The organism is Algoriphagus sp. (assembly GCF_030694375.1).
In the GTDB taxonomy this organism is placed as follows: domain Bacteria; phylum Bacteroidota; class Bacteroidia; order Cytophagales; family Cyclobacteriaceae; genus Algoriphagus.
In genome coordinates, this window is sequence record NZ_JAUXYL010000049.1 from 1 (window position 1) to 115343 (window position 115343).

Genomic DNA, 115343 nt, shown 5'->3' on the forward strand with positions numbered 1-115343 from the left:
GCCGGATTTATTGGATTTCATGTTGCACAAAAATTAATCGATCGCGGAGACGAAGTTGTCGGACTGGATATTATCAATGACTATTATGACGTCAATCTAAAATATTCCCGACTTGAATACCGGGGAATTCCAAAGTCTGAAATTGTAAGAGGAAAATTGGTACAGTCAACTACCCAAAAAACCTATCGGTTTATCCAACTGGATTTAGCACAAAAAGAGCCTTTGATGGCACTTTTCGAACAGGAAAAATTTGATGTGGTCATTCATTTGGCAGCACAGGCAGGAGTTAGGCATTCTTTGTCTCATCCGGAAGTGTACATTGAGTCCAATATCATGGCATTTCTCAATATTTTGGAGGGATGCAGATTTCACGCGGTAAAGCATTTAGTCTATGCCAGCTCAAGTTCGGTGTATGGATCAAATGAGAAAATGCCTTTTTCTACCTCAGATACTGTTGACCATCCGATCTCGCTCTATGCGGCATCCAAGAAGGCCAACGAATTGATGGCCCATACGTACAGCCATCTATTTGGAATTCCGACAACAGGCTTGCGCTTTTTTACTGTTTATGGCCCTTGGGGAAGACCGGATATGGCTTTATTTTTATTTACTGAGGCGATCTTGAAAGGCGAACCTATTCAGGTTTTCAATTATGGAAATATGAAGCGGGATTTTACTTTCATCGATGACATCGTAGAAGGAGTGCTTAAAGTTGCTGATCGACCTGCAGGCCCAAATGCTGATTTTGATCCTCAAAATCCTGATCCGGGTAGTTCCAAAGCACCATATAAAGTGTATAACATCGGTAACTCTGATCCCGTTTTGTTGATTGATTACATCAAAGCTGTGGAGAAGGGACTTGGGAAAACTGCCAAAATGGAACTATTGCCTTTGCAACCTGGCGATGTACCAGCATCTCACGCTGATGTGACTGATTTGGTACGGGATACAGGTTATAAGCCTGCTACTCCAATTGAAGAAGGAGTAAAGGCCTTTACAGATTGGTATTTAGCGTATTATAAAAAATAAAATTTATGTCAAAATCAATCCTGATCACAGGAGGTGCCGGATTTATCGGTTGCCATGTGGTGCGTCTTTTTGTGACCAAGTATTCAGAATATAAAATTGTTAATCTGGATGCGCTGACGTATGCAGGTAACTTGGAAAACCTAAAAGAGGTTGAAAATGCCCCCAACTATAATTTCGAAAAAGTAGATATTCAAGATGCTGATGCGCTCGATTTGATTTTTGCGAAGCATCAGATCTCTGACGTAATCCACTTGGCCGCAGAATCTCACGTGGATCGATCCATCTCAGACCCTATGGCTTTTGTCAAAACCAATGTTTTTGGGACAGTAAACTTACTCAATGCGGCCAAAAAAGCGTGGGTTGGAGAACTGGATCAGCATTTATTTTATCATGTTTCCACAGATGAAGTCTATGGTTCGCTGCATGATGGTGGGTTCTTTTTGGAAACTACAGCCTACGATCCCCAGTCGCCCTATTCCGCTTCCAAGGCTGCTTCAGATCATTTTGTACGGGCTTATGCAAATACCTACAAAATGAAAACCGTGGTCTCCAACTGTTCCAATAACTACGGGCCAAACCATTTTCCTGAAAAGCTGATCCCGCTTTGCATTAACAACATCAAAAACTCAAAACCGCTTCCCGTTTATGGGAAAGGTGAAAATGTGCGCGATTGGTTGTTTGTAAAGGATCACGCTAGGGCAATTGACACGGTTTTTCATCGGGGGAAACCGGGTGAAACCTATAATATCGGTGGCTTCAACGAATGGAAAAATATTGACATCGTGCGCTTACTTTGTCAAAAGATGGATCAAAAGCTAGGCCGCGAAGCTGGAAGCTCCGAAAAGCTGATCACTTTCGTCCAGGATAGGGCTGGCCACGATCTCCGCTATGCCATCGATGCGACTAAAATCCAAAAAGAACTGGGTTGGGATCCCAGTTTGCAATTCGAAGAAGGAATTGAACTAACCATTGATTGGTACCTTGCCAATGAAGAATGGCTGGAACACGTGACCTCGGGAGCGTATCAGCAATACTACAAAGAGCTCTACGAAAATTGATAAAACACCAAAAGCCCCGAATTTTCGGGGCTTTTGTCGTTTTTAGCTGAAATAAAATCAATATAACGTCCTGAATCTTATCGTTCCAGGAATCGTCTTCAAAGTTTCGATAGCCTCAGCTTCGTACACCTTATCGATATCTGTAATTACATATCCGATTTTCTCATTTGTTTTGAGATATTGGCCCACGATATTGATATTGAAGTTGGCAAGTACCTGGTTGATTTTAGCCAAAACACCGGGCTCATTATGGTGAATGTGAATCAAGCGGTGTGCATTTTTCAAGAAAGGCAATTGGATATTCGGGAAGTTTACTGAATTGTAAGTGTTGCCTGTATTGATGTACTCCATGATTTTGCCGGGAACAAACCGTGCAATATTTTCCTGTGCCTCCAAGGTGCTACCGCCAATGTGGGGTGTCAAAATGGTGTTTGGCAACCCCTTCAACTCAGATTCAAATGACTCCTTATTGTTTTTTGGTTCTTCTGGGAACACATCGACAGCACATCCTGCCAAATGACCGGAGAGTATCGCGTCCCGCAAAGCTGGAATATCCACCACATGTCCACGGCTCAGGTTTACTAAAATGGCACCTGGTTTCATTTTTCTGATCTTTTCCCCATCAATCAGACGATTGTTGTCTTTTCGTCCATCGACATGAAGGGAGGTCATATCACAGGTAGCGAGCAACTCATCCAAGGAATCAACTTTTGTGGCATTTCCCAAGGCAAGCTTTTCAATTACATCGTAATAGAAAACGTTCATGCCCATGTTTTCCGCCAAGACAGAAAGCTGTGCGCCGATATTTCCATAACCGACGATTCCGAGTTTTTTGCCTCTTATTTCAAAAGAACCGGTAGCTGATTTGTCCCAATTTCCTTGATGCATTCCGACAGATTTATCCTGAAAGCGGCGCATTAGAAAAATAATTTCTGCAATAGCCATTTCGACCACAGAACGTGTATTGGAGAAAGGAGCGTTGAAAACCACAATTCCTTTTTCCTGACAGGTTTCTAAATCTATCTGGTTTGTTCCGATACAGAAAGCTCCGATAGCCAAAAGCCGATTGGCATTTTCCAGCACCTTCTTGGTCACGTTGGTTTTTGACCGGATTCCCAAAATAGAGACCGTTTTGATTTTCTCACACAGTTCCTCTTCACTGAGGGCACTGGAGATAACCTCAACCTCATATCCTTCATCTTGAAGAATTTGTATTCCTATTGGATGTACATTCTCAAGTAGTAGAACTTTAATGCGACTTTTTGGGTAAGAAAATTTCGTATTCAACTTATTGATGTAAAGGATTTCGTCAAAACTAGGAGCAATATGATCCGCCTGACTAACTACTTTTGGACGGTGAACGTTTTCTGTAAATGCATAAAACTTGTTGGCAAGGCCCGATGCTTTGATTTCATAATCGGTATATCCATCACCGATGACATAAATGTCCCCCTCAAGATTTAAGTTTTTAATGGTTTCCGCTTTTCCATTGTTTTTGGAGAGAGGATTTTCCCGGTTGAAGTCTACAATATTCCCGGATTCATCGTAGACAAATTCATTGGCAAAAACATTCTCGTTTAATATGCCATATTCAGAAACTATCGGAAGGATGAAGTCCTTAAATCCATTGGAAATGATATAGATGTCCTTAGCGTTTTCGCGAAGCCACTCTTTGTTACGTTCAAAGGATTTTGAAACTTTCTGTTTCAGCGCAGCTATTAGATCCGTGATCTGAGTTTTGCTTGCTTTCAGTATTTCCAAGCGGAGTTCCAAGCTTTCCCTAAAGGTAATGGAACCCTCCATTCCCTGGTCTGTGATATCCTTGATTGATTGGAGTTTTTGCGCTTTTTCGGGGTCGTTGATCAGGCTGATTTCCCCAAGAATATCCAAGGCTTCCACTTGGGTAAAGGTACTGTCAAAATCAATGATGAACTTTTTGGTTTGAGGCATGAGTGCAGGGTCGTATTTCTAAACTTGAACAAAATTACAGCAATGCTAAAGAATCGGAAGGTTTATTGAAAAAAATGTTTGTTTTCTTTTGATACATTCGAAAATCTCAAAAAAAACGAGAGCTATCCCTCATTTTTATGACTCTGTGGGAATTTGCTGAATAAATTGAAAATCGGTTTTCTTGATGGAGCTTTTGGGCTATTTTTGAGGATAAATTCAAATTTCTATGAAAAAATCAATCTTACTATCTGCCCTAAGCCTTGTAATGCTTTCTTTTTCCTGCCAAAAACCTGCAGAATCTGTGAAAGTCGAAACTACCATTAAAGCTGAACCTGTCGGAGAAGTGGAAGTGGTGCCTGGTGGGTACGGTGCAGATCTAGCCGATAATAGTGTTATTGGCACTGCCGAGATGGTTACAGTGGTGGAGGCCTCCGGAACTTTTACAGGAAAGATATCAGGAGAGATTAAAGAAGTCTGCACCAAGAAAGGTTGCTGGTTTACGATGGATTTGGCAAATGGCGAACCGATGCGGGTTACATTTAAAGATTATGGATTTTTCATTCCGACCAATTCACAGGGGTTTCCTATAATTCTTGAGGGTGTTGCAACTCTGACTGAAACAGATGTTGAGACATTAAAACATTTTGCCGAAGATCAGGGAAAATCAAAAGAAGAGGTGGATGCCATTACAGCACCAAAGCGTGAAATCACCTTTGAGGCCACAGGTGTATTAATCAAAGACAAAGCATAAAATGCCAATCGCACTGGACAACCTTCGGGTAGGTAGAGTTTACAGGTTTGTCAATCAGGGCGAAATCCGTACGATTCAGATAGTGGATCGACTTGCTGGAGACAATTTCAAGATCAAGGATCTTGATACCTTGGAATACTACACGATCCATGAACTCCTCCAATGGGGTAGAGGGAAAGACTACGATCTGGAAGAATTTAGATAAAAAAAGGGGCATAAAATGCCCCTTTTTTTGATTTAAGATTAATGCATCGCTTTGAATCCTGGTTCGTAAATGATTCTGACGAAAGATCCTAAACCTGCGTCTGGTTGAGCAATAGGAATGGTAGATACAATTCCTATCATCAGATTTTCCGCCAGACCAAGGCGCATTTGAGGTCTAAGTGTTGCAATTGATTTTCCATTCACGAATTCCTGATTCAATTCCAACCCAATAAAATTTCGTGTACCGGAAACCATGTAGTGTAAGTTGTAATTTGCCTCAAATCCAACTTCGGCCTGCTTTCCATACCCTTTTTCAATCCTTGGACCGGTGTAAATCAAGGTATGGTAATTGCTTCCCCATCGCTTTGCGGCAACAAAGAAGGGGTTGAACAAATTTCCTTTGAAGGCATTCATTTCCCCCATTTTTTCAAAATCCACTAACGCAAATTCATGGATATATCCTACGGCAAGAGAGGTGTTTCGCCTCTCGGAAACCAAGAAAGTGTATTGTCCTGCGACCTTGATAGATTCCAGCTTATTTGCAGGGACCGCACCTTCGGAATTCCCATTTCTGAATGAATAGAGACTTACAGGCAATTCTACTTCCAGACCCAAACGGTCGATTGGCGCCCATTCGTATTCGATGAGAGCATGAAATTCGTCATAGCGACGCTTGTCCTGCATCCCAAAGCCCACGTTCCACTCTTTTTCGCCTTTTCTCGCGCCTAAGTCCCTGATAAGATCAATGTAAAGCGGTTCCGCATGAAGCACCTTCGGTTTTAGGGAAGTTTTTGGTTTTTCGACTTCTTCAATGAAAAGGCTGTCAAGTATTTGCCTTTGTACTTTAAGCGTATCAATTTCTTCTTGAGCCGAAACACAGAAGCTTCCAAACCCAAATAGGGCAAGGAATAGTATTTTTTTCATGGTAAATTAAGTTGATTGTTGCTTTTGGATGAAATTCCGAAAAATCAGCAACGATCGGGAGGCGGGGTATCAGATGCAGAATAGCTTGAACTGATATTTTGCGAAACAAAAAACTGGAATCTCTCTTTGAGTGTCAGAGAAGAAAAAAGTTTGATCCCCGGTATTTCAATCAAGGCCAGTTTGATTTTTTTGAGTGAATTGTCATCCTGTTGAGTGCCATTATCGGGAATCAGATCTTCGCTGCCATCCAGGACCCATTCAAAGATCAACTCTGTGAGGGTGTCGATGGGATCATCCATTTTCATTCCTTTAGTGATTGAAATATTTCCTTCGTAAAAATTAGCAGAGAGATTTATGAAGTTGGCCACGAGTAGAAAAAGTAAAAACCTGGACCAGCTGCTCGTTCGCATGTCGCCGATCAATGATTTTGCTTTTCTTTTTTCCATGCCCAAAAGTACGAAAAGAATCCTCCCGAGTTTTTGAAAAAAAGTTAAACCTTCAAAATGAAGAGGTAACTTTGGTCACATATTATTGAATCCTTACAAAATAAATTAGCAACAAAAACATGTCTAAAAGCCTTGGATTCGCCATTGCCAGTGCGAATTGTCCCCAATGTCGGGAAGGAAAGCTTTTTTCGGTAAGTATACTTAGCTACCGTAAGCTTTCTGACATTAATAAAAACTGCAAAGTCTGTGGTGCAAACCTTAATCCCGAGCCCGACTTTTATTATGGGGCAATGTACATCAGTTATGCATTTTCAGTGGCATTGGTCATTACCTCCCTTACTGCTATCAATGTGCTGGTAGATGTGCCTAAGCTTTGGATGTACCTCAGTCTTGTCGTTGTTCTGAATATCTTATTACTTCCCCTCATGTTGAGATATTCAAAAGTTTTGTACTTGTACGGATTGGGCAAATTGAAATACCGGGAGCGATAATAGGCGTTCTCTATCTGATCATCATTAATCCGATGGCTTGATCAATTTCCGTAAAAAAAAAACTTCATTGCCCACTTGTCAGTTCTTGTATAACCGGCAAATTCTCCTAAATAGATAGATGGAAAAAGTAAGTCTTTTAAAAAAAATCTTAATCAGAGGAATGGGGTATTTTTACTTTATCGCTGGGATCAATCACTTTTTGACTCCGGATTTCTATATCCCTTTGATTCCTCCCTTTTTTTCAAATCCCAGTTTAATCAATCTGCTTTCAGGGATCGCTGAGGTTTTATTGGGTTTGGGAATTCTTTATTTCCCTACTCGATCCAGAGCAGCTTGGGGAATAGTGTTCATGTTGATTGCCTTCATTCCCGCACATTGGTATTTTATTCAGATTAATACTTGTATAGATGGAGGACTTTGTGTTCCTGCATGGATAGGTTGGGTAAGGTTAATTTTGATTCAGCCAGTTCTCATTTTTTGGGCTTATTGGGTCGCTAAATATCCTAAAATTTATGTCTAAGAATGTTTTTGGAGAGGATCTAATCTCCTGTAGTACCAGTCCTATGACAGGATTTTATAGAAATGGATGCTGCGAAACTGGCCCGGAAGATTCCGGTACGCATACGGTATGCGCGATGATGACGGAGGAGTTTTTGCTTTTTTCGAGAAGTAGAGGGAATGATCTTATTACACCACGCCCAGAATATCAATTTCCCGGTCTAAGCGCCGGTGATAAATGGTGCCTTTGCGCACTTCGTTGGTTAGAGGCTTATCGTAGCAATTGTGCCCCTCCTGTTTTTTTGGAAGCCACTAATGAAAAAACATTAAAACTTATTCCTCTGGAAATTTTAATTTCAAAAGCATTGAAGAATACTGAGTAAATCGGTGAATTGTTAATCTTACTAACAAAAATAAGAGAAATACAAACTTTTTTTAATTCCCTTTCGTTTAGCATCCAGTACATTTCTCAGCTGGATGGAATCTATTTTAAAAAAAATGCGGGTTGAAGTCAATTCCAATCTGTATATCAAAGAACCCTTTAGCTCCGACTTGGGTGCTTTGCTGGTAAGTGAAGGCACTCAAATGATTCAGGAATTGGGCATAGAGTTGTTTACATTCAAAAAGCTTGCACAGCAAATCGGTAGTACAGAGGCTGCGATTTATAGGTATTTTGAAAATAAGCACATGCTGCTACTTTACCTGAATGCTTGGTATTGGGCTTGGATGGAGCATAATTTAGTTTTTGCCACTTCTAACATAAAGGATCCATTTGAACGGCTGGCAATTGCCATTCGCCTGATGGTAGATGGACCTATCTGTCTGGAAAACGAATTTTTGGATCCGAAACTCCTTAGAAAACTTGTTATTAATGAATCGATTAAGGGATATTTGACCAAATCAGTGGATGTTGAGCATGAGTCTGGTATTTTTGCTCAAGTGTACCGCTTTGGGGAAAGGATATCAAGTATCATCAAAGAGATTAACCCTTCCTATGAATTTCCAAAAACTTTGGTATCTACCGTGATGGAATCCAGTTTGCTTCATTCATTTAATTCAATTCACTTGCCTGGGATGACAGATGCCAGGCATGATGGATCAGCCCAACTACAGTTTTTCCACCAACTTGTATTAAAAGCAATTTCCAATGCAAAGTAATTCAGTGATGACTCCTTTGAAGCGATTATTTGGATTGCTCAAGGAGGAAAAAAATCAAGTGTATGCCATCTATTTCTATGCTGTACTGAATGGCTTGGTCACCCTTTCTTTACCCTTGGGAATTCAGGCTATTTTGAATTTTATCCTCGGTGGAAGGATTAGCACCTCTTGGGTGATTTTGGTGGTTATCGTTGCACTTGGGGTTGCCTTTGGAGGGTTTTTGCAGATTTCTCAATTGCAGATTATGGAGAAATTGCAGCAACGTATATTTTCTAAATCAGGGCTTTCTATCGCATACCGCTTGCCCAAGGTGAAGACGGAGATCATGCATGGACAGTATGCTCCGGAGATAGTTAATCGCTTTTTTGATACTGTGAATCTTCAAAAGGGCATTGGTAAAATTTTAATTGATTTTTCGGCGGCATTACTTCAAGTGATTTTTGGTTTGCTTTTGCTAGCGATTTATCATCCATCTTTTATTCTTTTTGGAGCAGTTCTTTTTGGGATTCTATTCTTGATTTTTTATTTCACCGGGCCACGTGGTATGGAAACGGCCCTGAAAGAGTCTTCTTATAAATACCTCACTGCTTATTGGCTGGAAGAAGTGGCCAGAACATTGAATTCCTTCAAATTGGTTGGCAGTACAAGATTACCTATTCTGAGGGCAGACAAATTAATTCAGCGCTACGTAGAATTTAGGGCCAAGCACTTCTCAGTGCTGGTTTTCCAATACAAGGTGATGATTGGATTTAAGATTCTTATTGTTACCAGCTTATTGTTTGCGGGCAGTTTGTTATTGATTAACGATCAGATTTCGATTGGCCAATTTGTAGCTGCTGAAGTAATCATTGTTTTGGTGATCAATTCGGTCGAGAAACTAATCCTATCCCTGGAAACTGTATACGACACCTTAGTGGCTGTAGAAAAGCTCGGTCAGGTGATGGATTTGGAATTGGAACATCACAACCCCTCAGAAAAAGTAATTGTAGCTGCACCCGAAGGATTAAAATACAGTATGTCCAATGTCGTTTTTCAACCACAGGATGTTGAAGAGCCTATACTGAAAAACGTTAGCCTATCAATTGAACCTGGTAGGAAAGTGGTTGTGACAGGAAAAAGCGGAAGCGGTAAAAGTGCTTTGATGGCACTTTTTTCAGGGTTGTACGAAGAGTTTGAAGGAACTGTAGCGGTCAACGATCTCTCCCTCGAATATATTAATCTGGAAAAATACAGGGGAATGGTAGGTGATTTTCTGGAGCTTCAGGAGATTTTCCATGGTTCCATTCGTGAAAATATACTAGTAGGAAGAGACTTTGATCTTTCACACTTGGAGTATATCATTGATTTGGTGGGTCTTAAAGACTATTTATATAAACTCCCCGAGGGCTTAGAGGCGATGCTTCAACCCGGAGGTCGTGGACTTTCCAAGTCATTGGCACAGAAAATTCTACTCGCCAGAGGATTTGTAGGTAAACCAAAGGCATTGATCATGGAGAATGTTTTTCTTCATGTGGAGAAGGATGTGTTTTCCAAAATTGTGGATTACTTATTTAATGGAAACTGGACCTTGCTCATGGTTTCCAATGATGATGAAATACTGAGCCGGGCAGATGAGGTACTCCTTATGGACTCTGGCAATATTATCTATCATGGAAGCTATGAGGGCTATAAAAACTTAACTATTTAAGGCTATGTTGAATATTTCTTCTAATAAGATTCAGGAATCAATTCCATTTAGCGGCTCTAAAAGTTTGGTAATGACTCTTCCGCTAAAAGAAAATCAGCGAAGAGTAAGATTGCTCACCGGGATTTTGATTTCGGCTTTCATCATGCTATTTCTGCCTTGGACTCAAAATATCCGCTCCAAAGGATATGTCACTGCACTTAGGCCTGATCAAAGACCGCAAACTATTCACTCGATCATTGCGGGTCGAATTGAAAATTGGTATGTAGCCGAGGGTGATTATGTCGCAAAAGGAGATACAATTTTGAGGATTTCCGAAGTCAAAGACGAATATTTTGATTCCTTACTACTCCCCAGAACACAGATGCAAGTAGATGCAAAAGCATCTTCTGCAAGATCCTATGGAGACAAGGTGAGTGCCTTAAATGATCAGATAAGAGCGCTGAGGAGAAATAATATTTTGAGAATTCAGCAAACAGAAAACAGACTCAGGATGGCTGAGCTGAAAGTTCAGTCTGATAGCATTGAATTGGTGCAGGCCAAAGTGAATTTTGATATTGGTAAATATCAACTGGAGCGAGCCGAAAATCTATTCGATGAAGGATTGAGATCATTGACAGACTTTGAGACAAGAAAATTGAAGTTTCAGGAAGTGCAGGCAAAATTGATCTCCTCCGAAAACAAATTGCTCAGCAGTAAAAATGAACTGATCTCCGCTCGAATTGATCTGGATGCTATAGACAATGATTTCAAGGATAAATTGGCCAAAGCAGAGTCCGAAATGTATACAGCAATGTCTTCTCAGTTTGATGCCGAAGCAAGCACTACAAAGCTTGAAAATCAATATTCGAATTATGAGCGAAGAACCGGGTACAGACACATCCTTGCACCGCAGGATGGATACATTGCCAAGGCCATACAAGTGGGGATAGGAGAGACGATAAAGGAAGGAGATCCAATCGTCAATATTGTACCTGCAAATGCCGAGTTGGCTGTGGAAATGTACGTGCAGCCGGTGGATCTTCCACTGGTGAAAGTAGGGAATAAGGTTCGTTTCATATTTGATGGCTGGCCAGCTATCGTTTTCTCTGGTTGGCCACAGATTTCAAATGGGACCTTTGGAGGGGTGGTTATTGCAATTGATCAGTTTGCAGGTCCAAATAACCAATATCGGGTATTGGTGATGGAAGATCCTGAAGAAGACGCATGGCCTGATTTGCTTAGGATTGGTTCCGGAGCTGATGGAATCGCGCTCTTTAATGATGTGCCGGTTTGGTACGAAATCTGGCGGCAACTCAATGGTTTCCCGGCTGACTATTATACTCAAGAACAAAAAGATCAAGCTGCATCATCCAAAAAATGAAAAAACTGACGCTGATTTTATTGGTGATTTTTTGGCCGCTGTTCGCAAAAGCTCAAGATACCCTCAAACTCAAATTTGAGGAGTATATGGAGTGGGTTCGTCTTTATCATCCTGTGTCTTCTCAGGCTGAGTTGAATCTTCGCTTTGGTCAAATGGAATTAATGCAGGCAAGAGGGGCATTTGATCCTCTGATCTACGGTAATCTTGATAAAAAGCAATTCAAAGAATCAACTTATTACGACAAAAGAGAGGCTGGAATAAGTATTCCAACATGGATGGGTGTGGAGTTAAATGGTGTATTTGAACAGAATTCAGGAAATTTTCTAAACCCTGAGGCCGCTGTTCCATCCAATGGATTGCTTGCGGCGGGTGCTTCTGTAAACTTAGGTCAGGGTTTGATTTTGGATCAAAGAAGAGCGTCCTTACGTCAGGCACAAATCTTTCAGCAATCCAGTGAGGTGGAGCGCGTCAGGCTTTTGAACGAATTAAACCTTGCTGCCACAGCCATGTATTGGAAGTGGGCATTGGCTTATGAGAATTTGAATGTGCTGAGAGAGGGGGTGGAACTGGCTGCTTCACGATTCAATTATGTCAAGCGGAGCTTTGAACAGGGAGATTTTGCAGCAATAGACACTGTAGAAGCTTTTTCTCAATTATTGAATCGTCAATACCGACTTCAAGAGACTGAAAACTCGTTTTTCGCCACGACTCAGGAGCTAAATACCTTTCTCTGGAATGAAGATGGAAATCCGATGACTTTGGGTGCGGGAATTGTCCCCGAGAGTTTATTCGAAGAGTTTACTTCTTATCCGGATTTTGAAGAATTGCGTACACTGGTCATAAATCATCCCGAATTATTGATCACGGACTTTGAGTTGGCGAGTTTGGATGTGGAACGACGGCTGAAAGGTCAGGAGATGCTTCCTACAGTTAAACTTAAGTACAACTTTCTGAGTGAAACTCTTTCGCAGTTTGACGAGTCGCCATTCTATGAAAATAATTACAAATGGGGACTGTCGGTATATACCCCCTTACTTTGGAGAAAATCCCGAGGAGCGTTTGGATTGGCAAAAGCCAAAATTGATTTCAAGCAAAACTCAAGAGATCTAAAGGAAATCCAGCTGAGGATGAAACTGGAAGCAGAACTAAATAACTGGAGGACTTTGAATCTCCAACTGCTTACTTTCACTGAAAATGTTAAAAGTCTCCAAGCCCTGCTTACCGGAGAAATCCGAAGGTTCCAGATGGGAGAATCAAGTTTGTTTCTGGTGAACGCCCGGGAGGTTTCAGTTTTTGACTCTCGTGTCACACTGAATGATCTTGCTTCCAAACTCAGGATTTCTTATGCAAAAACACGATATGCAGCAGGTATAGGGTTTGATTAACTCATTGATAAATTTATACTTCTGTCAGTTTAGTGTAAGCTAAATCGAATGCTGCATCCCAATTCAGTTGCAACCAGTGTGAAAGAGAAAGCTTGAGATTGTCCAGTTCAGTTTGATTTTTTGAAACATTCTGAAACCATAAGACGATGTCATTACTGTCTCGGATTTTGTCCGGATGCCTGAGGTAAAATAGAAGCAGTGAAATCAGACAGTAACTTAGTTTTTGAGGGTAATAGCCAAAGGAAGCCCGATAATCCAATAGAATGGGGATAATGCGGCTCTTTGCTTTTGAGATACTGTTAAGTGAAATATCACTCAGTTTGTGTGAAACAAACGGATTTTTGAATCGATCAATAACCTCTTTCCCGTATTTTTTTAAATCATCTGGATTCAGGTTTAGACTAGGGATGATTTCTTTCGCAATCATTTCCAGAAGGAAACTTTCTCGCTCCGGGCTTGCTATCCAGTCTCCGACGGTTTTGATATTCAATAACTGTCCATGGCCCGTCATTGCGGTGTGTGAGGCGTTTAGTATCCTGACTTTCCTCAAGGAATACCCTGAAATATCCTCCTCCAAGATTACCTCGGAATTACTTTCCAAAAAGGGGAGATGAACTCTAACAGAAGCCGGCCCCTCTATGGCCCAAAGTGCAAAGGGTTCAGCTTGGACAAGAAAAGGATCTTTTTCTTTTAAAGGTAAATTAAGGTGAGAAGGAAACCCAGGTACAATTCTGTCTACCAATGAATTAAGAAATATAACTTTTCCTTTTATCCATGAATTGAATTCTTTTGGAAGATTCCAGTTTTTAGAGTGGCCTAGGACAAAACCTTTTAGAAGCTCGCCATTTTGAGGAAGTAATTCGCAGGGTAAGATTACAGTATCTGCCTCAGGGATTAGCAGAAATCTTCTGTATAGCCACTGGGTCATTCTTCCCGCAAAGGATTCCGCAAATTTTTCAAAAGGACCTTCCTCTTTCCATACCATTCCGGCTTCTGTTACATTGGAAATAATCCATTTTAGATGTGGAGAGTGTGCAAATTCAAAAAACTTCTCCTGCTCCAAAGGCAGACTTAGCCCATCTTTGATGCAATTAATTTTTTGAATTGATTCAATTTTGTGTCCGTCCTTATAACCCGCAACCAATAGATGGTATTCATAATTTTGAGCGGCTAATTTAGCGATGGTATTTCCTGAAGTAGATTGTATGAGACAGACATTCAATTGTTTGCCTGATTCATTCAAATCTTGAACCATTGAACCAATAAATGCTCTTAGGAAATTTCCTGTACCAAATTGCAGGATTTGTATTTCGGGATTTGCCATGTTCAAAGTTTTTAACTACTTAGTAGGTGTAAAATAATCACCACTATGTCAGCCTTTGTTTTAGTAGAAGTTAATATTCAAGATCCTGAACTTTACGAAGAATACAAAAAATTAACACCCGCAAGTGTAGAAGCCTACCAAGGGAAGTTTGTGATCCGGGGTAATCCCATTCAAGTCATGGAAGGTGAGTGGAATTTCGACCGCCTGGTACTTTTGGAGTTCCCGAGCAAAGCCATTGCCTTGGAATGGTATAATTCCAAGGAATATCAAATTGCCAAGAAAATTAGAGAAAAAGCCTCTTCGGCAAACATTTTTATTGTCGGATAATTTATTTGGCATTTTTATTGGTGTGAATAACAAATAAGATGCTTTTTGTTGAAAAGCAATCTTAGATCACTTAACAGTTAATTATTGAAATAATTAAATAAACATTAAAAAAATTTTATCACCCCAACCGAATAATTCTATGAAACAAATCAAACTAAAATTATTGGGACTTGTTCTGATAAGTAGTATTGTCCTTTCCTCATGCATGTCAGAGGCAGAGACACCAGTGATTAATGAATTACTGACAAATGAGTCCACTGGAGTAGTTCCAGGAGGTGAGAATTTTAGAAAAGGATCAGAATATAATTATTCAGAAGAATTTTCCAATCAATTGTTCAGTGTTGAATATATAGGAGATAATCCTTTAGGGATAGCTTTTTTTCCGGGCACAGGCACTGGAATGGCAAATCGAATGGGAAAAGCAAGCTCTTTTCTGAATCAGCTGGCAATTATTGACCCTAACACAGGTGGAATTATAACAATTAATGCACCAGTAACACAGTTTTTTACAAACGAGCTAGCAAGTTTAGGACTCACTGAGATACCTGATGAAGTAAGTTCATTGACCACTGATGGTAAAGGAAATGCAATTTGGTTTAAAAATATCAAGAATATTACCACATCTATCTCTGAAACTTTGACTGAATTTGAAGCAGAAGTTGAAGTTATTGGAGGCAATGGACGGTTTTCAAAATCAAGTGGTAAAGGTATAGTAAAAGGAACTTTTAATCCCATGACAGGAAAAGGTTCAAGTGTTTTACAGGCTAGAATAAATTATTAATCACCCTGAGTAAAGTACAAAAGCGGCCTTGGATTCCAAGTGCCGCTTTTTTGTTTTATAGCGAGACCCCGCGTTTCCATGGGATGAAATCATAGTTTCTATTCTGTTCGGCCTTGGTTTTTATTTCCCCACTTGCCACTTGAATAATCAGATTCAGGAGTTTGTCTCCGCAACTTTCGATCGAATCTTCGCCTGTAATCACAGTACCCGAGTTGAAGTCAATGATGTCGGGCATCCGGTTTGTCAGTTTATGATTGGTGGCTACCTTGATGACCGGACAGATGGGATTGCCGGTAGGAGTACCAAGTCCGGTAGTAAATAAAATGATGTTTGCTCCACTTCCGGCTAAACCTGTAGTACTTTCCACGTCATTTCCCGGAGTACAAAGCAAATTTAATCCGGGGGTTTTCAGGTATTCGGTATAATCCAAAATGTCTGAAACTGGCGCTGTTCCTCCTTTTTTAGCCGCCCCACATGATTTGATGGCGTCAGTCAGAAGTCCGTCTTTGATATTTCCCGGACTTGGATTCATATCGAAGCCACTGCCCACTCGCTTTGCGGCAGCATTATAAGTCTCCATCAAATGAACAAACTTATTGGCCAATCCCTCGGTTTTGCAGCGGTTGATGAGGTTTTGTTCTGCACCGCAGAGCTCAGGAAACTCAGATAAGATAGCAGCCCCGCCAAGCGCTACAATCAGATCAGAAACTCTTCCCAAGGTTGGATTTGCAGATATTCCCGAAAAACCATCCGAACCGCCGCATTCCAGCCCGATGACGAGTTTGTTTAAAGGAAAAGGCTGTCGAGCTATTTTGTTGGCCTCAATTAGACCTTTAAAAGTCTCTGTAATCGCCTTTTGGATTAATTGTTCAGTCGTTCCCTCTTGCTGCTGATCACAAAGAATTACAGTTTTTGGCTCACCTTTTTGAATAAGCGATAGCTTTTCCATCAAGATACTTGCTTGGGCATTTTGGCAGCCCAGACTTAGGACTGTGGCCCCAGCTACATTAGGGTGATTGATATAGCCGGCAAGTAGGGCACAAAGGGACTCCGCGTCCTGCCGGGTTCCTCCACATCCCATATCGTGAGTGAGAAATCGGATTCCGTCCAGGTTTTGGAAAATTCGTCTGGGACTGAACCCGGATTTTTGCGGAACCGTTTCCGTAATTTTTTCATACTGAAGGCCGGAAATCAGGTTTTTGATCTGAATCTCGTAGGGATTGGGACTGCTAAAACCTAGGGCATTTTCAAATGCTTCCTGAAGTAATTTCACATTTGTGTTTTCACAAAAAACCAATGGTAAAACTAGCCAATAATTTGCCGTACCTACCTGATTGTCAGATCTTTTATATCCCATAAATGTCTTCTTTTCCCAGTCTGAAATATTTGGGGGAGTCCAGCTGAATTTGCCTGGATTTAGGGTGTATTCGCGGGTTTTGTGATGAATATTGGCAAGTGTGATCGGGTAGCCTTTGGAGATGGCTTGTGTCGCTTCACCCACTATGGTACCATACATGAGAATATCCTCGCCTGGCTTAAAATCCCGCATGGCAAACTTGTGTTTTGCTGAGACAAAATCCTGAATTTCAAGCTCTATGTCGTTTAAGACTACTTTTTGGCCGGGTTGAAGATCCGAGAGCGCTACTCCAACATTGTCTGTGGGGTCGAGAAGCAGGGTGGTATTGTTCATAATTTTTATCCTTAACTTGTTCAAATTAGAGAAAAAAATATTCTTCAATGAAGAAAATTGTCACGCTAGGAGAGGTAATGCTGAGACTTTCACCTCCCGGAAATCAACGTTTTTTCCAGACTCATTCCTTTGATGTGGAATTTGGCGGATCTGAAGCCAATGTCGGTGCTTCCTTGGCCTATTGGGGAATGCATGTTGCACATCTGACCGCGTTTCCAGACAATGAAATTGGCTGGGCCGCTTCTGGTCAGCTTCGCAAAAATGGAATCGATACCCGATATATTCATCATTTGCCAGGCAGGATGGGTGTATACTATCTCGAGCAAGGGGCCATGCAGCGGAGCTCACAGGTGATCTACGACCGGGTAAATTCTGTCTTTTCAAATTTTGATGGGAAAAACCTGAATTGGGACGAGGTTTTTGATGGAGTGGATTGGTTCCACTGGTCAGGTATCACGCCTGCTTTATCCAAAAAGTGCGCTGATCTTACACTTAAATCTCTTCAGGAAGCAAGGAAAAGAGGAATTACTGTCAGTGGTGATCTCAACTATCGAAGCAACCTTTGGCAATTTGGTAAGCAACCCCATGAGGTTATGCCGGACTTGATGAAACTCACGAATGTGATTATCGCAGGTTCAAGGGATTTTAAACAATGCCTGAATGAAGATTTCAAAAGTTTCAATGAGGTGAAAAGTATGGCTTTTCACAGATTTCCTGAGCTGGAGTTCATTGTGAAAACGGACCGAATCTCCCATAGTTCTTCGAACAATACGATTTCAGCCACACTTTTTGGAAGTAAAAAAACCTATTCGTCCAAAGCCTATGAGCTCACTCATATTGTGGATCGTGTTGGTACGGGCGATGCATTTGCCGGTGGACTGATCTATGGTTTACTGCATTTCAAACCCAAAGAAGCAATTGAATTTGCAATGGCAGCCGGAGCAATCAAGCACAGTGTACCCGGAGATGTATTACTCTGTTCCCTTCAAGAAATCAATGAACTGGCAAGCGGTGAAGCTGTCGGCAAAATCAAACGTTAATGAGAAATCCCACGCCCTTTATTAAAAAAATGCATGCCGGTGGCATGATGCCTATATTTTTCCATCCCGACGCAGAGGTCTGTCTGGATTTGCTTCATGCTGCTTACGAAGGTGGAGTCAGAGTCATCGAAATGGTGAATCGCGGGAAAGAGGCCAAGTCAATTTTCCCTAAAATCAGAGCAGCGGCAGATAAACTCCCGGGGATTTACCTGGGTGCCGGGACAATATATCATCCCTATGAAGCGGAGGAATACATCGAAATGGGCGCAGAATTTATCGTGGCACCGGTGATGAATCCAAAATTGGGTGAGTACTGCGCAAAAGTAGACGTGCCTTGGATACCGGGTTGTGGTTCAGTTTCGGAAGTGTTTTTCGCTCAGGAGTTAGGAGCTGAGTTGGTGAAAATCTATCCTGCCAATGTTTTGACCCCTGAATTTGTACCAGCTGTTCATGCAGTGATGCCGAAAATTGAAATTATCCCGACAGGTGGAGTGGAACCAACGGCTGAAAGCTTGAAAAAGTGGTTTGACGTTGGCGTCTTATGTGTAGGCATGGGTTCTCAGCTATTCCGAAAAGACCTGATTGCTAAAGGCGATTTTGACCAAATCAAAGAATCTGTCAGGTATGCGATGGGAATCATAGAATCAATACATGAAAGCAAATCCTGACCGTGTTCATATATCCTAAAAAATACCCTCATAAAGCGAAGTGCTTAATGGGGGTATTTTTCAAATGACTGCTGGCAAACTGGGCTATTTCTTAGGTTCCCCAACTTTGGTCTTTTTTTACAAATCCGGCTGTGGAGTCATTCTCAAATAAGGTTTGATGACTTTATGACCTTTGGGAAATTTGCCGGGAATATCCTCCGTTTTGATTGCAGGAGCGACCACTACATCTTCTCCGTGCTTCCAATTTGCGGGGGTGGCGACCGAATAGTTTGCCGTTAATTGCAGTGAATCAATCACCCGAAGGAGTTCGTCGAAATTCCGACCTGTGCTTGCAGGATAAGTAATAATCAACTTGATTTTTTTGTCTGGACCGATGACGAATACCGATCTTACTGTAAAATTTTCATTGGAGTTGGGGTGGATCATGTCGTATAATTCTGATACTTTACGATCCTGATCAGCGATGATTGGGAAATTGACCACGGTATTTTGTGTCTCATTGATGTCATCAATCCACAGCCTGTGACTTTCCAAACCGTCTACACTTAAAGCAATAACTTTAGTGTTTCTTTTTGAAAATTCATCTTTTAGCTTGGCTACAGCTCCAAGCTCTGTTGTGCAGACCGGAGTGTAATCAGCAGGGTGGGAGAATAATACGCCCCAACCGGTGCCAAGATATTCATGAAAATTGATGGTTCCTTCGGTAGTTTCAGCCGAAAAGTCTGGAGCAATGTCTCCGAGTCGTAATGCCATAATTTTAATATTTTAAGTCTATAGAATGAATAGACTTAAAATTTGGTAAAAGGTTTCAGGATTTGAAGTCTTTGGGAATGTTTCATTTATCAAGTTCAGATTTAAAATTTTTAAACAATGTCCGCCATTTGATATTTTTAACGGTACAACAATCCGTTCTTTAGCTATTAATCGTACATCTCAAAAAATCACAAATGAAGACTTATTATAATCCTGAAGACCTAAAAAAATTTGGAGCAATCGGAGATCTTCAAAAATCAATGGCGGATAAGTTTTTTGCCTACTATGCGGAAGTGTTTAAAGAAGGAGCACTCACCGCAAGAGAAAAATCGCTTATTGCATTGGGAGTAGCCCATGCCTTACAATGTCCCTATTGCATTGATGCCTACACCACGGATACCCTGGAAAAAGGCTGTGACGAAGAGCAGATGATGGAGGCTGTCCATGTGGCTGCGGCCATTCGTGGTGGGGCCTCCTTAGTACATAGCACTCAAATGATGAATAAAATCAAAGAAATATCAATGTAATGAAATCACTCAAAGCGCAGCTGCATAGTTTAGCAGACCCCGAAGAGGAATTGGCAGTATTGGAAGAAAGACATCCTGGTGGCCAAAAAAACAATTTTCAAAGTCATCTCGAAGGAATTGGATTATTTCCACTTCAGCCTACCACGCTTGAGATTTTTCAGATCAATCTTGGGAAAATGTGCAATCAGGTGTGCAAGCATTGTCATGTGGATGCAGGACCCGACCGGAAGGAGATCATGACCCGCGAGACCATGAAGTCTTGCCTTGATGTGATTCAGAATGAGCCTTTTTTAAACTGTGTCGACCTCACTGGCGGGGCGCCGGAGATGAATCCTGATTTCAGATGGTTTGTGGAGTCGATTCGATCCATCAGACCTGATATAAAAATTATCGTTCGGTGTAATCTCACGATCATTCTTGCTAATCCCAAATTCCACGATTTACCGGAATTTTTCAAAAGGAATACCATTGAGGTAGTTTCATCCTTGCCTTATTTTACTGCCATGAAAACGGATGCGCAGCGAGGGGATGGGGTTTTCGAAAAATCTATTCGTGCGCTACGAATGTTAAATGAGGTTGGATACGGAATTGAAGGTTCTGATTTAGTTTTAAACTTGGTTTACAATCCATCCGGAGCATTTCTGCCTGGATCGCAGTCTGAATTGGAAGCTGAATTCAAAAAGAAACTCAAGGAGCGGTTTGACATTGAGTTCAATTCTTTATTTACCATCACAAATATTCCGATTTCCAGATTTTTGGAGTATCTGCTTCGCTCGGATAATTTTGAAAATTACATGGAAAAGCTCTTATCGGCATTTAATCCTTCAGCAGCAGCCGGTGTCATGTGCCGAAATACCATTTCGATAGGATGGGATGGGTATTTATACGATTGTGATTTCAACCAAATGCTAGACATGAAGGTAAATACTCCGAATTCAATTCACCTCTCAGAATGGGACTCATCGGCGCTATCTAATCGGTCTATTCAAATCAATAATCATTGTTTCGGTTGTACTGCCGGTGCTGGTTCCAGTTGCGGAGGGGCTACTGCATGAACCGTGCAGCATTGATTATTTTCCAAAAAAATGCTGTGCTGGGCAAAGTAAAAACCCGATTGGCAGCTTCGATAGGAGATGAACAGGCCTTGGAGGTATATCGTTGGTTGACTGATTATACCCATGAAATTGTGAAGGAATTGAAGGTCGATAAATTTCTGTTTTACTCAGATTATATTCCTGAAAATCCCGAAGGGAATTTGGAAGGGTATCAGCTTGAAGTGCAGTCAGGAACCAATTTGGGAGAGCGAATGAAAAATGCCTTTGCTCACCTTTTCGCTAAAGGATATTCAAGCGTGGCGATCATAGGGACAGATTGCCCTGACTTGACAGGACGAGATCTCAACAGAGCTTTCTTGGCTTTAAGTCAATCAGACTTGGTAGTAGGTCCCGCTAGGGATGGTGGATATTACCTTTTGGGGATGAGTAAATTTATTCCTGAAATTTTCAATAATATTCCATGGAGTACTTCCCGAGTACTTGAATTAACGCTGAACTTGGCCGATAAATTAAACTTGGATTATGAGTTCCTACAAATTCTATCAGACATAGACAACTTAGAAGATTGGAACCAATTTAATACCCGTAAACAAATCACGCATGAATAATTACCTCGACACTACAGTAGATGTCTACAAGCAAGCAGCCTTGAAACCGGACGTTGGTCTATGCTGTACTACTACACCCATTTGGCAACTGCCAGAATTACGGATCCCGAAAATTATGCAGGAGATGAATTATGGTTGCGGTAGCACCGTTCATCCCCGTGATTTGGTCAATAATCCAAAAATCCTCTATGTGGGAGTAGGGGGAGGGATGGAAGTGCTTCAATTCGCTTATTTCTCCAGACAGAAAGCCGGAGTGATCGGAATTGATGTAGTGGATGAAATGTTAACTGCTTGCGAGGAAAATCTGGCCGTGGCAGAAAATGAAAACCCTTGGTTTCATCGGGATTTTGTGGAATTGCGGAAAGGTACAGCCATGCAGCTGCCTGTGGATGATAATAGCATTGATGTAGCTGCACAAAATTGCCTCTTCAATATTTTTACGCATGAAGATTTGAAGCAGGCATTGGCGGAGATGTACCGGGTATTAAAACCTTACGGAAGATTGGTACTTAGTGATCCGATTACCGAAAACCACATGCCGGATTCACTGCGAAATGATTCAAGACTACGTGCGCTTTGCCTGAGTGGTTCACTTTCGATGAAAGATTACCTTCAGATGATTACCGATGCAGGCTTTGGTACTGTAGAGATTCGCGCTAAGCGCCCCTATCGAATTTTGGCACCAGGTCAATATGATACTGAGGAGATGATTTTCTTAGACTCAATTGAAGTATGTGCCATCAAAGATCCGATGCCAGCTGACGGCCCATGTGTTTTCACGGGTAAAGCCGCAATCTATTTTGGAAGCGACGAATATTTCGATGATCACAAGGGTCATGTTTTGATGAACAATCAGCCATTGTCGATTTGTGATAAAACTGCCGCTGCAATTCATAACTTGGATAGAAATGACATCTATGTTTCAGAATCCACTTATTTCTACGACGGCGGGGGCTGCTGTTAGTAAAAAGCTAATCCTTCTCGTATTGGCGTTAGTCTTTGTAATGGGTGATGGATTTGCTCAAAATCAAAGCAATGAGCGAAACTATGAGATTACAGTCCTGGGTTTTAAAATAGGAGAAATGAAAGCAAATAGATCCAAAAGCTCCGATAGTACGCTTTATAAAGTGAAGAGCAATGTGAGCTTTTGGTTTTTTGGCAAAGTCAACGTGGACTTCAGATTAGATTCACGGTTTGCGAATAATCAAGTCGTTTGGACAAGAAGTTTTTCCAAAAGCAACAAGGGTGATTTTCAATCGGAAGTTAAATGGAATGGAAGGCATTATGAGGTGGATGCATCCACGTATAAGTTTGAAAATTCCAAACCTATTTATGATCTCATTACATTAAGTAGTGTCATGCTTTTTTTTCATGAACCTAAGGCAAATCAAGACTTCTTGGGGGAAGTTTTTGGACTCGTTTCCAAAGTAAAAAAGATATCAACTAACGTCTACGAGGTAACGATAAACGGAAATACCAACCGCTACTATTATGAAAATGGAATAATGGTCAAAGCTGAAATGCAAAGTCCCATAAAAAATTATTTAATCAAATTGGTGAACTAGTAGCGATGATGAATTTGTCAGTGATCATTCCTACGCTCAATGAAGCTGAAAATATCAAGGAGCTGATTCCCTTTTTGTTAAAGCAAGGAGGAGATTTTATCAATGAAATAATCGTGGTAGACGGAGGCAGCACAGACTCCACCTGCCAAATCGCAGCGTCTTTGGGGGCTAGGGTGTTAATTTCAGAACAAAAATCAAGAGCCGTTCAGATGAATTTAGGTGCTAGACATGCTACTGCGAATATCCTTTATTTTGTTCATGCGGATACGAGACCTTTAGGCTCATTTGCGACTGATCTTCAAAAAGCTTTGATTAAAGGCTATAGAGCAGGTTGTTACCGCTACAGATTTGACTCAGAATCTTTTTTGTTGAGGTTAAATTCCTGGTTTACACGTTTTAATGGGCTTTTTTCAGGCGGAGGAGACCAGACTTTGTTTATAACACGTGATTTTTTCAATACATTGGGAGGATATGATACCAACTTTTGTCTGATGGAAGATTTTGAATTAGTGAAAAGAATCAAAAAACAAACTAAGTTTTATATCATACCGAAGACCATGACAGTGTCAGCGAGAAAGTATCGGGAGAATTCCTGGCTAAGAGTTCAACTAGCTAACTTGTATGTCTTTACGCTTTTTCATTTTGGTGTGGCTCCGGAAAGGCTAAAAAATTCTTACGCAATACTATTACATCATGATACAAACTCCTGATAAGTCATACCAAATTAATGGAATTCAACAAATAGGAATAGGAGTAAAAGACGTTCATCAGGCTTGGTCTTGGTATCGGAAAGCTTTTTCGATGGATGTGCCGGTATTTGAAGATGAAGCAACTGCCAACTTGATGACCCGCTACACCAATGGGATTGCAGAGTCACGACATGCTGTACTGGCCTTGAATATGCAGGGAGGAGGGGGATTTGAAATCTGGCAATTCACCAGTCGAACACCCAATTCTACTGATTTCGAAATTTTGCCGGGAGATTTGGGGATTTATGCAGTGAAAATTCGTGTGAGGGATATCCAGAGAGCTTTTGAACATTTGCAAAACCAGAATGCCCAAATTTTAACGGAAGTTGCAAAGACACCCAATGGAATGGGTTCGTTTTTCCTAAAGGATCCCTTTGATAATATTTTTCAGGTTGTGGAAGATTCCAATTGGTTTTCTGAGAATTCATCCCCGACAGGAGGAGTGTTAGGGGTGGTTATTGGTGTTTCTGACCTTGAAAAGTCTATTCCACTCTATCGTGATATTCTGGGGTTTTCAGTTTTAAATTATCAAGAAGAGGGGGTTTATTCCGATATTCCAGGTGAAAAATTCACCTATAAACGAGCACTGCTTGCAATGCCAGGAAAGTGTAATCCCGGTGCATTTGGAGCGTTACTTTGCCCCGCTCAAATCGAATTGATTGAAGTAAAGGAAAGGCAAGGCCGTCATATCTTTAAAGATCGACTTTGGGGTGATTTGGGATTTATCCATTGCTGTCTCGATGTAAACGGGATGAAAAATCTGAAGAAAAAGGCTGGAGAAGTTGGATATCCATTTACTGTGGACAGTGAGAATAGTTTTGATATGGGAAGTGCTTCTGGGCATTTTGGTTACCTAGAGGATTATGACCAGACTTTGATTGAATTTGTGGAAACTCACCGCGTCCCAATTCTTCAGAAGTGGAATCTTTATCTCAACTTGAAAAAGCGAGACCACAAAAAGAATCTACCAAAGCTTTTAGTGAAGTTATTGGCTCTTAACCGCGTGAAGTCTTAAGTATTTGATATTTTTTCGACCAGATTAACCAGTCGGTTTGCATAGCCTGACTCATTATCATACCAGCCAACGACTTTTACCAGATTGCCTTTTGCCGAGGTGAGCGCCTCGTCAATGATGCAGGAATTAGTGTTTCCCAAAATATCCATAGAGACAATTGGATCTGCTTCTACTTGCAAATAGCCTTTTAGTTTTCCATTTTCTGCATTTTTATAGGCATGGTTGATTTGTTCAGCAGTAACTTCCTGCTTTAATTCTACAATCAAATCCGTCAATGAACCATCGGGAACAGGTACGCGCATCGCCGAAGCTTCGATTTTACCTGCTAAGGCAGGTAAAATAATATCCAATGCTTTGCCTGCATTGGTGGTAGTGGGGATAATAGAATAAGCGGCAGCACGTGCCCTTCTCAAATCGCGGTGTGGCGCATCATGCAGGTTTTGATCATTGGTATAGGAATGCACGGTAGAAGCAAAGCCTTTTAGAACGCCAAAATTTTCATCCAAAACCTGAATCATGGGAGCGAGGCAATTGGTAGTGCAGGATGCGTTTGAAATGATCGTTTCCGTCCCATCCAAAATAGAATCATTTACTCCCAAAACCACCATCGGAATACTTAGGTCTTGAACAGGTGCTGAGATAATAACTTTTTTAGCACCTGCTTTCAGGTGTTTTTGGGCTCCTTCACGGGTAGTAAACCTTCCTGTACATTCGATGACAACGTCTATATTCAACTCTTCCCATGGTAATTCTTCGGGATTTGATTTGGAGAAAAGTTCAATCGGATAATCATTGATAAAAAGGGTATTTTCATTCAATGAAACTTTCTCTTCAAATTTGCCATGTACAGAATCGTATTTCAGTAAATGTGCGATGGCTGTAGGATCAGCCAGATCATTTATCGCAACCAACCGTAATCTTGGATTTAAAAAGAGAAGCTTTGCGGTATATCGGCCTATTCGACCAAATCCGTTAATAGCAATTCTTGTTTGAGGAGTTTGATTTGACATGTGAAGATTTTCTCAGGACGAAATTAGATAAAAACCTGAGATTGGTTTAAGCAAAATTTTAAGGCTTTGGTTCAGGTTTTTACCTTAATTGCCAAAGAAATTTTTGTGCCGATTTTGGCTTTGTAAATCTGACCAGCTATATTTGCACAACCTTACGGAAAAGCATGTTTTTCGGGGTTTTTAATGGTCGGTTCGTCTAGGGGTTAGGACGTATCCCTTTCACGGATAAAACACGGGTTCGATTCCCGTACCGACTACATATCACTGATTTTCAATAAATTAGATCAGTGATTTTGAAATTTTTAAATAGTATGGTCGATTCGTCTAGGGGTTAGGACGTATCCCTTTCACGGATAAAACACGGGTTCGATTCCCGTATCGACTACAAGACTCCAAAGCAAAATCGCTAAAAGTCAATTTTTTTTGTTTTATGGTTGTTAGTGGTTAAAGTAAACAAAACCCCGATCCTTGATCGGGTTTTTTGTTTTTAGGATCATTTATATCAACGGCATGCATTCGAATTTCAATTTATCTATTTTGGAGGTTCGAATCAGCCTATTATATGTTTAATTCCCAAGACAAACCCACTTTTGTCCTAGCGCTTTTGTTGCTAGGCACCATGACTTTTTTCACATCTTGTAAGAAGTCTGAGCCTGTTGATCTTCGCATCAAAACGCTCACTATAGAAGAAATCACACCTTTAGCTGAAGCTGCGGTCAAGTCCATTAATCCTATTCTTGCAGACGGGCTGAAGCTTTCTGTATGGGCAGTGGATTCCTTGGTAAAAGATCCTATTTCGATTCAGGTCAATGAATTTGGAGAAGTTTTTTATTCACGCTCTCCTCGACGAAATAATTCTGAATTCGACATTAGAGGTCATCAGAGTTGGGAAATCCGCTCCATTGGTTTACAAACTATCGAAGACAAGCGGGCATTTCTCCATGATGAATTGTCTCCTGAGCGATCCTCCGAGAATACTTGGCTGGCAGACTTGAACGGCGACGGATCTCACGATTGGAGAGACATGACCTTGGAGAAGAATGAAGTTTTCAAACTCAAAGATACCAACGGCGACGGATTTGCAGACTGGTCCCAGATCATGATGCAGGATTTGAACGAGGAAGTGACCGATGTTGCCGGAGGGCTAATGAAAACTGAAGACGCACTATATGTCGCGGCTGGTCCTGATCTTTGGAAATTTTTGGATAAAAATGGTGATGGAATTATGGATGAAAAAACATCCCTGTCCCATGGATATGGCATTCACGTTGGGTTTGGAGGGCATGGAATGTCCGGAATAAAAATGGGGCCTGAAGGAAAAATATACTGGGGAATCGGTGATATCGGATTTAATGGAAAAAGCGCTGACGGGACAGAATGGAAATATCCGAATCGTGGTGTGATTGCCCGTGCAAATCCCGATGGAAGTGATTTTGAAATTTTTGCAATGGGTGTCAGAAATACCCATGAGTTCGTTTTTGACCAATTTAACAATCTTATTTCCGTAGATAATGACGGAGATCACGCCGGCGAAAGAGAGCGCTTGGTTTATTTGACCAATGGATCTGATACCGGTTGGCGAATCAATTGGCAATTTGGAAAATATCGTGACCCAGATAACAATACCTATAAAGTGTGGATGGATGAGAAGCTTTATCTCCCACGATGGGAAGGTCAGGCGGCGTACATTACTCCCTGCATTCAAAACTACGTAAATGGGCCTACTGGAATGGTTTTCAATCCTGGTACCGGATTGGGACAAAAATGGAAAGACCACTTTTTTGTAGCTGAGTTTGTTGGAAATCCAGCCAATTCAGGCGTACATGCTTTCCAACTTCAGCCAAAGGGAGCCACATTTGAGCTGACCAAAACAGAAAAAATTGTCGGAGGATTGTTGGCTACAGGCTTGGATTTTGGACCGGATGGTACCTTGTATATGGCTGATTTTATCACAGGCTGGGATGATAAAAATTACGGTAGAATTTGGACTTTGAAAGACGAAACAGCTACAGGTTGGGATCTTCAAAAACTGACAGAAACAGAATTGCAGGCTAATTACAAAACCCTTTCAGAAAAGGACTTAAAGTCAAAACTGTTTTTTGAAGATCAGCGTGTCCGTAGAAAAGCACAATTCGAACTCGCCAAGAGGGGCAAAAAAGGGGCAGCTATATTTCAGGAAGTAATTAAGGACAAAAGTAATCAACAGGCTCGAGTACATTCGATAGTTGGCCTGAGTCAATTGGGTAGACTGGATGATATGGCTTTTGCGGATGCTTTAGTTCCATTATTGAAAGATTCCGATCCTGAGATCAGGGCTCAGGCTGCCAAGTGGATTGGAGACATTAGATATCCGAAAGCAGGTTCTGAGTTGATTGCCGGGCTGAAAGATGAGAATTCGAGGGTTCGGTTTTTCAGTGCTGAGGCTTTGGGAAGAACAAGTCATGCTGCTGCGGTTCAACCTTTAATTACCCTTTTGGAAGAAAATAATGATACCGATGCGTACATCCGTCATGCAGCAAGTCTGGCCCTGTCCAGAATAGGTAAAGTGGATGCCATCTCAGCACTTTCCACTCATCCTTCCAAGGCAGTAAGAATGGGGGCGGTTTTAGCATTGCGAAGATTGGAGTCCCCTGAACTGGTTAAGTTTCTTTCAGATTCTGAAGAGTTGATTGTCACCGAAGCAGCTCGTGCGATTCATGACGATTTTTCTGTTCCAGCAGCTCTTCCTGCTTTAGGTGCATTGTTGAGCACCACTCCTTTTCAAAATGAAGCACTAATCCGCAGAGCAATCAGTGCCAATCAGCGTGTAGGTAAAGAAGAGAACCTAAATCAGCTCATTGCTTATCTGGGAAAAGTGAATAATCCGGAAGCTTTGAAAACTGAAGCTTTAGCCGCAATTGGTACTTGGGCTAAGCCTTCGCTTTTGGATCGTGTGGATGGCAGGCATAGAGGAGTGGTTTCCAGGGATCCGGCTCTGATTCGTGATCAGGTAAAACCAGTTTTGATTACTCAGATCAGCACAAAAGAAGAGTCACTCCGTCTGGAGTCAGTAAAAGCTGCCGGAAAACTTGGCATGTCTGATATTGCAGATCTTTTGTTGACTAAGTTGAAATCAGATCCTTCAGATTTGGTGAAAATTCAGGCTTTAAATTCATTAATGACCCTAAATGCATCAAATCTAGGAGAAGCAATCTCTCAAGCGATGGGTGATAATTCTCAATCCGTTCGAGTTGCGGGATTATCATTATTAGCCGAAACTAGCCTTCCAAAGGATCAAAAAGTTGCGCTTTTGACTGATATTATTCAAAAAAGAACTGTACCCGAAAAGCAAACGGCCTTGCTGACCCTATCCAAGCTGGAAGGAAGTAAGGAGTTTCCTGTTTGGAAACAGATACTTACAGATTTTGATCGGGGAAAACTTGCCGAAGGAACTTGGATTGAACTTGAAGAAGCGATAGTGGAGACTAAATCTCCCGAACTCCAGACTGAGTTTACCGCTATTTTGGAAAAGAAAGCTGGAGATGAGACATGGAGAAAATATTCCGGTGCTTTGGCGGAAGGAAACAATCGAAGAGGGCGAACTATTTTCTTTGAAAATCAAACGGCACAGTGTATCCGCTGTCATGCTTACAATGACATGGGAGGAAATGCAGGGCCTGCTCTGGATGGGATTGGGAATGTTTTATCAAAAGAGGAGTTGCTTATTGCCTTGGTGGAACCGAGTAAAAGATTAGCTCCGGGCTATGGATTTGTGACTTTGGAGCTGAATTCCGGAGAAAGTATTTCAGGTACACTGATGACGGATCTACCGGGAGGAGTTACACTGAAAATTGGAACGGACGAAAAAATGATTCCAAGAAAAGACATCAAGTCTACCAAGTTGGCTCCGTCCAGTATGCCAGGTATGGGAGAGCTTTTAAGCAAGCGGGATATCCGTGATTTGGTTACGTACCTAGGAAATTTGAAGAGGAGATTCGAATGAAATCGAGCATAACGAAAATGTCAAAAAGAACAAAAATCAGTACTTATGCGAGATTCCATGTGACCAATAAAAATCAATTATAATCGCATGAAATCGAGCTTGTCTGCCACAAGCAGGCCTGCCTGAGGCAGACATGACTAAAAAGTCACACACTGGAATGATTATCAAACTTGCGAGATTCCCTGTCCGAATACAGGCGGGCATCTGACCAAAAAAATCAAATAATAACCAGATGAAAAAACTAGTAATTGTTTCGCTCGGGATTATCGGCTTCATCTTAATGCTTTCTCCTTGGATTTTGATCCTATTTGGTAGAAATCAGCTTCATGATCATGATATTCCCGAGCAAGAGCAATTGGTAGTAGGAGCACACAAGCAGCGGGTATTGGTGATTTTTCCGCATCCGGACGATGAGGTTACCGTAGCAGGCACTTTGATGAAGCTGAAGGATGAAGGGCATGAGATTCAGATAGTCTGCCTTACAAGAGGCGAAAAGGGCAATTCCGCAGGTATAGCGGATGAAGTTACATTGGCAAGGCTTCGTACAGATGAAATGCAGAAGGCGGCTGAGTTAATCGGTGCCGATGAACTCCATTTAAAAAACTATCCTGACAGCGGTTTAGAAAAAATGGGCCTTGATTCCCTAAAGGAAATCATCAGAAATCTTATTAATGAAATTAATCCGGATGTATTGATCAGCTATGATTCAAAAGTAGGACTCTATGGGCATCCGGATCATCGCCTTACCGGACAGGCTGTAGAGGAAGTTTTTTTGGAAAACAAAGGGTTTCCAGACTTTAAACCTGAAGAAATGTACCAAGTGACTCTTTGCAAAAAGCAAGTAAAGCTAGCGCTGAAACTTTCTTCAGGCTTCCAGAAAAATTACCCTGACGATTCTACTTTAGGATTACCCCAGCCCGATTTTTCCATTAAGACCCAAGCATATTTCCCAAGGACATTGGATGTAATGCAAGCGCATCAGAGCCAACAAGCCGTGCTTAAAGATCTAATGCCATTCCATGACAAAGTGCCTACGTGGCTTTATTCCCGCGTATTCGATCGGGAGTACTTCAGAGAGGTAAAGACCTCAGTTGAGGAAAAATAAATTTGCTCTAGTTCTTCATCAAAAGAAGTCCTAAAAACGCCCAACGAAGAATCAGCACTTTATTTTTTTGTTCGCGGCCAATTCAATATTTTTCTTTTGCATTAAAAAAGTCTCTGCAGCAGTAAATAGGAATAAGTAATAGCGATTAATTGTTTTTATAGTTATGATAATTTACCCTTTTTTAAAATCCATACTCAGCGAATTGATGCAATAGCGAATGCCTCCCTGATCTTTTGGTCCGTCAGGAAAACGGTGGCCTAAATGCCCTCCACACTTCCCGCATACAATTTCCTCCCGGATCATGAAGTGGCTGTAATCCATATTCACCACGATGGCTTCAGGATTTATTGGGTCCGTGAAACTTGGCCAACCGCAACCGCTATCGTATTTTTTGGACGAGTGAAAAATCTCATTTCCACAGGCCTTGCATTCATAGATCCCGGTATCCTTATTTAGGTAATATTGTCCCGTAAAGGGCCGCTCGGTTCCTTTTTGCCGCAACACATGAAAAGACTGAGGATCGAGTAAGGTTTCCCACTCAGATTCAGATTTTTGGATTTCGAAATTTATTGGTTCTTTCTTCTTCATTCCTAATTTTTCTATAAAACCCATATTGCAACAGTTAGGTTTAAATATTTGGAAAATCCGGATAAACTCAGCCAAGAGTCTTTTATGGGAAATCTGATTTTTTGTTCTTGTTAATTGGAGGGGATAAGTACTAGTTTTCCTTTAGCTTTATTCTTGATTTCGGTTTCATTCATTAATTGGGGACGATATTTTCCTTTTGCGTAAAGCTGCTTTTGATCCGCATAGTGTTTGCTAAATCGATTGCCGGAGTTTCCTGTCGGTAAAACAGAAACGGAACCATCTGCATCAGCAAAATCCAAAATTATTCGCATCGCAGGGCCTGAAGTCACTTTATAAATTCCCGCTCCGTTAAGTTTGAATGCAAGTTTATTTATCGATTCCTCATTGGCAGGAATGGCCTCAGTACGGACATTAAAGATTTTATCCAATGGCTTTTGACTTCCCAAAGGATGCGGGTGTTCGGCGACCACAGCCTTTTCCCATTTCCAATCCTTCGGATTTTTGCCAAATTGATCAGAAAGTTCTTCCAAAGTGAGTTTCAAGGCTTCGGAAATAATTTCTGTGCGACTTTCAATAGTTGCTGTTCCTTTCCTGTCCCACCAGCGATTTTCAGCATCGGTGAGAAAATGTCTTGTACTTCTAATCATCATAAAAGTCTCCAAATAAGCCTTAAACCCATCTTCACCAAGCTCATCCATCATGGCAAGCCGGAGTGTATGATAAAGCCATTTGTAATAGACAGTGGGAATATTTGAATTCAGTTCGTGATTTCCATCCCAGTTTTGTAATACTTGCAGTACCGCTGAATTAGACTCAAAGTCATTTTGGTTAATTTGAGCGAGCATGAACTGGGCATTTTTGGGATGAGTTTCATTTATTGTTTCTACCTGAAGAGCCTTCGAGGATTCCATATCCCAATCTTCCTTTGCCATTATCGCTTTTGCGATTCGGTTCCATCGATCTCCCGGATAATAATATCCCGGGAAAAAGACGCCATTTCTAAGTGTATCGGGCTGATTGTTGGCAGAAGCTACAAACCCACTTTCAGGATTTATGCTTTGAGGGTTGTCTGTGAAAGGATACCAGCCTTTGGGTTGAGCTTCAGGGTCTGAACCATCAGCAAAAATCTTGGAATGGACTTTATCGCCACGGATAGGAAGTTTGGCTGCTGCCCACCAAGCGATATTACCCAAGCTGTCTCCATACATGATGTTCAATCCCGGTGCATGGATCAAACTTGCTGCATCAGCTACTTCCTGAATATTTCCTGCGTGGTTCATTTTGTAAATGGCTTCCATTGCTTTGGTAGGTTCTAAAATATACACCCACCAAGAGGTTACGGGGTTGGAAGTTAGGTTGCCAATTTCTTTGACCACAGAATTCATGATGGGTCCATGTATTGTTTCCCTGATTTCAAATTCAATGGATTTTTCACCTTTTACCTGTATGATTTCTTTTCTTGAAGTGATGGGGAACGAGACCTCGCCAACCATGATTTCATTCGGGTTGACAGGATTCAGTTTTTCTTCAAAAAAGTCCTGATCGTCGTTTTCAAACATCGTGAGGCCAATACTGTGATGTCGACTATGGCCAACCAATCCAAAGGGAACTCCTGCCAGATGATTTCCATAAAAGCTGAAACCAGGGTACTCAAGATGGGCTTCGTACCAAACGGAAGGAGAGGAGAAACCAATGTGTGTATCGTTATTGAATAGCACTTTTCCTGACTTGGTGCGGCTTCCTGCAATCACCCATGAATTGCTTCCTTCCAGTAATGGAACAGGTATTTTTTCCAATAATGCTGACAAAGTCGAGACGACTGGGCTTAAATCAGAGTTTAAGGAATCGGGGTAATTTAATGGAATAACATGATGTTCGGGGAGAGTTTGAACCGATAAAGAGCTCATGTAATCGGGTCCAAGATCTCTGGCAATCTTGGTCACTAGAGGATCGGTTTTCAATCCCATCGCAAAGGTAAATGACATGTATCCGACAATCGAATGCAAATCCTCAATGGTGTATGGCCTTGGTTTCTCACCTAAAAGCAAGTATTCCACGGGAAGTGTGCCGTGTTGGATAAATTCGTTTACCCCTTCCAGATAGGCTTCTGCGGCTTTTTTCCAGGGAGTTTCACCTTGGGTTAAAAATGCGGCGGAACTTTCTTTCGCATGTTTCGGGATTCCAAGGGTATGAAAAAACTGATCGATCTCAAGCAAGTCTTTTCCCAAAAACTCAGCAAGTGTGCCTGAACCAACCCTACGCATCATTTCCAACTGGAAAAGCCGATCCTGCGCATGCACATAACCCAAAGCCCGATAGGCATCGGCTTCATTTTGCGCATAGATGTGTGGAATTCCATACATATCGAAATTCACTTCTACTTTTTCTTTCAGGCCAGAAATGGAAAGTTCTCCTCCGTATCGAGGGCTGTGCCAAAAGATAAAAATCAGGAATCCGATGATGCCTATTAGGGTCAGTGAACCCAAAACCGTAAGTAGTTTTTTCATTTCTTGGAAATTTTTCTAAAAGATAAGTGAAAGATTAAAAAGCAAGTATGTCCATCAATTGATTCCTAGGCTTTCTTTATTTCAGTCCGAATTTAATAGGGGGATTTATCAAAAAATAAAAGTAAAAAGCACCTAAAACATAACAGACTACATCAACTAGATCTGAGGTGTATGCAGTTGAGAATTTGGGCAAAAGCCATTCAAATACCACAGAAACATAGATTAAAGCAATGAGAATTTGGATTTTAGTGAATGAAAAGTCATCTTTTTTTGGGTGAATCAGCCTATATAGTTGAAGTGTTGTTCCCAAGATGACAGGGATTGCCAAAAGGTCATCGAAGTAAGCGTGAACGAGGGGAATGAAAATTCTGAATGATTTTTCCAGCAATTGATTGATCAAAAAAAGTAAAACCGGGATAAAAAAAAATGGATTTTTAAGGACCGACATTTTCTTAACCCGGAAGAGCGGCAATCAGCCAAAGAATAAAAGTGATGATGGCCATGTAGATTGTATAAAAGAAATTACCAACTTTTTTGGCTTTTTTTATGAAGTTTGAGTCGGTGTCCTTGATGTTGAACATCCAGTTTTCTTCGTTAAGTTTTTTATCAGCAATTCGCTTATTCTGATTTTCCAGGTCTTTTCCACCAAGGGCTTGTCCACAATTTTCGCAAACGTCATCCAGGTTCATTTCCCATGAAGACCATTTTCCGCAGTGAGGACATCTCTTTTGATCCATATGTTAAAGACTGTTATTACAAAGAAAATCCCTTTTTTCAATTCTCATCTATCGCTCTTAAAATTACTGTACACGCAGCTCTAATTTGCTCTTCTGTTATAATCAAAGGTGGGGCGATTCGCATCGAGTCATCGCAAAACAAAAACCAATCGGTAATCACACCTAATTCAATCGCCCGATCAATGATGGGCTTGAGCACTTCAAAAGACTCAAACTCTAAAGCCATCATTAATCCTTTATTTCGAAATCTATTGATTTTTGGATGGACAAGCAGTTTTTTAAATAGATTTGCCTTTGCTTCAACCTGCTCGATCAGCTTTTCTTCCAGAAGAATTTGGATTGTGGCTAGGGATGCCGCAGCACTGACAGGATGTCCCCCAAATGTGGTAATATGGCCTAATAGGGGGTTGTTTTTGAAAACACCCATGACTTCCTTGTTGGCAATGAACGCACCGATTGGCATTCCTCCTCCCATTCCTTTTGCGCAGACGAGTATATCTGGTACAATCTCAAAATGCTCAAAGGCCCAGAATTTACCCGTTCGTCCAAACCCGGCCTGAATTTCATCCAAAATCAAAAGCGTTCCGGTTTCATCGCAGCGCTTTCTCAGAGCTTGAAAATACTCCCGGCATGCTACCCGAATTCCAGCTTCACCTTGAATCGTTTCGATAACGACGGCTGCTGTTTCGGATGTTATTTTTTCCAAATCCGAAAAACTTCCATAGAAAATATGCTTGATCCCGGGAAGCAAAGGTCGATAGGCACGCTTGAAAACTTCATTTCCTCCGACACTCAGCGAACCGTGACTTGAACCATGGTAAGCGTCTACGCAAGAGATCAATTCACGACGATTGGTGTAGCGCTTGGCTAGTTTGAGTGCTCCTTCGATTGCCTCCGAACCACTATTTACCAAGTACACATTGTCCAAATGGGAGGGGAGGGAATCGCAAAGGGCTTTTGCCAAAAGTGTTTGAGGGGTCTGTACATATTCTCCGTACACCATGAGGTGAAGATATTTGTCCAGTTGATCATGGATGGCCTTTAATACCTTGGGATGTCGATGGCCCACATTACTCACGCCTATTCCAGAGATGAGATCAATGTATTTTTCACCTTTTGGTCCATATAGGTAGATGCCCTCGGCCTTCTCCACTTCGATCATTAATGGGAAATCGGTGGTTTGCGCTAAGTGGGAAAGAAAAAGTTGTCGGTTGTTCATTATTAGTTAACTCAAATCAAAAACTTGAGAATCGAAAGAAAATACCCAAAGGGAGCTTTTTGCCCTGTTTTTCTTCGAGGTAAAGTTCACCTTGTTCCGGATTTTGGACTTCACCAAAGTTGGAGCGGATGAGGTTGGCTGCGATCAATGAAGAGAAACTCAAAGAGTACATGTTTAGTAAGAGAAAGTGGTTTTTCGGATCCAGAATTTCAGCGCAGGTTTTGAGCATTTCATTGATTTGCTCTTCTAAAATCCACTTTTCTCCTTCAGGACCACGCCCGTAGGCTGGAGGATCAAGGATTATACCCTGATAGACATTTCCTCTTCGTGCTTCTCGCTTGATGAATTTCATTGCGTCATCCACCATCCAGCGGATCCCCTCCAGACCGGATGATTCCATATTGTGTTTGGACCAAGTGACTACCTGCTTCACTGAATCCAGATGGGTAACCTCCGCACCAGCGGCACGACAGGCCACACTTGCAGCGCCGGTGTAGGCGAATAGGTTTAATACCTTAGGTTTTTGATTTGGGAAAGACTTGATTTTTTGAAATAGATAATCCCAATTTACTGCCTGCTCGGGAAAGAGCCCGATGTGCTTAAAGGACGTTTGAGCCAGATTTAACGTCATTTTCAATCCATCTCCATTTTCATATTCAATGGACCAATTATGCGGCATGGGTTTGATCTGTTGCCATTGGCCCTTTTCCGGATTGTTTTTTTCCTTTGCAAAATGAGCATGAGCAAGTTTTCGCCATTCAGATTCAGGCAAACTTTTGTCCCAAATTGCCTGTGGTTCGGGTCGACTGAGGATAAATTTCCCGAAGCGTTCCAGTTTTTCGAAGCCCCCTGTATCGATCAGTTCATAATCAGACCATGGGCCGGGGCAAAGTGAGAGGATGGTTTCTTTCATTGCCGCAATTTAGGTTTTTTGACCGAAGCGACCATCGTTCACCCAACGCTATCCAAGATTTTGATAAGCGAATTCATGACTTCAAAGCGGACAAGACTTCTTCACTGTATTCCCACAGGCTGGATGATAGATCGCGACTCAGTCCAAATGAAGATGGAGATTTTGGTTTTCTGCGAACATAATAACTTCCATTTCGGAGATTTTCCTTCGTGGTTTTCGCTAAAAAGATTGTCGTTTCAGCGCCTGCTTTGGGGCTGATGAAAAACAGCTGAGTGAGACGGATGAGGCCCTTGGTAAGGCCCGAAGTTTCGGATCCAAAAGCTGTTCGTACTGCCCCGGGATGCAAGGAGAAGGCATTTATTCCTTTACTTTCAAATCTGGTCTTCAGTTCGTTGGAGAACAATATATTATAAAGTTTTACTTTTCCGTAGGCAGTGATGGTAGTTGCGGATTTTTTCAGACTGAAATCCCCGCTTGGATCTCCGGAAATTCGGTGGGCCTCTGAACTTACATTGATGATTTTGGCCTTGCCTTTTTCCAATGCAGGGAGAAGCTCTTGCGTTAACAAAAAGTGTCCAAGATGATTGGTGGCGAAGGTCATGTCCAGACCTTCAGATGTGAGTTTTTTTGCGGGGAACATTCCGCCTGCATTATTAATCAACACATCTACTTGGTCAGTGAATTGAAGAATTTCTTTAGCACCCGCTTTTACGCTGCTCATTTCGCTTAAGTCCATCGATATGAGTCTGATCTTTTCTTTACCGGGTAAGCCATCAATCATTTTTTTGGCTTTTTCTAGATTCCTGACTGGCAGGAGTGCCAGTTTGCACTCTGGCAGTAATGCTTTTAATGTCTCCCATCCAATACCGGAAGTGCTGCCCGTCACTATTAAATTTATCATATGTGTAGTTTATCTAGACTACTGAAAATCTAGGCTCTTGGTTTTCAGGAATCTAGTTTTAGTCCCTTTATAGTAGGAAAATGGAAGATTTTATTTTTGTACTTTTGAAATAATACGTTGTGAAAAAATTAATTTTTGCTTCGAATTTCAATTGAAAGCACAATTTTTTGACCCCATGTCAAAGAAATTTATCGATATCGAAAAGGCCATTCACTCTAAAAACCCAAAGCTTCTCAAATGGATGCCAGGGTTTTTATTGGATTATATTAAAAAAGTCACGCATGAAGCTTGGCTTAATTCTGTATTGACCAAGCACCTTCACTTGAAAGGACTGGATTTTGTCAATGCGTTAATCGAGGAATTTGAAATAGAGGTTGAATTGATAGGAAAGGAAAACATTCCTAAAACAGGTGGGTTCATACTTGCGGCTAATCATCCTTTGGGTGGAATGGATGGAATCGCACTGATGTATGCAATAGGGAAAATCAGGACTGACATCCGCTTTCTTGTTAATGATTTGCTCATGAGTTTTGATAATTTTCAGCCGATTTTCGTTCCGGTAAATACCTTGGGTAAAAATTCACTGAATGCCAGTTTGAGGATTGAAGAAGCCTATGCCAACAATCATCCGGTATTGATTTTTCCTGCCGGACTGGTTTCAAGAAAGCAAGAAGGTAAGGTTCAAGATTTAAAATGGAAGAAAAGCTTTATTTCTAAGGCAAAAAAATACCAGTTGAATGTACTGCCCTGTCACATCGGAGGAAGGAATTCTGAGTTTTTTTACAATCTTGCTCACTGGCGAAAAAAAATCGGCGTATCAGCAAACATTGAAATGTTTTGGCTAGTAGACGAAATGTATAAGAAAAGAGGAAAGAAAGTGGTGATCAAAGTAGGTAATCCCGTTTCTTACCAATATTTTAATTCTGAGAAAAGTGATGTCCAATGGGCTGAATATATGAAAGATCTGGTATACAAACTTGAGGAGGCGAATGACTAAAGTAATGCCGATTATTTCTGCAGTGGATCGCAACTTGCTCAAAAGCGAGTTAACGCGTGAGCGATTCCTCCGCTATACAAACAATGGAGATAACCTAGTCTATTTGGTCAATTATCACAATGCTCCAAATGTCGTCCGGGAAATTGGCCGATTGCGGGAGTTAACATTTCGTGCAGCCGGAGGTGGAACTGGAATGGAAGTGGATTTGGATGACAATGATATTTGCGAAAATTGCTACGATCAGCTGATTACCTGGAATCCCGAGGATGAAGAAATCGTAGCAGGATATCGCGTGATTATGTGCAAAAATGCAATTCAGCCTGATGGTTCAATTAATCTGTCTACGACTCATCTATTCGACTTTTCCGAAAAATTCATCAAGGATTATATCCCTTACACCTTAGAATTAGGGCGCTCTTTTGTCCAGCCACAATATCAGCCGAGTCTGGATAATCGTAAGGGAATCTTTAGTTTGGATAATCTCTGGGATGGATTAGGGGCTGTGGTTTTACTCAATCCTGATGTCAAATATCTCTTCGGTAAAGTGACTATGTATCCACATTACAATCGGGAAGGGCGTGACCTTTTATTGTATTTTATGAATCACTATTTTCCTGATTATGATTCACTTGTATTGCCTAAAGTGAATCTAAGGTTAACCTATGAGACTGGGATTGAATTGCTGCCAAATCCTTTTGAAAACCTAGACTATAAGGAAGGGTATAAATACCTGAATGGGAGAATTAGATCCTTGGGTGAGAACATTCCTCCTTTGATCAACACTTATATGAACTTATCACCGACCATGAGAACTTTCGGTACTGCCTTGAATGATGAGTTTGGCGAAGTAGAGGAAACTGGAATAATGATTACCCTAGCCGACATCTACGAGAGTAAAAAGCACCGTCACATGGATACGTTTGTACGAGACCGTATTTATGAAAGGTAATAGGATGGATTCAAGGTTGACTTTGGTAGTTGGTGCTACTACAAATCCTTCCCGCTATGCATTTTCTGCAGCTCAACTGTTTTCTGAAAAAAACCTCGAATTTATTCCCATAGGAATCAAAAAAGGGGAGCTTTTTGGAAAGGAAATCCTTGATTTAAATGCCAGGCCTGATTTGAAGAATGTCCATACCATCACGCTGTATATCGGCCCGGCCAATCAGACGGAGTGGATTGACTACCTGATCGGCCTGCATCCAAAACGAATTATTTTTAATCCGGGTACAGAAAACCCTGAATTTTTCAAGAAAGCTTCCGAAGCCGGAATTGAAGTGCTGACTGCCTGCAACTTAGTGATGTTGAGTACAGGTCAATTTTGATTTAATTCTTTCAAAAAGCTATCCATGTAAAGGATATGGGGAAATGAAATCAGCGAGATCATCACAAAGAAAAGTAGAATCAATTCATTGCTTTCGAGAAATTTTAAGCCAAAAAATAAGATTAGGCCAATACCAATGAAACTGATAATTGAAAATGGAAGAAGTTGTATTCCAAATTTTTTGACTGAGTTGTAAGCTTTGAACCCACGCAAAAACTTGTATTCTGTAATCATACTTGGCAATGCATGCCAAAACCCAAAGTAAACCACAAATCCTATGAGCAATGGGCTATAGAAGAGAATGGGCCCCAAGACTACGATTTCCAAGATATGTCTTTTCTGGAATTTGCAACCGGATATTTCTTGAAATAGCAGGGTAGTTAAGAGAAATGCAACCAATATAAAACTTTTGGATTGAGCCAGATATTCCAAATTGACAAGAGGCGAGAGGATCAATTTGGTTGCTTCCCAATCACCAAATAGAATAGCAAAAAGGAAGAAACCTCCGCGAGTGGTAAAGAGAAGCCATGAATATTGTTTGGGAGGGTTTTCCGAGATGAAGTGGGATTGTCCAAAATGGTATGCAGACATCACTAAAAAAGCGAGCAAAGCCAGTTTAGGAAGGAAATACCAAATCGATAGATAGGCAGCTATTAAAGTCAAATAAATCAGCAAAAACCTTCCCAATCCCTTTCTGTCAATTTTCGGGTTGGATATTAAGTGATCAATTGCACCATGGGGAATACCTATGGAGAGAAGAATTACTCCAAAAAGAGCAAATTGAACCAGTGAATTGCTGTCTGGAAGAAACATAAAAACCAAGCAGATTACTATTCCGAGCGCTTTAGCCGTATTTTCAATGCGTTGCATATTTCAATAGGCTTTTAATGAAGATAGGGAATCGAAGTTTACCAAGCAGCCTAATTTCTTCTACGAATCGAGTTTCTTCACTTAAGAATCGAAGAACTACATCGGCTGAGGAAGTGTCGAATAAATTTAAGAATAAGCTTTGAAGCCTATTTGGCCATTTGTGGGCAATATTCAATAAAATATTATCATAGAAAGAAAATCTGGAAGCACGGTTAAGTTGCAATAATTCCAGCTTGCCAGTTTCGAGATTTCGGATGATTTCCTGACAGTTTTTTTGAATGGAATGAAACGTATAACCTGTCGATGCTTTTGTCCATCCTGCAGCAGTACCGATTTTGACAATCCGCTTGGACTTGAATTTTGGAGACTGTTTTGTACTCATTGGAATAATTCCGGATTCATTGAAGGAGACTTGGTATGGGTCGCCATTCGTGAGGTCGGTTAAGTAAGCTTCCAGCTTATCTTTTAGAATTTTTTCAGAAATATTTTTTTGGGAGTAGCAAGTATATTCTACCAAAGCTTCAGTTTTTGAAAAAGGTAAAATGTAGAAAAATTCAAATTGATCTGATTTTTCTTTAGAAAACTCCATTAGCGTGATATGCTTTGGTTCAAAGACAGCTTTTTCAGTTTTCACTTTCCAACCCAGAAAGACTTGCTTTAATATTGAGTCATCTTTAAAATTTTCTTGTTTCAGCCTTGAGTCAAAGGCATAATTTGCTAGGAAAGAGCCACTGATTTTGGTATTTACTTGAATGTTTTCAGGCCCTTCAATTATATCTTGAACTTCATCCTGTAAAAAAACGACGTTTGGATGATTGGTTAATTTTTTAAAAAGTGATTTGTAAAAATCATGAGAGTTGAGATGATAATAATTCAAACTCCCCAAATTCTTATTTATCCTAATATTACCTGTGGTAAAGCTTAAGTCATTCCAATAGTGGATACTGTCTTTAGGATGGATAGCCAAAGGCTTTTCTGCCCAATAACACCAAGTTTTATCAGGCACTTCTTGTCCTGCTGGATCGATCAGGAGGATTTTTGAATCCTTCAAGTCACTTTCCAAAAGATAATAGACAAGGCTTAAACCTGCACAACCTGCTCCGGCAAGAATGTAATCGTAGCTTTCCATATGAGTAAAAAAAGGGTTGCCTGCGCTTGCACAGACAACCCTGATTTAATTTAAGCTGCTACTTTTCTGGCTTTTGCAGTTTCAGCTATAGCTACTGAATAGATTACCAATCCGAATCCAATTTTGTTGATGGCATCGGCTAGATTGTAAAATAGGTCGATTGAGCTTACCTCAAATGCGCCTGACAATAAGTTACCTGGCAATACCATGTAACCGATTGGATAAATTGACCAACCCAACGTGATGAAAATTTTCAACAGGAACATTGCATTACCCAACGCAGGGCTGTTTGATTCCTTCGCCAATTTGGCTACGTCACCGGCAAATACTTCATACACGATGTACAAGTAACCCAGTGTCGAGAAAATGCCCCACATAATGTTACTGTCAATGCCAGATGTTTCTCCGATGTAACCTGTGATTAACATTACCAAAGAGGCAACAATCAATTTGAATAAAGTTCCACCTTTTGCACCAAATGGTTTGGTTAATAGATAAAACTCAACACACATTAAAGGTACTGTCAGCGTCCAGTCTACATATCTGAATGCTGTTGGACTAGAACCTGTCTGTAGGTAAAAGTCTCTCATGTAATAATAATGTACCGCCGCAATTCCAGTAATCAATCCTGATACAAGAAGGGAGGTTTTCCACTTGCCATCTACAGAGCTTCTTTCTACAAAGAAGAACACAGATGAAGCAAACATGGCCATGTACCCAATAAAAAAGGTAATGGCCACTGGGTCACTGTTAATGAGGCGGTCTAATCCGATTAGTTCCGCGGCTAAGGTGAGGTTCATAAAGGTGAAGTTTTTGAGTTTAAGAAATAATGATTTACAGTTCTAAAAGAACCTCGGTTTGATTTTTGTTTAACAAACGATATGTAAAATTAAACAAAACACAATGAACAGTTAAAATTCAAGTTTCAACTGCATAAAAAATGAGACAAAAAAGAAAGAAAAATTCTAATATTATTGCAGAAACAAAATATTGTTCTGTCGATTCATGATTCTGTTGAAAATCCCTGTTACGATTTTTAGTGACACCAAACCTGCTTCAAACCGACTTTTTTTACCTATATTGCATCTCATAATTTTGAACAAAAAATCACCTTTTTAAGCCCATTTTGAGGCTTTTCTCCAAAAAATATGAGTGAAGAAAAAGCGAAGAATTCTGCTGATTATTCAGCAGATAATATCCAGGTATTAGAAGGCTTGGAAGCAGTTCGAAAGAGACCTGCAATGTATATTGGTGATATTGGTGTCAAAGGCCTGCATCACTTGATTTGGGAAGTGGTTGATAACTCCATTGACGAGGCTCTTGCAGGACATTGTGATACAATTCATGTCACTGTTCACGAAGATAATTCTGTCACAGTAGAGGACAATGGTCGTGGCATACCTACTGATATGCACCACAAAGAGAAAAAGTCAGCACTTGAGGTTGTCTTGACTGTACTGCACGCCGGTGGGAAATTTGACAAGGATACGTATAAAGTTTCTGGTGGTCTGCATGGTGTTGGTGTCTCCTGCGTCAATGCACTTTCCAGTGATCTTAAAGCAACTGTCTATCGTAATGGAGTGATTTTCGAGCAGGAGTTTAAGATTGGTGTGCCTCAATATCCTGCCAGGCAAATTGGGCCGACGGATAAAAGAGGAACAACCATCCATTTCAAACCGGATGCAAGTATTTTTGTGATCACCGAATTCAAGTACGAAACCATTGCAAATCGTCTTAGGGAAATGTCATTCCTGAATGCAGGAATCAGAATCACTTTGACAGACCTCAGAGAAATAGAGGATGGAGCTCCTAAACGGGATGAATTTTTCTCCGAAGGTGGATTGGTTGAATTTGTTCAGTACCTGGACGAAACACGCGAGAAAATAATCGATCATCCAATTTACATAGAATCAGACCAAAACGGCGTACCCGTTCAGGTAGCAATGAACTATAATAGTTCATACAGTGAAAACGTGGTTTCTTATGTCAATACTATCAATACATACGAAGGAGGATCCCACGTAACCGGTTTTAGAAGGGCTTTGACCAGAACATTAAAGTCTTATGCCGACAAATCAGGCATGCTTGACAAGTTAAAACTTGAGGTTTCTGGGGATGATTTTCGTGAAGGTTTGACTGCAGTGATCTCGGTGAAAGTCCAAGAACCCCAGTTTGAGGGCCAGACCAAGACCAAGCTTGGGAATTCCGATGTTATCGGAGCAGTAGACAGTGCGGTGTCCGAAACACTTCAAAGCTGGCTGGAAGAGCATCCCAAAGAAGCAAAAATTATTGTTGGCAAGGTAATTCTTGCCGCTCAGGCACGACACGCTGCTCGAAAGGCCCGTGAAATGGTTCAGCGTAAAAATGTTCTTGGAGGCGGAGGACTTCCGGGTAAGCTTGCCGATTGTGCAAATTCCGATCCTACTGTTTGTGAATTGTATCTAGTCGAAGGGGACTCTGCCGGTGGATCTGCCAAGCAAGGTAGGGATCGTGATTTTCAGGCCATTTTACCATTAAAAGGTAAAATCTTAAACGTTGAAAAAGCACACGAGCACAAAATCTACGACAACGAGGAAATCAAAAACATTCTTACTGCTCTGGGTGTAAAGCTAGGTACTGCAAATGATGACAAGGAATTGGATATGACCGGTCTGCGGTATCATAAAATTATCATCATGACGGATGCGGATATTGACGGATCTCACATCCGAACCTTGATTTTGACCTTGTTCTTCCGATACATGAGGGCACTTATCGAAAATGGCTACGTTTATATAGCCTTGCCACCGCTTTACCTTTTGAAGCGTGGAAAAGATGAACGCTATTGCTGGACAGAGGAGGAGCGAAAGCTTATGACGGCTGATATGGCGAAAGACGGAAAGATAGATAGTGTAGGAATTCAACGTTACAAGGGACTTGGTGAAATGAACCCTGAGCAGCTTTGGACCACTACAATGGATCCCAACGTGCGAACAATCAAACAGGTGAACATTGAATCAGCCGCAGAGGCAGATCACTTATTCAGCATGCTCATGGGAGATGAAGTAGCCCCTCGCAGAGACTTCATTGAAAAAAATGCGAAGTACGCCAAAATCGATACTTAAGAAAAAGGGGCTTTTGAAGCCCCTTTTTTGAAAAGTTCAAGGATTCAATATTTGACTTGGCCGTCTTTTTATTGAATATTGAATGAGATAAATTGAGCCGGTCTGCTACAGGCACGACACTTAATTACATACAGGAGGTTGCCAACCAACCACTACTAAGCAAAGACAGGTGCGAGATTCCATTTGGCCTTTAAGAAAAAATTATAATCATATGAAATTGGCAGTTGGAGATAAATATGAATCCACAATCCAAAAAAGTGATCTTGTCAGCAGAGATTTAAGTTGGATTAAGTTCAATGAGCGTGTATTGGATCAGTCTAAAAAGGTCGGTCGAAGCATATTTGAAAAGCTGAAGTTCTTAGCAATCACTGCCTCCAACTTGGATGAGTTTTTTATGATCCGGGTGGGTTCATTATACAACTATTTAGACTACGAAAAAGAGCGAGTTGACTATTCCGGTCTTAGAGAAGATCCATTTAAGGAAAAGCTCATGAAGGATTGTCAGCGCTATCACTTTGACCAACATGAGCATTTTACCAAAGTAATTCTCCCGGGATTGCATCAGGAGGGGATTTCCCTTTACAATGTTTCCAAATTGTATGAAAACGAACAGGAAATAGTAAAGCAGTATTTTCTTAAGGCAATCTACCCTATGCTTACGCCGATGGTCTATGATGGCTATCGTACATTTCCGATCTTGATGAATAAGCTCCTCGTTTTTGGAGTGGTCACCACAAGTCCAGGCGAGCGCAAGGACATGCGCAAAATGAGTTTTGTGCAGATTCCGGCAAATATTCCTCGGTTTTTTGAGATTGAGCGTGAAAACTCACTTTTACTTATTCCTATAGAGGAGGTGATTAGGGAAAACATCATTTCGCTTTTTAGAAATGTAGAGATTGAATCTATAAGTCTTTTCCGAATCACTCGAAACGGAGATTTCACGCTGGAGGAAAGTGAAGATATGGACGCCAACTTCCTTGAAGAAGTGAAGCGCAAATTGATGGAGCGAAAGACCGGTAGGGTGGTTCGAATAGAGATTGAAGAAGGATACTCTAAATGGATGTTAAACTCCCTTCTGGAAAGGTGGAATCTCAGGTCGGATTCAGTTTATATGGTTAGCCGATCCAGTATGATAGATTTTACAGGTTTATGGCAGATCGTAGGAAATAAGCGATTTAGAGACAGGCTCCCTCAAATCCCAGAACCTGTAAAACCGCTTTCTTATCCGGAAGAGGGGAGAGCTGATATATTTGAAATACTCAAAGAGAAAGACATTCTACTTCATCATCCTTATAATAACATTGATTCGATTCTGGACTTAATTGAAAATGCAGCGGATGATCCTGATGTGATGGCTATTAAAATGACCATCTATCGATTGGCTAAGGATAGCAGAATTACCAAGACACTTCTGAAAGCTGCCGAAAATGGAAAGCACGTATCCGTACTCTTCGAAGTGAAAGCTCGATTTGATGAAGAAAACAACATCCGCGAAGCTAAAAAATTACAAAAGGCAGGTTGCTTTGTCATTTATGGTATTTCAAATTTGAAAACGCATACGAAGCTCCTCCTGATCGTTAAAAAAGACGATACCGAAATAACACGGTTTGTACACTTGGGATCTGGCAATTACAATGAAGATACTGCGAGGCTTTATACAGATATAGGCTTATTGACCACAAATGAAACCCTAGCCAACGATGTTTCGGAGTTTTTCAATGTAATCACTGGGCACTCTGCCCCAAATACCTACCGAAATCTCATTACTGCCCCGCGAGATATGCGGAACCAGTTGATCGAATTTATTGAGGAGGAGGCTGAAAATGCGAGGAAAGGATTGCCTGCAGGGATTTTCATTAAAGTGAATTCACTGGAGGACTCCGAAATCATTTATGCCTTATATAGAGCTTCTCAATCAGGTGTCACCATCAAATTAATCGTTCGCGGCATTTGTTGTTTGAGACCGAGAAGAGTAGGATTGAGCGAAAACATAGAGGTTTTATCCTTGGTTGGAGATTTTCTTGAGCACAGCCGAATTTATCATTTCCATAACAACGGAAATACAAGGACTTATTCTGGGAGCGCAGATATGATGGTAAGAAGCTTTGATAAAAGACTGGAATCTCTCTTCAAAATTGAAGCTCCATTACTGGAAAAGCAGCTGATGAATATTATTTACTTCAATTTGAAAGATAACGTCAATTCCTATGTGATGCAGGAAGACGGCACTTACATCGCCAAACACCCGATTGGAGATGAGCTGGAATTTAATGTTCACAAGGAGTTTTTCAATGTTGATGTTGAAGAAGTACTCAAAGTGAAGTTGGTTGAATAGTCCTCTAACTGAAAAAAAGCCCTCGATAGATTCATCATCAATGTTCCGAGGGCTTTTTTATGGAATAAACTTTTTGATTCACCAATGAATTGGGGTGACTGATTTCAGTTCCAATTTTTCAGTAAACTCACCTCAATTTTCTCAGGGCATCCTTTATTTTTTCTTTGAAGCAACCAAGAGGACAACTCCGGCAGCGGCTACAATTCCACCGGCATAAGTTGGCCAACCAATTTCATTTTTCTTATCGGCTGTCACCTGTATGGGACCAGCGTCAATCACCTTTTCTCTGGTGGTAAAATTAAGGCTTGGAACAAATAACATGATTAATCCTACTACGATCAATACAATTCCAAATGTTTTCATAAATGCTTTTGGGTTTAAGTGAAATGACATGTTTAAATAAAGATGATGATTTTCCAACTAAAAAGGAAAGAAAATCGGAATTCCAAAAGTGGCAATAATCCAAAAGAAGATGTTGAGTGGTGTCCCTACCTTTAGAAAATCTGTGAATCGGTAGTTACCGGGATTATAGATCATTGTATTGGTCTGATAACCCATCGGTGTCATGAAACTCAAACTTGCAGCGAATGTCACCGCCATTAAAAACGGCCTGGTGTCTACATTAAGGCCTGCTGCAATACTTATAGCAATTGGAGCCAAAAGTGCGGCAGAGGCATTATTTGACATTACATTGGTAAGTAAAAAGGTCAACCCAAAAATCGCACTGAGTACTACTCGAGGGCCAAACGATCCAAAAATACGGATAACCCCTTCGCCTATAAGTTCTGCTCCTCCTGTTTTTTGAAGTGCTGACCCCATGGACAAAACTCCGGCTAGCATAAATATCACTTTCCAGTCGATTGCTTTGTAGGCTTCACTGGGGCTGATGGATCGAAGGGCGATTATTACAACAGCTCCGGCTACTGCTGTGAGGGTAATCGGGAAAACCCCAAATGCCGCCAACCCAATCACCAAGGCCAAAGTGCCCAGCGTGAGATATACTTGAGTCTTATTTAGATTAATTTCTTTTCGGGCTGAGATCAGAAGCAAATCTTCTGATTTGTCAACCGATTGGATGGACTCTTCTGAGGCACGCAATAAAAGAATATCACCCGGTTTCAGTGAAGCTTTTGAGAGAAGGGTATTAAATAGACCTGCACGATGTCTTATTCCGATTACCAAAACCTGATCAAATAACTGTCTGAAATTGATGGATTTGATGCTATTATTGATAAGGGAAGAATGAGGAGTGATTACTGCTTCGTAAAGCTTTTCATCATCGTCTGTAACTGATTCCTCTTTCCAGTCCAGTTCAGCTTTGATTTCTACACCTTTTAACTTTTTAAGCTTTGAAAGATTGATTTGATCTGAAATGATTCGGATGAGGTCACCTTCCAACACGGGAGTGTTAGGATAAACTTTTATTTTGTTACCGTTTTCTCGTACAATCTGAAGTGCTTTTACACTTCCGTCTTTGAATAGTTTTTGATTCAAGATTGGTTCCTGCAGATTTTCATAGTCTTTGGTAATGGATACTTCTACCACATAATTACCTAAGTCTAAAGATTCAGAAAGTCCGCTTTTTGATTCCCTGCTCGGGAGAAGCCACTTGCCGATTGTGATCATATATAGCGTACCTGACACCAGGAAAACCAGTCCCATTGCACTCATCTCAAAAACCCCGAAAGGAGGGAGTCCTGCCTTTTCAGCAATTCCACTGACCAATATGTTGGTACTTGTCCCCAAAAGGGTGCAAATTCCCCCCATAAGCGCACCAAAGGAAAGCGGCATTAATAATTTGGATGGTGGGATTTGGTTCTTCTGAGAGATGTAAATCACAGTAGGCATTAGAAGGGCTACCACAGCTGTATCGTTAATAATGGCTGAAAGTAATCCGGCACTGATCATTAAAGTTAAAATCAGTTTTGTCTCACTTTTTCCGGCTTGATTGCTCAAATAATTGCTAAACTGATTAAGAATCCCGGTTCTAAAGATAGCTTGTGAAATCACAAACATAGAAGCTACAGTGATGGTAGCTGAATTAGAAAACCCTGCTAAGCCCTCCTCCAAATCCAAAATTCCAAATAACATGAAAAGCACCATCACCCCGATGGCTACCGTGTCAATCGTAAATTTCTCAGTAAAAAATAAAATGATTGCAAACGAAATGATCCCAAAAACAATCCACACATCTTCAATCATAAATTACATTTTGAGGTAGTGCCCCTTTTTTAACTTTATTTTTATTTTTGAAAAATTGACTATTCCAACACTCAAAAAGGCAAAACTCAGTCCAAAAGCCAAATATCCAAGATCACTTATATGAGAAAGATTTCTGACCTCGAATAAGGCTGTACCTGAAACCAAAAAATAAAGCGATGTCCGGATATAGGCGAGGAGCGTTCTTTCATTGGCAAGTGAAGTACGTTGCCGGGCGAGATAGTCTCTGACTATAAGCTCTTGTTCAAAATCATTTTCCATTTTTCTATTCTTATTTTAGTCCTATAAACTTAAACCTCATATTTATGAAAAACTTGTTCACAATTTTTCTTCTTTTGATCTCAATTGGAATTGTATCGGCCCAGGATAAAGCCATTGCTGATGTCAATGCGGTGAAATCCGATACAAGTTATTGGTTAAAATCGATTGAAGGTACCTTTGCACTGAATCAGGCATCATTTAGTGGAAATTGGACAGGCGGGGGCGTTAATTCCATCGCTTTTAGTGCGGGCATGCTAGGTAGGGCAAATTATGCCAAAGGCAATTGGTCTTGGGATAACACGCTTGATTTACTCTATGGAGTGGTTAAAAATCAAGATCAGGATGAACGAAAGTCAAATGATCGAATCTTCTTGGATTCTAAAGTAGGCTTGAAAGCATCAGAGAAATGGAATTATTTCTTTTCGGGAAATTTCTTGTCCCAATTTGCGCCAGGATACACATTCACGGATACTGATCGAACGTTGATATCAAAATTTGCGAATCCCGCATTTCTGACGTTTGCCTTGGGTATGGAATATAAGCCAAATGAGGAATTCAGCTTGCGTATGGCTCCTTTTTCTCCAAGATTCACTTTTGTGACTGACAAAGAATTGTACCGTAATGTGCCTCTAAATTATGGCGTACCGATTGGTCAAACGGTAAGGACTGAATGGCTTGCCTTCAGTTTACTGGCAGATTGGAATAAGCAGTTGTCTGAAAATATATCCTTCAAGGCCCGCTATCAAATGTACGCTAATTATGAAACACTCGCTTTTAATGCAATTGATCATCGATTGGATCTGATCTTAGCAGCTAAGGTTTCCAATGCAATCAGTGTAACATTGACGGCACTTACCATTTATGATTTGGATCAGGACGATAAAATCCAATTTAGCCAAGGCTTGGGTATTGGATTAGTTTATAAACGTGGAAATTTTCCGGAATGAAAATAAAAAAAATACAAATTATTCTTTGGGATTTTGATTTAAAGGGATTTGTATTATTTTTGAATTCATTGTGGTAGTTAAATAATAGTTGGTTTAGTTTTCAAATAAAGGGCAGGAGATTTTCTCCTGCTTTTTTATTTTAATACCATGGAATAGTTCAATTTTTAAAACTTTGCTGCTAAGGAGTCCAAAATTCTATTCTCAAAGAATAAAACAATTTCTAATGTTGAGAATTTTTCTGTTTTGATTGGACATAAAATTTTCTTGGGATTTCCCCAGAAAAGCAAAAGCAAGGCCTTAACTGCTGATCGATCTTCAATTTTTTAAAGCCTGCGAGTTCTTCTGATTTCTTCTCATCCTTTTTCAAGGCAAAGACCATCTAGCTTATGAATCTTGATCAAAACTTTAATCCATAGGTAATACTCAGTCATTGTAAAAAATGATCTAGATCTAGTTTTAGTAATAAAGCTGTGGTGACCTTCCTGTTTTGGTCAGAGCTGTTTTTTCTTCCGACAATATTGGTCTGCAGTAAATTCCCTGAGATTGGCAAAAAAAAAAGCCCAGACATTCGTCTGAGCTTCGTGCACTCGGAAGGATTCGAACCCTCAACCCTCAGAGCCGAAATCTGATATTCTATCCAGTTGAACTACGAGTGCGTACTTTTATTTTTAGCCTTCCAGTACAGCATGTACTTTCTCGGCGGCTTCTTTCAATGTAATTGCAGACTGCACCTTCAATCCTGACTCGTCAATGATTTTGGCTCCTTCTTCCGCATTTGTACCCTGAAGTCTTACGATAATTGGGATTTTAATGTCACCGATTGATTTGTAAGCTTCTACCACACCGTTTGCAATTCTGTCACAACGAACGATACCACCGAAAACATTGATCAAAATTGCCTTGACGTTTGGATCCTGAAGGATGATTCTGAAACCTGCCTCAACAGTAGTTGCGTTTGCTCCTCCTCCCACATCGAGGAAGTTGGCAGGATCACCACCTGAAAGCTTGATCATATCCATGGTGGCCATTGCCAGGCCTGCGCCATTCACCATGCAACCTACGTTTCCGTCAAGTTTGACATAATTAAGTCCTGATTTAGCAGCTTCTACTTCCAAAGGATCTTCTTCAGCCAAATCCCGTAATTCAGCCAATTTTGGCTGACGATAAAGTGCATTGTCATCGATGTTGACCTTTGCATCTACTGCCAAGATTTTATCATCGGAAGTTTTAAGCACAGGATTAATCTCAAACTGAGAGGCATCTGTTCCGATATAGGCATTGTATAGTGAAGTGATGAATTTCACCATTTCTTTGAATGCATTACCTGAAAGCCCCAATTTGAAGGCAACTTTTCTTGCTTGAAATCCCTGAAGTCCGACCTTCGGGTCGATCCATTCTTTAATGATTTTTTCAGGATGATTTTCAGCTACTTCTTCGATGTCCATTCCGCCTTCTGTAGAAGCCATGATCACATTTGATCCTGTAGCTCTGTCCAAAAGGATGGACATGTAATATTCTTTTGGTTCGGAAGCTCCTGGATAATACACATCCTCAGCGACCAAGACCTTATTTACTTTTTTACCTTCAGCGCCAGTTTGGATAGTAACTAAAGTACCGCCAAGAATTGCGGCTGCTTTTTCTTTCACATCATCCAATTTCTTGGCAAGAACGACACCTCTGGAACCTGTTTCTTTTACTTCACCTTTTCCTCTTCCACCTGCGTGAATCTGTGCTTTGATCACATACCAGGAAGTACCGGTTTGAGCATTGAGTTTTACTGCAGCTTCGTGGGCGGCCTCAGGAGAATCTGCTACATATCCCTCCTGAATTTTTACTCCGTAACCTTTTAATACTTCTTTAGCCTGATATTCGTGAATATTCATGTGTGTAAGATTTTTTTATCAAGGTCACATAGAAAGTCCAAAATAGTAATCCCCTTATGCGAAGATTTTCTCGTGGACATTTCATCCTATTAAAATTTTGCACGAAGATAAGGCGGGCAGATGGATAAATCAAGCCGGTTTTTTTCAATTTTTCAGATGAAAAACCTTTAATTCCTGTAATTGAGGGATTTGTTTTACTTTTAAAAACTCAAAAAAAATTACTATGCTGATTGCCAAAGGGATCCATAAATCCTACGGAAGCCTTCACGTATTGAAAGGCGTCGATCTTGAAATTTCTGCCTCGGAAATAGTTTCCATCGTAGGTTCTTCCGGTGCGGGGAAAAGCACCCTATTGCACATTCTTGGGACTTTGGACCAACCTGAAAAAGGAATGCTCACTATGAATGGAATGAACCTTCTGTCTCTAAAAGGCGACAATTTAGCCGATTTCAGAAACAGCCAAATTGGGTTTATTTTCCAGTTTCACAATCTTTTACCAGAATTCACTGCGCAAGAAAATATTCAAATTCCCGGATTTATTAAAGGAACCCAAGAGTCGGAATTACTGAAAAAATCCGGTGAACTTGCCGAAATCCTGGGAATCAGTCACCGGCTTGACCATAAACCATCCACACTTTCCGGAGGTGAACAGCAGCGTGTGGCTGTGGCAAGAGCATTGATAAATAACCCTTCGATAGTATTCGCGGACGAACCCAGTGGAAATCTGGATACCGCAAATGCCAAAGGACTTCATGAGCTTTTTTTCAAGCTTCGGGATGAATTGAGACAGGCTTTTGTCATCGTCACGCACAATGAAGACTTGGCCGGGATGGCAGATCGAAAAGTTGTGATGAAGGATGGATTAATCGTGTCAGATTAATTGCTTTTTCAATTTTTTGAGCATGCTTTCGATATGGCCTTTGGATTCAAACATATCGGAAAAGACTCCCGAAATCTTATGATCTTGATCCAATAAGTAAGTAATACGCTTTGGCATTTTGATTAAAGGAATCAAGGCGTCGTATGCTTTGCATACTTTTCCTGTTTCATCAGAAAGTAAATCAAAGGGAAGTCGATGGGCTTTCTTAAATTTTTCGTGGGTTGCTATATCATCCCGACTGATACCAAAAATCGGAATATCCAATGCTCTAAAAGCTTCAAATCGATCTCTGAATTCACATGCTTCTGCAGTGCAAACCCCTGTGAAATCCTTAGGATAAAAATAGAGGATCACAACTTTTCCTTCCAAGTCTTTGGAAAGAGTAATCTTTTTATTGGAAGTGGAAGGAAGTGTAAAATCAGGTGCTTTTTCGCCAAGATTCAGTGCCATAGTAATCGTTTGCATCTTAACTCCGTTCCAGCACGATTGGTTTAATCCAAAGATTCTTTTGTTGTCTTGAACTATTTTTTTTAGGATTAGCTTTGAAAAAAAAATTACACAAAAAAGATAGCGTTGAAAATTACCAGTGTACAGTCCATGCTTTTAGCAGGAATTTTCTTTGCAATGATGAATGTCTCAGTGAAGTTCATCCCTCACATCCCTGCAATTGAGATAGTCTGGTTTCGGTCTATTTTTAGTTTAATTTTCACATTTGCTGTACTCAGTAACAAAAGGATTTCGGTTTTTGGAAACAATAAAGGAAGTCTGATAATCCGTGGAATTGTCGGATCAATCAGTTTAATCCTTTTTTTCTATACGTTACAGCGGATTCCTTTGGCAAGTGCGGTGACGATGCAGTATTTGTCTCCAATTTTCACCACAATCTTGGGAGTTTTCATTCTCAAGGAAAAAGTTAGACCGATTCAATTTCTATATTTTGCCATGGCTTTTGCCGGAGTCTTGATTATCCAAGGTGTGGATCCGAGAATTGATCCCCTGAGTGCTGCGATGGGCATTGTTTCCGGACTTTCGGCTGGGCTTGCCTACAATATGATCCGTAAGCTCAAGACTTCTGAGCACCCCTTGGTTATCGTGTTTTATTTTCCCTTGGTCACCTTACCCATCGCCTCAATCATTATGTATTTCGATTGGGTAATGCCAGAGGGCTGGGACTGGGTTGTATTGCTGTGGATAGGGTTTTGTACACAAAGTGCCCAGTATTTTATGACTGTGGCTTATCAGACCGGAAATCTTGCACGAGTTTCAAGTATAAGCTACATGAGTGTGCTTTATGCCCTCATTTTCGGCTTTTTTCTGTTTGGTGAGACCTTTCCATTCGCTTCCTACATCGGAATGGCTTTGGTGTTGGTAGGGATTTTGTTGAATTTGAGAGTGAAATAGAATTTACCTAGAAGTGGAAAAACACTTTATTTTCATGGTACAAATTAGGAATCTAAAACCTTTTTTGATCTAGCAACCAATACTGAATTTTCTGACTGACAGCTCTCTGGAAATGATCATTTAGGACTATACTAAAATTGATTTTTTCTTAAAGTTTTTTTCCAAACCTTCGCCAAATTCCTGATTTCTTGCTCAGATAAGCAGATCACCTTACCTTTAGTTTCGTTATTATTTTCCCTTCATGAAAATCACCAAAGACCTTTATCAAAGTAACCTCGTGTTGCTGACTGACTTTTATCAACTTACGATGGCCTATGCCTATTGGAAGTCAGGAAAAGGAGAGCAGGAAGCAGTATTCAATCTTTTTTTTCGAAAACATCCTTTTCAGGGTGGTTTCACGCTGGCTGCTGGACTGGATTATGTTGTTGATTTTTGCAAAAATTTCAAATTCGAGAATGGAGATCTGGAATACTTGGCGGGGATGAAAAACAAGGATAAAAGTCCTGTGTTTGAGCCGGCCTTTCTGGAGTATCTGAAAAATCTAGCATTCACCTGTGACATCGATGCAGTCGAGGAGGGAACCGTGGTTTTTCCAAACGCTCCTTTGATTCGTGTAAGGGGTCCCTTAATCCAATGTCAGTTATTGGAAACACCACTTTTGAACATCATCAATTTCCAAACCCTGATTGCCACCAAAGCAGCCCGTATCAATATTGCTGCGCAAGGTGAGCCGGTTTTGGAATTTGGTTTAAGAAGAGCGCAGGGAATTGATGGCGCATTGGCGGCAAGCCGTGCAGCGTATATCGGTGGATGTACTTCCACCTCGAATGTGATGGCGGGAAAGCTGTTTGGTATTCCTGTCGCCGGTACACATGCACACAGTTGGATCATGTCTTTTGAGACGGAGTTGGAAGCTTTTGTGGCCTATGCAGATGCCTTTCCGGATCAGTGTGTATTCTTGGTGGATACCTATGACACACTGAATGGCGTTAAGAATGCGATCAAGGTCGGGGAGATTTTGCGCAGCAAAGGAAAAGAAATGGTCGGAATCCGAATCGACTCGGGTGACTTGGCTTATTTCAGTACCAAGGCAAGACAGCAACTGGATGAGGCTGGCTTTCCGGATGCCAAAATCATCGCCTCAAATGACCTGGATGAACATATTATTGCTTCGCTTAAATCTCAGGAAGCCGACATCAACGTATGGGGAGTAGGAACAAAATTGGTGACAGCCTATGATCAGCCTGCACTTGGTGCGGTTTATAAGCTTTCGGCAATCCGAATGGCTGACGGTACATGGGATCCAAAAGTAAAAGTGTCGCAGCAATTGCTCAAAATCAATATTCCTGGTGTTCACAATGTAAAGCGGTATTTCACCAAAGGAAAAGCCATTGCTGATATGATCTACTTGGAAGATCAAGATATTGATCCTAAAAGTGTTGTGATTATTGACCCCATCGATGCGACGCGGAGAAAGCGACTGATGCCGGTCTATTATCAAGAAGAGGTATTGCTGAAACCAATTTTTAAAAAAGGAAAAAAAGTCTACGATCTACCGACTTTAGATGCCATCCGAAATCGTGCTGCGGAGCAATTGGAGTCCTTGGACAAAACGCATAAACGCCTGGTCAATCCTCACTTATATCCGGTAGGATTGGAAGAAAATTTGCATCATTTGCGCATGGAATTGGTTTTGAAAGCTAAAAAATTTGACAATGGAATGGATTAATGACGATTCGGTACTGCTGATCGTAGATGTACAAAATGACTTCATTCCGGGTGGGGCTTTAGCTGTCAGCCAAGGAGACCAAGTGGTCCCACTGATCAATGACACGCAGAAAAAGTTCCGGCATGTCATCGCTACCCAGGATTTTCATCCGTCGGATCATGGTAGTTTTGCTGCAAATCATCCCGGAAGAAAACCTGGTGAATTCATCGAATTGGCCGGATTGACACAGATTCTCTGGCCGGCACATTGCGTACAGGGGAGCTCAGGAGCGGATTTTCACCCACAACTGAATCGGAGTCAATGGGTGGCTGTGTTCCAGAAAGGGAAAAACCCAGAAGTGGATTCTTATTCGGGTTTCTTTGACAATGCCAGAAGGGGAGATACGGGACTAGGGGATTTCCTAAAAAGTATTGGAATTAGGAGGGTCTTTGTTTGCGGTTTGGCATTGGATTACTGTGTAAAATTCACTGCCCTTGATTCTAAAAGCCTCGGTTTTGAGACGTTTTTAATTTCAGATGCCACCAGAGCGGTAAACCTTAGACCTGAGGACGGAAATTTAGCGATTGCCGAAATGGAGGCAGCGGGAATTACAGTTTTAACCAGCAATCAACTTTAAGCCATGTTTGACTACAATCCAGAGAAACATTATCCAACTGAAACTGAAAGTCGAGTGGTCATTCGATTTCAGGATTGTGACCCGCTTCGTCACCTCAACAACGCGAAGTATTTTGACTATTTCTTCAACGCTAGGGAAGATCAGGTTCCAAAGCTGTATGGTTTGGAGATCATCGATCTGATCAAAACATACAAGGCTGCTTGGGTTGTCTACAATCACAACATCAGCTATGTTAAACCTGCTATGGTGGGAGAGTGGGTGCGGATCATGAGTCGGATTCTTTGGCATAATCACAATACAATCGTGGTGGAATATTACATGACAGATGATTCCAAAACACAATTGAAAACAATACTTTGGTCAACTATGCGATATGTAACATTGGCAGAAGGTAAATCAACCGATCATACCGGAGCGGTGAAGGACTTTCTGAAAGCTACTTCGGATGACTTGGATGTCTCCCAAATGAATATCAAAGACCGGGTCAAAATGCTGGCTACTGAGCTTAAGAAGGAGTAGAATTCCTTATTACTATTGAAAGAAAAAGAAAAATAGTTCTAGGGTTGAGAATCGGGCTCTTTGATTCTAATTTTTTTTACCATAGGTTCTGAGCATGCAAGGGTTTTTTCCACAGAAGAGAATAGAGAAAAATGGAATTTGAATTCTTTCTTCCTTGAAAAATTTCCCGCAGACTGATGCAGAAAAAGCCGCTGATGAACGCAGATTTTTTGAAAAACTGAGGATTGAAATTGAACTCTTTTCGAACTCAATTAGAGCGAAAGCGACTGGATTAAACCTATTGAGGCTAGATTAAATTATCTCTTTTTTCCTTTGCGGTAAAAAAAAGCGAACTGTAGCAGGCATAACTGCCTAAATCAAATCCCAAATTCATAATCCCGCTCCACCAATGCAATGCGGGTCTTGTAGGCTGAATACCATTTTTCACGACCGAATTTTTGAGCTATTAAATGGTCTGTATTGGCTTTCCAGTTTTTTATAGAGTCTAGATTTGCCCAATAACTGACTGTAATTCCCAGCCCGTCACGGACACTTTCATGCCCAAGATACCCGGGCTGCAGTTCTGCTAGGCGAACCATTTCTGCCGCCATTTCTTCATAGCCTTCGCCGACTTCAGTTCTCAGATTGGAGAAGATTACGGCGTAATAAGGTGGATTTGGGGTTTTTGCGATCATTTTGAATCCAAATAAGGTTGATATTCCATATACTTGGCGGTTTTCAAAGCCAATTCTTCACCAAAAGTTTTCTCCAATAAGTACAAGGACAAGTCTATTCCGGCAGATATGCCGGCTGCTGTCCAAATCTTATCATTACTTTGGACGAACCTGAGCTCTGGTTTAGGTATTCCGTCAGGAACAATCTCTTTCATGCTTTCAAAAACCTCATGGTGGGTGCAGTAAGGTTTTCCCTTCAAAAAACCCGTCTTTGCCAAAATTCTGGAACCGGAACACACGCTCATTGTCCATCTGGAATTTTGGATTAGTGATTCAAGCTCAAACAATAAGTCGGAATCTTGTATCACTTTTTTGCTTCCATCTCCTCCCGGAAGTACTAAAAAATCCAAATTCAATAGTTCGGAAATCCCGAAATCAGGTTTAACCTGAAGTCCGTTTTTTGTTCGGATTAGCGAATCATCTGCTCCAAAAGTGAAAACCTTCAGGAGGGAATAATCTGACAGCTGTGAACCCACAGAAAAAACCTCAAATGGTCCTGCAAAATCCAAAACTTCGACTTCATAAAAAATAAAAATACCTAATCGCTTCATATTCGGTCAAAATGATGGATTAAAGTTAGTTTTTATTTTAATAGACTTGGAGTCAAATCAAGACAGGTAGATACTTTTTTAAGTAAAAAAATGAATTGGAAAATGGCTGTTGCTAAGGCCTGAATCTTTCAACTTAAAATAAAAAATCAACAATTGTTTTTCCATTCAGACCTCGATCAGGCCTGGAGTCTTGTTTTTGTTCTTTTCACGTGACTCTAAATTGCCACATTCTCTATTCATAACTTTTTTGCAACAGGCAAGACTAATTGAGGCAAGAGAGGTCAACTTCATTTTATTTACTAATTACTACACTTAGTAGGGAATCTTGGGTTTTGAAAAAAAAAGATTTCATCTTTCGCTAAATCAGATTAAAGTCAGTTTTGTCCTTCTTTGATACCAACCAAAACAGGTCATAATTATTGTTTTAACAGTTGATTTTAAAAGGGAAACTGAATCAGATTTTGTTGTAATCTTTCACTTTATATATTCAATCAATTTAAATTCTAGGAAGTTATACGCTAGTTAAAAAATTCAGTACAGTTTTCCTTTCTGTATCGAAGTCCAATAAATCAATTGGTAAAATATTTAAAAGGAATAGAGAAAAGTTGTTTCAATCACCCCTAGCCCCGGCCTAATCAGCCTGGGTTTTTTTCTTTCCGCCCTCATTTGAGAGCCCTCAGAGGATGCTTACTAAGTCTTTTTATCAGGAAAAACAATCGGATTTATCTGTCTTCTATTTTCAGCTTACCATCAAAAAATTTAATCTAAATCCTTTTTGATAATTGGCAGAGGATCAAAATTGTGATGGGATTGTAAGTGATTGGAATAGCTTAGGAATCGGAGTATGCATTGCACAATCGACTGATATTTAAATAATAACGTCTTTTTCTTGCGTAATCGTTAAAAATAGTAAAGATCTATTGCTTGATATTAAAAAAGTGTACCTTTCAATGTTTTTAGAAAAAAATGATTTCTCTTCTTAATCTTCTCCTTCTATCCTTACGCTTGACCTTGGCTGTCCAAAGTCAGGCAGTTGGGATTTTACTGAATGATTTTTCTGGAGACAGGATCACTACCTTAGATCTAAGTTCTGATCAAGAACTCCACGAGTTTTTAATTCCTGCTTTTGCAAATGAAAATGGCTTTATAGAAGCCGAGGAGGAGAAAACAGAAGATAAAAGTGAAAGTATAGCAGATATCTTGGCTTTGCTCTTTCAAGATTCTTTTGAGCGGGAGCCTCGATTGCTTTCAAATACTATTTTCGGGAATAAACCCATTCAGGGTGACCTGCATCTTTACGATATCTTCCAATCCTGGAAGACCCATTTGAGTTGATTTTTAGCCGATAGGCTTTGATTACTGTTGTCGCAGACTTTTGGTCTGTTGGACACTGCCTGATCTCCAACTCAATACTTAAATTCATGAATTCACATTTGAAGCATCATGCCTTTGGCTTGGGCGAAATTCTGCATGAGTTGCGGCATTTCCTTCCTGCACAGGCTCCACTCAAGGACTTTGTCCATCATAATACGCTACATGCTTTTCAGCACCTGCCTTTTCATCAAGGGTTAAAGCAAGCCAAAACACAATTGGGATACCAAGGCTATTTGCCCTTGGAAGCCTACCGTGATCTATTTCGATCCGGTAAAATCAAAGGTCAACTATTAAAAAATCTGCTTGAGGATCATTTTGGTTTAGCAGCGGCCAATGACTGGGCTGTCAAACTACTCGATCAAGATTATCAGGAGGTTTCTGACGCAAAGGTTGGTTTATTGAGGAACCACTGGAAATCTGATTATCATTTTAATCTGGATAAGGTCACACATCCTTTTCTCTTTAGAATCTTGGCAGCTTACCTTGATCAGGGGATTTCGATTTGGTCATTTCCGGTCGAAGCCAAGGGGTTTTTGGATGCGATCAAAGTCATCCAAACCCAAAGTTTTTCCTCGATTATTAAGAGTAAAAGAGCTTTGGATTTACTTTTTGATCCTCAATTAAATTTGGAGAAACTCCTTGATATTCTGGTTGGTGATCCTCAATCCTACGGTTGGTATTTATTTGATCAACAATTTGCGCATGCAGGGTGGTCGGGTATGGTGTCAGTTTTGGAGTCCCAACCTGAATCTCTTTTGGATTCCAAAAAAATATGCCTTGAGGATGTGATCAAATTTGAATGCCTGCTGGAGATCGATGCACTGGATCAAAAGTTTGGAGAAAATTGGATCCCAATCGGTCATAGATTTCCTTTTAAAACCAAGGATCTGTTTGAAAACAATCCTTTTAATGAATTAGACCTAGTTCTTCAATGTTGGCAAGAAGCCTACGAATGGAGCTATTATGATGAGGTTTTGGCAGGTATCTCGGCAGTTAGACCTCAGTCAAAAGCATCTGGAATACCCAGTTTTCAGGCTTTATTTTGCATTGATGACCGGGAATGCTCCACTCGACGACATTTGGAATACATCGATCCTGAATGTGCGACATATGGTACCCCCGGATTTTTCAATGTGGAATTCTACTTTCAGCCAGAGTTTGGGAAGTTTCATACCAAATCCTGCCCGGCTCCTGTCACCCCGAAGTTTCTGATTAAGGAAATAGCCAGCCATAAAATACTGGTTCGAGATCCACATTTCAACCAAAAAAGCCACTCACTGGTCCGTGGCTGGGTTAGTGCTCAGACTCTCGGATTTTTATCCGCAGTGAAATTGGTGGGTAATATCTTAAAACCTTCCAGTTCAGCACTTGAGGTGTCTTCCTTTAAACACATGGATCCTTCCGGTACCCTGTCGATTGAATACAAGGGGCAAATGGAAGAGGGGCTTCAGGTCGGCTTCAAGGTAGAGGAAATGACTGATCGAGTCGAAGGTCTTCTGCGGAGCATTGGACTTATCGATGGGTTTTCTCCTCTTGTTTATTTGATTGGGCATGGCGCATCCAGTATAAATAACACCCACTATGCCGGATATGACTGTGGTGCATGCTGTGGTCGTCCAGGATCTGTGAATGCCCGAGTGGCCGCAGCCATGGCAAATCATCCTATGGTCAGGGAGCAGCTCCTCACTAGAGGGATTGAAATCCCTGTTTCCACCCAGTTTTTAGGTGGATTGCACGATACCACCAAAGATGAAATCGCCTATTTTGATGAGTATTTACTTTCAGCATTCAATACTCAACTTCATCAAGGAAATAAGGGGAAGTTTGGTAAGGCCTTGGAATTTAATGCCTTGGAACGGTCAAGGAGATTCGATACGTTAAAACCCAACAAGTCGATTGGAAGATTGCATGAGGAGATTAAAAAACGTGCCTTTTCCCTTTTCGAACCCCGACCGGAGTACAATCACGCGACAAATGCGCTTTGTATCATCTCCCGAAAATCAACGATCAAAGGTCTGTTTTTTGATCGAAGAGCTTTTTTGAATTCATACGATTACCGAAAAGATCCCGAAGGAAAAGCCTTGACCAAAATTCTCGGTGCAGCAGCACCGGTGTGTGGGGGAATCAATCTGGAATATTATTTCTCCCGAATGGATCCGGATAAGCTTGGGGCTGGCACCAAACTACCCCACAATGTTATGGGATTGATCGGCGTAGCCAATGGTGCTGACGGTGATTTGAGAACAGGATTGCCATACCAAATGGTCGAAATTCATGACCCGATTCGCTTGTTGATGATTGTTGAGCAAGACCCCGAGGTAGTGATGAAGGTGCTTCAGGCTAATCCCACAACCTATGAATGGGTAAAGAATTATTGGATCCATTTAGTAGTCATCGATCCATTTACAGGCACATTTCTGCGGTATAGAGATGAGGGATTTGAGCCCTACCAGCCCGAGTCCAAAATCGAGCACCTTGATCACTTGCAGGACAAGCTGTTGAGTAGCAAAGAAAATCTTCCCGTTTACCTTATTGACTCACTTTGATGGTACTTCAAAATTGGATTCAGTTAATGATTGGGATACCTCTCGTTGGCTTTTTGGTGAGCCTTATGGTGCCGGAGTATAAGGAAAAACTGCTCTCCAGAGTAGCCTTTTTCACGGCAGGGTTTAACTTGATGAGTGTCCTGGTTTTCTTGGTGTTCTGGAGTATTCAGGGATTTCAGGCGCTTAATCTCAAGGAATTTGTCCTATATCGAAACGACCACTTTGAGTTTTTGGTAGACTTTTTCTTTGACCGGTTCGGCGCCGTGTATGTGGTTATAGGCGCATTGTTAACCTTTTTGATCACTTTCTACAGTCGCTATTACCTTCATAGGGAAAGTGGCTACAAACGGTTTTTCAACACTGTTTTGTTCTTTTACCTAGGTTTCAATATCACTGTTTTGGCAGGAAATTTCGAAACCTTATTCATAGGTTGGGAGATCTTGGGTTTATCTTCTTTCCTGTTGATTGCCTTTTATCGGGAGAATTACCTACCGACAAAAAATGCAATCAAAGTTTTTTCTATTTATCGGATCGGAGACGTCGGGTTGATTTTGGCGATGTGGGCCAGTCATCATCTTTGGCATGAAAACATCACCTTTCTTAAGCTAAATAATTCCGAATTAGTATCGGAACATTTGGCAGGTCACTCAGGAATCGGTTTGTTCATTGCATTGATGTTGCTTTTGGCCGCTGCTGCCAAATCTGCCCAATTTCCATTTTCCTCTTGGTTGCCTCGAGCAATGGAGGGCCCGACTCCTTCTTCGGCGATTTTCTATGGATCGCTGTCTGTTCACTTGGGTGTATTTCTTCTGCTCAGGACATTTCCTTTTTGGGAAAATCAACTTATTGTGCGAGTTCTGATCGGATTAATTGGCCTTATGACGGCAGTCTTTTCCACAATGATCGCCCGTGTTCAGACTTCTGTCAAAACCCAAATAGGTTATGCTTCTCTGACTCAAATCGGAATCATGTTTATTGAGGTTGCCGCTGGCTTGGAAGTGCTCGTATTGATCCATTTTGCCGGAAATGCTTTCTTAAGAACCTACCAGCTTTTGGTTTCTCCCTCAATAGTCAGCTACTTGATTCGAGAGCAGTTTTATGGCTTCGTGCCAAGGCAATTCCATAATAAAACCGGCATTTGGAATAAACTTCAGATCTCATTTTATATCTGGAGTCTAAAAGAATGGAATCTTGATCGACTGATCAATCGGCTTATTTTCAATCCATTGAAGAGACTAGGTCATAGACTTGACTTCTTAAGCTATCGAACTGTCCTGTTTTATTTTGTGCCAAGCTATTTGATCGGAATGGGACTGTTGCTTATTGGATATAAAATCCCTCAGGAGGTGCACAGACTGCTACCGCCGCTCTTTGCATTTATAGCCCTGCTGATGGTTCTCAAGTCATTTTCCGAACGAAAATCCGCAAGGTTGAGCTGGACATTGTTGATAATGAACCATTTCTGGATGGTCTTGGCAATTGCAGAAAATGAAAAATTCTCCGCTGAAGAAATTGCCATGTACCTCAGTGGTGTTCTTGTTTTTGGGTTTTCAGGTCTTCTGATTATTTCACGGATGAAAAATTCCCTCGGGCAGAAGGGATTATTTGAATACCAAGGCTATGTGAGTCGGCACCCGATGTTGGCTTTTGGTTTTTTGATCAGCTCACTTGGACTGATGGGATTTCCACTTTCGCCCACGTTTATAGGTGAGGATTTGCTCTTCAGCCATATCCATCAAGATCAATACCTTTTGGCATTTCTTGCAGCGCTGGCCTTTGTCATGGAAGGTATAGCTTCTGTGAGAATCTTTGCGCGCTTGTTTCTTGGAGCAAAACTAGCCGGTAACAAAAAGGAACCGGCAAAGCCTGGAATTTTATCTTTTTGGAAGTTTAGTTCTATCAAAAAACTTGCGAATAAAACGCAAATAAAAACTTCATTCTAATCATTCATTCAAGAGGAATTTCCTCATAAAATATCATATTAAATGAAGAGCGAAACAAAACTTCAACTACCAAGTGACGGCTGGAAAGGTCTGGTTGAAAACTTCGGAGCAGATGCCAGTGCAGGATTTGTAGTATTTCTTTTGGCAATGCCCTTAAGTTTGGGCATCGCCAAAGCTTCTGATTTTCCTCCGATAATGGGCTTGGTGACTGCCATAATTGGGGGCATACTGGTCAGTTTGATTTCAGGTTCACGATTGACTATCAAAGGTCCTGCGGCAGGGTTGATCGTGGTAGTGGCCGGATCTGTTGCAGAATTCGGCGGCGGAGATACAGGTTGGAAACTAGCCCTCGGAGCCATGGTGGTGGCTGGCCTGGTTCAAATTCTATTCGGTGTATTTAAACTCGGAAAATTGGCCGATATATTCCCCCTTTCCGCCATACACGGGATGCTAGCGGCGATTGGAATTATCATCATTGTAAAGCAAATCCCTGTTTTATTGGACGTCAATCCAGAACTTTATAAGGGGATGAGTATTGTGGGGATGATCAAATCGATTCCGACCTTCTTTGCAAATTTTGACCCGAGAGCCACGATGATCGGCGTGTACAGCTTGGCCATCATGCTGGGATGGCCCTATTTGAAGGATTTTAAATTAGGAAAAATCCCTGCTCCATTAATGGTGTTAATCGTTGCCATTCCCTCAGAATTGGCGATGGATTTTGCACACACCGAACCACCCTATGCCTTGCTTCATATCGGGAATCTGGTGGAAAACGTAAAGTACAATGCGGACTTTTCGGGGATTGCCCAAACGGGTACGTTTATTAAGTATGTCATTATGTTTGCCTTGGTCGGAACTATAGAATCGCTGCTGACTGTAAAAGCAATTGATCTCTCCGATCCTTTCAAGCGGAAATCAAACAACGACAAAGATTTGATTGCAGTAGGTTTGGGAAATACAGTGAGCGCACTATTGGGTGGCTTGCCGATGATCTCGGAAGTGGCCCGTAGCTCCGCCAATGTGACTAATGGGGCAAAAACCCGATGGGCTAACTTCTTCCATGGATTTTTTATCCTTGTTTTCGTATTGGTTGCTACTCCTGTGATTGAGTTGATTCCCAACGCTGCCTTGGCGGCAATGTTGATTACTGTAGGTATTAAGCTGGCCCATCCGAAGGAATTTGTCAACACCTTTAAAATCGGAAAAGAGCAATTGGCAATATTTTTAGTGACCATAGTCTTCACCATTTTCGAAGATTTATTAATTGGAATTGGAGCTGGAATCGCCTTGAAAATGTTCCTTCACCTCATTAATGGTACGCCTATCAATTCTTTCTTCAAGGCCCCAACGGTGGTTTCTTTTAATAAGAATGAATACCTGGTGGAAATCGATAAGGCAGCCATTTTCTCAAATTTTCTGGGAATCAAACGAAAACTGGAAGAAATTCCTGCCGGATTCAATGTGACTATCGATCTGAAAAACACCAAACTTGTCGACCACTCGGTGATGGAAAACCTGCATCATTTCCAGCACGAGTATGAAGAAAATGGGGGACAAGTCAGGATCATTGGCCTGGAAAACCACAAGCCGGTATCGGATCATAAGTTGGCATCGAGAAAACTGATCCAAACCTGATTTCAAGGGAAATCGCTGCGATAATCAAGGATCTAACAATCGATCAGTGGTGTGAAAACTGCTAATCAAGCTTTGACAGTCGTGGCTACTTTTCCTGCCGCAAAATCACCACCGAATAAATCTGACTTCAAGGCACTTTTTAAATAGTGCCTTTTGGTCCTATTTTCCAAATAAATAAAAATCTATCATGAGAAAAATAGGTCTAATCCTTCTCCTGGCAGCACTGATTTTTATGGCATTTATTCTTTCAGCCACTGCCCAGACCGAAAAAGAAGTCAAACTATTCCTGAATGAGGAAAAAACCCATTGGGTAAAAGGAACCGTTCTCGGACAAATCTGGGTTCGCTATACAGATTTGAATCCCGGTTCTACTGTGTTTGGGACAGCCAAGGATCAGGTCTTCGATGTCGGTCCAAAGCCGATCCTTTCCATCTGCGTGTAGAATAAGTGCTTGACTCGGCGGCGGTTTGTAACTTCGCCCTAATATCTTTTGGAATTTGTAATTCCATATCTAGAATGTTCAACCCTTTCAGGGTTGTTCAATCCATACTGATATTCTTTTGACCCCTAGGTTGCTCCTAGGGCTATTGAGAGGTTCGACCAGGCACTACGTGGTCAATATTCCTACCTATCTAAAGCCTCACATTGCCTACCCCTAAGAAGGGGTCAAACTTCTCAATAACCGCGGGTGAAACCCGTGGAAAATAGAATAACGTGACCAAACCCCCGACCCCGGAGGGTGTCGAACTTTTTTAAGTCCCTGCTTACCTCTTCAGACTTTCCAAAACCAACCTCACCAATTCCGCTTTATCCCCATTTGGAATCCATCTCGCCACGATCACCAAGTCATTCTCCTGATCGACATAGATCATGTTGGTGCCGGCACCGATATGGAGGAATGCCGTTTTTGGTGCTGCAGGAACTTCTTTCAAGTCATTGTTCAGAAAGTAATTCATAAATCCATACCCGGGTTGGGCAGGGGTAGGTGTGCGGGACTTCTCAATCCAAGAGGCTTGGATCAATTGCTTTCCGTTCCAGTTGCCGTTTCTCAAAGTCAAATAACCAAACCTTGCCTGATCCCAAGCAGACAGCATCATACCGCCTCCCCAGTGTGAACCGCCGCTGACGGACTGCATGATTTGTCCGTCAATGATGACGAAGGAGTTTTCATAGCCTGTCCATCTCCAGGTATCTGATGCGCCGATCGGATCCATGATGCGCTCTTTGAGTATCACAGGAAGTGGCTTTCTCCAAATATTCATCAAGGCCAAAGCCAGAACATTCACTCTCGTGTCATTGTATTCATAGGCCGAACCCGGTGTGTTTCTAGCGCGAGTCCTCCACTGATTGGCTTCCCCACTTGGTCGATCTGCCCAGTCTGGCTTGCCCCAAAGGCTACCTTCCCAATCTGAAGTTTGCCGAAGTAAGTCATCCCATCGGATTTTGCGGTTGTGCTCGGTGCCAAAAAGCTCAAAAACATCATCCTCATAGAGATGATCAGCCTTTTTCATCATGGACCGAACCGGGTCAAAGGGATAGATCGGTGCCATGTATGGGTACACCAAGTCTTTTTCATCTTTGATTAACCCATCTGCCACTGCCAAACCTGCGGTGGTGGAAAGGATGCTTTTCGCAACGCTGAATGTTAAATCCACTCGCTCCGGTTCACCCCATTGCCCGACCACATAGCCTTTGTAAATAATTAAGCCCGAAGCTGGGCCTCGGGTTTTCATCGGGCCGATGGGATATCCTACAGGTTCGCGCCCAAAGGCACTTTCGTAGTGAGCGATTTTCAGGTTTTTGTTTTGGTCACTTTCGTGGGTTTTGGCAAAATCAATGGCGGCTGTGATTTTGGCTTCATTGAGGCCAAGGTCTGCCGGCCTCTTGCTTTCCCAATTATTTTTTCCCGGAAAATAAGTTTGAGCAAAAAGCGATGTCGAACACAAAAAGAAAACCAGAAGTAAAGAGAAATTTTTCATGGTAGGGGATTTGTTGCGATTTTAAAGAAATTCTAATAGTGGTTTAAACCGCCTGTAAAACTTTCCAAAAGGAGTTCAGGATAAAAACTCTTTTCCAGCCTAGCGGTTCATTAACTTAATGAAGCAAACTGTTTGTTTTATTTTGTCAGGCATCCGAGCCTTTTTATTTTAGCCCAATTGGGAAAATTATGGAAAAAGAAAAAATATACATCATCGGTGCAGGTTTGTCCGGTTTGATAGCAGCTCTGGAACTTGAAAAATCCGGTTTTTCACCTATTATACTGGAATCATCTGATCGGATCGGGGGCCGTATGAAAACCGATGAAGTAGACGGTTTTTTACTTGACCATGGTTTTCAGGTATTGAATACGGCGTATCCCGAAGCAAAAAAATACCTGGATTTTCAGGCCTTGAATCTGAAGACTTTTGATCCAGGAGCAGTAATTTTTGAGGGGAAAGATTCCTACATCATCACCGATCCGATGCGAAATCCCCTAAAAATAGTTGGAATGGCTTTTTCGAAAGTGGGGACTTTTCTCGATAAAGTGAAAATGTTCACTTTGACACAGGAACTGAAAAAGAAAAGCAATGAGGCTATTTTCAAAGAACCCTCGCTTCCTACGCATCAATATTTAAAGGACTATGGGTTTTCGGATCAGATCATCAACAATTTTTTTAAACCCTTTTTCCGTGGCATATTTCTCGAAAAGCACCTGAATACCCCCTCAAGGATGTTTGAGTTTATTTTTAAGATGTTTGCCTTAGGACAGGCTGCAGTCCCTGAAAAAGGGATGGGAGAAATTCCAGCCATGATTCGTCGTCAATTGAGTACCACTCAGCTTTACTTTAATTCGCCTGTGGAAAAGGTAGAAGGAAAAACCATTCATTTGAGGAATGGGGAAACCTTGGAAGCTGATCGGATCATCATTGCGGTACAACCTGACAAGGTGATGAAGCAGCTTCAAGGGCAATTTGCACCTGCACACCAGGTGACCAACCTCTACTTTTCATTACATAAATCCTTCTTTGCCCGTCCGATGATCGGACTGCTTCCCGGAGATCAGCTGGTGAATAATATTGTCTTCATGGATGATGTTTCCAAAGCCTATTCAACTAATGGCAAAGCTTTGCTATCTGTTTCTGTTTTGGAGTCAGATATGGGTGAAAAGGATCTGATTAAGGCGGTGCAGGCAGAACTGGAAGCGATTTCGGGAATTAAAGGGGAGTATTTCAAATTTGTAAAAGCTTATACAATACCCTACGCCTTGCCAAGTCTGGAGGACTTGAGGTATTCTATTCCGATGACTGAGTGCAAGATCACTGATCATGTTTACCTGGCGGGAGATTATTTGCTGAATGGCTCGATCAATGCAGCGATGACATCAGGAAGAACGGCTGCTGAGGCAGTGGTGCATAGCTATATGCCTACGTATTGATTTTTAACCGCGGAGGACGCGGAGGTTAATTAAGAGATCGCAAAGGGATTGATCTCAAAATCTCCCGCAGATTTCCGCAGAATAGGTCGCAGATTACCGCGGATTTATAATGCCAAAGGCATATCTTGTAAAAGCCCGGTATGAAATGCCGGGTTAGTAGGGAAAAATCCAGTTTCGAGTGCTGAAGGCACGGCCTGTTTATTTTTTTTCCATTAAGTAGCAAAGGGCATTGGTTTTCCGTTTTCAAACTATGCTAACCACAGATCTTCTCCATAGAACCCTTCATTTTGCTTTCATCCTATCTGCGATTCTCATTTCGGGATGTCAGTCTGATATGGAACCTATTGATTGTTATGAGATTGGAGTTATCGGTGGGGAACAATGTACGCTTGGAACATTAGTATCTATTAAGAACTTGAAAAATGTAGGAGAAACTATCCAGTATTATGATGGGATAACTTACAAAAATGTTGTTCGGATTTATTCAGAAGTAAGCATTCCCAGAGCTTCAAAAGGATTCATCCAATTCAGGGAATTTGATCGGGAAAAGGATAGGGAATTGAGAGATTCCTACGCAGCAATATGTCTGGCAATTTTGGCACCTTATCCAGTTCCAACTATTGTCGCAACCTTTTGGAGTGAGGAGCCTTGTTGATTGCTAAGACCCCTTTTTGCCACTAAGACCCAAAGGCAATAAATTTTTTTAAATTCTAGGCTCACAGATGACTCAGATAGGCACAGATGGTAATAAAAAAGCAGAAGTTTAAAACAAGCTTCTGCTCTTTTTCATGAATTAATAAGTTCTAAATGCCGAGAGTCAGGATGAGACAAACCCTTTGTGCCCTCTCATTCTACCTCCGTGGTCTCCGTGGTTAAATTATTTCTTGATTGGAGTTTCATCACATTCCACATCACCGACCACATACTGCATGCCATCGAGGTAGAACTGCAGCAAATCCGGGTTTTCGAAGCTTTGGGCATTGTGAGAAGGGGAGATGTACATCACTTTTCCTTTGCCTTCGGCCCGAATCCAGGCCACATACGTTTTTCCTTCTGTCAGCTCCTGACCCTTGCGCTGACTTTTGATTTCTGCATTGTTGAAATAGAGTAAAGGCTTGAAATCCAGTTCTGCATAGGCATTCTTGTAGAAATAAGGTTCGTCGATATGGTTGAATCCCTCGGATGGAAATGCCTGGACAAGTGGATGATTGGGATCTTCCAGTCTGACTTGGAATGCCTGCTGCACAGGATGGTAATCGAAACTCGCCCCCAATAATCGGCTGAAGTCCCATGAATTATTTTGAGTAGTCACTCCGCCGTGAAGGACCATCAGACCTCCACCTTTTTCGACATAGCTCAATAAATTACCCTCTAATTCTTGCGCTTTTTTCATTAAAGTCACGGAGTCTTTAGAGGTATCTTCTTTGAGTTTGTCCCAAAAAAGATTTCGATGGTCAGGTTTAGAGCAGGTGTTGTTTAAGATGACTGCATCGTATTTTTTTAGATTTTTGGCCTCAAATTCTGCGATGTCCTTGCTTCCAATTACAGTAAATGCCCCACTTGTTTCCCCGATGATTTTGATCATCTCTTCGGTATGGGGAATCACCCAATGGTTGAATCCGGTATGAAGGGAGAAGACTAATATGTTTTTCTTTTTGGCGGGAAAGGTGGCTTTTTCAGGAGCTAAAGCTTTGATTTTGGCCTTCCAAGCCTGATCAAGCGTGACTTCGGGTAGGCTTTGCCCGCAGGCAAAATTCAGCGAAAAGATGGAAACGATTGCGTAGAAAATAATCCGCTTCATGGGTTATTGGGTTCAATGAGTTGATGCTTTACTGTAGTTTTTGATAACTTGAAATTCGAACCCCAATAACCTGAATTTTCCATGTGTTTCAAAAGAATATTCCTTCCGATCCTTGTATTTCTGACTTTTTCTACGGGATCGTTTTCGCAAAAAGTAAACCTAAAGGAGACTCCGTTCGGCATCGATTTTTTAATTGATAATCAACGGGTTTTAACCTATCAAACTGCCACCACCGATGTACCGGAGGGCGTGAAGGCGGACTTCAAAAAGTCAGGCTTTATTCATCCTATCACTTCGCCAAGTGGTCAGGTGCTCAGTAGGATCCAGCCTCCGGATCATTATCATCATTACGGAATTTGGGGTCCTTGGACTCGAGCTACAATAAGTGGTAGAGAAGTGGATTTTTGGAATTTGGGAGATGGAAAAGGCAGAGTGGATTTTGCCAAAGTGCTCTCCAAAAAAGTAGCCGGAGGAGCTGCCGAACTCAATGTCCGTCAGAATCATCTGGATCTCAAAGCTCCTGAAAGTGAGCGATTGGCAATTGAAGAAGACCTGAGGATTAAAGTCAAACCTGCTGACAAAGGTCGATACATGGTCGATTACACCACGACGATTTTCACCAAGATTCCGGGAGGAATTCTGCTGGATGATTACAGATATGGTGGTGGAATTGGCTTTCGCGCCACGGAGCTTTGGGGTGATGCCAACAGCTCAATCCTGACTTCGGAAGGTAAGGATCGAAAGGATGCAGATGGATCCAATGCCAAATGGATTATCGTCAAAGGAAAAACCGCAGATGCCTCCGGCCAAAGCGGAATACTTTTCTTAAGTCATAATACCAACAAATCGCATCCCGAACCACTTCGCGTTTGGCCACTTGGACAATACAAGGGAGAAGGAAATGTGTTCATAGAGTTTTGTCCGATTCGTCATGAGTCCTGGGAGATTCAGCCCAATGAGCGAAATACCCTGAAATACCGAATGATTGTCTTTGACGGAGACTTGACGGCTGAGGAGGCAGAAGCCTATTGGAGAGCCTTTATAAAATGAGATAGACGATAGACGATAGACGATAGTCCATAGTCCATAGACCATAGACCATAGTCCACAGTTTTCAGAATCACGAACTAAGAATCTTAAACAAATTATTGTTGCCTGAGAATTTGGAGAATTTTAATTTCAGTCAACATTCAAACCCATTAAATCCCGAATTATGAAAAGAAGAAATTTTATAAAGAAATCAGCACTGGCCACAGCGGCTTTTGGATTCCCCACGATTGTGCCTGCATCTGTTTTTGGAAAGAATGCACCAAGCAACAAGATCAACATTGGTCAGATTGGCTGTGGCAGAATAGCCCGTGAGCATGATCTCCCGGGTACTTGGAGGCACGACGTGGCTAGAATCGTGGCTGTTTCAGATGTGGACAGCAAACGGATGGCTGATGGAAAAAAGCTGGTGGAAGACTACTACACCAAAAAACTCGGTGAGAAATACATGGATGTGAAGCAGTATGGGGACTACCGCGAGATGCTGCTGAATAAGGACATCGATGCAGTGATCATTTCCACTCCTGATCATTGGCACTCCCAGCCTGCCATGGAAGCTGCTTTGGCTGGAAAACATATTTACGTTCAAAAGCCAACTTCCCTGACCATCAAAGAAGGCCGTCAATTGGTTAACGTGGTCAATAAAACCGGCGTAGTTCTTCAACTTGGTACACAGCAGCGTTCCAGTGAACAGTTTCGAATTGCAGCCGAATTGGTAAGAAATGGGCGAATCGGAAAGTTACACACCGTTCGAATTGGATTGCCCGGAGATCCTGCAGGACCTGCTGGACCTGCCATGCCGATTCCTTCCAACCTGAATTTTGACATGTGGTTGGGTTCAACACCTTTAGTTCCATATACTGAAATCGGAGTGCACCCACAAAATGACTACAGCCGTCCGGGATGGTTGAGACATGAAAATTACGGAGCAGGAATGATCACCGGCTGGGGACAGCATCACTTTGACTCTGCGGCTTGGGGTATGGATACCGAACTTACCGGCCCAAGATACATTGAGGCTGTGGCCGAATTTCCAAGAGCCGGGCTTTGGAATGTACACGGGGACTTCATGGTCAAAGCAGAATATGACAATGGAGTCATGATGTTCACTTCCGGAGGATATCCAAACGGGATTCGATATGAAGGTTCCGAAGGTTGGATTTGGGTATCCAGAGGAAATTATGTGGCCTCTGCCTCGGATCCTGTAGCTCAGGGAAACAGTGCCAAAGCATTGGATGCTTCAGATCCCAAAATTCTGAAATCCGTCATCGGAGAAAATGAAATCCGACTAATCCGAAGTAATGAACATCATGGCAATTGGCTTGAGGCAATTCAGGGAAATGCCAAATTGCTCTCTCCTGTTGAAATCGGACACAGATCGTGCTCAGTCTGTCTAGTAAGTCACGTCGCAATGAAATTAGGAAGAAAGTTGGCTTGGGATCCCGTAAAAGAAGAATTTATCAACGATGCGGAAGCTAATTCTCATTTGAGTCGACCTCAGCGCGCCCCTTGGGGAACAGACTTTGTGAAGGTTTAGTTTGATCGTTTTCGGGTTTCCGACGACCGATGCTGGAGTATAAATTAGTAAGTAGTGAACAGTAAGAGGTAAGTTGTATCGTCCACAAAAGCGAAGCTTTTAAACTCCGTGCTCTTAAAAGGCTCGCTGGAGACTTTCAGCTATGAAGTACCGACGAAGTCAATACCTAAAAAACATATTTCTCCGTGAACTCTGTGGTAAAAAAAACAAAATGAAATCATCAAAAGTAATAAATGGGGCCGTTTTGGCCCTTTTTCTCGTTTCCTGTTCCAATTCAGAAATGAAAACCGAAACTCCTGAATCAGACTCAAAAGTGAGAATCATGACGCTTGATCCCGGACATTTTCATGCGGGATTGATTCACAAGTCAATGTACCCGGTGGTGGATTCCACAATTTATATTTTCGCTCCCGAGGGCCCGGAATTGAAAGATCATCTCAATCGAATCGCGAGCTACAACAATCGGGAAGAGAGCCCAACGGCATGGAATCTTGAGGTGTACAATGGGCCGGATTACCTGAAAAAGATGATTTCCCAGAAGCCGGGGAATGTTATGATGGTGGCCGGAAAAAATGATCTAAAGATCGATTACATCCTCGCGGCAGTGGAAAATGGAATTCACGTCTATGCGGATAAACCTTTGGTGATTAATCCTGAGGGCTTTCAAAAGCTCAAAAAAGCATTTCAGATTGCAGCAGAGAAAGAGTTGTTGCTCTACGACATCATGACGGAGCGATTTGAAATCACCACGCTACTTCAGCGTGAGCTTTCCATGATTTCAGATGTTTTTGGGGAATTGGAAAACGGAACACCTGAAAACCCCGCAATCACCAAAGAGTCCATTCACCATTTCTTCAAGTACGTATCAGGAGTGCCTTTGATCCGTCCGGATTGGTTTTTTGATGTGGAAAAGGAGGGAGACGGGATAGTGGATGTCACTACGCATTTGGTGGATTTGATTCAATGGGAAGCTTTTCCGGAAGTGACTTTGGATACGGCGGATGTTCAGATGCTTTCTGCAAAAAGATGGGCAACGAAGATGACCTTGGAGGAATTTCAAAAAGTGACAGGTAAGACTGCATTTCCTGATTTTCTCCAGAAAGCCGTCAAAAGCAATAATTTGGAGGTCTTTTCCAATGGAGAAATGAACTACATGCTAAAAGGCAAACATGCCAAAGTGAGCGTGATATGGAATTTCCAGGCGCCTGAAGGAAGTGCGGATACGCACTACAGCATGATGCGGGGAACCAAAGCCAACTTGATTATCCGTCAGGGAAAAGAAGAAAACTATCGGCCTGCCTTGTATGTAAAGCTAATCGGATCGGATTTGGCTACTTTGGAAAAAGCGGTAAAAGAGACGCTTCAAGCCAACTATCCCGGAATTGATTTATTGAAAATGCCTTCCGGTGAATATCAAGTGATCGTCCCTGATTCCTACCACAATGGGCATGAAGCCCATTTTGCCCAAGTGACAGCGCGGTTTTTGGAATATTATAAAAGTGGAAAAATGCCCACTTGGGAGGTTCCTAATATGATCACAAAATATTACACTACGATTCTGGCAAGAGAGTTTGCGCTGAAATAAGCCAAAATATTAAACAGAGTAGGGCCGATTGTGTTATATTTCCCAATCAGCCCTATTTTTTATGCCCGCCTCCAATTCCATTTCGAGTGATCCAAAACTTACAGTTGCAATTGCCGGCGCAGGAGGCTATATCGGTCGATGGCTGATCAAAGAATATCGGCATAAATATAATTTTGTCGCTCTGAGCAGACAGAAGTTAGATCAAAACCCCTATCCCGAAGTAGCATGGAGGCAAGTGGAACTTTACTCGATCACTTCCACTATAGAGGCATTGAAAGGAATAGACGTAGCCATCTATTTGGTGCATTCCATGAATGCCTCCACCAGACTCAATCAGGGAAGTTTTGAGGATACGGATTTACTTTTGGCAGATAATTTTAGTCGTGCAGCCGAAAAAAATGAAGTAAAACAAATCATTTATCTGGGAGGCTTATTGCCAGATGAACCGGAAGAAATGCTTTCCAGACATCTCAAAAGCAGATTGGAGGTAGAGCAGACTTTGGGATCACGCAGTTCAAGATTGACAGCTTTGCGTGCTTCGATCATCGTGGGACCGGGAGGATCCAGTTTTGATATGATCAAAAATCTGATCAACAGACTTCCTGTCCTGATGTGTCCGAAGTGGACAGAGTCTTTGACGCAACCTATTTCCTTGAAGGACACACTAACGATCATTGACACTTGCATTGGCAACCCAAATGTCTTTGGTAAAGCCATCGAAATTGGAAGCCCTGAAGTGATGTCCTATCGAAATATGATGGAACGTACGGCAAAAGCAATGGGGAAAAAACGACTTGTTTTCTCCGTCCCTTTTTTTTCGTTGGGTCTCTCCAAACTTTGGGTGGGCGTTTTTGGAGACAGTCCACCACAATTGGTTTCGCCTTTGGTCGAAAGTTTGAGACACACCTTAACTGTGTCTCCGGAATTGGCTTTTAAAGAAAAGGAAATTGATTATCAAACTTTTGACGAAGCCTGTGAAGTAGCACTTACTGCGAAGGATTATCCAAAAATGCCTTCTTTTTTCAAATCTAACAGTGTCAGAAATACTGTGCGGTCTATTCAGCGAATGCCGAATAAAAACAGACATTCGGCGCTTTGGGTAGCAAATCGATATAACCTCTGGCTTCCAACTTTCTTTAGATTTCTGATCAACGGAAAAATCTCAAAAAACGGGGATCTTGCATTTTTTTTGCTGTTAAGCAAAAAGCCGATGCTTAAATTAACTATGATTCCAGACCGTAGTGATCACCAAAGACAGCTGTTTTACATTACAGGAGGATGGCTGGTGAAGCGCTTCGATTATGGTTGGTTGGAGTTCAGAGAAGTTCTCGACAGTAAATACATCATATCTGCCATTCATGAATTCGTCCCAAGATTACCTTGGCTCGTATATGTAAATACTCAAGCGAAGTTGCACCTTTGGGTAATGAATCGTTTCAAAAAATATTTGGAGAAAAAAGCGTATTAACCGAAGGTAGATTCAGGAGTAGGCAAAGACACCCAAAAAAAATATCGAAATTTAGAGAAGCATGAAAAATTTAATTTTTAAGAACGGAGACAAACTACCGATTCTTGGTTTAGGAACCTGGAAAAGTAAGCCTGGCGAGGTACGAAAGGCGGTTTATTGGGCAATTGAAGCGGGTTATAGACATATTGATTGTGCCGCGATCTACCAAAACGAACGGGAAGTAGGTCAGGGAATTGCCGATGCCATGGCAGATGGACTGGTGAAGCGAAAAGACTTGTTTATCACTTCCAAACTATGGAATGACAGTCACCGGCATGAAGATGTAAAACCTGCCTTGGAAAAATCATTAAGTGATTTGAGGCTTGATAGTCTTGATCTATATCTTGTTCATTGGCCAATTGCCTTCAAACCTGGGATAGGCTTTGCTACACATCGCGAAGAATTCTATACCTATCAGGACGTCCCCTTGACCCAAACCTGGGAAGCTATGCAAGAACAAAAGTCTTCTGGATTGACTAAGCACATCGGGGTTTCTAACTTTAATCAAGGTAAACTGAAAGAAATTTTAGGCATGGAAGGTGAAAAACCTGAAATGAATCAGGTGGAGATGCATCCGTTTTTACCGCAGAAAAATTTGGTGAATTTTTGCGCTGAAAACGGGATTCTACTGACAGCCTATTCACCACTTGGTTCACCGGATTCGAGAGCTGACCGGCATAAAAATGACCCAAAACTTCTCGAAAATGCTGTAGTGGCAGAAATAGCCCGAAAGCATAATGCAAGTGTAGGTCAGGTTTTGATTGCCTGGTCTATTTCAAGAGATATCGCTGTAATCCCAAAATCAGTCAACAAAGATCGGATCATTGAAAATCTTAAAGCTGCAGAATTGGACTTGGATCAACAGGATTTGGATCACTTTGCCAATATTGAAGTAAATCATCGTTTTGTCGACGGTAGCTTCTTCACAGGACCTCAAAGTCCCTATAAGCTGACAGATCTCTGGGATAGCTAAAAAAACAAGCCCCGGCCTAAAAGGTCGGGGTTTGTCTTCACTCCTCTATTTCAAGTTGTTCGAGAATCTCTGCGAGCTCGTCCATGTCCTTTAATCCGGGCTTTATTTCATCACTTCCACTGAGTGATATCCCATAAATACCAGTATTATCCAGCAAGGTTCTCACACTTTGAACATTGATGCCGGTTCCCAAAATCACTTTACACTTTTCAGCCAGGTTTTTGAGAACTTCCAAATCATCCTCCGATAGCGTGTCTTGCTTCGAAACCACATGAAATATTATTTCGGACTGATGGAGTTCAATAGCCACATCAGGTTCGATTTTCCGAACTTCTTCCAAGTTCATTTTATAGATAAGCCCATAACCTTTTCCGACCAGAGCTTTCAATTCCTCGATTCGATCATGTTCTATCCAGGTGATAGTTGGGTATTCGTTAAGTATTTCTAATAACCCGTGTATGGATTCATGGGTAAATTCTCCCACAAAGTCTACTCCTGACAACCACCCACTGATTTCTTTAAAAACGGCGGGACTGATATATTTATCCGAATTTGAATCCAAATTGAATCCCAAAAGGTTGACATTCATGCCGGCCCCGTACCTGGCGTCGGTGAGGTTGGTAATGCTGTTTATTTTTACAAAAGTGCTTAGTGCCATAGTTGATTAAATTGACCGCTAAGGTAAGCAGGTCATTTTACACAGAAAAGTAAATGAGCTGACAGTAAAAAAACCTCATGTTTGGTTCATACCCGATAAATGAATGTAATTTTATAGGATGATGTGTTTTATGCCAATTGGTTAATTTACTCCCGAAATCGGGGTGCTGGCCCTTCACTAGACGTGGTAGATAGATGCTAGACCCACATTGAAGGAATCAGTACACGAAGATCCGTACAGCCGAGGGGAGAAATCTGGGATACTGTGTTTTTCGGATTTGTTTGTTAGCCTTTTTGTTCTACTGGTAAAGTAGCGAAAACACACTTGATTTTGAATTTAAAATTTCGGTATGCTGAAACGTTTTACGCTTTATTTATTCGTTTTTTTAGTGTTTGGAGTAGCCTGTGAGGAAAACATAGAAACCCCAAACTTGGACCTGGAGCTGGAATATCAACCGCTTGAGATTGGTAAATTTTGGATTTATGGGGTAGATGAGACCATTTATTTTGGTGAAAATGACTCCGAAACCGAGCAGTATTTTTATCGGGATAGAATAAGATCAAGATATCTGAATGAACAGAATGAATTCAACTATATCGTAGAGCGGTCCAAATCACAAAATCGGTCCAATTGGGTTTTTGAGTTGGAGTATATCATGATTCACAGAGACAAAGTCCTCCTTCGAACTATCAATAATCAACCCCTTGTTGCACTGGTTTTTCCACCGATTTTAGGGAAAATTTGGAATGGCAAAATTTATCAGGCCGAAGGAAAGGATGATTTTGAAATAGTGGAGCTTGGGGCTGGAAACCTACCGGGTTTTGAGGGTGTTCCCTTGGTGAGGGTCGACCAAGAAAATCTGGATGATAAAATTACAATTCGAGATTTACGCTATGAGATTTTTGGTAAGGAAATAGGTCTATTGGAAAAATATGATGAAGTGTTAACTTATTGCTCAAGAAATGATTGTTTAGGCAAGCAAGTAATTGATAGTGGAAACAAAACTCATTTGAAATTATTGGAGTATGGGAAGAATTAAATTCTGTGTTGGTTTTTTGAGTTTTATGATTTTTGCTTTCGCTGCTGAGGCTCAGGATCGATACGCCGTTTACTTTAAACATAAACCTCAGACAAGTCTTTCACTGGCAAATCCCCAAGCATTTTTAACTCAAAAAGCAATTCAACGAAGGACAAGGGAAGGCATTCAAGCGGATAGCTTAGACCTACCTGTCGCCTCAAAATATCTGGATGAAGTCGCCAAAACCGCTAATTATATACTCTATACCAGTAAGTGGATGAACGCAGCAGTGTTGGTGACTGATGCCCTAGGTGCAACCACGTTAAAATCATTGCCTTTTGTGGATAAGGTTGAATTGGTAGGCGTGGGGTTTTTACCTAAGCCAAATGCCCGTATTCAAGACAAAGTTTATGCTTCTGTCACTTTGGAAACCAACTATAATGAACCCAAATTGAATACCCGTGAACTGGCGGTAGCAAATAATACTTATGATTTTCAAAATCAGCTGATCGGCATTGATAAAATGCATCAGGAAGGCTACACAGGAAAAGGGGTAACTGTGGCTGTATTTGATGCGGGATTTCCAGGCACTAATACCGGCTCTCCATTTGCCCATTTGTTTACAAAAAATCAGATTGTTGGACAGCGGGATTTTGTTCGACCTTGGAATTCAGGTGTTTTTATTGACAATCAGCATGGCACTAATGTGCTTTCACTTATAGCAGCCAATGAGCCGGGGAAATTAGTTTCCGGAGCATATGATGCAAACTATATATTAGTCATCACTGAGGAGGTAGCGACGGAATACAGAGTTGAGGAGTTCAACTGGGTAAGGGGTGCAGAATATGCTGATAGCCTTGGAGTGGATATTATTAATAGTTCTGTCGGTTATTGGGATTTTGATGATCCAAAAATGGATTATACCATTGCTGATTTGGATGGAAAAACGGCAATTATTACCAAAGGGGCAACAATTGCAGCACAGAAAGGAATCTTGATTGTCAATAGTGTAGGCAACTACGGCTCAAGAGGAGTATCAAGCCTAGTTGCACCGGCTGATGCAAAGGGTATTTTATCCGTCGGCTCGGTAAATACCGACCTTTCCCGATCCGGTTTTAGTTCTCGAGGGCCAACAGGCGACGGCAGATTAAAACCTGAATTGGCAGCTTTTGGAGCTTCTCCGGTATTGATTCGCTCTAATGGGACCGTGGGTGCTTCCGGTGGAACATCCTTTTCGGCTCCGCAAATCACAGCTTTGGCAGCAGGACTATGGCAGGCGAGACCTGAATGGATTAAGGATAAACTAATTGAAAATTTGCTGAGAAGTGCCACTCAATATAAAACCCCCGATAATCTATTGGGCTATGGAATTCCAAAATTCTATGAGGCTTTGTATGGGGAAATTCTTTCGGTAGAAGAAGAAGACATCGAATGGAAGGTTTATCCAAATCCATTGGTCACGGACGAGATCTCCATTTATTTTGGAACAGGACTTAGCAGTAACTTTGAATTGATAGACATGACAGGAAAAATTCTGATCCAAGCACCGTTGACCCGTGCTAATCCTAATTCACCTTACCGGGTGCAGTTAAATGGAGTCAAGCCGGGGATGTACCTGATTCAAATGAGAGATGGCTCTTACATCAAGCAAATCAAGCTGGTAAGACAGTAAGGGATCTCTATCCAATAAAAATCTAACTAGAAAAGTAAAAAGTATTTATGTCCATCTTGATTGCCCCCTCAATTCTCGCTGCCGATTTTGCCAATCTTCAAAAAGAGGTTGAAATGCTGAATAAATCTCAAGCGGATTATATTCATGTGGATATTATGGACGGCGTATTTGTCCCGAATATTTCATTTGGAATTCCCGTTACGGAGGCGATTCACAAGCATGCAAAAAAACCATTGGATGTCCATTTGATGATAGTCAATCCGGATAGTTACTTGGAGGCATTTAGGAATGCCGGAGCAGAAATCATTTCTGTCCACTATGAAGCTTGTTCGCACCTGCATCGATCCATACAAGCGATTCGCAAATTGGGAGCTAAAGCAGGCGTCGCGATCAATCCACATACCGCTATCGAGCTGCTTGGTGAAATCATTGCCGACATTGATTTAGTCTGTGTGATGTCTGTTAACCCTGGCTTTGGGGGACAAAAATTCATTGAAAACACCTATTCAAAGGTTTCCAGACTAAAGGACCTTATTATAAAAAAAGGATCCTCAGCTAAAATCGAGATAGATGGTGGCGTTAATTTGGACAATGCTCCTAAACTAATCCAGGCAGGTGCAGACCTGTTGGTAGCGGGTAGTTTCGTTTTTAATTCGGTTGATCCACAAGCCACAATCGCTAGTCTCAAGCAATTTTAATCTAAAAAATTAGGTGTCCTACCGTTCATCATAAAATATCCTAAAAGACATTTTTTAACTTGCATCCTTGATCTTAGGCCTATTTATTGCAAGTTGTTGAATACACAACCACAATAATTATGAAAAAGAATTGGATGTTTTTGCTCCTTTTTGGAGGATTGAGTTTGTCAGGATTTGCGCAGGAAACTGCACCTAAAGAGGCTGTAACTGATGAAGAATTGAAGAAGTTTGCCACAGTTGAGGTTATGACTTCCGAATATGTTGATACAAAAACCTTGGAGTTGAGAGAGATGATTCTTAATAATGAGGTCATCGAGGGAGGAGCCAGATACAATGAAATCAAGGCAGCTTGGGGCGACGCAGCGAAAGAAGCTGAAATCAAACTTACAGCTGAAGAAAAAATCGCATATCAAGCGATCAAGGATTTTCAAGATTCACTTCAACAGTCTGTCATAGATTTCAAAACAGACCTTATTAAGGATGATGCTGTCCTTGGAGTGTCTACCTATAACAAGGTAAATGGAGCCATTAAAGAGGACCCCGCGCTGAAAGAAAAGTTGGATCAGCTAGTGGCAGAAATGAAAGTTAAAAAAGACGGAGTTTAAAAAGTCATCAATAAAAAAAATTGATTGGCAATAGATTTGAAGAAGTCTCTTTAAATAGAGGCTTCTTTTTTTATTTTCACACCATCCAAAGCAATTTATCGTTATCAAGGCATGACAATCAGAAAATTTTACTTCTTCGCAGTTGTTTTTTTTATTGCTAATTCTGCTGCTTGGGGTCAGGAGGATGATATTTTTGGAATCAGTTCAAAAGCAAAGAATCCTAAAAGTAACTCCGGAGCAGGAAACCTTTTCAGGAATGCTATTGAGATGTTTTCTTTGGAAGTATCCACAGGGGCAGCTTACCATCATATGGGCACAGATTTTTATTCGAAAAGCCCATCCCTTTATCCGATTTCTCAATTCCAAAATTTTGAAGGATCATCCTTTCAGCTTTCAGATACGCTTTCTTTATCAAGTAACGAATGGGCATTCCCGCTAGTCAATGCCGGAGTAAGGATCAACTTGTTTAATTTATTGACTATAGGAGGCGGACTCGGTAGAGAGTGGGGCAATCTTGCTCCGATGAGAGGCAATGACCACGAGTTCCAATTTGAGGGAGCTTCGTATCAATTGAGTAAAACTTATGGTACAGTGGGATTGGTGCTCTATGATGCCAAGCGACGCCAGGGGTTTTTGAAATGGAAATATCGCAGATACAGTAGCAACAACATTTACATGCAGTCAGAGCTAAAACAAAGAGCCAGACAAAATTATCCATGGAGGTTTATTTTGGAGGGGGAATTTGGTAAAATGAAATTGACAAAAGCCTATGATCCTGCCTTGGATGTAGGTTCTATTCCTTACGTCCCACGACTTGCTGTCTCTGCGGATCCTTATTATGGAGTAGCAATGCGTGTGGAATATGATTTTTCAGAATATGCAAAGCTGTTTTTGAAAGGCGGAGCTGAATTCAGAAAATTCACCTACGCAGCTTCAGATTTTTCTGAATTCCAAAACATTAATCAAAATGTCTATGCAGTACAAGCGGGCATGGCAATAAAAATCCCGGGGACTAAAAGATGTAAAATTCAGGGTTGCGGAGTCGTGATGAAGCACCTTCACAATGGGGTAGAATATCGGGGAAGTTCTATTTTAAATATGCAAAACCGAAGAGTCGGACAGTGGTATTAAGGAAAAGATTGCTGAAACAAGGTTTGAAACTGGACTTTCGAAACCTTACAGTTTTTACTATCTTGCAGGCTTAATCGACCCCCGAATTAGCATTATATGGCTCAAGGAGAAAACGAGAACATTATCCCAATTAATATTGAAGAGGAAATGCGTGGTGCCTACATCGATTATTCGATGTCAGTCATTGTTTCAAGAGCACTTCCGGATGTCCGAGACGGACTAAAGCCAGTTCACAGACGTATTCTTTATGGAATGCAGGAACTTGGTGTATTACATAATAAACCTCATAAAAAGTCAGCCAGAATTGTAGGTGAGGTTTTGGGTAAATATCACCCGCATGGTGATTCCGCAGTATACGAGACCATGGTGCGAATGGCCCAAGATTGGTCTTTACGATACACTTTGGTAGATGGTCAGGGTAACTTTGGGTCCATTGACGGGGACAACCCCGCGGCGATGCGATATACTGAGGCTAGACTCAAAAGGATCGCAGAAGAATTGTTGGTCGATATCAACAAGGAAACAGTTGACTTCCAATTCAATTTTGATGATTCCCTCAAAGAGCCAACGGTTCTTCCAGGCAAAATCCCTGCACTGCTTCTCAACGGGGCATCCGGTATAGCAGTAGGTATGGCGACAAATATGGCTCCCCACAATTTGGGCGAAGTCATAGACGGAATCGTTGCCTACATCGAGAACAAAGAGATTACCGTTGCTGAATTGATGAAATACATCATTGCCCCGGATTTTCCAACTGGAGGTATTATCTATGGTTATAATGGTGTCAAAGCAGCCTTCGAGACTGGAAGGGGACGAATCGTAGTTAGAGGAAAAGCCAATGTGGAGATCAAAGATGGTGGCAATCGGGAGATGATTGTCATTACTGAGATACCATACATGGTTAATAAGGCAAACATGGTTGAAAAAACTGCCGCCTTAATAAATGAGAAAAAAATAGAGGGTATTTCTGCCATTCGCGATGAGTCGGATCGATCAGGGATGCGAGTTGTATATGAGCTAAAGCGTGATGCAATATCCAGTGTGGTATTGAATAACCTTTACAAGCATACCGCATTACAGACTTCATTCTCGGTAAACAACGTTGCCTTGGTGAAGGGTCGACCTTATACCCTGAACCTCAAAGATCTGATTGTCCACTATGTGGCCCACAGACATGAGGTGGTGGTTAGAAGAACCGAGTTTGAGCTTAGAGAAGCTGAAAAAAGAGCGCACATCCTCCAAGGCTATCTGATAGCACTTGATCATCTTGACGAGGTCATTTCCTTGATCAGGAATTCTCCGGATCCTGAGACAGCTCGAAATGGCCTGATGGAACGGTTTGAATTGAGCGAAATCCAAGCGCGTGCGATTCTCGATATGAGATTGCAACGTCTTACCGGCATGGAGCGCGATAAGATCATTCAAGAATACAAAGAGATCATGGCCTTGATCGATGAATTGAAAGAAATCCTCGGCAGCGAAGAAAAGCGGATGGAGATCATCAAAACTGAACTTAAGGAAGTGAGAGACAGGTATTCCGATGACCGACGTACCGAAATTGAGCACAATGCGGAAGATTTCAGCTACGAGGACATGATCCCGAATGAAGAGGTGGTGATCACCGTATCGCATCAGGGGTATGTGAAGCGTACTGCTTTAACAGAATACCGAACTCAGGGTAGAGGCGGAGTTGGTTCTAAAGGCGTGAGTACCAAAGAAGATGATTTTACAGAGTATCTTTTTACAGCATCCACGCACAATTACCTTTTGATTTTCACTGATAAAGGGAAATTATTCTGGTTGAAAACTTATGCGATTCCGGAAGGGTCTAAGACTTCCAAAGGCCGTCCAATTCAAAACCTGATCAACATTGAATCTGATGACAAAATCAGATCCATCATACAGGTGGAGAGTTTGGCAGACCAGGATTACCTGAATAATCACTTCTTGGTCATGATTACCAAAAAGGGGATTATCAAGAAAACTACCTTGGAGCAATACAGTCGCCCTCGTATCAATGGTATCATCGCTTTGAATATCAGAGAGGATGATCAGTTGGTAAATGTCAGCATGACCAATGGAAGACAGCACATCGTGATAGCCGCTAAATCCGGCCGTGCAATACACTTTCCTGAGTCGGCAGTTCGTCCGATGGGCAGGACTGCGACAGGCGTGAAAGCGATAACGTTAAATCAAGATAAAGATTATGTCATTGGCATGGTTTGTGCCTCAGAGGAAACTGCAACACTGCTGGTAGTGTCCGAAAAAGGTTACGGAAAACGTTCCGAACTGGAAGAGTACAGAATTACCAACCGTGGTGGAAAAGGAGTAAAAGCAATGAACGTAACTGAGAAAACCGGAGCCTTAGTTGCGATCAAGCAAGTGACTGATTCAGACGATCTTATGATTATCAATAAGTCTGGAATCACCATCAGAATTTCAATGGATCAGTTAAGAGTAATGGGTAGAGCTACCCAAGGTGTGAAACTGATAAGAGTAGGAGAGGGAGACGAAATTTCCTCTGTTGAGAAAATCTCAAGAGAAGAAGAAATTGAAATCATCGATTCTCCTGACTTGGAAAGCGAATCACCCGAAACGCCCGAAGAAACAACTGAATAACCAAACAATTAAGACAAATACGCTAATGAAAAAGCTGATTCTCTCAATGGTCCTGATTGGTGCTACCACCCTAGCCTTTGGACAAAAAAAAGTAATTAAAGAAGCAGAAAAAGGATTCAAATCAGGAAACCTTGAGTCTGCCTTGGCTGCTATAAACGCAGCATCCACAAATCCTGAAACAAGCGGCGACCCCGCTACTTTCTTGTTGAAAGCACAAATCGAGACTAAAATATTTGGTACTGATTCTTCCAATACAGCAGAGACAGTCCAAAAAGGATTCACTGCCTTGGAAACTTTCAAAAAGACGTTTGAAATGGCCGGCGGCAATAAAAATGCTGGTGTTGGGAAATTAGTTTACGAAGATGAACTTGTGGGTGTTCCGATTAATTTACGGCCATTTTCAATTATCACGTTGAAAAATGTGGCCTATGATAAAGCGATCGAGCGTTACACAGATGACGACTTAGAATTAGCCTATGAGTTCTTCAACATGGCTGGCGAAATTGATTATACTGACACTCTAAGCCACTATAATGCCGGATTCCTTGCGAATGAGCTAGGGAAGTTTGAGGATGCAAAAAGACACTTTGGGTATTTATTCGAGGTTCCGGAGTATAATAAGATCAATGCTTATTATACCATGGTTCAGATTCTCAGCACAGAGGAGAAAAATCCAGAAGCTGCCTACGAATTGATAACAAAAGCAAAAAAAGAGTATCCTACGGATAAAATATTGGCTGAGTATGAAATCCAATTGCTTCTTCAGCTTAATAAAATGGACGAAGCAATGTCTCAGATCAATGAAGCATTGGCAAATGACCCTAACAATACCGGGCTTCTTTTGAGATCAGGATATTTGAAGGAGCAAGCAGGTGACTTGGAAGGTGCTTTGGTAGACTATAAAAAGTCTGTTGAAGTAGATCCAAAATTCTTCGAAGGCAACTATTATACAGGTGCTTTGATGCTTGAGTCATCCAGAAAAATTCTTAATGAATTGAATGCACTGTCTGATGAAGAGTGGGAAAAACAGTCTCAGGCTATGGGAAAGAAGGCTGATGAGCTTTACAAGCAATCAGTTCCTTATTTCACAAAAGCAGTTGAAATCAGACCTGATAATACTGATATCATGATCATCTTGTTTCAGGTTCATAGCAGATTGAAAAACACTGCTGAGGCAGATGCTTTGAACAAAAAGATATCTGCAGTACTTGGAGCAAACTGGCAAGACAATTAATTTTCGATATAGGAAAAAAGGTCGGCATTTTGTCGGCCTTTTTTTTTGAGATTTTGAATAAGTTGAAACATCCCTTTGGTGCTCCTTTCCTGTTTTTTGATAGTTTTACCAATTAAGGTCACGAAAAAATAAAGTAATGACTATCCAGCTAAGACTAGTTTTTTTAGTTATAATGACTTTTTGCCTGAGCAATTTGTCTGCACAAGAAGTCAAGTTTCAAAAATCATTAAGCGTTTCTTATGAGACTGGTCCGCTGCTGAGTAACGGCACTGATTGGGGAAACGAAATAAAAGATGCCGTTGACTTCAAAGCAATAGATTTTAAAATCGGCTGGCGAAAAATATCAAATACTACTTTTAATTACATATATAGATATCCAACCTTGGGTATAGGCTTCAATTCGGCGTTAAAAAACTATCCTGAAATCGGAATGCCCCAGTCGATCTATGGTTTTATGGAAATTCCTTTTTCGATCAAGGGATCAGACCGGAAAGTTCACTTTGGATACTTCACCCAACTTGGTGTAGGATTTAATCTCAGGCCCTATGATTCCATCGCAAATCCCGCCAATCGTTACATTGGATCACGAGTAAATGGGTACATTAATTTAGGAGTGTTTTCATCGGTTAGGATTTCAAAACGAACAAACTTTCAGGCTAGCTTTGGACTGAAGCATTTTTCAAATGGTGCCGCCAAAAAACCCAATGCAGGGATCAATCTTTTCCCTCTTAATCTGTCAATGAGAATGAAGCTGGGCGAAATTAATCCCACTCCCTCCCAGGCTCCCATACTTCCTGACAAGCATCTTAAGACTTTCTGGAATTTTGCGGTTTATACCGGGGTGAGAAATTATGAGATCGGTGATCCTGCCTATTTTAGAGGGGGGGTGGGAATCAATTACCTGGTGGAGCCGGCTTATAAATATCGACTCGGCTTAGGTCTTGATTTATTTTGGGCTCAGGGTATGAATTTGAGATTTCCTGAAGGAAACTTCTCATTTAAAGACCGCACTTCACTTGCTGTTGTTGGAGCCTGGGAATGGCAGCTTACGGAGCGCTTGTTTGTACCGATTGGTTTGGGTGCATATTTATATCGAAATACGCTAAATCAGGAGATTACTTGGTTTTATGAGCGTGTAGGGGCCAGGTATCGCTTTTCTGATACGATGTCGGCAGGCATGCAAATTAAGGCACATAAAGCCAAAGCGGATTTTTTTGAATTTACGATCGGTTATACTATTCCGGGAAAAATGTGATTCACAGTCTTGAAAATTTCTCCATTGATCACAAAATATTTTTATTTACCTGCGGATTCCGATAGCTTCCCATGTCAATTAAAACCCATTATGTTTAAACCCAAGGTACTTCTGGTATTTGTATTCTGTCTTCTTGGATTTTTTGGTCAATATTCTCAGGCTCAGTCCATACCATCTTCTCAAATCTATCATCAGCTTCTTCAAATTAAAGAGACTAAACGAGTCCTCTACATAGCGGCCCATCCTGATGATGAGAATACTCGATTGATTGCATATTTGGTAAACGGAGTGCATGCAGAAGTCGCCTACTTGAGTCTAACCCGTGGTGATGGGGGCCAAAATCTCATAGGAAAGGAATTGGGAATCGAACTGGGTCAAATCCGTACTCAAGAGTTGATCAAAGCGCGGGAAACTGATGGAGGAAGGCAATTCTTCACCAGAGCCATGGACTTTGGATATAGTAAAAATCCGACCGAAACGCTTCAAAATTGGGAGAAAGAAAAGGTATTGGCGGACGTGGTTTGGGTCATCCGTAAATTCCAGCCAGACATTATCATTACCCGATTCAATACTATTCCCGGTGTTACCCACGGACATCATACCACTTCTGCGATTTTAGCAGAGGAGGCATTTCAACTTGCCGGAAAACCGGAGGCATTTCCAGATCAACTACAATGGTTGAAGCCTTGGCAGCCCAAGCGGATTTTCTTTAATGCCTATAATTTCCGAGGAGATTTTGAGCCGGAAGACGGTAAAAAATACCACGCTTTTGAAGTTGGAGGATATAATCCATTGCTGGGAAAAACCTATAACCAAATTGCTGCGGACAGCCGGACGATGCATAAATCTCAAGGGTTTGGAGCCACAGCAGGGATTGGCCTATCCAGAGATTTTATTGAGCAGGTCGATGGGGAAGATTATGTCAATGGGCCTTTCGATGGAGTAAATGACCGTTGGGAAAGTATTTCAGGAGGCAAAGAAATTAGAGCCAAATTGGATCGATTGATTTCTGAATTTGACTTTCTCGAGCCTGAAAAAAATATAACGGGACTTTTGGAGTTGAGAGCCGCTTTACTTGGACTTAACAGTCAAGAGATGTGGTTAAAGGAGAAAGTTGAAAAACTCGATCGAGCTATTTTTTATGGATTGGGTTTAGAATTTGAGTTTAATGTCAGAAAAGAAATTGGATTTCCCGGAGAGAAAATCAATGCAGAGTTGGTTATTAATAATCCTTCGGCAGTAGCAATTACTAATATCAACTTTAAGGTAAATAAACTTGATTTTCCAGGAAAGGCTGAGGAACTGAAAGATAATAGAACCCAAATTCTTCCTATTTCATTTACTATCCCGGCTGATGCGTCGTATTCTCAGCCTTATTGGTTGGAAAACTCCATTGAAGGGGCCTTATATGATGTAAAGGATCAACGTAAGATAGGAATGCCTTTCAATGAGACAACGACTTCAGGGAACTTGCACTTTGAGATTGGAACGCAGAAGTTTTTCGCTGTAGTTCCTTTGAAATATAAGTTTAATGATCAGGTAGATGGGGAAGTAAAACAGCCTTTTACAATTGTGCCCGAAGTAGATCTGACAGTTTCAAAAGAAAACGTTTTTCTTGTTTCGGGTGCTGATCCGACTGTGACAGTGACTGTTAGTTTTAGGGATCAATATCTGGAGGGAGAGCTTGATTTTGAAGGCATAGATACCACTCAATTCAGGATTCTGAGTATTGAGGATTTGACCCTTCAAAAACGCCGGGTATATAAAGTTGGATTTTTACCGAATGGTATTGGGAAAAAAACGATAATAGCTCGATTTACTACTCCAAATGGAAAAAGCTTTAACCAGCTTACCAAGTCCATTTCATACAAGCATATTCCCAACTTGACGTATTTTAGTCCAGCATCATTCAATCTGATCCAGGCTGATTGGAAATTGTCAGGTGAAAAAATCGGATACATTCCTGGTGCAGGCGATGATGTCCCCGGAGTTTTGTCAGCCTTGGGTTACAAGGTTACAATGATTGGCCCCGAAGATTATTCAGTGGATTACCTGAGCCAGTTTAAAGCAATCATTGTAGGTATCAGGGCATTTAACACCAATCAAATCTTGGCTGCCAACCAGCAGAATATGATGGGTTATGTCAGATCAGGGGGTAATCTGATCGTTCAATACAATACCAGCTCGCCGCTTTTAACGAGCCAAATTGGACCCTATCCTTTTACTGTAGGAAGAGATCGGGTAGCTGTTCAGAACTCCCCTGTACTTGCAGATTGGAAAAGCCCGGTATTAGCTACACCGAATCAACTTAATGAAGAAGATTTGACCGGCTGGGTGCAGGAGCGTGGTCTTTATTTTGCAACTGCGATCGATCCAGCTTATCAAACACCACTTACCATGCAAGATCCCGATGAGCCTGCCAGTAATGGCGCTTTGATTGTGGCCAACTATGGAAATGGTACATTTGTCTACACTGGAATTTCGTTTTTCAGGCAATTGCCGGCTGGTGTACCTGGAGCTATCAAGTTATTCATCAACCTAATCGAGCAATAAAATGGGGGAAAAGCCGATTCGTTGGAAAACAATTTACCTTGGTCTGATGGTCAGTTTGATAGTGATGATCGCATTGTTTTACTGGTTAACAGTGGCCTACGCATGAGTACACTTGATTGGATAGTCCTGTTTGTTACTTTGCTTTCAATTGCTTCATATGGGGTCTATAAAACCCGGGGAAAGAAAAATCTAGACTCATACCTTCGAGGAAAAAATTCCAACTGGTGGGCTATAGGTCTCTCCATTATGGCCACACAGGCTTCCGCTATCACTTTCTTGAGTACTCCCGGCCAAGCTTACGAAGACGGAATGCGCTTTATCCAGTTTTATTTCGGATTGCCATTGGCGATGATCATTATCTCAGTCAGCTTTATTCCGATTTATTACAAGCTGAAAGTCTATACGGCCTATGAGTATCTCGAAAACCGCTTCGATCTTAAGACCAGAACGCTGACGGCTTTACTTTTTATCATTCAGAGAGGTTTGGCAGCAGGGATTACCATTTATGCTCCTGCGATCATCCTGTCAACTTTATTAGGCTGGAATTTGACTTTTACCAACATCTTTATAGGATGTCTGGTGATCGTATACACGGTATCCGGTGGAACAGAGGCAGTCTCGATTACTCAAAAACAACAAATGGCAGTGATGATGGGGGGGATGCTTCTTGCCGGAATTATCGTGATTCAGCTACTCCCGATTTCATTTCAGGAGGCACTCCAGGTAGCGGGTAAGATGGATAAACTCAATGTGGTGAGTTTTGAATTTGATTTTGCTGACCGATACAATGTCTGGTCAGGCATGACAGCTGCGGTATTTCTCTTTTTGAGTTATTTCGGTACAGATCAAAGTCAGGTTCAGCGGTATTTGACCGGGCAGACCCTGACACAAAGCCGCATGGGTCTGATCATGAATGGTTTTCTAAAGATTCCGATGCAGTTTGTGATACTTTTTATCGGAGTGATGGTTTTTGTTTTTTACCAGTTTATCCAGCCTCCCGTAATTTTCAACAAGGTTCAGACTGAGAAATTGAAGCAAAGCGATCTGGCACCTCAATTTGAAGAATTGGAAGGAAAATACTCAGCAAACTTCGAATCGGGGAAGTTAGCTTATCAGGAAATGCTTGGTGCCATTGATTCAGAAGACCAGAATAAAATTGACTTGATACAAAGTCAGATCAAAGAACTCAAAAGTGAGCAAAATGAAATCCGGGATGAAGTGAAATCCCTGATCGTGAAAAATGATCCATCTGCCGAAACACGGGATACGGATTACGTCTTCATGCGTTTTGTGATGGATTACCTTCCCAAGGGAATTGTGGGTTTGCTATTTGCCGTCATTTTTTCCGCGGCGATGTCTTCGTCCTCCTCAGAGCTCAATGCGCTTGGGTCAACGAGCACCATAGATTTGTACAAAAGATCAGTTAAAAAAGATGCGAGTGATGAACATTACGTTATTTCATCCAAGGTTTTTACAGCATTTTGGGGATTGGGGGCGATTCTCTTTGCTACATATGCCTCACTTTTTGAAAATCTAATTCAGGCTGTAAACCTCCTGGGATCTCTTTTCTATGGCACTATTCTGGGGATTTTTATAGTAGGCTTTTTTGTGAAGTGGGTGAAGGGGAGAGCCGTTTTTATTGCAGCCCTACTTTCGCAGGCTTTGATTTTGCTGATTCACTTCAGAAACGGAACAGGTATTTTAGGCATCCATTGGGATATCGGATTCTTGTGGTACAATGCTGTTGGTTGCTTGGCAGTGATGTTGTTTGGCTTGATTTTGCAGCCGATTGTCGGTAAGAAAGTTAGAATTTGATGGATTAGAGTTTAAGTCTCATATATCTAGAGAGTTGGGCATATTCATTTTGATTCCAGAATTTTTGACAACAAAAAAAGGTCTTCAAATAAATTTTGAAGACCTTTTTTGAATGAATCAGATTCTTACTTAATCGACTTTATGAGTCTTTCATTCAGTGCGATATAATCTGGATTTTTAGCCTCTTCAGCCATTGCTTTGGATTTGTTAGCAGACTGTAGTGCTTCAGTTTTCATTCCCAAAGCAACTTCAATTTTTGCTCTCAGGTGTACTGTCCAATATTTCGGGTCCATGTCTGTAGAAGTTTTCACCCAAGCATATGCCTGATTCAGATCTTTTGAATTGGTGAAATAATAACTGCCCGCTTGAAATAAAAGGCCGGGATCAGTAGTTTGAGTATCGATCACCAGTTTTTTAATATCAGCCATGACGATCGGATCCACATCAGTTTGAATCTTAAAATCTACTCTGGCATACTCCCACTTCATGGATACCACCGCACTGTTGTCGGTGAAGTTGTTGAATGCGATTTCAAATGTTTCGTACTTCTTGCTGGTTTTCGAAGATTCTACATTGAATCGCAGTTGGTCTTCTTCGGGGTTGTAACCAATCGCTCCCCAAAGTTTTGTGTTTTTGCTGAGGATGATTGTCCAGTCATTTTTTCCCGGAATAGCGTATAGCGCATAAGACCCTGCGGGTACAAGCTGACCACCGATAGTCACATCGGTGGAAAATGAGAAAACTGTAGCTGCATTGGCGCCCGTTCTCCATACTTCACCATAGGGCACAAGTTCTCCAAATATTTTCCGGCCTTTGGTACTTGGTCTGCTGTAGTCAACAGTCACATCCGTCAATCCAACCTTTTGAATGATTTTTGCACTGGGACTGGCCTGAGGCATTTGAATTTGCTGGCCAAAGCTGAGGAAGCTTACCATTGACAAAATCAAAAAGGCAACATTAAATTTCTTGTTCATTTTCTTAGATTTTTTTGTTTGGACACGTAATCACTACACTTTTCAGAAGGTTCAAATCAGGCTGCAATTTCATAGTATTTTTTTCTTTTGCGAAAATCGGGCTAGCTTTTTTGATTAGTGGACTTTGAACCGCATCTGAACTTGGTATTTTTGTGTCTGCAACCCAAAAGCACCTAAAATGAGTTTAGCTATTATCAGCCCGGGACGTGATCCGAAAGTATGGATCGACGCCCTCAAATTTCATCAGCCTGAAATCGACATTCAGGTGTTTCCGGATATCCAACGACCGGAGGCTGTAGAAATGGCTTTACTGTGGCAGCATCCTCCGGGATACCTCAGCTCACTTCCTAATTTGAAACTAATCAGCTCCCTTGGGGCTGGGGTAGATCATATTCTAAGCGACTCTGCTGTGCCTGAGTCGATGCCTATCGTGAGGATTGTAGACGAAAAATTGACTTGGTCGATGACAAACTATGTGATCATGGGAGTCCTCAATTTTCACCGGCAACTAGTCCGATATCAAGCTGATCAAAAGCGTAAAGTTTGGGACATGAGCAATCCTGAAATTCCTGTGAAAGTGGGGGTTATGGGGGTAGGGGCCTTGGGAGGCGATGTTTTGGACAAATTGAATTTCTTGGGATTTTCAGTTTCTGGATTTGGCTTTTCGGAGAAAGAGGAGTTTCCTTATCCTTATTTTTCCAAAGAAAAACTTGAAGATTTTCTTAATGAAATAAATGTATTGGTGTGTCTGCTTCCTTTGACTCCGGATACCGAAAGTATTTTAAACTTGGATTTTTTTAAAAAATGCAAACCCGGCACATACCTCATCAATGTAGCGAGGGGAAAGCACTTAGTTGAGGATGACTTAATTCCTGCTTTGGAAAAAGGATTCCTTTCAGGTGCACTTTTGGATGTCTATCGAACTGAACCTCTTCCTGTAAATCATCCCTTCTGGGAAGATAGTCGTATTCAAATTACCCCGCATATTGCCAGTGTCACCAATCCTCAGGCAGCCAGTCCTCAGATTATTGAGAATTTTAAAAGATTGAAGATGAACCAGCCATTACATAATCTCGTAAACCGCGACAGAGGATATTAATTTTTAAACCATGGAAAAAACTTTTAAAATTCTTTGCCCCACAGACTTTTCGGAATGCTCTCTGAATGCCATTGAATATGCAGCACGTCTTGGCGAAAAATTCAACGCAATCTTGGTGCTTTTTCATGTTCTCAACAGAGAAGACTACCAAAAACTCTCGCCCATGGATACGGATGGGAAGTACCAACTGGAGTTTATTCAGGAAAAACTTAAAAACCTCCAAAAGGCAGTAATGGAGGAGAGTCTCATGAATGGTTTGAAAGGCTGTGAGATTGCAATTCGGGAAGGTAAAATTGTGAACGGAGCATTGGATTTTGCAAAAGAGATCAATGCGGATTTGATAGTAGCCGGTACCGAGGGAATGAATGAACTTAGGACTAATATTATCGGAAGCCGGGCGAGTCGAATGGTCGAACAGTCAGATCGTGATATCATCATCGTCCCAAGAAAGGTGTTCTTCAAAAAACCGAGGAAGTTTGTCTATGCCTCAGACTACCTCGAAGAAGATAAATTGGCCATCCAAAAAGTGGTCGAAATGGCAAGTTTTTTCGATTCGGAAATTGACTTGGTCCACATATCTTCCAGCCAAAAAGCCATTGATAAGTCCCTCCATATGACGATGGTTGATGAAATTCGGCCCTTCGTCCGATATGAAAAAATAAATTATGTGCTTAAAGCCTACCGGGATGATCTTGGTTTGGGTTTGGAGAATTACCTGCAAGTAGCAAAGGGCGACATGCTGGTGACTTTGAGCAAGAAAAAGAGCTTTTTCGATCAGATTTTCACAAAAAATCTATCAAAAAAAATGTCCTATTTTCTGAATAAACCGCTCTGGGTGATTAAATCTTTCTAAAGTTTTTTTCCTGAGAAAAATCGTTTTATAAATAACCCAAACTCTTTTCGGGTTTCAGAATCCCCGAAAACTCCCTTCAGTGTTTCCCAGAAATGCTTAGAACTCACCTCACTTGTGGGATTGGTCTGACTGAAATCCGGCATTTTAGGACTAGGCTTCTTAGATTCAGCTTTCCCGACGGGAGGTAAAGAATTGGTTGGTTGCGACTTGTATCCAATCAAGTCATCTGCTTTTTCAAAGCTTTTCTTGGCGCGAGCAATGTTTCCCATCTTTTCTTCGATCAGCCCTCTGTTATTGTAGGCGATGGCATCCTCAGGATCAAGTTCGATCGCCTTGCCATAATCTTCAATTGCTCCGTTAAAATCACCCAATCGATCTTTCAAAAATGCTCTGCTGCTATAGCGATAGGGATTTTTTGGGTCAAGATTGGCAGCTCGATCCAGTTCATTTAGCGCTTCTTCATTTCGACCCAATAAATGAAGGACAACCCCACGGTCACTGATGTAATCGGTATTGTACGGTTCAATGGATACCAGCAAGTCAAAATCCGCCAGTGCCAAATCTCCTTTACCCATTCGGGTTAAAATTCGCCCTCGGTAAAGGTGAAGTTCAGCCTGACCGGCTTGAACTGAAATCAACTCATCAAAGCATAGTAATGCTTCCTCAAATTTTCCCTCTTTGTATAATGCCAATCCCTTTTCGAAGCTCATTTTCCTTTCTTTACATAGAAATACAAAGTTAAGCCCCGAATAGTTTACAGAAGAATATTTTCCTTGGATTTGCCAGCCTTTACTTTCGCATGTTATCTTTAAAGCCTCTAGTTTTTCCAATCCATGGCCCATTCACCCGACGCAGTACTTAAAGATCTGAAAGCTAAAAAGTTTGCTCCAATTTACTTCTTAGAAGGAGATGAACCCTATTTTATCGACCTGATTACGGATTACATTGAAAAGCATGCAATTGCTGAGCACGAAAAAGGGTTCAATCAATTGGTGATGTACGGTAAGGACTCTCAAGTCAATGTGATTCTGAGTAATGCCCGGAAATTTCCAATGATGGCCGATCGTCAAGTGGTAATCGTGAAGGAGGCGCAGAGTATTCCGGATTTGGGAAAAGAGGATGCCCAAAAGCTTCTCTTAAGCTATATCAATAATCCTTTGCCAAGTACCATTCTGGTTTTTGCACATAAGCATAAAAAGTTGGATGGACGGGGATCGTTGAAAAAGGAATTGGATAAAAAAACTGTTTTCGTCAATTCCGAGAAAGTCAAAGACTGGAAATTGACAGAATGGGTGGAAAATTATATCAAAGAACTGGGGCATCAGATTGATATTAAAGCTGCCCAACTTTTAGCCGATTCAATTGGCAATAATTTGGAGGTAATTTCCAATGAGGTAGGGAAAATGCTGATCAATTTTTCGGAGCCTACCAAATTGACCACCGAACACATTTCCAAATACATCGGCATCAATAAAGATTACAATAATTTTGAATTGTCGAAAGCCATCGGGTATCGGGATGTGATCAAGGCAAATCAGATCATTCATTATTTCATTCAAAACCCTAAAGCGCACCCTGTAATTCCGATTTTTTCGCTACTCTACAATTACTTCAGTAAAATCGCCCTGGTTCATCGGGCCGGGCCGATGCCCGAGAATCAGCTGGCAGGCGTGATCGGTGTACATCCTTATGGGGTGAAAGAATACTTAGCAGTATCCAGAAACTATAAATTGGGCAAGGTAATTGAGGTGTTCGGATTCATCAAAGAGGCAGATCTTCGTTTCAAAGGAGTAGACTCCGGAAGCATGGACGAGGGTGAAATCCTCCGCGAATTGGTATACAAGATTTTGCACTGAAATACCCTAAACCAATTATGAAAAACTACCTGGTGCTGCTTGCAGGACTACTGATAAGTGCGGATGCTTTTTCACAATCTACCCTCTATCAGACGAGTTCCCAACAAGCGTTGGATTATCATTTGGAACTATTTGATAAGCAGCTTTTTTCTGCCTCCTTATACGACAACAGTCGGCTGCTTAATCAAAACCTTAACGGAGAACAACAAAAATCAGCAGAGCTTCACCGTGCCATGTCGGCCCTCGAAATCGAAAGTCCCGACGGCCCCGGATTGATGAAATCCTACATCCTGGATCATGGAAATCATCCCAGTGTCACAACCGCTGGATTGTATCTTGGCGATCACTTTTTCTACAAAAAGAACTACAGGGAAGCGATAGAGGGGTATAATTTGGTGAATGCAAATAGCCTGAATGAGGCCAACAAAGCTGACGTGCTATTTAAACAGGGATACTCTTATTTTCAATTAAAAAATTATGGTGCTGCGGCCCCGTTTTTTGATCAGGCAAAAGTACTCAACAAGCCGATCAGCGCAGATGCTTATTACTATAGCGGTTTCATTGCAGTAGAAAATGGAAATAATGCCAAAGCTATTGCAGATCTCGAGGCAGCAGGCAAATCGTCCTTCTATGCGACTAAAGTCCCTTATTTATTGACTGCACTCTATTACCGGCAAGGCAATTACGATCAGGCGATCCAATATGCCGAACCCTTATTAGCTTCTGGTCAAAATCTCGATCGAAAGGAGACCATCAATCTCTACTTGGCTGAAGCCTATTATGCAAAACGGGATTTTGCCAATGCTTCCAAGAATTACGATGCTTTTATCAATGCAAAAAAGGGGGTTCTTTCCCGTGAAGAAGTCTATAAAGCCGGGATTTCTTTTTTTGAAATCAAAAATTATCAACGGGCGACTGATTACCTGAAAGTATCCGCTTCGTCCACAGATGAAATCGGCCAATCTTCAAGCTATTACCTCGGTCATGCTTACCTGAAATTGGACAACTACCAATTCGCAACCACAAGCTTTCAGGCCGCCTCCAAATCCAGCTTCAACAAGCAGATTCAGGAAGAGTCGCTTTTCAACTTTGCGAAAACAAACCTACAAAGAGGCACATTCTCAACGGCGATTTCCGCTTTGGATGAATATCTGGAAACTTACCCTTCGGGAAAGAACAGGGCTGAAGCCGAAACTTTGCTTTCTGAGGCCTTGATCAATTCCAGCGATTACCTGCGGGCAATCGAGCAAATGGATCGTATCCAGAATAAATCCCCAAGAATTCAATCTGCTTACCAAAAAGTGGCCTATTATCAGGCGATGGTCTATTACAGAGATCAGAAGTATAAGCAAGCCTTGGCATTGTTGGATAAGTCTCAGTCTTTCCCTGTAGACCGAGATTTGCTTTTAGAGACCCATTTCTGGAAAGGCGAAATCAATGCTGCGGATGGAAATCTTCCTCAAGCCATTCGTTCTTATGAAGCGCTGAGAGCAAGTAATCCAGCGTCCGCTCATCCTTATTTGATCAAGACCCACTATGGATTGGGCTATGCCTATTTCAATTCCCAAAACTATCCAAAAGCTGAGGAGCAGTTTAGATTATATACTGAAAAGCTAAGAGGAAACTCGGAAAAACAGTACTACGATGATGCGCTGCTTAGATTAGGTGATAGCTATTATGTGCAGAAAAAGTTTGCTGATGCTTCAGCTACTTTTCAGCGTGCAATCACGGAATCCAATTCAGTAATGGATTATGCGTTTTACCGACTTGCAGTAGTCCAGAATTTTCAGTCTCAAAACAATCAGGCTCTTTCCAATTTGGATCGACTTATCTCCGGTTTTTCGAGCAGTTTGTACATAGAAGATGCCCTTTTTCTTAGAGGGCAGATTTATCTCGAAGAGGTCAGATACAGTGAGGCTTCACGGGCGTTTACGGAACTGATCTCAGGTCGCCCGAATTCCCCTTTCATTCCTTACGCATTGGAAAGTAGGGCAGTAGCCAACTTTTCCACTCAGAATTATGATCAGACTATCGCAGATTACAAGGCGATTTTAGATAATCATCCTAATGCCGAAAACTCAGAAACCGCACTGAAAGGCTTGCAGGAAACTTTGGCTTTACAGGGACGGTCTGCGGAGTTTGGAGATTATCTGGCGCGCTACAAAGGCGCCAATCCGGGAACCGGAAATGTGCAGTCACTTGAATTTGAAGCGGCCAAAAGTCTCTATTTCGACAAGAATTTCATACAGGCCGCCAGAGCATTTGAGAATTACCTAAGAAGCTATCCAAAATCGGGACAGCGTGCCGATGCACTTTATTTTGCAGGTGACTCCTACATGCAGGCTGGTGATCAGGAAAGAGGACTGGGCTTTTTTAGGCAATTGGAAAAGGAACCATCCTCCCCACAGCGTGTGCGGGCGATGCAGAAAATAGGGGTGATTGAACTGGAAAGGGGAAATTACGCAGCCGCTATTCCTTATCTGGAAACAGCCGCCCAGAATGCACGAAGCAAAGTCGAAGAGGCTGAGGCTGTGCAGGGGTTAATGATCGCCAACTTTGCCACCCGAAAATATCAGCAGTCGATTACGTACGCTGAAAAGTTGATGACCTTGGATGGAATCATCCCGGAATCAACACCGAAAGCCTTGCTGACTAAAGCAAAAGCGCAGCGTGAAATGAATCAGAAAGCGCAAGCAGAAGTGACTTTGCAAAATTTGGTAAACAATCATAAGACCATTCAGGGTGCTGAAGGACTGTATTTACTTGCCCTATCATTTCAGGAACGCTCTGATTTTGCCAAATCGAATGATAGCATTTTTGACTTCTCCAGTCCGTTTGCGGATTACGATTATTGGTATGGAAAAATGTTCCTTTTGCTCGCAGACAATTATCAAAAAACAGGAGAGGACTTTCAGGCAAAAGCTACCCTGGAATCCATTGTGCAGCGATCTACCAATGCTGAAATCAAAGCTGAAGCCCAAGCTAAACTAAGAAGCCTGAACTAAACCATGCAAAAACTACCTGTAATTCTATTCTTTGCCGGTGCAATTTCCTTGGGAAATTCATTGGTTCTAGCCCAAAATAAAAAAGGTGGTGCTGTGCAGGATCAGGAATTCGTTATCCGTAAGGATCGGGTCTTGACGGTACCAACTCAACCAAGATCCTTTGAGCGTCTTCCTGTATTGCCTCAGCCAAAAGGTATCGCGGAGTTTAATTATACAGTAACTCCATTCTTCCTGAACTTGCCGGCTTTGAATCTTCAGCCTACGGCCTTGGAAAAAAATTATCGTCTGCCAAATCGGGAATTATATAACGGATTCATCCGTGCTGGTTACGGTAATTTTGCTTCTCCGCTGTTGGAAGGCAGGTATATGTCGACTACTGCTGATCCTTTTAATTATGCAGTAAAATTCAAGCATCAGAATTTCGGCAAAGGGCCTGTGGCTGCAGAACAGAGCTCGGAATCTCACACCGTTTTTGGTGCTGATGGCAGTTATTTCATGGATGCGGTAGAAATTTTTGGCGGATTGAATTGGGGACAGGATAAGTATTCCTTTTATGGAGTGAATCCCATCCTTTTCGAGAATCCAAACCTTCCATTCGAAACCAACAATAATGTCCTGAATAATTTTCAGGTAAAAGCAGGTTTCCGTGATATCGAAAAAACCGGCACTATTTCTTATGAAGGTCAATTCAGCTTCCGAAATTTCAGAGACAGCTACGCCGTCAAAGAAAATGAAGTGGGAGTACAGGCAGGATTAAAGTTCAGAACGGATTCGGACTGGTCAGGAAAAGTTGATTTTAATTATTTTCATACCAACCCGAATGATATAAACTATCAGGAGAAGCGGAATTATTTTTCCATTCGACCACGTATTTTATACAATTACGAGGCATTTCAATTCACGGCAGGGCTGAATTTGGTTTCTGAAAATGACCCGATGCCTGATAAATCAAGTGATTTCCGGATTTTCCCGGTGCTAAAAGCCAGCTATCAGTTTGCAGATGAGTTCGGTTTCTATGGAGCGTTCTCCGGCGATGTGCAGCGAAACACCTATTTCAGCTTTGTCAATGAAAACCCTTTCTTGGGGCCAAGCGAGCAGTTGTTGAATACGATTAACAATTATAAGGTTGAAGGTGGGATAGATGGGCAATTTCAAGAGGCATTTCACTATCGCGCCGGCATAAATGTGAGCAGATTTAACAACCTTCATTTCTTCGCCAATTCTTTTGCAGATTCTTCACGATTTGAGATTGTGTACGACGACAAGTCTACCGTCTTCAATATCAATGCGGAATTGGGATTCAAGATTTCCGAAGTTTATTCGCTTGGAAGCCGATTGGATCTGTATCAGTATGATTTGAATTCCCAGCCCGCAGCTTGGCATAGACCATTATGGGAAGTACGAGTGAATAATCAATTTACTCCCTTTGACAAATTACTAGTTCAGGCCAATGTGAACTTTATGGGAGGACTAAAAGCAAGGGGTAATACTGTTATAGAAACCAACCCGCCAAGGGTCGAAGTAGTAAACCTTAAAACCATCGCAGATTTGCAGCTCAAAGCAGATTTCAAGATCTCAAATCGCCTCTCGATTTTTGCCGAAGGCAACAATATCCTGAACGGTAAAAATACCCGTTGGTTGAATTATCCGGTTCGTGGTATTCAGTTGGTTGGTGGCGCAAGTTTCAAATTCTGATTTACTTTGGCTATCGGTTGGGCTTTCGCCTCATTTGGTTTAGTTTCGTAGCTTCCCTCCAAGATTATGGCAGCAAAAGATTCAGAAACAAAACAGTGGACCGATCCCAAGGATTATGGGCTTCCATTTGTGGAAATCACCCCGATACAGGCTAAGTCAATTCTGGTAGAAAAGGAAATTATACCACCTGTTCCTGTTCAGGAAGTGATTCAACCTGCAGAGCCGGTGGCGTTAGTTATTTCTGATGAAGAAACCATTCCTGAGCCTGTTGAGCTTGGTCAAAAAGCAGAAACTTCACAGGAGCCAGTTCAGACCATTCAAAAAGAAGCGGAAAAGCCTATAACTCCTGTTCAAACTGCAGGCACCAACAAACCTAAAGAAGAAAAAAAGTCTTCAGCTTGGATTTGGGCTGTAGTCTTCATCGGCGTTGGAATTATAGCTGTGATCGTTTGGCAACTATTAGCTCAAATGAATCCGGTGTCAACAGAAGCTAAATCAACTCACACGGCAAATTCTGTTGTAGAAAAATCATCCGAATCCCAACCTATTGCTCCCGAATCTACCGTAGCTGAACAAAATCAAGCAGCTGTAAATCAAGATTCTATAGTGAATCCAACTAATTCAAATCCTAATATTTCTAAACCAGCAGAATCTGGTACAACTATTGCCAATATAGCAGCAGGGAATTTGATCCGAATCGATTCCAAAGCCGAACGTCCACAGTATTTCATCATTGTGGGTAGCTTGCCAAATGAGAAGCTAGCCGTCCAAGAAGCGAGTCAATATTTTGGAAGAACTTCTGAAATTTATTTGATAAGCCCTTATGATGGTGGTAGTAATTATCGCCTGGGTCTTTCCAAATTTGGAAGCTTTAGGACAGCAGCTGAGGAACTGGAACGGGTCAAATCTCAATACACCGAAGAATTGTGGATTTTGAAATATTAATATGTTGCTCCAAACCCTCTCTACAGACAGTTTATCCAATTTAAATGAATTGGTACCTGGTACCACTAAACAAAGCATCGGTCTCCTTGATCTTTTGATCAAAGGAGGATACATGATGATTCCCTTGTACATACTACTTGTACTTGCAATCTTCATTTTCTTCGAGAAACTCATCACTCTAAAGAAAGCCTCCAAAACTTCCAGCCATCTGATGGACCAGGTAAAGATCCTGGTACAAAGTGGTCAGACCGAAAAAGCAAGAATGCTTTGTTCCGGTGAAAACACTCCCGTAGCCAATATGATCGCAAAGGGGATTGAACGGATCGGCTCACCTTTGAAAAATATCGAAGTTTCCATCGAAAACGTTGGTAAAATCGAGATTTACAAGTTGGAGAAAAACTTGGGTCTTTTAGCTACAGTTTCCGGTGCCGCTCCAATGATCGGCTTCTTGGGAACGGTAACGGGGATGATTCAAGCCTTTATTGCAATTGCTCAAGAAGAAGGAATGGTTTCACCCAAACTTCTTTCGATGGGAATCTACGAGGCAATGATTACCACTGCTGCAGGATTGGTAGTGGGGATTGTGGCTTACCTCGGTTACAACTACTTGGTGACACAGGTTTCCAAGTTGGTTCATAACATGGAATACACCTCAGTCGAGTTTATTGACCTCCTTCAGGATAAATAACTATGGGACTCCAGTCAAAAAATAAGGTAGATCCGGCATTCAGCATGTCATCCATGACAGATATTATATTTCTGTTATTGATCTTCTTCATGTTGACTTCCTCGTTCATTACTCCGTCGGGACTTCCTGTGAATTTACCTTCCAGTGAGACCTCGGATATAGTCTTGCAGGAAGTATCGGTAACGATCACCAAAGACTTCAAATATTCCGTGAATGACCGGATTGTAGCCCGTGATCAGATCAAATCTGAACTGACTTCCTTGCTTCAGGGAAAAAAAGGTCAAGTTGTTTTGCACATTGATAAGGAAGTGCCCGTTGAATACTTAGTGGAGATTGGCGGAATTGCTGCTGGCTTGGAAGCCAACGTCTCTATCGCTACAAAACCGTATTAATCATGCAAACTTGGAACACAGACGATGTCGAAAAAGACAGCAAGCGGAAATCAGCAATCATTACGATTGTCTTGAATGTCCTTTTGCTTCTGGCGTTCTATTTCATTGTGGTATGGAAACAACCTATTCCACCGCTTCCTAAATTTGGCTTGGAGTTGAATCTGGGTTTCACTGAGACGGGATCCGGAGACAGAAACAGTCCAAATGCACCTTCTGAAGTGCAAACAAAAGTGACAGAGGCCGCTGCACCCGGCGAAATCGCACCAGCTGTAACCAAACCGGCCACTCCTGCGCCAAGTCCAAAAACCGAAACAGCTAAACCAAAAGCAGCCGCAAAACCTGCTGCCAATCAAGCCGTGACAACTAAGCCCTCACCCATAAAAGGAGAGGAAAAGGCTGCCGTAGAAACCAAAAAGCCGGAACCAACCAAAGCAGAGCCTACAAAGACAGTCACTGCACCTGCCAAATCCGAGGCGGAAGCTACCACCCAAAAAGCTCCGGAACAGCCAAAAATTGATCAAAGAGCGGTAATGGGGGCCGGTGGAACTACCGGAAAAGGAACTCAACCTGCTTCTGGCGGAGCTCAGGGTAGTTCTACGACCAAAGGTGACGAAGGCAAGCCTACAGGAACTGTGGATGGTCGTGCGGTCATGGGGGAAGGATCAGGTAAAGGAGCAAATTCAGGTGCGGGATATAGTTTGGATCTGGCAGGTTGGGATTTTGCATCCAAGCCAAATATCAATGATCGGGTTTCGACTCGAAATGGAAGGATTGTGTTTAAAATCACCATTGATGATTCAGGTCGTGTAGTTCAGGCAGTTCCTTTGGAATACAACGTCTCCAATGATGTGCTTGCTTATTACCGCCAGGTGGTCAATCAGATTAATTTCAGAAAATCCGGAGGTACTTCCACAGCGGATTTTTCCACCGGTAAAATCACCTTTATCATCAAGGTAGATTGAGAGAAAATCTTAAACTATATTATTTTTTTTTTAATTTGATGCCAGCATAAAGGAAAACCGATGAGATGGCATTTATTTATTTTAGGATTAGTGTTTTTTTTAAAATCATGTCAGTTTATAGAAACGCGTGAAAAGCAAGCAATTGATATCTGTAAAAATTCAAAAATTCAATTTGCTGAAAATGATATATTTCAATATTTCGGTTTGCCTGTTAGAGGACTTTCCCAAGATTCTAAATGGATTGAATTTGCAAACTCTCTTGCCAAAGACGATCCGAATTCAAAATATAAATGGGATGCTCGTGAAATCGAGGATACAGGAGTTTTTCTGGTTTCATTTACTGATGAAACAAATTGGGGTCAAAATTGGGAAGTGTCTATAGAACAGCAAATTGTTAAGCATATAAATTCAAATGAATTCCTTAGTAGGAAATACGGATTTTCACGATTAGATAAAGAAAGTGAATTTGAAATAGTTGAATTAGGAAAAAGAACCTTGAGTTTGCAAAAAAAGAACAGTTATTTTTCCACAGAAGACTCGAAGGACATAGTCTTTACTTTCAATGGTAAAGTAATTAACAATTCAGATAAGACCTTAATAAGCTCTGATCTTTCGGGTGAACTTCAATTAATTTTTAAAGAAAAAGTTATTTCAGGCTCACAAGAATGGAAATCTGGTTTCAAACGAAAAGCCACAAAATCCCGACCTTGGAGGCCAAATGAGACTTTGGAATTTTCTATCAGAACTTCGGATATTGAAGAGATTTATCTTCAATTTGAACCAGAATTTGTATTTTTTGTAGTTAATCTTTCAGTTGAGGACCCCATCGGATTTACCTATAATAAGGCAATCGGAGAATATGATTTAATGGATGAATGGAAAAATCTCAAAGAATCCGTTAAAAAAAAGAAAGAAAATCAAGCCGCCTCTGAACTAATCCCAAGTACTGAAACATCTAAGCCTAAGGTGGCCACAAATCAGGCAGTGACGACCAAGCCTTCACCTATAAATGGAGAAGAAAAAACTGGAGTAGAAACAAAAAAGTCTGAACCTACCAAAACAGTCACCACACCTGCCAAATCTGAGGCAGAAGCGACTACGCAAAAAGTTCCGGAACCGCCAAAAATTGATCAACGTGCCGTCATGGGAGCTGGTGGTACTTCGGGTAAAGGAACCCAACCTGCTTCCGGTGGTGCTCAAGGAACATCCAATGCCAAGGGGGATGAAGGCAAACCCACAAGTACTGTAGATGGTCGTGCAGTAATGGGAGAAGGCTCTGGAAAAGGAGCCAATTCTGGTGCGGGCTACAGCCTTGATCTTACTGGGTGGGATTTTGCTTCCCGACCGAATATCAATGACCGTGTTTCTATAAGAAGTGGTCGAATTGTTTTTAAAATAACGATTGATAGTGTTGGTAAGGTAATACAAGCAATCCCTTTGGAATTCAATGTAACAAATGAAGTTCTTTCTTATTACAGGCAAGTTGTGAACCAGATTAATTTCAGGAAGCAAAGTGGAGCTGCCGCAGATTTTTCAACCGGCAAAATCACCTTTATCATTAAGGTGGATTAAAAATGACTTACCTGGAGACGCTGGACTATCTATTCAATTCTTTGCCCATGTTTCAGCGAGTGGGCGCTTCCGCGTATAAAAGTGATCTTAACAATACCCTGGCACTTTGCAAGTTTTTGGGAAATCCGGAGCGAAAATTCAAATCCATCCATGTTGCCGGGACTAATGGGAAAGGAAGCACCTCCCATACGTTGGCGGCCATTTTTCAAACGGCAGGTTATAAAACAGGACTCTATACCTCTCCACACCTAAAATCTTTTACCGAACGAATTCGAATCGACGGAGATGAAATCGCTCAAGATGCTGTGGTTCAGTTTGTGACCGAGAACAAGGATTTTCTAGATGATTTAAAACCCAGTTTCTTTGAGATGACTGTGGGTATGGCGTTCTGGTATTTTGCGCAGCAAAAAGTGGATATCGCCGTGATCGAAGTAGGAATGGGAGGGAGACTGGACAGCACCAATGTGATTATCCCCGAACTCAGCATCATCACAAATATTGGCTATGATCACATGCAGTTTTTGGGAAGTACCCTTCCTGAGATAGCAGGAGAAAAGGCCGGAATCATCAAGCCTCAAATACCTGTGATTATCAGTCAAACGCAAGATGAGACCACTTCTGTTTTCCTTGATAAAGCGAGGCAAATGAATGCTCCCATTGTTTTTGCAGATGAAAAATTTGCAATAAAGAGCGTGAGGGAAAAGAGATTACAAGATCAAATTTTGGCTGAATTTGAAGTTGCCAGTAAAGGGAGATCTGAAATCCTTGAGTTTGGGCTTTTGGGTAATTATCAGAAATATAATTTACCCGGAATACTCGAAGCCGTTGATCAACTTCGAAGTCAAGGCTGGAAAATATCTGAAGAAGGGGTTAAAATAGGCTTGGCAGAAGTTGTGGTATTGACCGGACTAAAGGGGCGCTGGCAGATATTGGGAGAGAATCCGACAGTCATCGCTGACACGGGTCATAATGAACCTGGAATCCGGGAGATTTTAGCGCAATTGAAAAATTATACCTTCACTAAGCTTTGGATGGTCATCGGGATGGTGCAGGACAAGGATATTTCCAAAATCCTCAATTTACTGCCAAAAGAGGCGAACTATGTCTTTTGCAATGCCCAAATTCCGAGAGCTATGCCCGCAGACCAACTGGCTGAGAAGGCTTTTTCTTTGGGACTCAAAGGAGAAATCATTCCAAATGTCAACAATGCCCTAAACTTTGCCCGAAAAAATGCCGGGTCAGATGACCTGATATTTGTTGGAGGGAGTACTTTTGTGGTCGCAGAAATCGACGAGCTTTAAATGAGTAGAAAAAAAATGGTGCGCTTCGCTGAAAACGAAGTGAATCCCAATGTAATCCAGGCCGGAAAGGCAATTTTTGAAGAAATTAAAGGACACTGGAACGACACCCAATTCCAAAACGAAAACCCGATTGTGGTTGAATTGGCCTGTGGAAGAGGAGAATTTACCGTGGGTTTAGGGCGGGAATATCGTGATCAAAATTTCATCGGAGTAGATATCAAAGGAAGCCGAATCTGGAAAGGAAGCTCCACCGCAACTGCTGAGGGTATTACCAATGTGGCTTTTCTTAGAACTCAAATTCAGAACTTGGATCAGTTTTTTGCCGAAGGCGAGATTTCAGAACTTTGGATCACTTTTCCAGATCCTTTCCCGAGGGATGGAGATGAAAAGCGTCGATTAACATCACCGAGATTTCTTGACATGTACAAGCCAATGATCAAATCCGGCGGAATCGTTCATTTCAAGACCGACAATACCGGGCTTTTTGAGTATTCACTCGAATTGGTCCAATCCAGAGAAGATATCGAAGTCCTTGCTTTCACTTCTGATTTTTATCAAAGTGAAATGAAAGATGACCACCATGGAATCAAAACCAAGTACGAGAAATTGTTTTCGGATAAAGGTGAAAAGATCAAATACCTGAAGTTCCGGTTTAAGACTGAATAGTGTCAATCTCTAGTTTCTCCAAATAGAAGGCTTTCAGGACCTTTTCAAATAATAATTCGGAATCTACAGGCTTGGTCATGTAGTCATCCATGCCAACACTATTTGCGTGAATTTTGCTTTTTTCAGTGGTATCTGCTGTGACGGCGATGATTGGGATATTCGTGTGCCTCAGTCCACCTTGCCCGCCTCGGATGGCCACTGTGGCTTCGTATCCGTCCATTTCCGGCATTTGGAGATCCATCAGGATTAGGTCAAAGGATTTGGAGTTTAACTTGTCCAAGGCCTCCAATCCATGTCCTGCAAAATCAAAGGTAATGCCTTCCCATTTTCTGAGGATAGATTTGATTACTAACTGGTTGACAGGATTGTCTTCCACGACCAATATCGATTTTCCTTTCAAAAGAGCTTTTGAGTCTTTTTTGATTAATTCTAAGGGTTCCTGCTGTGCTTTTTGAAAGGTAAGCTTGACCTCGACAGTGGTACCTAAGCCGACATTACTTTCAATTGACACACTTCCCTGATACAAATTTACCAAGGCTTTGACGATGCAAAGTCCCAAGCCAAATCCCCCGAATTTCCGCTTGTCATCGATTTGTTCCTGAATGAAGGATTCAAATATTCGATCCAGTTTTTCGGGCCTTATTCCAATGCCCGTATCAGAGACATTGAAGGTTAAGATTTGATTCTCTTCGTTTTCCTCAAGTTGTGTGATTTGTAATTTTACTTTTCCCGAAGGGGTAAATTTGATTGCATTATGGAGAACATTATTCAGAATCTGACGAAAACGTACAGCATCGCCGACGATTCGTTTTGGGAGTTCGACATTTTCTTCATAGATAAAAGTCAGTCCTTTGTCGCGTGCCTGCTGATAGCTGAGGGATTTGATTTCTGTCAGGGACTTTTGAAGATCAAAAGGTTTCCGCTCTAAGTTAAGCTCTCCTTTTTCGATTTTGGAATAATCCAGAATGTCATCAATCGAGGTCAAAAGTGAAACTGAAGAGTATTTGATCACCTCTAGATTTTCTTTGATTTTTTCGTCAGAAATTTCAGACATGATTGACTGAGAAAGTCCCAAAATCGCATTGAGCGGGGTGCGCAGTTCATGGCTCATATTGGAAAGAAAATAGGACTTGATCTCGTTGCTTTCTTCAGATCGCTGAAGGGCCAAGGTTTGCGCTTTTTCCTTTTCATTTCGCAAAAGTCGAATTCGGTTTGCCATCGACAGGGACAGAAATAGAATCTCAAGCCCGGTACCCAATTTGGCGGAATTTTCTGTGATGAAAGAGTTTGGAATTAGGTTGAAATTATTGAGAATAAATACGATAAAACCCAGTGTAAATGAGGCAATACCTAATGCAAAGAAAATATCAACAGGTTGTTTTCTGATGATACTTAATGTCACACCTATAGTACAGAGTATGATTAGTGTAAAGCCAAGTCCATTGACCAGTGGATAATACAACGGACGTCCGGGATCGTATATCAATATGCCCAATATCAGGATCAGGATTGAGATATTGACACTGTTGAAAGCAGTATTCAGTGGTTTTGAGAAGTTGTTGACTCGACTGTATACTTGCGTGTACCTTCCGAATAGAACTCCCGATATCGCAGCAAAAAGCAACAGACTTCTGTCAGCAAACCAGCCGGAATCTTTAAGGAAATATTGAAAAAAATACCCATCCAATGAGGAATGAAGCAAAGCCACTGAAACTACATAAAAGACGTAGAGCATGAAACTTTTTTCCTTGATCCCAAAATAGAAAAACAAGTAGGTGGTTGCAGCTAAAGCAAGCAATCCGTAAAAGATCCCAAAAACAAGTTGATCAAAATAGGTTGACTTGATCAACGAAAAATCATCATGAATAGTCAGCGGAAGACTGATAACCTCTCCATCACTGTGCAGATGCAAATAGAATTCTGCGGAGGAGTTAGCTTCCAGTTGGATTGGAAAAAGTAACTTTCGGTGTTCAACCGGTCGATTGGCAAATGGAATCATATCTCCATTTTTGACCAGACTTATTTTTTCATCTGCATCTATGCGATAAAGATCAGCCACATCAGTAATCGGGCGGGCAGTTTCAAGAAACCACTTCTTTACCTCACTGGAGGAATTTGTAAGGGTAAATCTGACCCAATAGTGATGGTTGGTGAATCCCAGGTTGGTGGTAGGGTTTGCCAAGGATGTGAAAGCGAACTTTGACTTATCAGCAATCACATCATCAAGGGACACGAAATCTTCACCCAAGTCTAGTATTTCAGACTGATTATGAATGGAAAAAGGATATTTTTCAACAGAATTAACATGTTTCCCATCAGCAAAAACCACTATGGAAAGACATGCCATTGTAAGGGTGAAGTACAATTTTAGCATGTTCTGAAGGTCGGGTTTTGCTATTTACGGTGAAAGGCCCGTTTTTGGATTTACTTTACAAAATCCTGCGCTTTGTATTTGGGATTGGGATATTGGTAAAATCCCTCTCCTGATTTCTCTCCAAGTTTGCCTTGGTCAATGTAGGTTTTGAGCAAAGCAGCAAAAGCGACAGAAGCCCGATCGGGCATCTTGTGTGTCACATGCCAAGCCGTATCCAAACCTATGGAGTCTAAAATGCCAAAAGGCCCCATCGGCATGTGGAAATTAACCATCCAGGATTTGTCAATATCCTCAATAGAAGCTACTTCTCCTGTCAATAGCTTGCCTGCAGCACCGATCAAAGCCATTAGCATGGTATTGAAAATGTACCCCGGATTTTCTTTTTTCAAAATGACGGGTACCTGATTCAGCTTTCTTCCCAAATCTTCCAAAATTGGAATCAAAGCGGGATCTGTTGTCGGATGAGGCATGATGTCAACCACCCGCGAATAAAACACATCGTGAAAATGGAAGGCACAAAATCGCTCAGGTCTACCGGAATCTTCGGCAAACATGGATGCCAGCATATACGAAGTGTTGGTAGTAAAAATGGTCTTCTCAGGAGCGATTTCTCCAAACTGTTTCCAGACCTTTTTTTTGATATCGACTTCTTCGGTGACGCTTTCGTTAATAAAATCCGCATCTTTTACAGCTTCTACAGGATCAAGGGTGAATTTTATGCGGCTTAAAATATCCAAATCTTGTCCTTTGCTGATTTGACCTGATTTGTGAAGCTGTTGCAATATTTTTTGCATGGTATTCAGTGAAAAATCCAGGGATTTTTGTTGAACATCATACACCCTGACATGAAAGCCTGAGATTGAAGACTGCAAAGCCACCCGAGAACCGAGTGTCCCCGCGCCGAGAATGCAAATATTTTTGATACTCATTTTGCTTATATTTTTTCGGTAAGAATACTTTTTTCAGCCATTTTTCCGGCGGCCTCGACTACATGAATTAAACCGGCAAATCTTGGGTCATTGGCAAAACCCTGCGTGTATCGCTTGTAGATCTGTTGTGCAATCACTCCGACTTTGAATAGCCCAAATACATAATAAAAAAGGATATCAGTGAGATCAAACGATGTACGGCTTCCGTAATATGCAATCACCTCAGCCCTTGTCATATTTCCCGACAGGTGAGTCATGTTGAACATTTTGAGAATATTAGGATCATCAGCCTGTGCCCAATAGGCCAAGGACGTCCCAAGGTCCATCAGTGGATCACCCACCGTCGCCATTTCCCAGTCCAGCACCGCTTTGATTTCAGTTTTTTGCTCAAAATCAAGCACTAGGTTGTCGTATTTATAGTCATTGTGAAGGAAGCCGATATTTTCCGTTTGTGGAGTGTGAAGCTTCAGCCATTGAGCGACTTTTTCCATTTCAGGAAGTTCATTGGTTTTGGCCTTGAAGAAGCGATCAGACCATCCCAAGACTTGTCTTTCTACATAGCCTTCAGGTTTTCCAAGATCCGATAATCCAGATTCTTTAAGTTCTAAAAGGTGAAGCTCAACAAGGCTGTCAATGGTGTTTTCAGAAAGCCTTCTGAATTCAATTTCATTTAAAGTGAAATCAGGATTTGGTTTGTTTCTTAGAATAACTCCTTCGACAAATTCCATGACCAAAAGTGGAGCTTGATCGAAGTTCGCACCCCGATAAAGTGCAAGGGGCTTTGGTGCCTTTTGGTAACCGGCTTTTTGAAGCGCTTCGAGTACATGGCATTCCCGTACCATATCATGTGCCTTGCTGATTTTGTCCCCAAATGGAGCCCTTCTCATGGCAAATTTCCCTTTAGGAGTCTGGATCAGAAAAGTAAGGTTAGAAAAACCTCCAGAGATTTGAGTGATCTCCATGGCATTCGAGTCCAGTGATAGCGTTTCCCGGAGATAGGTCTTCAGTCCTGAAAAGTCGAGTGATTTATCCATCGTTTCGATAACTTTTCAGAATACTTCGTGCTAATGCAGATTTATGCACTTCATCCGGACCATCGTAGATTCTCGCTCCACGTTCGTGCCGATACCAAAAGGAAAGAAGTGTATCATCAGTAATGCCCAAGGCTCCATGAACCTGGATGGCGCGATCAATTACTTTCATCAGGACATCAGCAACAAAAAATTTAATAGTCGATATGTCTTCGCGGACCGCTTTGGCACCAAGCTCCTGCATTTTTTCTGCGGTATCCAAGACCATCAATCGACTTGCTTTGATTTCTGCACGGCTTTCCGCAATCCAGTTTTGAATCGTCTGTTTATCTGCCAATGGCTTTCCCAAATCCAATTCTCTGGACATGGCTCGTCGGCACATCAGGTCAAACACCCGCTCGCAAATCCCAATCCAACGCATGCAATGGTGGATTCGACCCGGTCCCAGTCGTTCTTGAGCCAATGCAAATCCCGCTCCCTCGCTTCCGATGAGATTAGCAGCAGGTACGATACAATCCTCAAATTTGATCTCGGCATGAGACATGTAATCTTCCCCTGCTTCGCCCATGATGGGGATATTCCGAATGAATCGGTATCCGGGGTTATCCAAGGGGACAATGACCATGCTGGCACGTTGATAGGGAGAATCCGCATCCGGATTGGTCACAGCCATCACTATCGTGAAGCTTGCACCGTCTGCCGCTGTGGTAAACCATTTGTGTCCGTTGATCCGGTAATAATCACCCTCCCGTGTAGCTGTTGTACTCATATTTATCGGATTGCTGCCGGCATGCTCTGGCTCTGTCATCGCAAAGCAGCTGCGGATTTTACCTTCTTGAAGTGGCTTTAACCAGGTGTTTTTTTGAGCATCAGTACCAAAAAGGTGCAGCAAT

101 protein-coding genes and 3 tRNA genes (1 of these 104 running past the window's edge) are annotated in these 115343 nt (G+C 41.5%); 71 read left to right on the forward strand and 33 right to left on the reverse strand.

Translation table 11 applies throughout. The features are described from left to right. Together Q8M62_RS20140 and rfbB are read left to right on the forward strand one after the other, a co-directional pair. Positions 1–1029: NAD-dependent epimerase (locus tag Q8M62_RS20140; protein WP_305668243.1), on the forward strand; the 1029-nt coding region annotated here is incomplete at its 5' end. Positions 1030–1034: 5 nt separating this feature from the next. Further along, positions 1035–2087 carry a dTDP-glucose 4,6-dehydratase gene (gene rfbB, locus Q8M62_RS20145; RefSeq protein ID WP_304901392.1) on the forward strand — a complete coding sequence of 351 codons (1053 nt, stop codon included), beginning with the start codon at positions 1035–1037 and terminating at the stop codon, positions 2085–2087. A 57-nt stretch (positions 2088–2144) separates the two neighbouring features. On the opposite strand, the gene serA is transcribed toward rfbB, so the two are convergent. Continuing rightward, positions 2145–4037 carry a phosphoglycerate dehydrogenase gene (gene serA / locus Q8M62_RS20150; RefSeq protein WP_304901391.1) on the reverse strand — a complete coding sequence of 631 codons (1893 nt, stop codon included), beginning with the start codon at positions 4035–4037 and terminating at the stop codon, positions 2145–2147. 226 nt (positions 4038–4263) lie between these two features. Between serA and Q8M62_RS20155 the strand changes: the two genes are divergently transcribed. Continuing rightward, positions 4264–4788, forward strand: coding sequence for a DUF4920 domain-containing protein (locus Q8M62_RS20155; RefSeq protein WP_304901390.1), 525 nt, complete (start codon positions 4264–4266; stop codon positions 4786–4788). A 1-nt stretch (position 4789) separates the two neighbouring features. Continuing rightward, positions 4790–4993, forward strand: coding sequence for a hypothetical protein (locus Q8M62_RS20160; RefSeq protein WP_092728667.1), 204 nt, complete (start codon positions 4790–4792; stop codon positions 4991–4993). Positions 4994–5031: 38 nt separating this feature from the next. On the opposite strand, the gene Q8M62_RS20165 is transcribed toward Q8M62_RS20160, so the two are convergent. Together Q8M62_RS20165 and Q8M62_RS20170 are read right to left on the reverse strand one after the other, a co-directional pair. Then, positions 5032–5916 (reverse strand): HAEPLYID family protein, encoded by an 885-nt coding sequence (locus Q8M62_RS20165; protein WP_304901389.1) that lies wholly within the window; start codon positions 5914–5916, stop codon positions 5032–5034. A gap of 44 nt (positions 5917–5960) precedes the next feature. Further along, positions 5961–6362: a hypothetical protein gene (locus Q8M62_RS20170; RefSeq protein ID WP_304901388.1), complete on the reverse strand. Its 402-nt coding sequence runs from the start codon at positions 6360–6362 to the stop codon at positions 5961–5963. A gap of 119 nt (positions 6363–6481) precedes the next feature. Between Q8M62_RS20170 and Q8M62_RS20175 the strand changes: the two genes are divergently transcribed. The 7 genes from Q8M62_RS20175 to Q8M62_RS20205 all read left to right on the forward strand — a co-directional run bounded on the left by Q8M62_RS20175 (position 6482) and on the right by Q8M62_RS20205 (position 12941). Next, positions 6482–6853, forward strand: coding sequence for a DUF983 domain-containing protein (locus Q8M62_RS20175; protein ID WP_304901387.1), 372 nt, complete (start codon positions 6482–6484; stop codon positions 6851–6853). Positions 6854–6971: 118 nt separating this feature from the next. Further along, on the forward strand, positions 6972–7373 hold the full coding sequence (locus Q8M62_RS20180) for a hypothetical protein (RefSeq protein ID WP_304901386.1): 402 nt from the start codon (positions 6972–6974) through the stop codon (positions 7371–7373). Then, entirely contained in the window at positions 7366–7734 is a 369-nt protein-coding gene (locus Q8M62_RS20185; RefSeq protein WP_304901385.1) for a DUF2237 family protein, read from the forward strand. The genes Q8M62_RS20180 and Q8M62_RS20185 overlap by 8 nt, the downstream gene beginning before the upstream one ends. A gap of 94 nt (positions 7735–7828) precedes the next feature. Beyond that, entirely contained in the window at positions 7829–8509 is a 681-nt protein-coding gene (locus Q8M62_RS20190) for a TetR/AcrR family transcriptional regulator (RefSeq protein WP_304901384.1), read from the forward strand. Beyond that, complete coding sequence (locus Q8M62_RS20195; protein ID WP_304901383.1) at positions 8499–10196, forward strand: peptidase domain-containing ABC transporter; 1698 nt, start codon at positions 8499–8501, stop codon at positions 10194–10196. Before Q8M62_RS20190 ends, Q8M62_RS20195 begins: the two co-directional genes overlap by 11 nt. Before the next feature lie 4 nt (positions 10197–10200). Continuing rightward, positions 10201–11556 (forward strand): HlyD family secretion protein, encoded by a 1356-nt coding sequence (locus Q8M62_RS20200; RefSeq protein ID WP_305668244.1) that lies wholly within the window; start codon positions 10201–10203, stop codon positions 11554–11556. Further along, positions 11553–12941, forward strand: coding sequence for a TolC family protein (locus tag Q8M62_RS20205; protein ID WP_304901787.1), 1389 nt, complete (start codon positions 11553–11555; stop codon positions 12939–12941). Before Q8M62_RS20200 ends, Q8M62_RS20205 begins: the two co-directional genes overlap by 4 nt. 13 nt (positions 12942–12954) lie before the next feature. On the opposite strand, the gene Q8M62_RS20210 is transcribed toward Q8M62_RS20205, so the two are convergent. Beyond that, positions 12955–14265, reverse strand: a complete 1311-nt coding sequence (locus Q8M62_RS20210) for a tagaturonate reductase (RefSeq protein ID WP_304901788.1) — start codon at positions 14263–14265, stop codon at positions 12955–12957. Positions 14266–14310: 45 nt separating this feature from the next. Here Q8M62_RS20210 and Q8M62_RS20215 point away from each other — a divergent pair, with 45 nt between their 5' ends. Together Q8M62_RS20215 and Q8M62_RS20220 are read left to right on the forward strand one after the other, a co-directional pair. Continuing rightward, positions 14311–14592 (forward strand): DUF1330 domain-containing protein, encoded by a 282-nt coding sequence (locus tag Q8M62_RS20215; protein WP_304901789.1) that lies wholly within the window; start codon positions 14311–14313, stop codon positions 14590–14592. 139 nt (positions 14593–14731) lie between these two features. Then, positions 14732–15373: a hypothetical protein gene (locus Q8M62_RS20220; RefSeq protein WP_304901790.1), complete on the forward strand. Its 642-nt coding sequence runs from the start codon at positions 14732–14734 to the stop codon at positions 15371–15373. Positions 15374–15428: 55 nt separating this feature from the next. On the opposite strand, the gene Q8M62_RS20225 is transcribed toward Q8M62_RS20220, so the two are convergent. After that, positions 15429–17063: a UxaA family hydrolase gene (locus Q8M62_RS20225; protein ID WP_304901791.1), complete on the reverse strand. Its 1635-nt coding sequence runs from the start codon at positions 17061–17063 to the stop codon at positions 15429–15431. A 47-nt stretch (positions 17064–17110) separates the two neighbouring features. Here Q8M62_RS20225 and Q8M62_RS20230 point away from each other — a divergent pair, with 47 nt between their 5' ends. Continuing rightward, a complete protein-coding gene (locus Q8M62_RS20230; protein ID WP_304901792.1) occupies positions 17111–18103 on the forward strand; it encodes a sugar kinase in 993 nt (330 codons plus the stop codon). After that, positions 18103–18771, forward strand: a complete 669-nt coding sequence (locus tag Q8M62_RS20235; protein ID WP_092728653.1) for a hypothetical protein — start codon at positions 18103–18105, stop codon at positions 18769–18771. Before Q8M62_RS20230 ends, Q8M62_RS20235 begins: the two co-directional genes overlap by 1 nt. Before the next feature lie 117 nt (positions 18772–18888). On the opposite strand, the gene Q8M62_RS20240 is transcribed toward Q8M62_RS20235, so the two are convergent. Continuing rightward, positions 18889–19524: a peroxiredoxin gene (locus Q8M62_RS20240; protein WP_304901793.1), complete on the reverse strand. Its 636-nt coding sequence runs from the start codon at positions 19522–19524 to the stop codon at positions 18889–18891. A gap of 194 nt (positions 19525–19718) precedes the next feature. Between Q8M62_RS20240 and Q8M62_RS20245 the strand changes: the two genes are divergently transcribed. Genes Q8M62_RS20245 through Q8M62_RS20275 form a run of 7 tightly spaced genes read left to right on the forward strand, consistent with a single transcriptional unit; the run spans position 19719 to position 25043 of the window. Beyond that, a complete protein-coding gene (locus tag Q8M62_RS20245; RefSeq protein ID WP_304901794.1) occupies positions 19719–20051 on the forward strand; it encodes an arsenosugar biosynthesis-associated peroxidase-like protein in 333 nt (110 codons plus the stop codon). Continuing rightward, positions 20051–21106, forward strand: a complete 1056-nt coding sequence (gene arsS, locus Q8M62_RS20250; protein WP_304901795.1) for an arsenosugar biosynthesis radical SAM (seleno)protein ArsS — start codon at positions 20051–20053, stop codon at positions 21104–21106. The genes Q8M62_RS20245 and arsS overlap by 1 nt, the downstream gene beginning before the upstream one ends. Continuing rightward, entirely contained in the window at positions 21103–21714 is a 612-nt protein-coding gene (locus Q8M62_RS20255) for a TIGR04282 family arsenosugar biosynthesis glycosyltransferase (RefSeq protein ID WP_304901796.1), read from the forward strand. Before arsS ends, Q8M62_RS20255 begins: the two co-directional genes overlap by 4 nt. Further along, entirely contained in the window at positions 21707–22678 is a 972-nt protein-coding gene (arsM, locus tag Q8M62_RS20260; RefSeq protein ID WP_304901797.1) for an arsenosugar biosynthesis arsenite methyltransferase ArsM, read from the forward strand. The genes Q8M62_RS20255 and arsM overlap by 8 nt, the downstream gene beginning before the upstream one ends. A 22-nt stretch (positions 22679–22700) precedes the next feature. Continuing rightward, a complete protein-coding gene (locus Q8M62_RS20265) occupies positions 22701–23279 on the forward strand; it encodes a DUF6134 family protein (RefSeq protein ID WP_304901798.1) in 579 nt (192 codons plus the stop codon). Positions 23280–23284: 5 nt separating this feature from the next. After that, positions 23285–23989, forward strand: a complete 705-nt coding sequence (locus Q8M62_RS20270; protein ID WP_370690573.1) for a TIGR04283 family arsenosugar biosynthesis glycosyltransferase — start codon at positions 23285–23287, stop codon at positions 23987–23989. After that, a complete protein-coding gene (locus Q8M62_RS20275) occupies positions 23973–25043 on the forward strand; it encodes a VOC family protein (protein ID WP_304901799.1) in 1071 nt (356 codons plus the stop codon). Before Q8M62_RS20270 ends, Q8M62_RS20275 begins: the two co-directional genes overlap by 17 nt. Here Q8M62_RS20275 and gap read toward each other — a convergent pair. Further along, a complete protein-coding gene (gene gap, locus Q8M62_RS20280) occupies positions 25040–26053 on the reverse strand; it encodes a type I glyceraldehyde-3-phosphate dehydrogenase (RefSeq protein WP_304901800.1) in 1014 nt (337 codons plus the stop codon). The genes Q8M62_RS20275 and gap overlap by 4 nt on opposite strands. Positions 26054–26238: 185 nt before the next feature. Between gap and Q8M62_RS20285 the strand changes: the two genes are divergently transcribed. The 4 genes from Q8M62_RS20285 (at position 26239) to Q8M62_RS20300 (ending at position 31140) form a co-directional block, all read left to right on the forward strand. Continuing rightward, positions 26239–26310, forward strand: a tRNA-Glu gene (locus Q8M62_RS20285). A 56-nt stretch (positions 26311–26366) separates the two neighbouring features. After that, positions 26367–26438 (forward strand) — tRNA-Glu (locus tag Q8M62_RS20290). Positions 26439–26615: 177 nt separating this feature from the next. Then, the gene (locus tag Q8M62_RS20295) at positions 26616–30035 is read left to right on the forward strand and encodes a HEAT repeat domain-containing protein (protein ID WP_304901801.1); all 3420 of its coding nucleotides are present in this window, start codon (positions 26616–26618) and stop codon (positions 30033–30035) included. A gap of 232 nt (positions 30036–30267) precedes the next feature. Beyond that, entirely contained in the window at positions 30268–31140 is an 873-nt protein-coding gene (locus Q8M62_RS20300; protein WP_304901802.1) for a PIG-L deacetylase family protein, read from the forward strand. A gap of 171 nt (positions 31141–31311) precedes the next feature. On the opposite strand, the gene msrB is transcribed toward Q8M62_RS20300, so the two are convergent. The 6 genes from msrB to Q8M62_RS20330 all read right to left on the reverse strand — a co-directional run bounded on the left by msrB (position 31312) and on the right by Q8M62_RS20330 (position 38005). Beyond that, a complete protein-coding gene (gene msrB, locus Q8M62_RS20305) occupies positions 31312–31728 on the reverse strand; it encodes a peptide-methionine (R)-S-oxide reductase MsrB (protein WP_304901803.1) in 417 nt (138 codons plus the stop codon). A gap of 110 nt (positions 31729–31838) precedes the next feature. Then, positions 31839–34235 (reverse strand): penicillin acylase family protein, encoded by a 2397-nt coding sequence (locus Q8M62_RS20310; RefSeq protein WP_304901804.1) that lies wholly within the window; start codon positions 34233–34235, stop codon positions 31839–31841. Between the two features lie 452 nt (positions 34236–34687). Then, positions 34688–34972: a hypothetical protein gene (locus Q8M62_RS20315; RefSeq protein WP_304901805.1), complete on the reverse strand. Its 285-nt coding sequence runs from the start codon at positions 34970–34972 to the stop codon at positions 34688–34690. 37 nt (positions 34973–35009) lie between these two features. Then, positions 35010–36191 carry an aspartate aminotransferase family protein gene (locus Q8M62_RS20320; RefSeq protein WP_304901806.1) on the reverse strand — a complete coding sequence of 394 codons (1182 nt, stop codon included), beginning with the start codon at positions 36189–36191 and terminating at the stop codon, positions 35010–35012. Between the two features lie 16 nt (positions 36192–36207). Beyond that, positions 36208–37104, reverse strand: coding sequence for a class I SAM-dependent methyltransferase (locus Q8M62_RS20325; RefSeq protein ID WP_304901807.1), 897 nt, complete (start codon positions 37102–37104; stop codon positions 36208–36210). A 73-nt stretch (positions 37105–37177) separates the two neighbouring features. Further along, positions 37178–38005, reverse strand: a complete 828-nt coding sequence (locus Q8M62_RS20330; RefSeq protein WP_304901808.1) for an SDR family NAD(P)-dependent oxidoreductase — start codon at positions 38003–38005, stop codon at positions 37178–37180. A gap of 175 nt (positions 38006–38180) precedes the next feature. Here Q8M62_RS20330 and Q8M62_RS20335 point away from each other — a divergent pair, with 175 nt between their 5' ends. The 3 genes from Q8M62_RS20335 to Q8M62_RS20345 are packed head-to-tail and all read left to right on the forward strand — an operon-like array spanning position 38181 to position 40327. Next, entirely contained in the window at positions 38181–39002 is an 822-nt protein-coding gene (locus tag Q8M62_RS20335; RefSeq protein WP_304901809.1) for a 1-acyl-sn-glycerol-3-phosphate acyltransferase, read from the forward strand. Next, positions 38995–39951 (forward strand): GNAT family N-acetyltransferase, encoded by a 957-nt coding sequence (locus Q8M62_RS20340; RefSeq protein WP_304901810.1) that lies wholly within the window; start codon positions 38995–38997, stop codon positions 39949–39951. The genes Q8M62_RS20335 and Q8M62_RS20340 overlap by 8 nt, the downstream gene beginning before the upstream one ends. Beyond that, complete coding sequence (locus tag Q8M62_RS20345) at positions 39941–40327, forward strand: CoA-binding protein (RefSeq protein WP_304901811.1); 387 nt, start codon at positions 39941–39943, stop codon at positions 40325–40327. The genes Q8M62_RS20340 and Q8M62_RS20345 overlap by 11 nt, the downstream gene beginning before the upstream one ends. Here Q8M62_RS20345 and Q8M62_RS20350 read toward each other — a convergent pair. From Q8M62_RS20350 to Q8M62_RS20360, 3 genes are read right to left on the reverse strand one after another with little or no spacing between them, the layout of a single operon-like run. Further along, entirely contained in the window at positions 40318–41196 is an 879-nt protein-coding gene (locus Q8M62_RS20350) for a Brp/Blh family beta-carotene 15,15'-dioxygenase (protein WP_304901812.1), read from the reverse strand. The two genes, Q8M62_RS20345 and Q8M62_RS20350, sit on opposite strands and share 10 nt — an antisense overlap. Further along, on the reverse strand, positions 41183–42325 hold the full coding sequence (locus Q8M62_RS20355; RefSeq protein ID WP_304901813.1) for a lycopene cyclase family protein: 1143 nt from the start codon (positions 42323–42325) through the stop codon (positions 41183–41185). Before Q8M62_RS20355 ends, Q8M62_RS20350 begins: the two co-directional genes overlap by 14 nt. A gap of 50 nt (positions 42326–42375) precedes the next feature. Continuing rightward, the gene (locus tag Q8M62_RS20360; RefSeq protein ID WP_304901814.1) at positions 42376–43125 is read right to left on the reverse strand and encodes a bacteriorhodopsin; all 750 of its coding nucleotides are present in this window, start codon (positions 43123–43125) and stop codon (positions 42376–42378) included. Positions 43126–43473: 348 nt separating this feature from the next. Between Q8M62_RS20360 and gyrB the strand changes: the two genes are divergently transcribed. Then, positions 43474–45429 (forward strand): DNA topoisomerase (ATP-hydrolyzing) subunit B, encoded by a 1956-nt coding sequence (gene gyrB / locus Q8M62_RS20365; protein WP_304901815.1) that lies wholly within the window; start codon positions 43474–43476, stop codon positions 45427–45429. A gap of 211 nt (positions 45430–45640) precedes the next feature. Then, entirely contained in the window at positions 45641–47764 is a 2124-nt protein-coding gene (gene ppk1 / locus Q8M62_RS20370; protein WP_304901816.1) for a polyphosphate kinase 1, read from the forward strand. 153 nt (positions 47765–47917) lie between these two features. Here ppk1 and Q8M62_RS20375 read toward each other — a convergent pair whose 3' ends face one another. From Q8M62_RS20375 to Q8M62_RS20385, 3 genes are read right to left on the reverse strand one after another with little or no spacing between them, the layout of a single operon-like run. Next, positions 47918–48127: a hypothetical protein gene (locus tag Q8M62_RS20375; protein ID WP_304901817.1), complete on the reverse strand. Its 210-nt coding sequence runs from the start codon at positions 48125–48127 to the stop codon at positions 47918–47920. A gap of 57 nt (positions 48128–48184) precedes the next feature. Beyond that, entirely contained in the window at positions 48185–49966 is a 1782-nt protein-coding gene (locus tag Q8M62_RS20380; protein WP_304901818.1) for an SLC13 family permease, read from the reverse strand. Positions 49967–49969: 3 nt separating this feature from the next. After that, positions 49970–50245, reverse strand: coding sequence for a DUF202 domain-containing protein (locus Q8M62_RS20385; protein ID WP_304901819.1), 276 nt, complete (start codon positions 50243–50245; stop codon positions 49970–49972). Between the two features lie 44 nt (positions 50246–50289). On the opposite strand from Q8M62_RS20385, the gene Q8M62_RS20390 reads away from it, so the two are divergent. Further along, positions 50290–51192 carry a DUF3078 domain-containing protein gene (locus Q8M62_RS20390; protein WP_304901820.1) on the forward strand — a complete coding sequence of 301 codons (903 nt, stop codon included), beginning with the start codon at positions 50290–50292 and terminating at the stop codon, positions 51190–51192. A 582-nt stretch (positions 51193–51774) separates the two neighbouring features. Here the strand turns inward: Q8M62_RS20390 and Q8M62_RS20395 are convergent. Both Q8M62_RS20395 and sucC read right to left on the reverse strand, forming a co-directional pair. After that, positions 51775–51848 (reverse strand) — tRNA-Arg (locus Q8M62_RS20395). 12 nt (positions 51849–51860) lie between these two features. Continuing rightward, entirely contained in the window at positions 51861–53075 is a 1215-nt protein-coding gene (gene sucC / locus Q8M62_RS20400) for an ADP-forming succinate--CoA ligase subunit beta (protein WP_304901821.1), read from the reverse strand. 223 nt (positions 53076–53298) lie between these two features. Here sucC and Q8M62_RS20405 point away from each other — a divergent pair, with 223 nt between their 5' ends. After that, on the forward strand, positions 53299–53955 hold the full coding sequence (locus tag Q8M62_RS20405; protein WP_304901822.1) for an ABC transporter ATP-binding protein: 657 nt from the start codon (positions 53299–53301) through the stop codon (positions 53953–53955). Here Q8M62_RS20405 and Q8M62_RS20410 read toward each other — a convergent pair. After that, positions 53947–54420 carry a peroxiredoxin gene (locus Q8M62_RS20410; RefSeq protein WP_370690574.1) on the reverse strand — a complete coding sequence of 158 codons (474 nt, stop codon included), beginning with the start codon at positions 54418–54420 and terminating at the stop codon, positions 53947–53949. The genes Q8M62_RS20405 and Q8M62_RS20410 overlap by 9 nt on opposite strands. Before the next feature lie 132 nt (positions 54421–54552). Here Q8M62_RS20410 and Q8M62_RS20415 point away from each other — a divergent pair, with 132 nt between their 5' ends. The 4 genes from Q8M62_RS20415 to Q8M62_RS20430 all read left to right on the forward strand — a co-directional run bounded on the left by Q8M62_RS20415 (position 54553) and on the right by Q8M62_RS20430 (position 58220). After that, positions 54553–55356 (forward strand): DMT family transporter, encoded by an 804-nt coding sequence (locus tag Q8M62_RS20415; protein ID WP_304901910.1) that lies wholly within the window; start codon positions 54553–54555, stop codon positions 55354–55356. Positions 55357–55597: 241 nt separating this feature from the next. Further along, on the forward strand, positions 55598–57085 hold the full coding sequence (locus tag Q8M62_RS20420; RefSeq protein WP_304901823.1) for a nicotinate phosphoribosyltransferase: 1488 nt from the start codon (positions 55598–55600) through the stop codon (positions 57083–57085). After that, on the forward strand, positions 57072–57701 hold the full coding sequence (gene pncA, locus Q8M62_RS20425) for a bifunctional nicotinamidase/pyrazinamidase (RefSeq protein ID WP_304901824.1): 630 nt from the start codon (positions 57072–57074) through the stop codon (positions 57699–57701). The genes Q8M62_RS20420 and pncA overlap by 14 nt, the downstream gene beginning before the upstream one ends. A 3-nt stretch (positions 57702–57704) precedes the next feature. Then, complete coding sequence (locus Q8M62_RS20430; RefSeq protein ID WP_092728624.1) at positions 57705–58220, forward strand: thioesterase family protein; 516 nt, start codon at positions 57705–57707, stop codon at positions 58218–58220. A 356-nt stretch (positions 58221–58576) separates the two neighbouring features. Here Q8M62_RS20430 and Q8M62_RS20435 read toward each other — a convergent pair whose 3' ends face one another. Together Q8M62_RS20435 and Q8M62_RS20440 are read right to left on the reverse strand one after the other, a co-directional pair. Further along, a complete protein-coding gene (locus Q8M62_RS20435; RefSeq protein WP_304901825.1) occupies positions 58577–58894 on the reverse strand; it encodes an antibiotic biosynthesis monooxygenase in 318 nt (105 codons plus the stop codon). Continuing rightward, entirely contained in the window at positions 58891–59484 is a 594-nt protein-coding gene (locus Q8M62_RS20440) for a DJ-1/PfpI family protein (protein ID WP_304901826.1), read from the reverse strand. Before Q8M62_RS20440 ends, Q8M62_RS20435 begins: the two co-directional genes overlap by 4 nt. Positions 59485–60450: 966 nt before the next feature. Between Q8M62_RS20440 and Q8M62_RS20445 the strand changes: the two genes are divergently transcribed. The 5 genes from Q8M62_RS20445 to Q8M62_RS20465 all read left to right on the forward strand — a co-directional run bounded on the left by Q8M62_RS20445 (position 60451) and on the right by Q8M62_RS20465 (position 67427). Then, on the forward strand, positions 60451–60819 hold the full coding sequence (locus Q8M62_RS20445) for a hypothetical protein (RefSeq protein WP_304901827.1): 369 nt from the start codon (positions 60451–60453) through the stop codon (positions 60817–60819). A gap of 86 nt (positions 60820–60905) precedes the next feature. Further along, positions 60906–63404 carry a YbcC family protein gene (locus tag Q8M62_RS20450; RefSeq protein ID WP_304901828.1) on the forward strand — a complete coding sequence of 833 codons (2499 nt, stop codon included), beginning with the start codon at positions 60906–60908 and terminating at the stop codon, positions 63402–63404. A 26-nt stretch (positions 63405–63430) separates the two neighbouring features. Then, positions 63431–65347: a proton-conducting transporter membrane subunit gene (locus Q8M62_RS20455; protein WP_304901829.1), complete on the forward strand. Its 1917-nt coding sequence runs from the start codon at positions 63431–63433 to the stop codon at positions 65345–65347. 42 nt (positions 65348–65389) lie between these two features. Continuing rightward, positions 65390–66985 (forward strand): SulP family inorganic anion transporter, encoded by a 1596-nt coding sequence (locus Q8M62_RS20460; protein ID WP_304901830.1) that lies wholly within the window; start codon positions 65390–65392, stop codon positions 66983–66985. A gap of 187 nt (positions 66986–67172) precedes the next feature. Further along, on the forward strand, positions 67173–67427 hold the full coding sequence (locus Q8M62_RS20465) for a hypothetical protein (RefSeq protein ID WP_304901831.1): 255 nt from the start codon (positions 67173–67175) through the stop codon (positions 67425–67427). 322 nt (positions 67428–67749) lie between these two features. On the opposite strand, the gene Q8M62_RS20470 is transcribed toward Q8M62_RS20465, so the two are convergent. Beyond that, a complete protein-coding gene (locus Q8M62_RS20470; RefSeq protein WP_304901832.1) occupies positions 67750–68964 on the reverse strand; it encodes a serine hydrolase in 1215 nt (404 codons plus the stop codon). 188 nt (positions 68965–69152) lie between these two features. Between Q8M62_RS20470 and Q8M62_RS20475 the strand changes: the two genes are divergently transcribed. Continuing rightward, the gene (locus Q8M62_RS20475) at positions 69153–70400 is read left to right on the forward strand and encodes an NAD(P)/FAD-dependent oxidoreductase (RefSeq protein WP_304901833.1); all 1248 of its coding nucleotides are present in this window, start codon (positions 69153–69155) and stop codon (positions 70398–70400) included. Between the two features lie 250 nt (positions 70401–70650). After that, on the forward strand, positions 70651–71055 hold the full coding sequence (locus Q8M62_RS20480) for a hypothetical protein (protein WP_304901834.1): 405 nt from the start codon (positions 70651–70653) through the stop codon (positions 71053–71055). A 222-nt stretch (positions 71056–71277) separates the two neighbouring features. Here the strand turns inward: Q8M62_RS20480 and Q8M62_RS20485 are convergent, their stop codons facing one another. Beyond that, entirely contained in the window at positions 71278–72201 is a 924-nt protein-coding gene (locus Q8M62_RS20485; RefSeq protein ID WP_304901835.1) for a ThuA domain-containing protein, read from the reverse strand. Between the two features lie 81 nt (positions 72202–72282). On the opposite strand from Q8M62_RS20485, the gene Q8M62_RS20490 reads away from it, so the two are divergent. The 5 genes from Q8M62_RS20490 (at position 72283) to Q8M62_RS20510 (ending at position 78850) form a co-directional block, all read left to right on the forward strand. Next, the gene (locus Q8M62_RS20490; protein ID WP_304901836.1) at positions 72283–73251 is read left to right on the forward strand and encodes a PmoA family protein; all 969 of its coding nucleotides are present in this window, start codon (positions 72283–72285) and stop codon (positions 73249–73251) included. 163 nt (positions 73252–73414) lie between these two features. After that, positions 73415–74785 (forward strand): Gfo/Idh/MocA family protein, encoded by a 1371-nt coding sequence (locus tag Q8M62_RS20495; RefSeq protein WP_304901837.1) that lies wholly within the window; start codon positions 73415–73417, stop codon positions 74783–74785. Between the two features lie 211 nt (positions 74786–74996). Beyond that, the gene (locus Q8M62_RS20500) at positions 74997–76370 is read left to right on the forward strand and encodes a putative oxidoreductase C-terminal domain-containing protein (RefSeq protein ID WP_304901838.1); all 1374 of its coding nucleotides are present in this window, start codon (positions 74997–74999) and stop codon (positions 76368–76370) included. Positions 76371–76431: 61 nt separating this feature from the next. Beyond that, complete coding sequence (locus Q8M62_RS20505; RefSeq protein ID WP_304901839.1) at positions 76432–77838, forward strand: NAD-dependent epimerase/dehydratase family protein; 1407 nt, start codon at positions 76432–76434, stop codon at positions 77836–77838. Between the two features lie 61 nt (positions 77839–77899). Further along, positions 77900–78850, forward strand: a complete 951-nt coding sequence (locus Q8M62_RS20510) for an aldo/keto reductase (protein ID WP_304901840.1) — start codon at positions 77900–77902, stop codon at positions 78848–78850. 37 nt (positions 78851–78887) lie between these two features. On the opposite strand, the gene Q8M62_RS20515 is transcribed toward Q8M62_RS20510, so the two are convergent. Continuing rightward, on the reverse strand, positions 78888–79508 hold the full coding sequence (locus Q8M62_RS20515) for a phosphoribosylanthranilate isomerase (RefSeq protein WP_304901841.1): 621 nt from the start codon (positions 79506–79508) through the stop codon (positions 78888–78890). A 349-nt stretch (positions 79509–79857) separates the two neighbouring features. Here Q8M62_RS20515 and Q8M62_RS20520 point away from each other — a divergent pair, with 349 nt between their 5' ends. From Q8M62_RS20520 to Q8M62_RS20565, 10 genes are all read left to right on the forward strand, one after another. Beyond that, on the forward strand, positions 79858–80547 hold the full coding sequence (locus tag Q8M62_RS20520; RefSeq protein ID WP_304901842.1) for a hypothetical protein: 690 nt from the start codon (positions 79858–79860) through the stop codon (positions 80545–80547). After that, positions 80534–82198: a S8 family serine peptidase gene (locus Q8M62_RS20525; RefSeq protein ID WP_304901843.1), complete on the forward strand. Its 1665-nt coding sequence runs from the start codon at positions 80534–80536 to the stop codon at positions 82196–82198. The genes Q8M62_RS20520 and Q8M62_RS20525 overlap by 14 nt, the downstream gene beginning before the upstream one ends. Positions 82199–82245: 47 nt before the next feature. After that, on the forward strand, positions 82246–82896 hold the full coding sequence (gene rpe, locus Q8M62_RS20530) for a ribulose-phosphate 3-epimerase (RefSeq protein WP_304901844.1): 651 nt from the start codon (positions 82246–82248) through the stop codon (positions 82894–82896). A gap of 119 nt (positions 82897–83015) precedes the next feature. Next, positions 83016–83501 (forward strand): hypothetical protein, encoded by a 486-nt coding sequence (locus Q8M62_RS20535; protein WP_304901845.1) that lies wholly within the window; start codon positions 83016–83018, stop codon positions 83499–83501. Positions 83502–83612: 111 nt separating this feature from the next. Then, a complete protein-coding gene (locus Q8M62_RS20540) occupies positions 83613–84632 on the forward strand; it encodes a hypothetical protein (protein ID WP_304901846.1) in 1020 nt (339 codons plus the stop codon). Positions 84633–84728: 96 nt separating this feature from the next. Beyond that, positions 84729–87251: a DNA gyrase subunit A gene (gene gyrA / locus Q8M62_RS20545; protein ID WP_304901847.1), complete on the forward strand. Its 2523-nt coding sequence runs from the start codon at positions 84729–84731 to the stop codon at positions 87249–87251. Between the two features lie 25 nt (positions 87252–87276). After that, positions 87277–88485, forward strand: a complete 1209-nt coding sequence (locus tag Q8M62_RS20550) for a methyltransferase (protein ID WP_304901848.1) — start codon at positions 87277–87279, stop codon at positions 88483–88485. A 136-nt stretch (positions 88486–88621) separates the two neighbouring features. Further along, entirely contained in the window at positions 88622–89740 is a 1119-nt protein-coding gene (locus Q8M62_RS20555) for an acyloxyacyl hydrolase (RefSeq protein WP_304901849.1), read from the forward strand. 90 nt (positions 89741–89830) lie between these two features. After that, positions 89831–92293: a PIG-L family deacetylase gene (locus tag Q8M62_RS20560; RefSeq protein ID WP_304901850.1), complete on the forward strand. Its 2463-nt coding sequence runs from the start codon at positions 89831–89833 to the stop codon at positions 92291–92293. A gap of 102 nt (positions 92294–92395) precedes the next feature. Further along, positions 92396–94108: a sodium:solute symporter gene (locus Q8M62_RS20565; RefSeq protein WP_304901851.1), complete on the forward strand. Its 1713-nt coding sequence runs from the start codon at positions 92396–92398 to the stop codon at positions 94106–94108. A gap of 125 nt (positions 94109–94233) precedes the next feature. On the opposite strand, the gene Q8M62_RS20570 is transcribed toward Q8M62_RS20565, so the two are convergent. After that, entirely contained in the window at positions 94234–95082 is an 849-nt protein-coding gene (locus Q8M62_RS20570) for a DUF2911 domain-containing protein (RefSeq protein WP_304901852.1), read from the reverse strand. 178 nt (positions 95083–95260) lie between these two features. On the opposite strand from Q8M62_RS20570, the gene Q8M62_RS20575 reads away from it, so the two are divergent. Together Q8M62_RS20575 and Q8M62_RS20580 are read left to right on the forward strand one after the other, a co-directional pair. Further along, entirely contained in the window at positions 95261–96181 is a 921-nt protein-coding gene (locus Q8M62_RS20575) for a glyoxylate/hydroxypyruvate reductase A (protein ID WP_304901853.1), read from the forward strand. A 10-nt stretch (positions 96182–96191) separates the two neighbouring features. Next, positions 96192–97034 carry a universal stress protein gene (locus Q8M62_RS20580; RefSeq protein ID WP_304901854.1) on the forward strand — a complete coding sequence of 281 codons (843 nt, stop codon included), beginning with the start codon at positions 96192–96194 and terminating at the stop codon, positions 97032–97034. On the opposite strand, the gene Q8M62_RS20585 is transcribed toward Q8M62_RS20580, so the two are convergent. Further along, positions 97031–97744: a tetratricopeptide repeat protein gene (locus Q8M62_RS20585; RefSeq protein ID WP_304901855.1), complete on the reverse strand. Its 714-nt coding sequence runs from the start codon at positions 97742–97744 to the stop codon at positions 97031–97033. The two genes, Q8M62_RS20580 and Q8M62_RS20585, sit on opposite strands and share 4 nt — an antisense overlap. A 123-nt stretch (positions 97745–97867) precedes the next feature. Here Q8M62_RS20585 and holA point away from each other — a divergent pair, with 123 nt between their 5' ends. From holA to trmB, 10 genes are all read left to right on the forward strand, one after another. Further along, positions 97868–98890 (forward strand): DNA polymerase III subunit delta, encoded by a 1023-nt coding sequence (gene holA / locus Q8M62_RS20590; protein WP_304901856.1) that lies wholly within the window; start codon positions 97868–97870, stop codon positions 98888–98890. Between the two features lie 17 nt (positions 98891–98907). After that, positions 98908–101895, forward strand: a complete 2988-nt coding sequence (locus tag Q8M62_RS20595) for a tetratricopeptide repeat protein (RefSeq protein WP_304901857.1) — start codon at positions 98908–98910, stop codon at positions 101893–101895. A 3-nt stretch (positions 101896–101898) separates the two neighbouring features. Then, on the forward strand, positions 101899–103590 hold the full coding sequence (locus tag Q8M62_RS20600; RefSeq protein WP_304901858.1) for a TonB-dependent receptor: 1692 nt from the start codon (positions 101899–101901) through the stop codon (positions 103588–103590). 66 nt (positions 103591–103656) lie between these two features. After that, the gene (locus Q8M62_RS20605) at positions 103657–104535 is read left to right on the forward strand and encodes a hypothetical protein (RefSeq protein WP_304901859.1); all 879 of its coding nucleotides are present in this window, start codon (positions 103657–103659) and stop codon (positions 104533–104535) included. Position 104536: 1 nt separating this feature from the next. After that, positions 104537–105223: a MotA/TolQ/ExbB proton channel family protein gene (locus Q8M62_RS20610; protein WP_304901860.1), complete on the forward strand. Its 687-nt coding sequence runs from the start codon at positions 104537–104539 to the stop codon at positions 105221–105223. Positions 105224–105225: 2 nt separating this feature from the next. Next, positions 105226–105615: a biopolymer transporter ExbD gene (locus Q8M62_RS20615; protein ID WP_092731449.1), complete on the forward strand. Its 390-nt coding sequence runs from the start codon at positions 105226–105228 to the stop codon at positions 105613–105615. A gap of 2 nt (positions 105616–105617) precedes the next feature. Further along, positions 105618–106577 (forward strand): energy transducer TonB, encoded by a 960-nt coding sequence (locus Q8M62_RS20620; protein ID WP_304901861.1) that lies wholly within the window; start codon positions 105618–105620, stop codon positions 106575–106577. A 60-nt stretch (positions 106578–106637) separates the two neighbouring features. Continuing rightward, entirely contained in the window at positions 106638–108149 is a 1512-nt protein-coding gene (locus tag Q8M62_RS21605; protein ID WP_370690575.1) for a hypothetical protein, read from the forward strand. A gap of 2 nt (positions 108150–108151) precedes the next feature. Further along, the gene (locus Q8M62_RS20630) at positions 108152–109450 is read left to right on the forward strand and encodes a folylpolyglutamate synthase/dihydrofolate synthase family protein (protein ID WP_304901862.1); all 1299 of its coding nucleotides are present in this window, start codon (positions 108152–108154) and stop codon (positions 109448–109450) included. Next, a complete protein-coding gene (gene trmB, locus Q8M62_RS20635; RefSeq protein ID WP_304901863.1) occupies positions 109451–110116 on the forward strand; it encodes a tRNA (guanosine(46)-N7)-methyltransferase TrmB in 666 nt (221 codons plus the stop codon). On the opposite strand, the gene Q8M62_RS20640 is transcribed toward trmB, so the two are convergent. The 4 genes in view from Q8M62_RS20640 to Q8M62_RS20655 are tightly spaced (at most 50 nt apart) and all read right to left on the reverse strand, a layout consistent with a single transcriptional unit that may run on beyond the window. Next, positions 110103–112490 carry a hybrid sensor histidine kinase/response regulator gene (locus Q8M62_RS20640; protein ID WP_304901864.1) on the reverse strand — a complete coding sequence of 796 codons (2388 nt, stop codon included), beginning with the start codon at positions 112488–112490 and terminating at the stop codon, positions 110103–110105. The two genes, trmB and Q8M62_RS20640, sit on opposite strands and share 14 nt — an antisense overlap. A gap of 50 nt (positions 112491–112540) precedes the next feature. After that, complete coding sequence (locus tag Q8M62_RS20645) at positions 112541–113419, reverse strand: 3-hydroxyacyl-CoA dehydrogenase (RefSeq protein ID WP_304901865.1); 879 nt, start codon at positions 113417–113419, stop codon at positions 112541–112543. 5 nt (positions 113420–113424) lie between these two features. Beyond that, entirely contained in the window at positions 113425–114453 is a 1029-nt protein-coding gene (locus tag Q8M62_RS20650) for a phosphotransferase family protein (protein ID WP_304901866.1), read from the reverse strand. Continuing rightward, positions 114446–115343, reverse strand: partial view of an acyl-CoA dehydrogenase family protein gene (locus Q8M62_RS20655; protein WP_304901867.1) — the 3' portion only. It continues 314 nt past the right edge of the window; only the last 898 of its 1212 coding nucleotides appear in the window; its start codon lies off the right edge, out of view — the gene reads right to left on this strand; it ends in the stop codon at positions 114446–114448. The genes Q8M62_RS20650 and Q8M62_RS20655 overlap by 8 nt, the downstream gene beginning before the upstream one ends.

What these genes read in the sequence shown, in the direction of transcription:
- Q8M62_RS20335 (WP_304901809.1), top strand. Translation starts at nt 38,181, where the DNA reads ATGTCAAAGAAATTTATCGATATCGAAAAGGCCATTCACTCTAAAAAC.
- Q8M62_RS20595 (WP_304901857.1), top strand. Translation starts at nt 98,908, where the DNA reads ATGAAAAACTACCTGGTGCTGCTTGCAGGACTACTGATAAGTGCGGAT.
- Q8M62_RS20195 (WP_304901383.1), top strand. Translation starts at nt 8,499, where the DNA reads ATGCAAAGTAATTCAGTGATGACTCCTTTGAAGCGATTATTTGGATTG.
- Q8M62_RS20180 (WP_304901386.1), top strand. Translation starts at nt 6,972, where the DNA reads ATGGAAAAAGTAAGTCTTTTAAAAAAAATCTTAATCAGAGGAATGGGG.
- rpe (WP_304901844.1), top strand. Translation starts at nt 82,246, where the DNA reads ATGTCCATCTTGATTGCCCCCTCAATTCTCGCTGCCGATTTTGCCAAT.
- Q8M62_RS20485 (WP_304901835.1), bottom strand. Translation starts at nt 72,201, where the DNA reads ATGAAGCGGATTATTTTCTACGCAATCGTTTCCATCTTTTCGCTGAAT.
- Q8M62_RS20245 (WP_304901794.1), top strand. Translation starts at nt 19,719, where the DNA reads ATGAAGACTTATTATAATCCTGAAGACCTAAAAAAATTTGGAGCAATC.
- Q8M62_RS20455 (WP_304901829.1), top strand. Translation starts at nt 63,431, where the DNA reads ATGATTGGGATACCTCTCGTTGGCTTTTTGGTGAGCCTTATGGTGCCG.
- Q8M62_RS20190 (WP_304901384.1), top strand. Translation starts at nt 7,829, where the DNA reads ATGGAATCTATTTTAAAAAAAATGCGGGTTGAAGTCAATTCCAATCTG.
- trmB (WP_304901863.1), top strand. Translation starts at nt 109,451, where the DNA reads ATGAGTAGAAAAAAAATGGTGCGCTTCGCTGAAAACGAAGTGAATCCC.
- Q8M62_RS20315 (WP_304901805.1), bottom strand. Translation starts at nt 34,972, where the DNA reads ATGGATCAAAAGAGATGTCCTCACTGCGGAAAATGGTCTTCATGGGAA.
- Q8M62_RS20470 (WP_304901832.1), bottom strand. Translation starts at nt 68,964, where the DNA reads ATGAAAAATTTCTCTTTACTTCTGGTTTTCTTTTTGTGTTCGACATCG.
- Q8M62_RS20615 (WP_092731449.1), top strand. Translation starts at nt 105,226, where the DNA reads ATGGGACTCCAGTCAAAAAATAAGGTAGATCCGGCATTCAGCATGTCA.
- Q8M62_RS20340 (WP_304901810.1), top strand. Translation starts at nt 38,995, where the DNA reads ATGACTAAAGTAATGCCGATTATTTCTGCAGTGGATCGCAACTTGCTC.
- Q8M62_RS20640 (WP_304901864.1), bottom strand. Translation starts at nt 112,490, where the DNA reads ATGCTAAAATTGTACTTCACCCTTACAATGGCATGTCTTTCCATAGTG.
- Q8M62_RS20420 (WP_304901823.1), top strand. Translation starts at nt 55,598, where the DNA reads ATGAAAATCACCAAAGACCTTTATCAAAGTAACCTCGTGTTGCTGACT.
- Q8M62_RS20355 (WP_304901813.1), bottom strand. Translation starts at nt 42,325, where the DNA reads ATGGAAAGCTACGATTACATTCTTGCCGGAGCAGGTTGTGCAGGTTTA.
- Q8M62_RS20205 (WP_304901787.1), top strand. Translation starts at nt 11,553, where the DNA reads ATGAAAAAACTGACGCTGATTTTATTGGTGATTTTTTGGCCGCTGTTC.
- Q8M62_RS20215 (WP_304901789.1), top strand. Translation starts at nt 14,311, where the DNA reads ATGTCAGCCTTTGTTTTAGTAGAAGTTAATATTCAAGATCCTGAACTT.
- sucC (WP_304901821.1), bottom strand. Translation starts at nt 53,075, where the DNA reads ATGAATATTCACGAATATCAGGCTAAAGAAGTATTAAAAGGTTACGGA.
- serA (WP_304901391.1), bottom strand. Translation starts at nt 4,037, where the DNA reads ATGCCTCAAACCAAAAAGTTCATCATTGATTTTGACAGTACCTTTACC.
- rfbB (WP_304901392.1), top strand. Translation starts at nt 1,035, where the DNA reads ATGTCAAAATCAATCCTGATCACAGGAGGTGCCGGATTTATCGGTTGC.
- Q8M62_RS20405 (WP_304901822.1), top strand. Translation starts at nt 53,299, where the DNA reads ATGCTGATTGCCAAAGGGATCCATAAATCCTACGGAAGCCTTCACGTA.
- Q8M62_RS20460 (WP_304901830.1), top strand. Translation starts at nt 65,390, where the DNA reads ATGAAGAGCGAAACAAAACTTCAACTACCAAGTGACGGCTGGAAAGGT.
- Q8M62_RS20155 (WP_304901390.1), top strand. Translation starts at nt 4,264, where the DNA reads ATGAAAAAATCAATCTTACTATCTGCCCTAAGCCTTGTAATGCTTTCT.
- gyrA (WP_304901847.1), top strand. Translation starts at nt 84,729, where the DNA reads ATGGCTCAAGGAGAAAACGAGAACATTATCCCAATTAATATTGAAGAG.
- Q8M62_RS20220 (WP_304901790.1), top strand. Translation starts at nt 14,732, where the DNA reads ATGAAACAAATCAAACTAAAATTATTGGGACTTGTTCTGATAAGTAGT.
- Q8M62_RS20600 (WP_304901858.1), top strand. Translation starts at nt 101,899, where the DNA reads ATGCAAAAACTACCTGTAATTCTATTCTTTGCCGGTGCAATTTCCTTG.
- msrB (WP_304901803.1), bottom strand. Translation starts at nt 31,728, where the DNA reads ATGAAGAAGAAAGAACCAATAAATTTCGAAATCCAAAAATCTGAATCT.
- Q8M62_RS20310 (WP_304901804.1), bottom strand. Translation starts at nt 34,235, where the DNA reads ATGAAAAAACTACTTACGGTTTTGGGTTCACTGACCCTAATAGGCATC.
- Q8M62_RS20325 (WP_304901807.1), bottom strand. Translation starts at nt 37,104, where the DNA reads ATGAAAGAAACCATCCTCTCACTTTGCCCCGGCCCATGGTCTGATTAT.
- Q8M62_RS20230 (WP_304901792.1), top strand. Translation starts at nt 17,111, where the DNA reads ATGAAGAAAATTGTCACGCTAGGAGAGGTAATGCTGAGACTTTCACCT.
- arsM (WP_304901797.1), top strand. Translation starts at nt 21,707, where the DNA reads ATGAATAATTACCTCGACACTACAGTAGATGTCTACAAGCAAGCAGCC.
- Q8M62_RS20440 (WP_304901826.1), bottom strand. Translation starts at nt 59,484, where the DNA reads ATGAAGCGATTAGGTATTTTTATTTTTTATGAAGTCGAAGTTTTGGAT.
- Q8M62_RS20390 (WP_304901820.1), top strand. Translation starts at nt 50,290, where the DNA reads ATGAAAAACTTGTTCACAATTTTTCTTCTTTTGATCTCAATTGGAATT.
- Q8M62_RS20495 (WP_304901837.1), top strand. Translation starts at nt 73,415, where the DNA reads ATGAAAAGAAGAAATTTTATAAAGAAATCAGCACTGGCCACAGCGGCT.
- Q8M62_RS20520 (WP_304901842.1), top strand. Translation starts at nt 79,858, where the DNA reads ATGCTGAAACGTTTTACGCTTTATTTATTCGTTTTTTTAGTGTTTGGA.
- Q8M62_RS20160 (WP_092728667.1), top strand. Translation starts at nt 4,790, where the DNA reads ATGCCAATCGCACTGGACAACCTTCGGGTAGGTAGAGTTTACAGGTTT.
- Q8M62_RS20175 (WP_304901387.1), top strand. Translation starts at nt 6,482, where the DNA reads ATGTCTAAAAGCCTTGGATTCGCCATTGCCAGTGCGAATTGTCCCCAA.
- Q8M62_RS20630 (WP_304901862.1), top strand. Translation starts at nt 108,152, where the DNA reads ATGACTTACCTGGAGACGCTGGACTATCTATTCAATTCTTTGCCCATG.
- Q8M62_RS20320 (WP_304901806.1), bottom strand. Translation starts at nt 36,191, where the DNA reads ATGAACAACCGACAACTTTTTCTTTCCCACTTAGCGCAAACCACCGAT.
- Q8M62_RS20650 (WP_304901866.1), bottom strand. Translation starts at nt 114,453, where the DNA reads ATGGATAAATCACTCGACTTTTCAGGACTGAAGACCTATCTCCGGGAA.
- Q8M62_RS20445 (WP_304901827.1), top strand. Translation starts at nt 60,451, where the DNA reads ATGATTTCTCTTCTTAATCTTCTCCTTCTATCCTTACGCTTGACCTTG.
- Q8M62_RS20535 (WP_304901845.1), top strand. Translation starts at nt 83,016, where the DNA reads ATGAAAAAGAATTGGATGTTTTTGCTCCTTTTTGGAGGATTGAGTTTG.
- Q8M62_RS20170 (WP_304901388.1), bottom strand. Translation starts at nt 6,362, where the DNA reads ATGGAAAAAAGAAAAGCAAAATCATTGATCGGCGACATGCGAACGAGC.
- Q8M62_RS20560 (WP_304901850.1), top strand. Translation starts at nt 89,831, where the DNA reads ATGTTTAAACCCAAGGTACTTCTGGTATTTGTATTCTGTCTTCTTGGA.
- Q8M62_RS20525 (WP_304901843.1), top strand. Translation starts at nt 80,534, where the DNA reads ATGGGAAGAATTAAATTCTGTGTTGGTTTTTTGAGTTTTATGATTTTT.
- Q8M62_RS20235 (WP_092728653.1), top strand. Translation starts at nt 18,103, where the DNA reads ATGAGAAATCCCACGCCCTTTATTAAAAAAATGCATGCCGGTGGCATG.
- Q8M62_RS20620 (WP_304901861.1), top strand. Translation starts at nt 105,618, where the DNA reads ATGCAAACTTGGAACACAGACGATGTCGAAAAAGACAGCAAGCGGAAA.
- Q8M62_RS20580 (WP_304901854.1), top strand. Translation starts at nt 96,192, where the DNA reads ATGGAAAAAACTTTTAAAATTCTTTGCCCCACAGACTTTTCGGAATGC.
- Q8M62_RS20550 (WP_304901848.1), top strand. Translation starts at nt 87,277, where the DNA reads ATGAAAAAGCTGATTCTCTCAATGGTCCTGATTGGTGCTACCACCCTA.
- Q8M62_RS20330 (WP_304901808.1), bottom strand. Translation starts at nt 38,005, where the DNA reads ATGATAAATTTAATAGTGACGGGCAGCACTTCCGGTATTGGATGGGAG.
- Q8M62_RS20515 (WP_304901841.1), bottom strand. Translation starts at nt 79,508, where the DNA reads ATGGCACTAAGCACTTTTGTAAAAATAAACAGCATTACCAACCTCACC.
- Q8M62_RS20565 (WP_304901851.1), top strand. Translation starts at nt 92,396, where the DNA reads ATGAGTACACTTGATTGGATAGTCCTGTTTGTTACTTTGCTTTCAATT.
- Q8M62_RS20225 (WP_304901791.1), bottom strand. Translation starts at nt 17,063, where the DNA reads ATGAACAATACCACCCTGCTTCTCGACCCCACAGACAATGTTGGAGTA.
- Q8M62_RS20415 (WP_304901910.1), top strand. Translation starts at nt 54,553, where the DNA reads ATGCTTTTAGCAGGAATTTTCTTTGCAATGATGAATGTCTCAGTGAAG.
- Q8M62_RS20645 (WP_304901865.1), bottom strand. Translation starts at nt 113,419, where the DNA reads ATGAGTATCAAAAATATTTGCATTCTCGGCGCGGGGACACTCGGTTCT.
- Q8M62_RS20350 (WP_304901812.1), bottom strand. Translation starts at nt 41,196, where the DNA reads ATGCAACGCATTGAAAATACGGCTAAAGCGCTCGGAATAGTAATCTGC.
- Q8M62_RS20500 (WP_304901838.1), top strand. Translation starts at nt 74,997, where the DNA reads ATGAAATCATCAAAAGTAATAAATGGGGCCGTTTTGGCCCTTTTTCTC.
- Q8M62_RS20490 (WP_304901836.1), top strand. Translation starts at nt 72,283, where the DNA reads ATGTGTTTCAAAAGAATATTCCTTCCGATCCTTGTATTTCTGACTTTT.
- Q8M62_RS20410 (WP_370690574.1), bottom strand. Translation starts at nt 54,420, where the DNA reads ATGCAAACGATTACTATGGCACTGAATCTTGGCGAAAAAGCACCTGAT.
- Q8M62_RS20575 (WP_304901853.1), top strand. Translation starts at nt 95,261, where the DNA reads ATGAGTTTAGCTATTATCAGCCCGGGACGTGATCCGAAAGTATGGATC.
- Q8M62_RS20165 (WP_304901389.1), bottom strand. Translation starts at nt 5,916, where the DNA reads ATGAAAAAAATACTATTCCTTGCCCTATTTGGGTTTGGAAGCTTCTGT.
- Q8M62_RS20435 (WP_304901825.1), bottom strand. Translation starts at nt 58,894, where the DNA reads ATGATCGCAAAAACCCCAAATCCACCTTATTACGCCGTAATCTTCTCC.
- Q8M62_RS20540 (WP_304901846.1), top strand. Translation starts at nt 83,613, where the DNA reads ATGACAATCAGAAAATTTTACTTCTTCGCAGTTGTTTTTTTTATTGCT.
- Q8M62_RS21605 (WP_370690575.1), top strand. Translation starts at nt 106,638, where the DNA reads ATGAGATGGCATTTATTTATTTTAGGATTAGTGTTTTTTTTAAAATCA.
- Q8M62_RS20270 (WP_370690573.1), top strand. Translation starts at nt 23,285, where the DNA reads ATGATGAATTTGTCAGTGATCATTCCTACGCTCAATGAAGCTGAAAAT.
- Q8M62_RS20510 (WP_304901840.1), top strand. Translation starts at nt 77,900, where the DNA reads ATGAAAAATTTAATTTTTAAGAACGGAGACAAACTACCGATTCTTGGT.
- Q8M62_RS20570 (WP_304901852.1), bottom strand. Translation starts at nt 95,082, where the DNA reads ATGAACAAGAAATTTAATGTTGCCTTTTTGATTTTGTCAATGGTAAGC.
- Q8M62_RS20275 (WP_304901799.1), top strand. Translation starts at nt 23,973, where the DNA reads ATGATACAAACTCCTGATAAGTCATACCAAATTAATGGAATTCAACAA.
- Q8M62_RS20475 (WP_304901833.1), top strand. Translation starts at nt 69,153, where the DNA reads ATGGAAAAAGAAAAAATATACATCATCGGTGCAGGTTTGTCCGGTTTG.
- Q8M62_RS20300 (WP_304901802.1), top strand. Translation starts at nt 30,268, where the DNA reads ATGAAAAAACTAGTAATTGTTTCGCTCGGGATTATCGGCTTCATCTTA.
- Q8M62_RS20585 (WP_304901855.1), bottom strand. Translation starts at nt 97,744, where the DNA reads ATGAGCTTCGAAAAGGGATTGGCATTATACAAAGAGGGAAAATTTGAG.
- Q8M62_RS20555 (WP_304901849.1), top strand. Translation starts at nt 88,622, where the DNA reads ATGACTATCCAGCTAAGACTAGTTTTTTTAGTTATAATGACTTTTTGC.
- gap (WP_304901800.1), bottom strand. Translation starts at nt 26,053, where the DNA reads ATGTCAAATCAAACTCCTCAAACAAGAATTGCTATTAACGGATTTGGT.
- Q8M62_RS20360 (WP_304901814.1), bottom strand. Translation starts at nt 43,125, where the DNA reads ATGAACCTCACCTTAGCCGCGGAACTAATCGGATTAGACCGCCTCATT.
- Q8M62_RS20480 (WP_304901834.1), top strand. Translation starts at nt 70,651, where the DNA reads ATGCTAACCACAGATCTTCTCCATAGAACCCTTCATTTTGCTTTCATC.
- Q8M62_RS20255 (WP_304901796.1), top strand. Translation starts at nt 21,103, where the DNA reads ATGAACCGTGCAGCATTGATTATTTTCCAAAAAAATGCTGTGCTGGGC.
- gyrB (WP_304901815.1), top strand. Translation starts at nt 43,474, where the DNA reads ATGAGTGAAGAAAAAGCGAAGAATTCTGCTGATTATTCAGCAGATAAT.
- Q8M62_RS20385 (WP_304901819.1), bottom strand. Translation starts at nt 50,245, where the DNA reads ATGGAAAATGATTTTGAACAAGAGCTTATAGTCAGAGACTATCTCGCC.
- arsS (WP_304901795.1), top strand. Translation starts at nt 20,051, where the DNA reads ATGAAATCACTCAAAGCGCAGCTGCATAGTTTAGCAGACCCCGAAGAG.
- Q8M62_RS20605 (WP_304901859.1), top strand. Translation starts at nt 103,657, where the DNA reads ATGGCAGCAAAAGATTCAGAAACAAAACAGTGGACCGATCCCAAGGAT.
- Q8M62_RS20240 (WP_304901793.1), bottom strand. Translation starts at nt 19,524, where the DNA reads ATGGCATTACGACTCGGAGACATTGCTCCAGACTTTTCGGCTGAAACT.
- ppk1 (WP_304901816.1), top strand. Translation starts at nt 45,641, where the DNA reads ATGAAATTGGCAGTTGGAGATAAATATGAATCCACAATCCAAAAAAGT.
- Q8M62_RS20610 (WP_304901860.1), top strand. Translation starts at nt 104,537, where the DNA reads ATGTTGCTCCAAACCCTCTCTACAGACAGTTTATCCAATTTAAATGAA.
- Q8M62_RS20465 (WP_304901831.1), top strand. Translation starts at nt 67,173, where the DNA reads ATGAGAAAAATAGGTCTAATCCTTCTCCTGGCAGCACTGATTTTTATG.
- Q8M62_RS20210 (WP_304901788.1), bottom strand. Translation starts at nt 14,265, where the DNA reads ATGGCAAATCCCGAAATACAAATCCTGCAATTTGGTACAGGAAATTTC.
- pncA (WP_304901824.1), top strand. Translation starts at nt 57,072, where the DNA reads ATGGAATGGATTAATGACGATTCGGTACTGCTGATCGTAGATGTACAA.
- Q8M62_RS20345 (WP_304901811.1), top strand. Translation starts at nt 39,941, where the DNA reads ATGAAAGGTAATAGGATGGATTCAAGGTTGACTTTGGTAGTTGGTGCT.
- Q8M62_RS20380 (WP_304901818.1), bottom strand. Translation starts at nt 49,966, where the DNA reads ATGATTGAAGATGTGTGGATTGTTTTTGGGATCATTTCGTTTGCAATC.
- Q8M62_RS20185 (WP_304901385.1), top strand. Translation starts at nt 7,366, where the DNA reads ATGTCTAAGAATGTTTTTGGAGAGGATCTAATCTCCTGTAGTACCAGT.
- Q8M62_RS20505 (WP_304901839.1), top strand. Translation starts at nt 76,432, where the DNA reads ATGCCCGCCTCCAATTCCATTTCGAGTGATCCAAAACTTACAGTTGCA.
- holA (WP_304901856.1), top strand. Translation starts at nt 97,868, where the DNA reads ATGGCCCATTCACCCGACGCAGTACTTAAAGATCTGAAAGCTAAAAAG.
- Q8M62_RS20295 (WP_304901801.1), top strand. Translation starts at nt 26,616, where the DNA reads ATGTTTAATTCCCAAGACAAACCCACTTTTGTCCTAGCGCTTTTGTTG.
- Q8M62_RS20450 (WP_304901828.1), top strand. Translation starts at nt 60,906, where the DNA reads ATGAATTCACATTTGAAGCATCATGCCTTTGGCTTGGGCGAAATTCTG.
- Q8M62_RS20200 (WP_305668244.1), top strand. Translation starts at nt 10,201, where the DNA reads ATGTTGAATATTTCTTCTAATAAGATTCAGGAATCAATTCCATTTAGC.
- Q8M62_RS20430 (WP_092728624.1), top strand. Translation starts at nt 57,705, where the DNA reads ATGTTTGACTACAATCCAGAGAAACATTATCCAACTGAAACTGAAAGT.
- Q8M62_RS20375 (WP_304901817.1), bottom strand. Translation starts at nt 48,127, where the DNA reads ATGAAAACATTTGGAATTGTATTGATCGTAGTAGGATTAATCATGTTA.